Below are 115343 nucleotides of genomic sequence, written 5' to 3' on the forward strand. Positions count from 1 at the left end.
GACGTTGGCACGCAGTTTAAAACTGGTTGAGTCGGTGTTGCCCCTGGTGACGATAAAGCCAAACTCGGCATCGCCGTAGAACATTTCGCCCTGATGTATTTCATGGATTTCGGCATCCGTTAATTGTCCGTATTCGTGAAAGTCTTCAAACGGATCCACCGCCCAACAACTCAAACTACAACAACCAAGGAGGACTACCAAAAACCGCATACTAACTACTTACTCTTTCCAAATAACGTGACAAAAAGGGGCATCCTGATCTCGGCTGATCAACACCCGGGCAAAAACGATATCTTCATTTTCCAGCTCCAGACCTATGGTCACTTCACTGTAAAATTCTGGCTCGATTTCCATTGCCACTATGCTCTGCCAGTCCGCGCTTGGTTCACTTTCTTCAATAAAACCCAGCTCTTCTCTGTGAGCATTAAAGTCATCAATATCCTGTTCGCTCAAATGTTCGGGAGCGAGCTCTAAAAACACTTCATACGCGTGGTGAGTGATCTCTTCGGCGCTAAATAATCTGGGTCCGGACATGCTGGCTTCTTTATTTACTCTTGTTTGTGCCGATAATAACAAAAGTTATGGGCAATGTGCATAGGACCAATAAAAAGCCGGGAAATTCCCGGCTTGTTGATATTTTTTATTCTTGGGGGTTCGGGTCTATGCCGAGCTTACGCTTAACCCCCTCACGCATATTCTGCACATAGGTGTAGAAGAGCGGAACCAATAAGGTACCCAGTACGGTCGCCGCTATCATCCCTGACATTACAGTGACACCCAGAGACACCCGACTGGCGGCACCAGCACCGGTCGCCAATACCAAAGGCAGCACCCCAAGTACAAACGACAAGGCGGTCATAAGTACGGCGCGAAAACGCTGCTCGGCGGCAATTTTCGCGGCTTCGAAAATAGTCTTACCGGCGGCTCTTTGCTCCATGGCAAACTCAACGATCAGAATCGCGGTTTTGGTCGACATACCTATCAATAGTACAAAGCCTACCTGAGCATAAATATTATTGGTCATGCCGAGCATATAGAGGGTGCTCATGGAACCGAAAATCGCCAGCGGGACCGCGGCAATAACCGAAAAGGGTATGGTCCAGCTTTCATATTGAGCCACCAGGAACAAGAACACGAACAGCACGGCCAAAGCAAACAAGACACCGGCCAAATCCCCGGCCATGATCTCCTGACGAGTCTGCCCCGCCCAGTCGAACACATAACCGTCAGGCAACTCGGCAGAGAGTTCCTGCATCACCTTAATGGCATCACCGGTGGAATAACCAGGAGCGGCGTTACCTGTGACGCTCACGCTGCGATACAGATTAAAGTGATTCATGCTGGTTGGGCCAAGTATAGGTCGCAAGGTGGCAACCGTGGTCAGCGGCACCATATCCCCTTGGTTATTACGCACATAGTAGTACTGCAAGTCCTCTGGCTTGGCGCGATACTCGGCCTCAGCCTGGATATTCACCTGATAGGTACGACCAAATTGGTTAAAGTCGTTGATATACAAGGAGCCCAGCTGAGCCTGCAAGGTAAGGAAGATATTACCTAAAGTGATCCCTTGCGCCTTGGCCTTGTTACGGTCTACCTCCAGGAAGTATTGCGGCGAATTGGCGCGGAAGGTACTGAATACGCTTTGCAGCTCAGGGCGTGAATTCGCCTCGTAAATCAAGCCATTCATCACCCCGGCCAGCTCGGCCGCGTCACGCCCTTCGGAGTCAAGCAGGCGATATTCAAAGCCGGAGCTGGCGCCCAGGCCCGGGATAGGTGGCACGTTAAAGACCATGGCCTGAGCATCGGGCAGCGCCCATAATTGCCCCTGCAAACGGCTAATAACCTGGTTGATTGATAATTCTGCTGTGGTGCGCTCTTCCCAGTCTTTAAGCACCACAATGCCCAGAGCGTTGTTAGAGCCGGCACCACCCAAGAGTGAGAAGCCCGATACGCCAACAAAGTCTGCGGTCGCCGGATCTTGCGCTATGATGTCACCTATTTTTTGCACCACGGCATCGGTACGCCCTAAGGCCGCCGCATCCGGAAGCTGGATATCGACAAATACGAAACCCTGATCTTCCGGTGGCACAAAACCGGTAGGCACGTTTTTCGCCAACCAGCCGGTGGCCACAAACAGCACTACAACGATAATACCGATACGACCGGCACGCTTAAGTAAAAAGCCGATAATACCTGTATAGCCCTTGGTCGAGCTGGTGATCACATTTTCAAATGGACGCAGCCATTTAATCGGTTTCATTTTCTCGGCACTGAGCAACAAGGTACAAAGGGCCGGACTCAGGGTCAGCGCGTTTACCGATGAAATCAGTACCGCAAAGGAGATGGTCACAGAAAACTGCTTATATAGCTCACCCGTGATCCCCGGCATAAAGCCGACAGGCACAAACACCGCCAGCAATACTAAGGTGGTGGCGATAATGGGCCCGCCCACCTGAGACATGGCCTTAAAAACCGCATCCTTAATCGGCAGCTTTTCTTCTCGTAAAATACGCTCAACGTTTTCGATAACGATAATGGCATCATCCACCACTATACCTATGGCCAGTACCAAACCAAACAGGGTGATCAGGTTAATGGAAAAACCCATGGCCAACATGGCGGCAAAGGTGCCGATCAGTGAAACCGGAATAGCCAGGGTGGGAACCAGGGTTGCGCGCCAATTTTGCAAGAATAAGAAGACCACTAAGATCACCAGGCCTACCGCCTGGAACAGAGTCACTTTAACTTCTTCTATAGAGCGGTTGATAAACTTGGTGGTGTCATAAGGGATTTTATATTCAAGCCCGTCGGGGAACTGCTTTGACAGCTCCTCCATCCGCGCTTTAACCTTTTCGGCAACCTCAGTCGCATTGGCGTCGCTAAGCTGATAAATAACTATAAAGCCGGTGTCTTGTTGATTCAACTTGGCCGTACCGGCATAGCTTTTGGCGCCACGCTCAACGCGGGCAATATCCTTTAAGCGAACAAAATCGCCATCTAGGTTGGAGCGAATAATAGTTTCACCGAATTCCTGCGGCGTTATAAAACGCCCCTGTGCTTGAATAGCATATTCAAATTGCTGATTCGGAAGCGCCGGGGAAGCACCGAGTTTACCGGCGGCCACCAGGGTATTTTGTTCTTCTAGGGCGGTTTTCACTTCTACAACCGTGACCCCAAGAGAGGCCATTTTATCCGGCCTTAACCAGACCCGCATGGAGTAAGTCAAATCACCCATGACACTAGCCTCTGCCACGCCTGGAATACGACTGAGCGGCTCGGTCAGATAGTTAGTGGCATAGTTACTTAAGAAGCTGGAGTCCATATCCGGATTGTCTGAGTACAGACTCACACCCATCAACATGTTGCTCGACATTTTTTTCACCGACACGCCCTGGCGGCGTACTTCTTGCGGCAAGAAAGGTTCGGCTAGGGAGACCCGGTTTTGCACATTCACCTGAGCCATATCGGTATCCGTACCCACCTCAAAATACACGGTTATGGTGGCCGAGCCATTATTGCTGGAGGTGGACTCGATATACATCATGCCTTCAACGCCATTGATCTTTTCTTCAATGGGCCGGATCACGGTTTCTTCTATGGTTTGGGCGCTGGCACCAGCGTAAAAAGCCGACACCTGAACCTGGGGCGGGGTAATTTGCGGGTACATGTTGACCGGCAATTGGGTCATGGCAATAAGCCCGGCTAAGGTGATCACAATGGAGATCACCAAAGCCAATTTCGGTCTATAAATAAACGTCTTACTGATCATTGGAGACTCTCTTATTGTTTGTCGCTAAGGGTACCGGTTTTTTTGTCTATCTGCTTTGGCACCGGCTGCACGCTAATACCTGAGCGCACCTTTTGTAAGCCTTCAACTATCACTCGCTCGCCTTGCTCAAGGCCCGAGTCAACAACCCACATGGCATCGATGCGACGGCCCAATTTCACCAAGCGCTGCGCCACGGTATTATCTTCTTTAACCACCAGCACAAAGTTACCCTGCTGATTCACCTGCACCGCCGCTTGCGGCACCAGGGCCTGCTTTTGCTTCTCTTTACTTTCTACAATCAGGGTCACAAACAACCCAGGCATCACTATGCCGTCCGGGTTGTCAAACTTGGCACGCAGTTCCACCGTGCCCGTGCTGCGATCAATTTTGGTGTCGGCAAAGTCGAGCTCACCGTTTTGCGCAAAATCCGTATTGTTTGGTAAACGCAGGGCCAGATCTAATTGCACCTTACTGGGATCTGCGTTCTTTTGCTGTTGCTGCTGTTGATAGGTAATGTAATCCGCTTCCTCAACCTGGAAGTTAACGTAGATAGGGTCGATATCGGTCAACTCGGCTAACGAGCCGGAGTTAGGGCCAACGATATTACCAACATCGTAATTTACCTTACCTATCATGCCGCTAAAAGGCGCTTGAATTTCGGTATAGCCCAGGTTCAACCTCGCCTTTTCCAATCCGGCTTCACTGGCCTTAACGGCAGCAAGCGCCTGATTGTAGTTGGTTTCTAACTTGTCTAAGTCGGCGGCAGAGATAAAGCCATCGGAGGCAATTTCACGACCACGCTTAAGATCGCGCTCTGCCCTGTCGGCAATGGCCTTATTGCTGCGCAAGGTAGCCTCAAGTTCACTGACGCTGGCACGGTATTCGGAAGGATCAATCTTTAACAGCAACTGCCCTTTTTCAACTTGAGAACCCTCAATAAAGGTGCGTTCAATCAGCTCCCCAGACACCCGCGCCTGAATACTGGCTTCCTGAAATGCCTCGGTGCGAGCCACAAATTCACGATATTGACCAATTTCCTCTACTTGAACATCATAGACCGATACTGCGGGAGCAGGGGCGTTCTGATTGGCGACGGGTTTTTCTGAGCACCCTTGGACCAGTGTTAACGTAGCACCCGTAAGCGCCACGGCTAAGATCTTCTTTGTAAATGAACTTTTATTCGAAGGTACGCCGAGCATACTCCCTCTCCTTGATAGCTAATAATGATAAGCGCGCAATTAATCCCCGCGGAGATTACATCAAGTCGACCTCAATAGCGCTTCTCAGTTCTTTGAAAATATAGACTAATTTGTGACTTACTGTATTTATCCTTAGATTATATAAATACCATGTAAACAAACTTATTGTTGAATAAATTACATACTATCAATGAAGTTGCATAACAAAATGACAGGGCAAACCCTTTGCGTTACATTGCTAGTGGTCAGAGGAGATAATAATGATAACGCTCAGCTTTAAAGAACAAATAGCCCATGTCACCCTAGCACGGCCGCAAAAGCGTAATGCCTTGAATTATGAGATGTTTAAACAGCTTGATAAGGTCATAAAAACCATTAAAAAGCGTAAGGATATACGCGCTGTAATTCTGGATGCCCAAGGCCAGGATTTTTGTAGCGGCCTGGATGTTAAAGGTGTGATGGCCAAGCCGCGTCAGGTAGCGTCGCTACTGTTTAAATGGCTGCCGGGCAATCAGAACCTGGCGCAGCGCGTAACCTTAGGCTGGCAAGAATTAAATGTGCCAGTAATAGCCCTGACGCAAGGGCGCTGTTGGGGCGGCGGCTTGCAAATCGCTCTTGGCGCAGACTTTCGCATTGCCAGTAAGGATGCCAGCTTTGCCATTATGGAGGCACGCTGGGGCTTGTGTCCGGATATGGGCGCCAGCTTGATTATTCCAAGCCTGCTTAAAGCCGATGACTATCAACGCCTGGCGCTGACGGCACAGCCGATTGATGCAGTTCAGGCGCGCGAAATCGGGCTTATCTCTGCCATAGAGGAAAACCCCATGGCCGCGGCAGAGGTGCTGATCGCTGATATCATCGAACGCTCCCCAGATGCTATGGCCGCCATTAAGCGTCTGACCACCAGTGCTTACCGCCAAGGTCACAGGCGCCAATTAGCAAAAGAAACCTGGTCGCAGGTGCGCCTGCTTATGTGTAAAAATACCCGTATCGCCGTTAAAAACGCCAGCAGTGATAAACAATATGACTATCAACACCGCCGCTCTTGGTAAGCATGCCAAAACGGCTTTGCAGCTACTGAGAAGCTGGGCCATTTTAAGCGCCTTTCTCGTTGTTGCACATTTAGTGAGTGACCACTTGGCGCTCACCTTCCCGGCACCGCTCAGCGCCATGTTGGCGCTGTTTTTAACCCTGCAGCTTGGGCTAATAAAGTTGCACTGGTTGCTGCCGGGCACACAACCCTTGCTTAATTTTATGCCGCTGTTTTTCGTGCCCGCCGCCGCCAAGGTGGTAGAACATAGCCCGCTTATTAGCGAGCACTGGTTGGTGCTTTTGCTTTGTTTGTTTTTGGTACCGGCGCTGGGCTTAATCAGTATAGGCTTTTTAATGCAAAGGCTAAGGGGCACATCATGATGTGGCTGGCGCTACCTTTGACCATTATCGCTTTTCTGTGTTTACGCCAGCTCCACGCTAAAGTGAACTCACCGCTGTTAAACCCTGTCTTATGGACCATAATTGCGTCCGTTTTATGCCTGCTGCTGTTTGACCTTGATCTGCCCGGCTACAGCCGCGCCACGTCTCCCTTTAATTACCTCTTGGAACTGGCCGTGGTAGCACTGGCGGTGCCCTTGTATAAACAAATACATCAGCTTAAAAAGCAACTGCTGCTGATCCTTATCGCCGTAGCCGTGGGTGTTATTATGGCAACCAGCAGTGCCTATGTTATTGCCACCTTACTTAATGCCCCACAGCAACTAAAGGCATCCTTAGCCAGCCTTTCGGTGACCACACCCATCACCCTGTTAGTGACCGAACAACTGGGCGGCATCGGCAGCATAGCCGCCTCCATGGTGATCCTTATTGGCGTAGTCGGCGCCATCGTCGGCTTTAACCTGTTGCGCCTGTTTGGCATCAAGGAGCGCAGTGCCCAGGGCCTGGCCTTGGGCGGTGCCTGTCATGCCATAGGTACGGCAACCGCCATCGCAGATAACGAGTTAAGTGCTGCCTATGCCTCAGCAGCCATGGCATTAAGCGCCATACTCACACCGCTTTTGGTACCACTTTATTATCCCTGGCTGGTGCACTGGGTAGGATAAGCAACCGCACCCTTAGCTCTCACTCTTACCTTGCTTTCTCACTAGCAAGGTAAGTGCTTACTTACACCTGTGGCAAATATGCTTTACTATCCCCTTGGGCGATATCGACCACTGAGCTTTTTTCATTATTGCTTTTTTATTACACTGAAATCCGAGCAAGGAGTGCCTAGGCGTGCTGTGCTTGTTATTTTTACGTAATTTTATGGGAATCAAAAATGAAAACTAAGCTCCCGCTACTTAGTCTAATTGCCGCGGCAACACTAACCGCTTGTAGTTCAACCAATAATGCTCTGTATTTTGAACGAGCACAGCTGCAGCAGGATATCAGCTACCTGGCCAGCGACGACCTCAAAGGCCGCAAAAGCTTCTCTAAGGAAATTGACGTTGCCGCCGACTACATAGTCGAGCGTTTTACCAGCATAGGTTTGCAACCCATGCCGGGTACCCAAAGTTTTAAACAGCAATTCAATCTGCACTCAGTGATTCCCAAGTCCGTATCGGTCGCGCTAGATGGCCAGCTAATCGCAGCAGAACGAGTCGCTACTGTATCTCAGTCTGCCGGCTTTTCTTGGCAACAAACTCATGAGCTGATTATCACTCATATCTCCGCCGACGCTGATCTTCGTGAACAACTGCGCAAATTAAACCAACAAGGTGGTAATCACCTGGTTCTTATTGATAAAGCTCACGAAGAAGTCTTCAGCCGTTATCAAAACTATTTTAATAATGGCCTGACCAAGCTGGAGCTTAAAGACCAAGGTGCCATGGTCTTGGTGCTAGACCATCAGGGTGAAGTAAAAGATCTGGACGTTAAAGTAGTCAATGAGGTTAAGACGCAGCAACTAACCAATGTTGTTGGCGTGTTACCCGGTAAGCGCAAAGACACCGACATGGTACTTTTTAGCGCCCACTATGATCACCTGGGCGAAAGCAAAGGCGATCAACATGACCATCAGCAAGAAGCGAGCGAAGAGCAGGATACCATTTATAACGGTGCCAACGACAACGCCTCTGGCACGGGCGCCATGTTGAATCTGGCGCAGCATTATGCCCACCTTGGTGATAATGAGCGCACCCTGATGTTTGCCGCCTTCACCGCGGAAGAGATGGGTTTGATCGGCTCAAAACACTTTGCAAAGACGCAAAACCCGGATGCGATTGCCGCCATGATCAACATCGAAATGATCGGTAAACCCTCTCCATTTGGCAGCGGTAAGCTGTGGATGACGGGAGCTGACAAGTCTGACTTACAAACCCTGTTAAACCAAAGCCTGCCCGAAGAAAATCATATTCAGGCCAACCCCTATCCTAAGCTGAATTTATTTTACCGCTCCGATAATGCCTCATTAGCGGGCATGGGCGTACCCGCACATAGCTTTAGTTCAACGGATATGGCCAATAACAACCACTACCATACACCGAAAGACGAGCTGGCAAACTTGGATTTTGAATCTATTTATAAGTCGGTAACCCTATTGGCCATGGCAAGCGAGCCGCTGGTAAGCGCGAAAGCCACGCCCTCACGCGTAGCCCCGTTAAAGGATGACGCCGAAGGTAAAATTTACTGATCTTAATTAGCTAATTAGTTATAAGGCGGCCTAAGGGCCGCCTTTTTTATATCCGTAAGGTTATTTCAGGCAATAAAAAACCCCGACCATTGCTGATCTGGGTTTGTTTATTAGTGGTCCCAGAGGCGGATAAAATTGTCAGGAACAATTTTAGCCAGCGGCGGCTGGCCGCTTAGCCTTGGATAAGCGGTGAACTACAGGGAGGTAGTTCACCATCGAACCACCGAAAATAGAAAGCGTGAGATTACGCCTGGGCCACCAAACGATAGGCAATAAAAAACCCCGACCATTGCTGATCAGGGTTTGTTTATTAGTGGTGCCCAGAGGCGGATAAAATTGTCCGGAACAATTTTAGCCAGCGGCGGCTGGCCGCTTAGCCTTGGATAAGCGGTGAACTACAGGGAGGTAGTTCACCATCGAACCACCGACAATAAAAAGCGTGAGATTGCGCCTGAGCCACTAAATTTCAGGCAATAAAAAACCCCGACCATTGCTGATCAGGGTTTGTTTATTAGTGGTGCCCAGAGGCGGAATCGAACCACCGACACGGGGATTTTCAATCCCCTGCTCTACCGACTGAGCTATCTGGGCAATAAAAATGGTGCTGTTTAGCACCACATTTAATAATGGTGCCCAGAGGCGGAATCGAACCACCGACACGGGGATTTTCAATCCCCTGCTCTACCGACTGAGCTATCTGGGCAAGAATTAGTTTCTTGTGCTCTAAATTCATCCATGAAGCGAGGTCCTGTCGTCATCCTGACTCCACCTCAACGAACTGCGAAGCTGTGCTTCGGTTTCGTTTCGCCCAACTGAGCTATCTGGGCAAATATAAATGGTGCCTGCTGCCGGAGTCGAACTGGCGACCTACTGATTACAAGTCAGTTGCTCTACCAACTGAGCTAAGCAGGCACACAAAAGTGTGCGTATTCTCGATTAAATCAAAAACACCAAATATTGGTGCCCAGAGGCGGAATCGAACCACCGACACGGGGATTTTCAATCCCCTGCTCTACCGACTGAGCTATCTGGGCGTGCGGCGTATTAAACGGTTTTTAGGGTATCAAGTCAACCATTTTTTAAAATAAACAATTCGTTTGCACACAATTCATGCAAACTGGGATTTTTTGCCGAAAATCCCAGCAAATCGCTTATTTTTCAGGAGGTCTGTAACCTTCGATTTCGACTTCTTTACCCTCGAAAAGGAAGCCCACCATCTGCTCCTCAAGGAAAGTACGATGCTCAGGCTCCATCATATTAAGGTGCTTCTCGTTGATCAGCATGGTTTGCTTTTGCTGCCACTGAGACCAGGCCTCTTTGGAAATATTATTAAAGATTTTCTCGCCCACTTCGCCCGGGTATAACTGATAATCCAGTCCTGGAGCTTCTTTTTGCAATTTTTGGCAAAATACTGTGCGTGCCATATTAATCCTCACCTACGCATCTGCTTATATTTGTATGTTAGTTTACCCTAATGCACTAGTGCTCGCATCTGCCAAGTGACGCTTTAGTTGCTTCAGCAACTTCTTGGTCGGGGCTGCGAGACCAACCTGAGGTTCATCCTCTAGGTCATAATCCAGAAGACCACCATCGGCCAGGGCTGCCGGTACCTTATCCAATTGCACTACCATAGGATTAATATTCAGCTGAAAATGGGAGAATATATGGGTAAATGACTCAAGTTCATGGGCCCGGCCTTGCCACCCTTGCTGTGCCACATATTGCTGCGCCTGATCCTTATCGGCAAATTCTAAAAAGCAATGCAGTCCGCCCCAAATCCCGCTATTGGGCCTTTTCTCCATATAGGTCTGCCCATTGATAACGGGAATAAGCATGGTACAGCTCTTCTTCGGTACCTGTTTTTTCGGCTTAGAGTGAGGAAACTCACCTACCTTATTATGTGTAAACGCCAGGCAGCGGCTTTTAAGCGGGCAAGGTTCGCAATCAAACTTGCTGCGAGAGCAGAGACTTGAGCCCAAATCCATCATGGCCTGATTAAACTGAGTTACACCATCTTTAGGAGTCAGCTGTTCACTAAGCTGCCACAGCTGATTTTCAACCTTTTTAACCCCATACCAGCCCTCAACCATAAAGCAGCGAGCCAACACACGTTTAACGTTACCGTCCAAAATGGGGTGATGCTCCCCTCGCGACAGGCTTAAAATGGCGCCGGCGGTGGAGCGACCAATCCCAGGCAGTGCCATCACCTGCTCCAGGGTTTTAGGAAACTCACCCTTATGCTCGGCACAAATCAGCTTAGCGGTTTTATGCAGATTACGGGCTCGGGCGTAATAACCCAGCCCGGTCCAATGATGCAGCACCTCGTCCTCATCGGCCGCGGCCAGCTGCTCTATTGTGGCAAAGCGTGCCATAAAGCGATTAAAGTAGGGGATCACTGTGGCTACCTGGGTTTGTTGTAGCATGATCTCCGAAACCCAAACCTTATAAGGCGTTTTTGCTAATTGCCAAGGCAAGGTTTTACGCCCACATAAGTCGTACCAATCGACAATCTGCTCGGCGAACCAGGTTCGCATTTCTTGAGATAATTCCACTACATTACTCTTTGCTTTTTTAAATTGCGCCCAGTCTATAATTGTGTCGATAAATATCAATAGCCACCGACTTGTACTTAAGCACGCAAGTGGGGATAATACGCACCCATTTTCATTAGGACTGTCACTATCATGAGTGAATCAACACAACAGGCTCTTGCGCAAGCCGAGCGCGAAGGCAAATACATTCGCAAGGTGCGCAGCTTTGTAAAACGTGAAGGCCGCTTAACCAAAGGTCAGGCAGCATCATTAGAAAAGTGTTGGCCAAGCATGGGCCTAGAGCATAAAAACGGCCTACTTGATTTCACCAAGGTATTTGGCAACGACAACCCGGTTGTGCTGGAAATCGGTTTTGGCATGGGTAAATCATTGGTCGAAATGGCCAAGAACGACCCAAACAGCAACTTTATCGGCATTGAAGTACACCGCCCTGGCGTGGGTGCTTGTTTAATGGATGCCGATGCCCAGGAAGTTACTAACCTGCGCGTATTCGAACACGATGCCGTAGAAGTGCTGGCAGATTGTATCGCCGACTGTTCACTGGCCAAGGTACAGCTGTTCTTCCCGGATCCTTGGCATAAAAAGCGTCACCATAAGCGTCGCATAGTACAGCCTGAGTTTGTCGAGAGCCTACGCAGCAAATTAAAAATAGGTGGTGTTTTCCATATGGCCACCGACTGGGAAAATTACGCCGAGCACATGCTTGAAGTAATGCAGGCAAGCGAAAACTACGCTAACCAGTCGCCTACCAATGACTATATGCCGCGCCCAGACTCACGTCCCCTTACCAAGTTTGAACAACGCGGTCACCGTCTTGGTCACGGAGTATGGGATCTTATGTTCGAGCGCGTGAAATAAGATGCAGTTGAGTAATCCATCGCAGCTGTTGCTGCGCAGTGATGAGCTATTGAGCGCCGACTCAATTCTAGTGGTTAACTTTAACTGCGATGGTTTCGCTCACCAATTGCGAGCCCTGAACCCGCACGCAAATATTTGCCTGTTTAGTTACAATTTTGCCGACGGCCAGTTTGCAAAAAACCAACTAAGCGGCGCCAATGTCACTACTTTAGTGTCTCATCAGTTGCCGGAGCAAAAGTTTGATCTGGTGATCTACTACTACCCTAAGGCCAAGGCCGAAGCCCTGATGACACTGGATAATATTCGTGCCAGCATCAATGCCGATGCCAGACTTTTAGTCGTAGGCGAGAAAAAAGGTGGCGTTAAGTCTATCGAGAAACAGCTGAAAGATCTGGCTCAAGGTCATAAGCTTGACTCGGCCAAGCATTGCCAGCTATATCAATATACGGATATCGACCTGCTAACCGAGTTTGATATTAGCCGTTACCATAAAACCTTTACGCTAACCCGAGATATCGCCGGGCAAAGCATAGAGTGCAAGGTCGTCAGCCTGCCTGGGGTTTTTAACCATGGGCAATTGGACGACGGCACCGCCCTGCTGCTAGATAGCCTCCCCGCTTATCCAAAAGCCAAAAGCTTACTGGACTTTGGCTGCGGCGCCGGCATTATTGCCAGCTTCTGTGCCAAGCGAAACCCTAAGGTCAAGGTTACCGGACTCGACGTTAACGCCCTGGCCGGCTATGCCACGGCGCAAACCTTTGCCGCTAATGATGTAGATGGTGCAGTGTTACTGAGTGACGGCTTAAGTGAAGTGGATAAGCGCTTTGATCTGATCATTAGCAACCCACCTTTCCATACCGGCTTAAAAACCGATTATAAGATCACCGAACGCTTCTTTGCCGCCGCCAAGGATCATTTAAACCGAGGTGGCGAGCTAACCCTGGTGGCCAATAGTTTCCTGGCTTACCCAGAGCAACTGCAAACGCACTTTAAGCATCATGGTACCTTGGCGAAAACCAAACGTTTTGCCGTGTATCAAAACCGCTAAAGTACTTGCGCCCTGTTTAGCCGCGGCAAACCAGGGCGTTTTCGTATTCTACTTGCTAGCGTACAACCTAACTTAAGCTCCCGGCCATCCGCCAACAATAAATACAACACTCCTCGACGCACAAGATACACACCATTTTGCTGAAAGCGCCGCAAATAACCCCACCCCAATTTGGGATTGCAGCGTACAAATACACTGGCCTCACGATATTGCATGCGCTTGTCGCCACCAAAGCCCAGGCTATGACCATGATGCCTAACAGCATCAATCAACAAACCCAGTTGATGACGGTTTTTACGTATTCCTACTTGCCGCCCATAGGGATTAGAGGCGGTAATAACACAGCCACTTGTCGCTTTGGGCAAGCGCTGGGCAAAAACAAAATGGGCCTGCGTATAAGCATCAAGGTAGACATCAAGTGATGCCGGAGCTATGTCTTTAACACCTGTTTTGAACATAAGGGTACTTCTCTCCTCACTCATTCTCTTGCTTACAAATTAATCATCTTATTGATAATGATCACACGGGGGCAGCATGGGTGTTTTTTTGTTTAACTAAACGCAACAAAAGTCGAAAAATACGTAAAAAAGCGTTATCAAACGTAAAAAAACACCTAAAAGTATAAAAATGAAGGAACTTTTTCACATAACAGCCATCCCATGCTTTGAAGGTAAAAAAGAGAATGATATACTATCTCCTTGGCTCAAAATTCACCCTTGAATTTATTATCTATTAAAGGTCGATTTTGAGTTTTTCACTCATACCAAAGCCTTAGCTTGGTGAATAATGAGTGAGCAAATTCGATTGTATGTCAACAACGAAGGTCGGCTGAAAAATTAGTGTAAATATTCAGCTAGAATCTTGAGTACGTCTAAATTTTATCCAAATTGTTTTTACTTGTTAACATTTAGATATACTCCTATAATCGCAAGTATTCGGAAAGTTCCTATTTTCCGTCTTTATGTAAATATTTTATTCCGAAAAGGTTAATAAACAATGCAAACGCCAGTCATTCTGATCGTTGAGGATGAAGATGTTACTCGTCTAAACCTCGTTAGCTTATTTGAAGCTGAAGGCTACAAAGTGATTGAAGCCATTGATGGTGATGATATGCATGACAAACTCACCACCAATGACGATATTAACCTGGTTGTTATGGATATCAACTTACCAGGTAAAAACGGCCTGATCCTCGCGCGCGAGTTACGCCAGAAGCGTAATGTTGGCCTTATTTTCTTGACCGGTCGTGACAACGATGTCGACCGTATTCTAGGCTTAGAAATTGGCGCTGATGACTATATTACCAAGCCATTCAATCCTCGCGAGTTAACCATTCGCGCCCGTAACCTTATTTCTCGCACCGCGGCGAGCAAGGACGATCCGGCGCTAGATTCAGATGGCGTTGTAAACTTTAACGGTTGGGAGCTAGACGAAAACAGTCGCTGCCTTACTTCACCTGCAGGCGAATCTAAGCGCCTACCTAAGGGTGAATACCGTGCCCTACGTCTGATGCTTGATTCACCGGGTCGTATTTTTAGCCGTGAACAGTTAATTAAGCATATGACTGGCCGTGAATTACGTGCCAATGACCGTACCGTGGATGTAACCATTCGCCGAATTCGTAAGCACTTCGAAAGCGACAGCGGCACACCTGAGCTTATCAGCACGATTCATGGTGAAGGCTACCGCTTCATCGGCAAGATTGATAACTAATCATCTGCCAAACTAGATAAGAATGACTGAAGGGCCTCGAGCCCTTCTTTTATTTGCCCGTCTAACTCATCCAGCCAGCTTTGGCGCAACTCCAGCTCAACCTCAAGACACTGGTTTTCCATCTTCTTGGCCTGCAACTGCACCGCTTTTAGACCCACAGAGCCAGCCGCCCCCTTAATCTTATGAGCCACGGATTTATACTCTTCAACGTCGTCAGCCACGCTAACAAGCAGTTCTTGCTGATAGCCGGGAGCAAGCTTGGCAAACAGGGCAACACTGCGTGAAAACGCCGTAACTCCCATGGAGTCAATAAACTCACTGATAATTTCCTGGTCGAGCAAGCGCTCATCAAGCTTAAGTGTTGGCGCTAGAGTTTGTTGATGCACCAAACGCTCCGCCGCTACCTGTTGCATGCATCCCTCGCCTATCCCAAACAGCTGTGAAAGCATATTGTCGAGCTTGGTGGTGTTGATGGGCTTGGCCAGTGCACCTTGTATATTAATGCCGCGCAGCTCTTCTTCGGCACTGCGCACATTGGCGGTGAGCACCACTATGGGAAGATGGTCGAACTCGCTTTGTTCGCGAATTTCCCTGGCCACCACATCGCCGTTGATATCAGGTAACTGCATATCCAGCAACACCAGGTCGAGATCATCCTCGGTTTCCACAAAGGCCAGCGCATCTTCACCGGTTTCCGCCCAGATCACCTCATGGCCGCGCTGCTCCAGCAGGTTAGTAGCGATTTCGGCGTTGAGCGGCACGTCTTCAACCAGCAGGATATTAAGGCTCTTACACTCATAGCTCTCGACTACCGGAGCAGAAGTCAATTGCAAAGGAATACTCACGGTAAAGCTGCTGCCCTCGCCTGGGCATGAGTTCACCTGAATATCACCACCCATGGCACTCACCAGAGCCTTGGTCACCGCCAGGCCAATCCCCGAACCTATGGCATTAGCGCCGCTGGCATCCGGAGCCTTGTAATACATATCAAAAATATGGCTAAGCTGGTCATCGGGAATGCCAATGCCTGAGTCGCGCACGGTCAAGATCAGGCTATGATTATCGCCCTGTTGCTGATGTTCACAGCTCAAGGCAACCCCGCCCTCGGTGGTAAACTTAACGGCGTTATTAATCAGGTTCCAAAGCACCTGGCGCAAACGCGTCGGGTCAATTTGCGCATATACATGGAGTTCACCCACGCGCTCTATATCGAATGACAGCTCTTTTTGCGCGGCAATTAAGGCACCAAAGTTAACCACATCATTGATAAAGTCGGCGACACTGACCGGCTCGGTCACTATATCCAGTTGCTCCCGGTCAATTTTATCCAGGTCAATAATATCGTTGAAAATATTGCCCAAAGTCTCGGCGCTGGAAAAGACCGTATTACACCAGCTGCGCTGTTGTTTACTAAGCTCGGTATCAAGCAGCATACGGGTTAAACCCACTATGCCATTGAGTGGAGTGCGTAGTTCATGGGACAAGGTAGCAATAAATTTACCCTTGTCCTTAAAGGCTGTTTCAAGGGCCTGCTCGGCTTCTTTACGACTGGTGATATCACGACCGAAAGCCAATAGGCCTATATATTCACCCTTATCATTGATAAACGGCAGCTTGCGCATCTCAAACCACCTTTGTTCGCCATCCACCGGATATTGCACATCCACGGTCACGGCCTCGTGCGAGGACTCGACCTGACGATCGGTTTTAAGCACCGCCGGTAATAATTGTGCCGGATAGATATCTTCGGCCTTCATGCCGATAAGCTGATCAGAACTACGGTCCATCACCTTTTCAAACATCTTGTTGCAGCCAGCAAACAACCTTGGCGATCACGGTAATAGAAAAGGTCGGGAGAGGAGTCGACGATGGAGCGCAGTAACATGCCCTGCTGCGCCAACTCGACCTGGGTTTTCTTGCGCTCGGCAATTTCCCGACGCAGTTCATCAATTGCACGATATTTGGCATTAAGGGCCATTTTCCGCTCATCGATCTCTGTGTTCAGGAGGCGAATATTGTCTTTTAATGATTGGTTGAGCAGCTTTTCTTGCTTGGTCGCCGTCTCTAAGTATTTTTGCGAGTCTTGTAATTGCGTGATGGATTGCAGCACCACCATGATCACTAAGGGTGCTGCCACGGCGGTAAAAAATACCACGGCCAAAACATCCAGCAACATGATTTCGCCGGTAGCGACATAATAATACATGGCGCTGAAGATCAGTGCGGCAACAATGAACACGCCATAGACTATGGCGCCGGCATACCAAGTCCCGAAGCGTATAAGGAGATTTGTTAAAACACGAACCCAGGGGCTCAGGGAAGAGTCAATCATAAAAAAAGGGGTTTTGCTACAAACCCCTCTATTGTAATCAACTTAGAGTGCCTTTGGCAGTATCTGCGTTGAGATTCTTGCGAATGAGCACACGCCCATGCGTTTTCCGCCTTTAACCAACACCCCTTTACGCATATTGCTGGCGCCGCTGGCGTTTAAGATCAGCTCATAACTTTGGCTGTCTATATCACTGCTACCGCCGGCGGTGGCCGCCCCGGTATTACACTGCATTTGCCCCAGTTTATGATAGTTGGCACGGCTAAAGGGTGTCGATGTATTCACCAGCGGACCGGCACTGGTGGTGTTCACCGCTTGTTTCCAAGAGGCCAGTTCAACATTAACCACGCCACCACGCATGCTGATCTTGTCCTCATGGGTTAGGAAATAACTGTCAAAAGGACCATATTGCATAGCCCCGGACATTGAGTCCTGACTTTGACGCAAGTCGCCTAACCAAAGGCCACCTTCACCAAATACCTGCACCTCAATATCGTCCGTATCGCCGTCGACAACACGCTCAACAGTGGCGTAACTATTACTATCAAGACCAAAGATCATTGAGCTTGAGTTTTGCACGCCAGCCTTAATTAAACGTGGCTGTTTACCGTGACGCGCCACTTGCGTATCCAGGGTGCCCCATGGGAAAAGATCTAACACCCCAGACTGAAGATAGCTAAGCTCACGGTTATTGGTTACGGAAATACAGTCAACGCCTAAGCGACAGGCTTCAAAACCATTGCCATAAATAATTGGCTGTTCCGTTAAGACCTGTACGCCTTCACCAGAAAGAATAGTGGCATTATTGCTACCACCCACCATGGCGTTAACCGACTCGCCTTGCGCAGCTACCAGCAACTGGCCTTTCGCCGTCATTTCTTGGATCTTCTTCAGCAGCTCGCTGGGCTGGTTGGCATTTTTATAAAACGCGTGGTACAGCAGCAAGGGACTGGAGTCGGCGATAAATAGCGCATCGGAACGACGCAGCAGATCATAAAGTTGCTCTGGGTCGCGACATAGCTTTTGCTGCTTTTGATATAGCTGCGGGTACAAAACATCACGACGGAAACTTGCCAATCGCGACACCTGATACTCGGCCAGGTTAGCGCATTGCGCCGAATCATTAGTGTTATTCAGGGCTTGCATTGCGCCGTCTATGGCCAGCCAGTGCGCTTCAAAACCCAGTTGTTCAAACAGGGTCTGATAATACTCAACATCGCGATACGGGTCGCGGCTACCGCCTGTTACAAAGGCGATACGCGGCTTACGTTTGGCTTCGGCAATACTTTGTGCCGCACTAAAGAGTGTCGCAAAAGCGTCCTTGGTGACCCAATCGCGAGTACCGTTAATATCAACCTGAGGCTTTAAGCGGCGCTTACTATTCCCCTGTTTTTGCTCTAGCAGGTCAAAAAAGTTTTGCTGCTCAAAACCAAACAAGTTAAACCAAAACTCTCGTGCCGTTGTCTCGCTGTTGCTCAACTTAAAGTCGCTGCGACGCAGGTAACGTTCGAATTCTTGTTGGCTAAAGACGTCATCGGCAAAATGTTGTCGTGCCTTGGTTAAGATTTCCACAGCCTGATTACGAATATTCGACTGTTCGGTCCAGGCCATATTAACAATACGCTCCAGGCCTTCATCGGTGATCTTGAAAACCGGCTGTTGTTTATAGCTGTTCTTATTCAGGCGCTCGCGAGATTCGCTATTACAATATTGCAATCGCTCACTGGAGCACACTTGTAGATCATCGGCCATTAGCAATAACTGGGGTGCCGCTTGAGCGCTAACGCTAGAGCTACCTAGTATTGCCATTGAGGCAACTCTTAATAGAAATGATTTCATGGGACTGGTCATTATTATTATTTTGCAAGTTACGGGTTAAAAGCAGGTGTACAGCAATACAGAATATTAACAATGTTTGCAGTGTATGGGAATAGTTACACCTTTAATATTAACAAGAGATACGCTTTTGCATCTGCTGCTAGTTATGGCGCCTGTAAACTCCACATTTGCTAATTTTCAGGTAGAATATCGGGCTTTTCAGTATTACCTATGAGGAAGGCCATGCACAACGCCATGCCAGATATTGCTAACACGAGTTCAGCTCCCGTTCAAGAAACACTAGAGTGGGTGGGGATGAGTGATATTGAGCTGCCGCTGCTGGTCGAATCCGACGGCCTTGCGCCCGTGGTCGTAAACGCCAAAGCCCAGGCTTTTGTTAACCTGATCGACAAAAATGCCAAAGGCATTCATATGTCGCGATTGTTTTTAGCACTTGATGAACTCTCCAGCGCCCCAGCGGTAACGCCGCTAAATATTAAGGCTACACTGGATAAGTTTATCAGCTCGCACTGTGATATCAGTTCACAGGCGCGTATCAGCCTAGCCTTTGACTTACCACTTCGTCGCCCGGCCCTGTTAAGCGATAACAGCGGCTGGAAGTTTTACCCTATCGCCATTGATGCACGCATCAATGAAGGCAAACTGGAGTTTGAAGTCGGCATTAAGGTGACCTATTCGTCAACCTGCCCCTGCTCAGCAGCCCTGGCGCGACAGCTGATTCAGGCCAACTTTGTGCGCGATTTCGATGCCAAAGAACTAAGCTTCGCCGATGTGCATGCCTGGCTTGGCAGCAGTGAAGGGATCAGTGCTACTCCGCATTCTCAGCGCTCGGTCGCCGAGGTGAAGGTGCGCTTGGCTAGCCAGGTTTCAGCATTCAACTTCCTGGCCCTGATCGACGCCATAGAAAACACCCTGAAAACTCCAGTGCAAACCGCGGTAAAACGTGAAGACGAGCAGGAATTTGCTCGCCTTAACGGTGAAAACCTGATGTTCTGTGAGGATGCGGCGCGCAAGATCAAATCGACCCTGAATCAAGACGCCGATGTACAAGACTTCTGGTTGCGTATTAACCACTATGAGTCGCTGCACGCCCATGATGCCGTAGCCATTGCTACTAAAGGCATTGCCGGTGGTTATCAGCCTTAGAGGCTGGATAACAAATCACTCAGCAAGGCTCAAGCTCCTAGCAGTTCGAGCAGGCTTATTGCTCCCAGAGCGTATATGTCAATATTCGCTCTGGAGTAACTCATGAAATTCACTCCCTTCTCAATTCTCGACTTAAGTCCCTGTGCAGCGCTATTTTACTTAAGCTCAGCATAAGCTGAACCAGCCATAAATCGGCCTCCTGCTGTGCTGTCATCGCCACAAGCCAAGGCAAAAATGCAAGGCCCTGTCATTATCACCTCGACCCAGGTGGCGGAGATTTAATGCCATATCGATACAGCCTTTGATATACTAAGGGCTGTTTTTGCCAATAAATTAGAGATGCTATGAAAGTAGGTATTATCGGCGCTATGGAGCCGGAAATTGCAATTTTACGTGAGCAAATGAGTAACGTTGAGGTTCTCGAGCAAGGTGGCTTCACCTTCTATCACGGGCAATTAAACGACCAGGAAGTGACCTTGGTGCAATCGGGTATCGGTAAGGTTGCCTCGGCCGTTGCTACCACTATTTTAGTTGAACAATTCCACCCGGATTGTGTAATCAACACGGGCTCTGCCGGTGGCTTTGATCAACGTCTGGCGGTAGGCGATGTCGCCATTGCCAATGAGTTGCGCCACCATGACGTGGATGTAACCGCTTTTGGTTATGAATTCGGCCAAGTGCCACAAATGCCAGCCGCTTATACTTCTCATCCTGAGCTGGTAAAGGTAGCGGAGCAATCTATTGCCGAGCTGGCGCAGTGTCAGTCTTTGGTTGGTCTGGTTTGTACCGGTGATTCTTTTATGTGTGATCCGGCCCGTATCGAGCAAACCCGAGCGCAATTCCCCACCATGTTGGCGGTAGAAATGGAAGGTGCGGCCATTGCTCAGGCCTGTCACCTACTTAACACTCCTTTTGTGGTGATCCGCTCGCTGTCAGATATTGCCGGTAAAGAATCTCCAGACTCATTTGAGGCCTACCTTGAGGTAGCATCAAAGAACTCATCGGCCATGGTGATGGCCATGCTAACCAAGCTTTCCAACGTTAGCCTATAAATGCCGTTGGCGGCGTTTAGCAATCACCTGAGTAATTGCAGTTATTGGCAGCTGTCGCCTTAGCGCGATGGCCGCCACTGCCCCCGCACCACACATTTTCCCTGCAGCGGCTCGCTTTTAGTCAATTAATTGCTCGCCTAAAACATGGCATAAAAAAAGCCACCCTGAAGGTGGCTTAGTTATTTTTAGCACTACGGCTTTTTTTAGGCCAGAGTAACCTTAGCAAAGCGACGTTTACCAACCTGGTATACCGCGGTTGTACCTTTGGCTATCATCAGCTTGCTGTCATCAACCTTGGTTTCACCGTCGATTTTTACCGCACCTTGTTTGATCATGCGGATGGCTTCAGATGTACTGGCAACCAAATTCGCATCTTTAAGCAAGGCCGTGATCATCATTTCGGCATCAGCACAGTCCAACGTCTGCTCTTCGATATCATCAGGCAAAGCATTTTTAGAAAAACGCTGGGTGAAATCATCATGAGCCTGCTGCGCCGCCTGCTCATCGTGGAAACGGGTGATAATTTCCTTGGCCAGGGCAATCTTGATATCACGAGGGTTGGTGCCATTGGCAACATCCACCTTTAATGCCTCGACTTGCTCCAGGCTCAAAGCACTTAATAACTCGTAATAACGCCACATTAGATCATCGGAGATAGACATTATTTTGCCGAACATGTCCTCAGGCGAGTCTGTGATACCTATATAGTTACCCAAAGATTTCGACATTTTTTGGACGCCATCTGTACCTTCCAGCAATGGCATCATTAGCACGGTTTGCGGCTTTTGACCTTCGTCTTTTTGTAGCTCGCGGCCCATCAGCAGGTTAAAGCGCTGATCGGTACCACCTAGCTCAACATCGGCTTCAAGTGCTACCGAATCCCATCCTTGCACCAAAGGATATAAAAACTCATGAATAGCAATCGCCTGACCATTAGCATAGCGTTTTTTAAAGTCATCACGCTCAAGCATACGTGCTACGGTCTGTTTGGCCGCGAGTTTGATCATTCCCGCTGTACCTAAGTTTTCCATCCACTGTGAGTTAAAGGCAATGGTGGTTTTCTCAGGGTCTAGGATTTTAAAGACTTGCTCTTTATAGGTTTCGGCGTTAGCTAACACATCTTCACGGGTTAAAGGTTTACGGGTTACATTTTTACCCGTTGGATCACCTATCATGCCGGTAAAATCACCGATCAAAAAGATTACTTCATGGCCTAAGTCCTGGAAGGTTTTCATCTTGTTGATAAGCACCGTATGGCCTAGATGAAGATCCGGCGCCGTAGGATCAAAACCAGCCTTAATTCTTAGTTTTTTCCCTGACTTAAGTCGTTCTGCCAACTCGTCTTCGAGTAAAATTTCCTCAGCACCGCGTTTAATTTCTGCCAGTGCCGTCTGCAAGTCTGTCATTTATTTCTCCGATAAAATATGTGCTAACCGCGCGATTCTAGCGCACTTTGGCGCCGGTTTAAATGCACAAAACCCTGGTATTTTGCCAATATTAGATATATGCTCAGCCATTGGTTAGTTTTATTTCCTTTATGACAAAAAAGGTAGGTTATGGTAAGCGTGGTACACAAGCTCCCCAATAAACACAAAATGCTCATTGTGGGCTTCTTGGTGACTATTGTTACCTTGATGCTTATACCTACGGAACGAGCTACGGCTTCAAAGGATAACGATGCTAAACCACTAGAGGTAGGCAAACGCTACGAGCTACAAGTTAAGCTGGAAGATGAAGAAAAAATTGCCGAGCTTAATTCCGCCGAAGAAGCCCTTACCCTGCCTAGCTACGAACACCAAGACTTTGAAGTAAAAAATGGTGACAGCCTGGCTGTTATCTTTAAGCGCGCCGGCTTTTCCGCACAAACTCTGCACAAACTCGTTAATACCAACGAAGAAACCAAAAAACTAACCAAGATTCATCCCGGTGAAGTGCTTAGCTTTGCAAAAAATGAGCAAGGCGAATTGCAGCAGTTAAAATATGTGCTTAGCAAAACAGATACCCTGTTCGTAACATTAAACAACGAAGGCAGTTACGATACCGCCATCGACTCCAAAGAAATTGAGACTCTGACCAAATCGGCCTCGGGCTCGATTAACGGTAGCTTTTGGACCGCAGGGATCAGCGCCGGTCTGAGCGAAAAACAAATTATGAATTTTGCTACCATTTTTGGTTGGGATGTGGACTTTGCCAACGACCTGCGCAAAGACGATCAATTCAGTTTGATTTATGAAACTCACCATGTGGATGGTGAATATATTGGCACAGGCAAGATCCTTGCTGCCGAATTTATTAACCAAGGCGAGCGTTATGCCGCCGTGCTGCACAGCGATGGTAACTTCTATACACCGCAAGGCCGCAGCATGAAAAAGGCCTTCTTACGTGCCCCGGTTAACTTTAAATATATCAGCTCAAGCTTTAACCCTCGTCGCCTTCACCCGGTAACGAAAACGGTTAAACCGCACCGCGGCATAGATTACGCAGCTAAGACCGGCACTCCTGTGGTTGCCGCGGGTAATGGTCGCGTACTCAAGGCTGGCTATAACCGCTTTAACGGTAACTATGTCTTTATCCAGCACGGTAATACCTATGTTACTAAGTACCTGCACCTGCATAAGCGTAAGGTTAAGCAAGGTGAGAAGGTTAAACAGGGTCAATTAATTGGTACGGTTGGGGCTACAGGTCGCGTTACCGGCGCTCACCTGCACTATGAGTTCCTGGTTAACGGTGTTCACCGTAATCCGAAAACCGTTAAGCTGCCTAAGTCAGAGCCGCTACCGGCTAGTGAGCTAGCCAAGTTCAAACCAATTGCCGATACCTTGTTGGCGCAATTGGAGCGTGAGCGCGAAATTCAGCTGGCCATGAACAGCAAATAAGAATTGTGATACGAATAAAAAAAGCACCTCAGGGTGCTTTTTTTATGCCTGCGAACTAGCTAGCGATTAAACGCCAAGTACAACAGCTGCAGGATCAGGCTAATTGCTACCAAGGGGATGATGTATTTACGAAACCGCACCATTTTATTGAGCCCCATTTGCTGCTGATAGCGCTCCAATAAAGGCACGGCGATGGCCAAGGCTACAAACAAAGCGAGGATAATCAAAATCGCATTCATGCTTATCTACTCCTTAATTCAATACTCCCCTTATAACATACCAAGCATATTAGCGTCTTGATTGTCTGAGGTTAGTGTTGTGGGTGAGGCTTTACCTGTAGGTCGATGCTTTGCGTCGACAATGAGGCTCTTTTGTCGGGCTGCTAGGTAACTGCTCCTGCGTTACTCTAGTACCGCCATCCATGGCGGCAAAGCCCGACCTACAAGATGGCAAAGGCCGCTCCAGGGTTAATGCTTTACCTGTAGGTCGATGCTTTGCGTCGACAATGAGGCTGGGGGTTATCTTTTGTCGGGCTGAAAGCCCGACCTACAACCATGGCTGAAAGCCCGACCTACAAGGCATAAAAAAGCGCACCTTAGTGAGTTCACAACCAAGGTGCGCAATGGCTAGGAAGAGCCAATTAACCGATTTTAGCCTACCAGGGCAAGCAAGATACCCGCGGCCACAGCACTACCAAGCACACCGGCGACATTGGGACCCATGGCGTGCATCAATAAGAAGTTATGTGGGTTATTTTCAAGCCCCACCTTGTTAACCACCCGCGCCGCCATGGGCACAGCAGACACTCCCGCAGCACCAACCAAGGGGTTAATGGGCGTTTTCGAAAAGCGATTTAACGCCTTGGCCATATACACCCCAGAGGCGGTGCCGATAGAAAATGCCAAGGCTCCGAGCGCCAATATGCCCAGGGTTTCCACGGTTAAAAACTTATCCGCCGCCAGTTTAGAGCCCACGCCCAGACCCAAAAAGATGGTAGTGATATTGATCAGCTCGTTTTGCGCCGTGCCGCTGAGACGGTCCACCACCCCACTTTCACGCATCAGGTTGCCCAAACAAAACATCCCCACCAATGGCGCCGCTGCCGGCAGGAACATGGCGGTAAGCGCCAGCACCATAAGCGGGAAGATAATTTTTTCCTTCTTCGACACAGTCCGCAGTTGCGGCATTTCAATTTTTCGCTCCTGCTCCGATGTTAGCGCCCGCATAATAGGCGGCTGAATAATGGGCACAAGGGCCATATAGGAATAGGCAGCAACGGCAATGGCACCGAGTAAATCCGGGGCCAATTTTGAAGCCAGGAATATCGCCGTAGGGCCATCGGCACCACCTATAATGGCGATAGCCGAGGCATCTTTAAGGGTAAATTCAAAGCCGGGCACATAGTTCAGGGCTATGGCGCCAAACAAGGTGGCGAAGATACCAAATTGTGCCGCCGCGCCAAGCAACAACATGCGCGGGTTGGCTATCAGGGCACTAAAATCGGTCAGTGCCCCCACACCCATAAAGATCAACAAGGGAAATATCCCGGTATCTATACCTACATGGTAAACGTAATAGAGAATACCGTTGGGGTCGGCCATACCGGCCACAGGGATGTTGGTCAGTAACGCACCAAAGCCTATGGGCACCAAAAGCAAGGGCTCAAAGTTGCGGGCTATCGCCAAATACAAGAGTAGACAGCCCACAGCTATCATGATCAACTGGCCGGCGGAAAAGTTGGCTATGCCCGTGGCCTGCCAAAGATTAACGACTGCTTCCATAGCTCCTCCTAGGCCAGCGCGATAAGCGCATCGCCTGTGCTTACCGAGTCGCCTTCGCGCACCAGTACTTCGGCCACTTTACCACCATGTAAAGCGCGCACTTCGGTTTCCATCTTCATCGCTTCCATGATGATAACCACATCACCTTCATTAACCTGCTGACCCGGCTTAACCAGCACCTTGAAGATATTGCCTGTCAGTGGTGCATTCAGGGTTTCGCCACTGCTTATTACCGCACTTTGTGGCGGATTTTCACCCTCACCTGCGATGGCGCGAACACTTTCCAGCTCACCGCCCGGGGCAACAACTACATCATAAGCCTTGCCATCAACACTAATGCTGTAGCGCTCAGGTCCGCCTTGTGCAGGCGCTTTAGCATGGGGAGAAACCGCAGGCGCGACCGCGTCTTGGTTTATCTCACCGGTAGGTACTGGCTCAAAGGCATCTGGATTATTACGGTTCGCCAAGAACTTCAGACCAATTTGCGGGAATAAGGCGTAGGTCAGCACATCGTCTATAACTTCATCGGCAAGCTGCAACTGCTGCGTTTTCGCATGTTCGTCCAACTCAGCGGTCAGTTTATCCAGCTCCGCATCGATTAAATCGGCGGGGCGACAGCTAATAGCCTCAGCACCGTTAAGTACCTGCTGTTGCAGCAGGCTATCCACCGGTGCTGGCGTAGCGCCGTATTCACCTTTCAATACCCCGGCGGTTTCCTTGGTGATGGACTTATAACGCTCACCTGTGAGTACATTTAACACCGCCTGCGTACCGACAATTTGCGAAGTTGGCGTAACAAGCGGTAAGTAGCCAAGATCTTTACGTACCTGAGGGATCTCTTTGAGTACCTCATCGAGGCGATCCGCGGCGCCCTGCTCTTTAAGCTGGTTTTCCATATTGGTCAGCATGCCACCAGGTACCTGAGCCAAAAGAATGCGGCCATCCACGCCCTTTAGGCTGCCCTCAAACTGGGCGTATTTTTTTCGCACATCGCGAAAATAGGCAGCAATTTCTTCTAACAGCCCCAAGTCTAAGCCCGTATCTCTTGGCGTATCTTCAACTATCGCAACCATGGTTTCGGTGGCACTGTGACCATAGGTTTGGCTCATACTGGAAACTGCGGTATCGAGCATATCAATACCCGCATCTATGGCCTTTTGATAGGTGGCAGTGCTTAAGCCCGTAGTGGCATGACATTGCATGGCGATAGGCAAGGACACGGTTTGTTTTAATCCGGTGATCAACTCATGGGCATCATAGGGCTTTAATAATCCCGCCATATCCTTAATGCAGATGGAATGACAACCCATGTCTTCAAGTTGTTTGGCCTGGGTTAACCACATATCCAAGGTATGTACCGGCGATACCGTATAGGAAATCGTGCCCTGGGCATGAGCGCCCACATTAACCGCGGCCTTAATGGCCGTTTCCAGGTTGCGCACATCATTCATGGCATCAAAAATACGAAACACATCGACGCCATTGGCGTGCGCACGCTCTACAAACTTGGTCACTACATCATCGCCATAGTGGCGATAACCCAGCAAGTTTTGTCCGCGCAGCAGCATTTGCTGCTTAGTATTTGGCATCGCCTTTTTAAGCTCGCGAATGCGCAGCCAAGGATCTTCACCCAGATAACGAATACATGCATCAAAGGTGGCGCCGCCCCATGATTCAACGGACCAGTATCCTACCTGATCCAGCTTGGCGGCTATGGGCAACATATCGTCCAAGCGCATACGCGTTGCCAGTAAAGACTGGTGCGCATCTCGTAATACCAGCTCTGTTAAATGTAATTTTGACATTCTGTGCCCCTATTATTATTGCTTTCTATACTGGTGAACCGCTGCGGCAATGGCTGCGATATGGGCTTTAGGTATGCCCTCTGTGACTGGCCCTCTGCTTGTCGATAACTGCGCCCCAGTCGACTCATCTTCTTGCAGAAAGTGCGACATCAGCTTTAAGGCGCCAATCAGCAGCAGCAAAAACATAAAAACCACCAGCATCCCAGTGGCCATTAATCCCGCTGCTTCAAGCATCAGTGCTGCAATCTTCATCCTCACTCCAGTGCATTTCTGTTAATTTTGGTAAACGTACAATCAACACCATATCAAATAAAAGTAAATTGTCTACACAATGTAAATTGGTATTACCAATATTTAAGTTTACTCTAACGCTATTAATTAGCTTTAAAACTAGCCACTTAGAGAGATAACTCAGGTTAAATCCGAATATATGCGATTAAAATATTGGATATAACCATTATTAATAGTGGTTACTGGGAAGAGCTGATTTGGCAAGGCAAGATACCCTACCAGAAATAGAAATTGGTAAGACCAAAATAATTTGAAACAAGTATTTTGCACCAATATGGCTAAAGCCCTTGGCATTATTGACTTTCAGCGTCTAAGCTTTATTGCGCTAATAGGAACAACCGCAGTTTGATTGTCCCTGATGTATTAGAACTATCTAATAACTAGGGAGAAAGACAATGTTAAAATCCAGACTTGCGCTGGCGCTTCAACTCGCGCTCGGCGTTAGCATTTCCTCTATGGCCTTTATTGCCCCTCAGGCACAAGCCGCGGGCGAAGAAGAGGCCGACAAAGATATCGAAGTGATTGCCGTAACCGGTAGTCGTATCCGTCAACCTGGTGCCGTATCGGCCAGCCCCATTACCTCTATCGGCGAGCAAGAACTTGCTTTTCAACAAGAGCCTGAAGTTGAGCAGGTACTACGTACCTTGCCGTCCACCATTCCCGGTGACGGCAGTAACGTGAACAATGGTTCTGCTGGTGCCGCCACGGTTAACCTGCGTGGTCTTGGTTCAGAGCGCTCACTTATCCTGGTCAATGGCCGTCGGATGATCCCTTACAACTATAATGGTGAGGTGGATACATCGGTAATCCCTGCAGCGCTGGTAGAGCGTATCGACGTGGTAACTGGTGGTGCCTCGGCTGTATATGGTTCGGATGCTATCGCCGGTGCGGTTAACTTTATCCTTAAAGAGAATTTTGAAGGGATAGCCCTCAATACCTCGCACCAGGAGACCGGTGACAATGACGGCGATAAAGACAATATCTCACTAACCATAGGTTCTAACCTGGCAGATGATCGCGGTAACGTGGTGTTGTCATTAGATTGGACCAAACGTAAGGAAATCCGCCTGGGTGATCGCCCGCTCGGCCTCTTAGGTATAGAAACCAAAAGCGGTGCCAACTATGAGCAATTCTTAAATGGCGAGCCCCCAATCCCGGCTCCACCTGAGTGTGAGGCACCTAACTCGGTAGAAAGCGGCGGTTCAACAACGGCTATCCCGACACGCTTTGCCATTGTTGGTGGTGGCGCCAGTTCATCGGGACAATTTAGAAACGATGGCACGCTGGCAGCGGATAGCTGTAGTGTATTTAACTTCAACCCTTATAACTTCTATCAAACCCCTTCTGAGCGTTACTCGGGTACCGCGCTGGCGCGCTATAACCTGACCGAAGAACATGAAGTCTATTCATCACTAACCTACAGCTCTATCTCGGTTGATACCCAGGTAGCGCCATCGGGTACCTTTGGTTCGGCATTTCAACTCCCCCTGTTTAACCCTCTGATTGGCGACCAAGCCCGTCAATTTATGATAGATGCAGGGAATGGTGCCTTGGCCAACGGACTACTTGATGGCAGCAATTGGAATGACGTTAACGACAACGGTATGGTGGATGAAGAAGATTATCTTACCGTGCAGCTGCGCCGTCGTACCTTAGAGTTAGGCGCGCGTACCGAGCGTTACGATACATCCTTGTTCCAATTCGTTACCGGTGTGAATGGCTACGTCTTTGACGATTGGCAATATGATGTAAGCTTCCAATACGGCGAGTCAAACCGTACCACGGTGCGTGGCGGTTATACTAACCTGACTAACATCCAGAACGCCTTGGATACCGCCGACGGTGTAACCTGTTTGAATGGCGATGCCACCTGTGTGCCCATCAACCTCTTTGGTGGTTTCGGTACCATTACCGATGAAATGGCCGGCTATGCTACCGCTATTGCCCTACAACAACAGAAATACAGTCAACGTATTGCCACTGCCACCATCAATGGTCCGGTGGAGTTCATCGAAATCCCAGGTGCCGGTGCGCCTTTAGCCATGAGTTTCGGTTATGAGTACCGTAAGGAAAAAGGCCTGTTTGAGCCAGATGAGTGTTTGAAGCTCGCCCCAGCCAGCTGTCAAGGCGGTGCCGGTGGTAACCAACTCCCCATAGAAGGCGGCTTTAGCGTTGATGAGTTCTTCCTTGAGGGTTATCTACCCATACTCGACGGTATGGCCTTTGCTGAAACATTGGATGTTGAGTTTGGTTTCCGCTGGGCCGATTACGATACCGTGGGCTCAAACGAAACTTGGAAACTAGGTGTTAACTGGCGTCCGGTCAGCTCTGTACTGGTACGGGTAATGCAACAACAAGCAACGCGGGCACCAAACGTGGGTGAAATCGCCGCTCCCGTGGTGACAGGTCTGGACAACGCAGGTAGCGATCCATGTTCGGTAACCAATGCAGAAAGATTGGCAACGGATTCAACTTTGCGAGCGCTCTGTGAGTCTACTGGCATGACAGCTGCTCAAGTAGGTAACGTTCAAGATTTTATCTCAGGCCAGGTGCAGGTTATTTCCGGAAGCGATCCAGCTAACCCACCGGGTGCGGAAGATGCTAGCACCTTTACCGCGGGTATTGTCTGGACACCCGAGTTCGATACCTTGGAAAATTTCACCATCAGTCTGGACTACTACGATATAGATATCGACGACATCATAGGTGAGTTCACTGTTGATGAAATTCTTGCTGCCTGTTACACATTAGGCGATGCCGAACAATGTGCCAAGATTCAACGTGTTGGCGGTGGCCTAACCGTTGCCGGTGCAGGTATTGAACAATATACCACTAACCTTAAAAACCTTCGCGCCGAAGGCATAGAGCTTGGTTTTAACTTTGCCTGGCCTATGGATAACTGGGGTGAACTACAGTTCTCAGGTACGGTTAACAAGTACCTGACTCAGGAATCGCAAAGTGCGGAGACGGCCCGTGTTATCGACTGTAAGGGTTACTACAGCACCAACTGCGATCCTCTATCCGAACTGCGTGCGGTACAGCGTACCACCTGGGCCATGGATGACTTTACGGTATCACTACAATGGCGCTATATGGATGGTATAGATGTTGAGCCTTATCGTACCGTCGTACCAAACTATGATCCTAGGTTCAGAAGTATCGGTTCCTACAGCTACTTCGATCTCTATGCCAACTACCATATCACCGACAATATTACCGCCAGCCTAGGCGTGGATAACCTCTTTGAGAAAGAGCCACCGGTTGTAGGTGGTGAGGCAGGTGGCACCAGCTTTAACTCGGGTAACACCTTCCCAAGTAGCTATGACGTACTGGGTCGTAAGTTTAAATTGGGCGTTCGCTTCCAATTCTAAACTCCCGATTTTTACATCCCAAGGCCGCGCTTAAGCGCGGCTTTTTTATTACTCACACTTTGGAATAGCCTGACCAGGCTGAATCAGTGTACTGACCACAAAAGGTTTCGTCTGCGCGTCCTGCACCTGAACTTTGGCAACATCCAATACGCGAAAATCGCCAGGGGCATTGAGATGCCATAACCCGGACTTGCGCTGCGAGAAACAAAACTCAGAGGTATCGCCATGCACCAGCAAAATGGGAAATGCCACTTGCTCGGCCAGGGTATCCAGGTGCTGACGGTATAGCGCTAACGCATCACAGTTTTGCTGTAACTCTTGTGTGCAAGGTGCGCCATAGTTATTGGCGGCATAGATATCCGCCTGCATAAAGATCACCGCAGCGTTAACATCGCCTTCCAGCTCGGATGCGAGCCACTGCATATTGTATTTATCGCGGCGCTCGGCGGCGGCAATAGCGCTTTGTGGCGAGCTTTTTAATATTTGCGAGCGACCATTATTGGTGCCCACCACATGCAGGGTCAGGTACTGTACGCCATCAATGCGCCAGGCCTGATTTTCCACCTGCTCCTGCTGTCTTTGATAATCAGGCAGCGAAAGCTGGGATTGAGCAAAGTGTTTACGAATATAGGCAAGGCGCTCTAGCTCATCGAAACCGGGCTCCAGAGCCGGCCTGTCACAATCTGTCCAATCATTGTCGCCGGGCGTATAAACAAAGGGCGTAGGGGTTAATTGCGCCACCAGGTTATAATTTTTTTGCAGCAAGTCATTGGTGCAAGGCAGGGAGCCGGATTTTAAATCCCCTACATGGGCCACAAATAGGTGTGGGGTTTGCTGTATCGCTTGGTATAATCGCCCATCAGGGGCACTGAGCAGAGCCTCGTCGATGGGTGTATAAGGCATATCACCCAAGACTAAAAATTGCTGCGCTGCGGCGTGAGCCGAGCCGGCCAAGCTTATAAACAGTGCCGCCATAAAAAATAAAATACGCATAACATCCCTTACTTTGCAGTGGCTTAAGCGAGCGAATATGAACTACACCACCACTTACATCTTAGACAAAGACTACTTCCTCGAAAGCTACGAGCAATCGTTACCATTGAGCAATCGCAAACAGCCCAAATATGGTTTAATCCTGCTTTTGGTTGCCCTCGCCCTGTTTAGCATACTAAAGCTGCAAAACAACTATGTAGGCTATTTTTTATTTGCCTTGGCCTTGCTGGAGATGGTGGCGTATCGCTATCAAAAGGCCTGGTGGGTAGCCCGTCAACGCCTTTCTCGCGCCGCCGGTCATGAGGTTGAACTAAAAATCGATGAGCAAGGGATCAGCACCACGGCAAACGGTAATACCCGCACCTTGGCTTGGACCAATATCAGCAAGACTGTGAGCACAGAAAAAGGCCTAGTCTTGGTGACCAATAAGGGCTACCGCCATTATCTGAGTAACGCCATATTAAATGACCAAGTAAGGGAATTTATACTGGCTCAGAAAAAACAAAAGCCACTTTAAAAGTGGCTTAGTAATCAGCGGTATTATTCATTACCCGGATTCGATGAACCCGATTTTTCCGCTTGTATTCGCATATAAATTTCTTCACGGTGTACAGATACATCTTTAGGCGCATTCACACCAATACGTACCTGGTTACCCTTCACACCTAATACGGTAACCGTGACTTCGTCACCTATCATCAGGGTTTCGCCAACGCGACGAGTAAGAATTAGCATTCTCTTGCTCCCATTATTCCAAATTAGTCAAAAATTCCGTCAACGGCATTTTAATGAATAATTACTATAAAAGTAAGTAAAACTTTGCTTAATTATTCATCTGCCATGCCAAATTTTGCATGCAGTGCCCTTACTGCAAGCTCTAAATATTGCCGTTCGATCAGTACCGAAAGCTTTATCTCTCCAGAGCTTGCAATAAATACCTCGATATTCTCGTCAGCAAAAACTCGAAAGAACTGACTGCTTATCGATGCATTTGTTTTTATACCCACACCCACCAAAGAAAGCATGGCTAAATCGTCCCGAGTGGTGATATTTACGCCAGCTAATTGGTCGCTATTTGATAACGCAACTAGCGCTTCTCGCAACTCTAAGCTGGGTATACTTATAGCATAGTCTACTTTGCCAACTTTTTGATTAACTTGATTAATAACATCGACTTCTATGCCTTTATGGGCCAACAACTCTAGTATATTCGCCAAAGTTGCTGGATTTGCGTCACAATTATTAAGAAAAATGAGCGCTTGTTCCCTTTTAAAGGCAATACCCGACACATTTTGCTGTGGCATTGGCTCGTCCTCATCGCTTAAAACTAAAGTGCCCTGGTCGGGGTCAAAACTGGATAATACCCGCAACGGCACCCGATACTGAGCCGCTGCCTCAACGGCACGGATATGCAGCACCTTGGCCCCTAAGCTGGCCATCTCCAACATAGCTGGTACGCCAATGCTGGTGAGGCGTCGCGCTTTGGGTTCAACACGGGGATCGGTACTGTAGACACCATTAACGTCTGTGTAGATTTGACATTCTTCGGCGTTAAGCGCCCCGGCAATGGCCACCGCCGAGGTATCACTGCCGCCACGGCCTAGAGTGGTAATATTACCTTCGCTATCACGACCTTGAAAACCGGCGGCAATAACGATGCGACCATGCTGCAGCTCCTGACGCAGACGACGAGTGTCGATATCCAGTATGCGAGCTTTGGTAAAGAGGTTGTCGGTATTCATACCCAGCTGATCGCCGAGCAGGCTTACCGCCGGATAACCGCGGCGGATCAGCGCCATGGACAAGAGCGAGGCAGTTACCTGCTCGCCGGTGCTGACCAGCACATCGAGTTCTCGCGTACTGGGCCTGTCATCCACTTGACCGGCTAATGCCAACAAGCGGTTGGTTTCCCCGGACATGGCCGAGACCACAGCCACCACCTGATGACCAAGTTGCCGTTGGCGAATAATAATATCGGCGACCGCCTCAATCCGCTCAATAGAGCCAACCGAGGTGCCGCCGAATTTTTGGACTAAAAGCGCCACTGTGTTTAATACAGCCCGCTATTAACCGCGTTCGCTCACCCAGCCCTCAACACTGGCTAGGGCAGCGTCAAGGTGTTCTGGTTGTGTACCGCCGGCCTGAGCCATATCGGGACGACCACCACCTTTACCACCAACCTGAGCAGCCATATGGTTAACCAGTTCTCCAGCCTTAAATTGACCTGTCAGATCCTTGGTTACACCGGCGATCAAACTAACCTTATCGCCATCGGCAACACCCAGGGCGATAATGCCTGAACCCATTTTGTTTTTCAGATCATCAACCATGCCACGCAGGGCTTTGCTTTCTGTACCGGCCACATTGGCAATCAATACCTTAACGCCATTGATGTCTTTAGCGCCGTCTAGCAGCGAGGCACCAGCAGCGCTAGCAAGCTTGTCGTTAAGCTGAGCTACCTGCTTTTCCAAGCCTTTAGAGCGCTCTAACAGGCCTTGAACCTTATCCAGTACATTGCCGCTATCCGCTTTCAACAGTGCCGCGATTTGCGTTAGCTTCTCTTCTTGCGCCGCAATATGGTTTAGGGCGTCGGCACCGGTCACCGCTTCAATACGACGTACGCCCGCAGCGATACCCGCTTCGGAAACTATCTTGAATAAGCCGATATCACCGGTACGCTCCACGTGAGTACCGCCACACAGCTCAATTGAGTAGTCGCCGATACTAACAACACGCACTTCGTCATCATACTTTTCGCCAAACAGCGCCATGGCACCTTTTTCCTTGGCGGCATCTATGGCCATCAACTCGGTTTGCAGCGCAAAGTTATGACGAATTTCGTCATTCACTTTCTTTTCAACGCGCTGTAATTGCTCTGGCGTCACACCTTCAAAGTGCGAGAAGTCAAAGCGCAGGCGATCCGCTTGCACCAATGAACCTTTCTGGTTTACGTGCTCACCCAACTCCTGACGCAAAGCTTCATGGATAAGGTGAGTCGCAGTGTGGTTTTTCTTAATGCGGTCGCGACGCTCGGCATCGATGCGCGCATCCACCTTGTCGTTCACACCAATCTGCCCTACCACTTTACCGTGGTGAGCAAAGGCATTACCCAGTTTTTGCGTATCGGTAACGATAAACTGACCGTTGGCAGTAGCCAGCACACCTGTGTCGCCGACCTGACCACCAGACTCGGCATAGAAAGGGGTGCGGTTAAGGATCACTATCCCTTCTTCGCCATCGTTAAGCAGGCTGACCTTGTCACCGGCGGCAAACATTTCCACTACCGTGGCGCTGTGCTGCTGAGCATCATAGCCTTTAAATTCGGTCGACTTATCCGAGCGTAATTGATTGTTGTAGTCGGCGCCAAACTTGCCCGCTTGTTGGGCTTTTTTGCGCTGCACATCCATACATTCCTGGAAGCCCTTCTCGTCTATGGTCAAAAAGCGCTCACGGGCCACATCCGCGGTTAAGTCCGCTGGGAAACCATAGGTATCGTAAAGCTTAAAGACCACGTCACCCGGGATCACATCCCCTTCTAAGCTGCTTAAGTGCTCCTCAAGAATCGCCAGGCCACGCTCAAGCGTCTTACCAAACTGCTCTTCTTCGATGCGTAATACTTTCTCGATAATGCCCTGTTTCTGGGCCAGCTCAGGGTAAGCATCACCCATTTGTGCCACCAGCTCGGCCACTATCTTGTGGAAGAAGGTGCCCTTGGCGCCCAGCTTATTACCGTGGCGCACGGCGCGACGAATAATACGGCGTAATACATAACCACGACCTTCATTCGAAGGCATAACACCATCGAGTACCAAGAAGGCACATGAACGAATATGGTCGGCGATTACGCGCAGCGACTTGTCTTCCATATCCTGAGCATTAGTCACCTTAGCAGCTGAGCTGATCAGGGCCTGGAAAAGGTCGATTTCATAGTTTGAGTGCACGCCCTGTAAGATAGCGGCAATACGCTCAAGGCCCATGCCGGTATCGATAGATGGGTTCGGCAATGGCTCCATGGTACCGTCGGCGTGACGGTTAAATTGCATAAATACCAGGTTCCAGATCTCGATATAACGGTCGCCATCTTCTTCTGGCGTGCCCGGAGGACCACCCCAGACTTCCTCACCGTGATCATAGAAAATTTCTGAACAAGGACCACAAGGACCCGTATCGCCCATAGACCAGAAGTTATCTTTTGCACCTATGCGTGACACGCGGTCTTTAGGCACACCAATTTGGTTAATCCAAATATCGGCGGCTTCGTCATCTTCGGTGAAAACGGTCACCCACAGCTTTTCTTTCGGTAGTTGCAGCTCTTCGGTCAAAAACTTCCAGGCAAAGGCAATGGCCTGCTCTTTAAAGTAATCGCCAAAGCTGAAGTTACCCAGCATTTCAAAGAAGGTATGGTGACGGGCGGTATAACCTACGTTTTCCAGGTCATTGTGCTTACCACCGGCACGAACACAACGCTGAGCACTGGCGGCACGGGTATAAGGACGCTTTTCTGCGCCCAGGAACACGTCTTTAAAAGGCACCATACCGGCGTTGTTGAATAACAAGGTGGGGTCATTGCCCGGCACCAAAGAGGCCGAAGGCACCACCTGATGTTGGTGTTTGGCGAAATAATCTAAGAACTTCTGTCTTAGCTGTGCGGTCGTCAAATGCTGCATTGCGTTTTTCTCACTCGTCTGTCGCTTCACTTGCAAGTGCAAATTCTATTTGTTGGTAGTCAAAACCACGCGCCGTTAAGTAACGAATACGCTTGGCTTTTTCCTTATAATCTAGTTGTTTTCCCAGCGCCTTAAATTTACGCTGGTAGGCCTCTTGAGCCAGTTCGAACCAATCGACGTCCATTTCTGCCAAGGCTCCAGCCACCTGGTCTTTATCCAGACCCTTTTGCTGAGCATCGGCACAAATACGGCGCGGCCCGTGACGCTTATCTATTGCCCGGCGAATAAAGCTGGCGCAATAGCGGTTATCGTCCAAAAATCCCTGTTGCTCGCACCAATCTAACAGCTTGGTGGCAAACTCCTCTGGTACCTGACGTTGCTGCAATTTGCGCTGCAAATCCCTGCGGCTGTATTCCTGCCGCCCCAGTAACCAGAGCACATAATTCTTTTGTTTTTGCTGTTCGCGCTCATCCATTAAGCGTCAAACCGGCCATCGGAAGAATGTGACTCCTGTGGCTTCGCCGGCTCATTTTGAGCCCTATCCACTGCGCCCTTATCACCTTCATGCTGCTGTAATTGCGGCATAAATATCGCCTGAAAGGCGATGAATAAGCTAATGTAGCAAATCGGCATAACAACAAGAAGAGGAATAAGAGACAAAATCGCACAGACCAGCATCAGACCGGCGCCGATCAGGCCATAAACCGTCATCGCCGCCATATTACGGTAAAACGCCAGCAGGCTGGCCTTCATTACCGCCCACATTGACGTATGACCGCCAAAATAAACCAAGGGCACGGCAAAGGCAAAAGCACACAAATAAACGCTAAAGAGGACTAAAATCAGGGCTACCGCAGGGAAGGAGAAGCTTTGCGCTAACTCTTGCAACGCCACTTGCGGGTCGATATCCGGCTGGCTAAGCACAGCCACCGCATCGGCAAACAGCAAGCTGCTCACCATGCCTAACAGCAAGGCCGCGCCCATTTGGTAGAGACCAACACGAAACAGCAACATGCGTCTGCCCTGTTGGGAAAAAACATTCAGGATATCGGCAAAGGCAACCTTATGACCCTTTTGGCGGCGCAAGGCTGCCTGATAAAAACCCGCCAATAAAAATGGCGTGGCCAAGGCCGCCGGAATTTTTAGCAGCGGCAGGACAAAGCCCAGCATGCCCACAGCGGCAATAAACATATACATAAACATAAAAATAAACGGCTGGCGTTGGAAAATATCCAAACCTGCTTTATACCAGCGGGCTCCCGAGCTGGCCTTGTGCACGCGTATTTCTATCGACATGATGACTAATCTTCCTTTTGCGTATTGCGCTTATGATTTCTTAATTTTTTTAATATCCAGCATGTGTGCACCATGGGCTATTTTGGTTTCCAGGTACGCCTGATTACCGGTTTGCCCCACCTTGATATGCGCATGGGTACCAACGACGGCCTTAACCTCTATGCCATTGTTACGCAGGGCATCGAGCTTCTTCGGATTATTGGTCATCAGCTTGACCTGGCTAATGCCAAGCGCCTTAAGCATTAAAACAGCATCGGAGAAATCCCGCAGATCGTCGGCAAAGCCAAGATGATTGTTGGCTTCATAGGTGTTCATGCCCTGAGACTGCAACACATAGGCATCGAGCTTATTGTACAAACCAATGCCGCGACCCTCTTGGCGAAGATAAAGAAGCACCCCACCTTGCTCATGCATAAGCTCGATGCTTTCATTAAGTTGCTCACCGCAATCGCAGCGGCTGGAGTGAAATACATCGCCGGTCAGGCACTCTGAGTGCATACGGATCAGGGGCGTTTGTTGCTCATCCGCTTGGTTAAAAATTAAGGCAACATGTTCCTGACCATCTTTTAATCCACTAAAAGATACGATTTCCGCAGGAATATCACTTTTTTTGCCCACATTTAAATGGACCCTAGCTCTGACTTCGGCCACGACGACTCACTCTGTACAATAAACAATTGTAATAATATAACAAAGCCAACCTCAAAGATCAGCCTGCTTTACTTAGTAAATGGCGGCAATGATAGCACGAAACAAGTGGCCCTCGCGACGTGCAAACACACAATTCAGACCGACAAAAAGTTATGCTATGGTTATTGGCAGCCACAATGTTAAAACATGAAGCTGATGGTAATAGCAGTTGGTTGGGATAAACGGCGCTCAGGCGTTTTAGTAACAAGGGGAAGATCTATGATGAAAAACACCGGCGCGGCGCTTATCGCCGCAATCGCACTTTTTTGCTCGCCCTTAAGTATGGCACAAGGCGAAGCAACAGATATAGCCGCGCAGCAACTCTTGGTTGACCGCTTTAATGCCGAGCCAATGCAGTTATTGGACGTGCGTACCAGTGAAGAATATCAACAAGGGCATATCAAGGGGGCCGTTAACATCAGCCACAATGTGTTGGCGGAGCATGCCGCCGAGCTCGATAAAGAACGCCCCATAGTGGTTTATTGCCGCAGCGGCCGCCGCGCAGCCATGGCCATCAGTACCTTGCAAGAGCTTGGTTTTAAGCAAGTGTACCACCTTGAAGGCGATTGGCTGGGCTGGCAAAAGCAGCAATTGCCAGAGATTACCCAGCCGTGATCAAGGCGCTTAAAGGCACAGGTTCACGCTTACTGATCTGGTTGGCCTGAGCCAAAAACAGCTCAGCGGTAGCCAAGGCATCGCTGAGCGCATCATGGGACGTGTGCGCCATTAAGCCATAACGCGCTCGACAGGCTTCCAAGGACAAGGCATCAAAGGCAATATCCGAGCCCTGGCGTGCCAAGCGCCTTTGCTCAATTTTCAGGGTGTCTAAGGTGATTCGAGGTAACTGCACCTTGTGCTCTTTGCAGACCCGCTGCAAGAAACGGGTATCAAGCAAACTGTTGTGAAACACCAAAATACTGTCGGCACATACGGCACCAAAGCGCTCAAGTATTTGTGCCATGGGTAACCCCTCAAGCTGCAAGCGCTCGGCGGTAATACCGTGGTAAATAGGCGACTGCGCCAGCTCCAATACTCCCTGATGCAACAAATGACCACTTTGACTGAGCTTAATGCTTTGCTGCTCTATCACCACCCAGGCCAGCGACACCACCTCATGCTCCCTGGGGTTTAAACCGGTTAACTCCAGATCCACCACCACATACCTATGACTAGTCCAAGGCCGTGACAAGCCATGGGGATCGAACCCCAACTGCGACTTCACTTGCTGCCACCAGGAATAGGTCATGGTTACAGACTCCCGCGGGCAAATTTAAAGGTTGCCGCTTGCTGTGCCTGGCGCACCAGATAAAAGGCCTCTTTTAATTGATGCCGCTCCAGGGAAGTCAGGCCATCGGGGTTGATACAGTTGCTGGGCAGCGGCTCATTATCAAGCTGAGCGCGCAGGCGCAACTGGGTGAGGTAGCGCCAGCAATCCTTAAGATCAAAAATATCCTTTTTCGACAACCACTGGGTTTTGCTAAGCGCATCGAGGCGCTCCAAGGTACTGGCATGGCGAATATTGGCCTGCAGCGCATAGAGGCGAACAATATCATTGATGATCACTATGCCACGGCGTTTTAAATCTATGTATTTATGGCGCTCGGCATCTGCCTCGGTTTTAAGTTGATTAAACAGACCTATGGGCACCGAGTTTAGATTTAACTCACTGGCCAGGGCGCGGTAGAAGAACTGATCGGGTTTAAGCGCCGATAAGGCCTCGCTAAAGGTGGCGAACAAATCACTCGAGCCGCTGATAAAACGAATATCGAAGAAGATTTTGCAATTCAGCATGGCCTCCGGCGTCGGACTGGACAGCCAGCGGTCAAACTTATCAAGCCAGCCATCCAGACTCAGGCGGCAGGCTTCATTGCTGGCCATAATATTGCCTGGGCAACGCCTGATACCGCACACATCCAACTGCTGGCAAACAAACTCCCCCATGGCCTTAAAATACTCGCGCTGCTCTTCATCCAGACCATTGGGCAAGAGCAGGCCATTATCCTGGTCCGAGTGCAGGGTTTGCTCTTCGCGGGCCTGAGAGCCAAAGCAAATCCAGCTAAAGCGGGCCGGGGCATCGCCGTGGCGCTGCTGAAACAGCTGAATTAAACGTGTGGTCAAGGCATCGCTGATACCACTGAGTAACTTGCCAATCAAACTGATGTCATCAATATGATAGGCAAAACCCTCAAGTAGCTCGGGGACTTCCTGAGCATAACGTTTTAAGTCGGCAACCCCGCTGGCCTTGTAGATGCGACCAATCAATTGCACCGGGTCGCTTTTTTGCTGGCGTAGCAAGTCGGTAGAGGTGACCATGCCGAGCGGCTGATGCAGCTCGTTAAGCACCGGCAAGTGGTGAATATTGTGTTTGAGCATCAAGTGCATGGCCGAAAACACCCGGTTGTTTTCAAAAATAAACTTGGGTTCCACACTCATGATTTCGGCAATGCTGCTCTCTGGGTCCACGCCTTCGGCCAATACCCGCGAGCGTAAATCCCGGTCGGTAACCACACCAATTAAGCGAGCCTCCTGGCCCTCCCCCTGAGTCACCATAACGGAAGACACCCTATGCTCGCTCATGGTCTGCGCGCATTGACGAATACTGGCATCCGGGGTCAGAGTGATGGCCTGACGCGTCATCAACTGGGCAATTTTGCGCTCCGACCAACTATCACCATGGTGCTGATACTTAGACGACAAGAGTCGGTTTGAATGAGCACGCACAAAATATTGTTCAAACGCCTTATATTCGTGGCGCAGATAATCGAAGTCCGCTTGCGAGAGCATATAGACCAGGGCTTCACGCTTCACCTCGATGCGGTTTTTTATACTCTCGCCGCTAAGCAAGGAGGGATAACCAAAATAGTCGCCCCCGGTGAGGCGCGCAATAGGCTCGCCGTCGGCGGCCACCAGCTCAATAACACCGCTGCGAAGTAAAAATAACTTGGGATGGGCAGAATCCAGCCATTGATGCTGATTTTCCCGGGTGACATAAATTACTTCTAAATGATGGGTAAAATAATCGCAGGCAGAGTCTGGCAAGGCGTTAAATGGCGCCTGCTGGCTGACAAAGTCAAAAATATCCTGATGCTGGGCACTCATAGTCCACGTCCTAAACATGTGGTAACAAGACTAAATCTAGGACCTATTCAACAACAAAAAAAGCCCGACCTTGGTCTAAGGTCGGGCTTGTTATCTGCAAGTTAGGTTACTACACCTTAGTGCGAATGGGCCGTTGCAGAACCTTTAGGATTACGAATGCCCTCAACCATTTCTTTGATCTCATCCGGAGTTTCCGCAGTCATGCGTTGCACCACGGCAGCAACAAAGAAGTTGACCAGCATACCCACAAGGCCGATACCTTCAGGTGAGATACCAAATAGCCAATGCTCGACACTGTTTAGCTCTGGGCTAACAAACTTGAAGTAGATGATGTATGCGGCGGTGAAACCTATACCCGTTACCATACCGGCAATGGCACCTTCTTTGTTCATGCGTTTTGAGAAAATCCCCATAATAATGGCTGGGAAGAAACTCGCCGCCGCCAGACCGAAGGCAAAGGCCACCACAGAGGCCACAAAGCCAGGCGGGTTGATACCAAAGTAGGCTGAGATACCAATGGCTACCATGGCCGCCAAACGCGCCGCCAACAGCTCTTGCTTATCGTTGATATCCGGTTTCAAGGTACGTTTTAACAAATCGTGAGAAACCGAGGTAGAAATAACCAGTAACAGGCCTGCGGTTGTCGATAGCGCTGCGGCAATACCACCGGCGGCTACCAAAGCAATAACCCAGGCTGGCAGGTCGGCAATTTCAGGGTTCGCAAGTACCATGATATCGCGGTCAACCTTCACTTCATTGGCGCTGGCTGGATCATTAATGTCACCCGCCGAATAGTTCATACGACCATCTTCATTCTTGTCGTTGAAGGTGATAAGGCCGGTTCTTTCCCAGTTTTTAATCCACTGCGGTGCTTCTTCATACAAGGTACCGCTGCCGTCTTTACCATTGATGGTGTCGATCATGTTCACGCGAGCGAATGATGCAACCGCCGGAGCCGTGGTATAGACGATGGCAATAAAGACCAGGGTCCAAGCCGCCGAGATACGGGTATCACGAACGCGAGGTACAGTGAAGAAGCGTACGATTACATGAGGCAGACCTGCGGTACCCACCATTAGCGCGCCGGTAATGGCAAAGACATCAACCATACTCTTGGAGCCTTCGGTGTATTGGGCAAATCCGAGCTCGGTACTGAGACCGTCAAGCTTATCGAGCAAGTAGAGTCCGGAGCCGTCGGATAAGGTGCCGCCGAAACCGGTTTGTGGCAACAGGTGACCCGTCATCATCAAGGAAATAAAGATAGCAGGTACCAGGTAGGCAAATACCAGCACGCAGTACTGAGCAACCTGGGTGTAGGTAATGCCCTTCATGCCGCCAAGTACGGCGTAGAAGAATACGATCACCATGCCGATATATACACCGGTTTCAATGTCTACTTCCAGGAAGCGCGAGAATACTACGCCCACACCACGCATCTGACCGGCGATGTAGGTAAAGCAGATAAAGATGGCACAGAAAATAGCGACCACACGGGCTGCCTGTGAGTAGTAACGGTCACCGATAAAATCCGGCACCGTAAACTTGCCAAATTTACGCAAATAAGGTGCTAGGCACAGCGCCAGCAGTACATAACCACCGGTCCAACCCATAAGATATACACCGCCATCATAACCGGCAAAGGAGATGATCCCCGCCATGGAAATAAACGAGGCTGCACTCATCCAGTCTGCGGCCGTAGCCATACCATTGGCTAAGGGTGGTACGCCACCACCGGCAACATAGAATTCATTGGTTGAGCCGGCACGCGCCCAAATGGCGATACCTATATAGAGCGCAAAGCTCAGGCCAACAATTAAAAAGGTAAGTCCTTGAACATCCATCATTTTGCTCCTTATTCGTCTACGCCGTATTTCTTATCTAACGCATTCATTTTGTATGCGTAGACAAAAATAAGAGCTACAAAGGTGTAAATTGCGCCTTGTTGTGAAAACCAAAAGCCCAGTTTAAACCCAAAGAATCGTACTTCGTTGAGTACGTCGACTAACAAAATGCCAAAGCCAAAAGAAACGACAAACCACACCACCAGTAATTTAAATACTAGGCTGAGGTTTTCACTCCAATAGGCCTTCGCATGTTCTGCATCTTTAAAAGCCATTTTGTATCCCCTTTACATCACACCCAAAGGCATGAACGGTTGTTATCATCACTTTTGAATCTAGCAATGCTTGGCCAAGAGGAAATTCAGACCTTAGTCGTAACAAAAAGTTAACCTTTAATGGGAGAGAAGAACAAAATAAAAAATAACTAATAAAAACATATAGATAATGAATTTTTTAGCTATTAAGGAAATGGTTGGCACGGCATTTTTTGGCATTTATACATTAGTCTAATAACCCTTAGTCGCATGCTAGTGCGCGACAAAAGCACTGCTATTCGCCATGGGCTTTTGCTATGGTAGAGGTACTTATAAAAATAACCCTTACACCATGACCTTAGCTTTAATTCTTGTATCTCTGGCCTATATCTCCGTGTTGTTTTGGTTAGCCAACTGGGGCGACAAAACCACACCCTGGGCCAAGTACATCAGCCATCACCCCTTTGTGTATGCCTTGGCGATCGGGATCTACTGTACCTCCTGGACCTACTACGGCTCGGTGGGCACAGCCGCCAGTGATGGTTGGCACTACTTGCCAATTTTGCTCGGGCCCATTTTATTGTTTGTCTTCTTTCAGGGCTTCCTGCGCAAACTCGTCTTGGTAAGTAAAAAGCAAAATATCACCACCATTGCCGACTTTATCTCGGCGCGCTACGGCAAACGGCAACTGACGGCGATTTTAGTGACCTTTATCGCCCTGATGGCCACCATTCCCTATATCGCCCTACAGCTTAAGGCGCTCTCCAGCAGCTTTATCTTATTATCGGGAGATTCCAAGATCTCAGGCCCTGTGCTGGCTCTGGGCGGAGCCCTGATCATGGCGGTGTTCGCCATCTTCTTCGGAACCCGCAAGGTGGATGTGACCGAGTACCGCTCCGGTTTGATGCTGGCGGTGGCTTTTGAATCCCTGGTAAAGCTTATTGCCCTGGTCTTTGTCGCCGGTCTCGCTTTATATACCTTTTACAGCCTCCCCCAGAGCGTTTCACTCGATAGCGTATGGCAACACTGGCGGAACTCCCAGGTACTGAGTTTTGGCTTTATCGGCCAGACCCTGATGGCGGCGGCGGCCATCATTTGCTTGCCACGCCAGTTTCATGTCACCGTGGTTGATAACCAGGATATCCGCCATCTGCGCACGGCACGCTGGGCCTTCCCCCTGTATTTACTACTTATTGCGCTGATGATTATTCCCATCGCCAGCGCCGCCATAATGCCGGAAATTGGCCATGGCCATAGCGCCGACAGCTTTGTATTGGCACTGCCGCTGAGCAGCGGTCACAGTGTTTTGACTACCTTTGTTTTTATCGGCGGCCTGTCAGCGGCCACCGCCATGATAGTGGTAGCGACCCTGACCCTGAGCACCATGATCTCCAATGACGTGGTACTGCCGCTGTTACTGAAACGTAAGTTCCGCCGCAGCCATATCAACACCAGCTATCGCTCGCGTATCTTACTGGTGCGACGCTTTACCATAGGCGCCATATTGCTGCTGTCTTATCTCTATCAGCAGTTTTTTGGTCATGGTGAAACCCTGGCCTCCATGGGCTTGGTGGCATTTTCTTTAGTCACCCAGTTACTGCCGGCAATAGTCGGCGGCCTGTATTGGCGTAAGGGCCATGCCTATGGCGTGTATGCGGGCCTGACCGCCGGTGTAGTCTGTTGGACCCTGTTCCTGCTCATCCCTATTCTGAGCGCCACCACGGCACTCGACAGCGGTGCCCAGCAAAATCTAATTACCCAGGGCACCCTCATCGCCCTGTTTGCCAATATCTGCTGCTATATCAGCTTCTCTTTAGGGGCTCAGGAGCGCCTTATCGACCGCATTCAGGCCGCCGCCTTTGTTAATCCCATGGAGCAACTGAACTTTGCCAAGCGTCTGAATAAGAACGTTGATGCCACTGTGTATGACTTTAAAGTGCTGCTGCAAACCTTCCTCGGCGCCCAGCGTAGTACCCAGGTGCTGGCTCATTACAGCCTGAGCGAAGATATAGACGACAACAATGCCCAACCAAGCAATGAATTTATCGCCTATTGCGAGCGCGCCCTGACCGGGGTGCTTGGCGCCTCCTCGGCACAAGCCTTGATACAAACCGTGGCCAGTGGCAAACGCCTGGCCTTTGAAGAAGTGGTCAACTTTTTCGACGAAACCACGCAGGCGCTGCGTTTTAACCAGAACCTCTTGTTTACCTCGTTAGAAAATCTGAGCCAAGGTATTTCCGTCGTCGATAAGGACCTTAATCTGGTGGCCTGGAACAAGCGCTACGCGCAGATGTTTGGCTACCCCGACGGCTTCTTACAGCAAGGTCAGCCCATAGAAGAGGTGATCCGCTATAACGCCATGCGCGGTGAATGCGGCCCCGGCGAAATTGAACAGCATGTGGAAAAACGGGTGCGACACCTGCGTAACGGCACCCCCCATCACTTTATTCGTCATCGCCGCAATGCCCAGGTGTTTGAGATGATTGGTAACCCGCTGCCGGACGGCGGCTTTGTGACCAGTTTTTCCGATATTACCGCACACATGGAAACGCAAAACGCCCTGGAAGAGATCAACATGGATCTGGAAAACCGCATCGAGGCACGGACCCAGGAAGTACGCGCCATGAACCAGGATCTTAAGGCGCAAATCGCCAGCAGGGAGCAAATCGAGCAGGCATTGAAGGCGGCAAAACTAGAAGCGGAACATGCCAACGACAGTAAAACCCGCTTCCTCGCCCTGGCCAGCCACGATATTCTTCAGCCTCTCAATGCCGCACGCCTGTATCTGGCGTCCATGGACGAGCAGGAGCTAAGCGCCCACAACGCCAATAGCCTGGCCAAGCTCGGTGACAGTCTGGACAGTACAGTGCACCTGATGTCGGCCCTGCTCGATATTGCCAAGCTCGACCAAGGCGCCATGTCGCCCACGCCGCGCCACTTTCATATCGACGATATTCTTACGCCCCTGGTCAATGAATACGCCATTTTATGCGCCGACAAGGGCCTGAAACTGACCCTGCGTTCGAGCAATGAGGTGGTCCACAGCGATACCACCTATCTGCGCCGCATCATTCAGAATCTGGTTTCCAACGCGGTGAAATACACCCCTAGCGGCAAGGTGCTGGTTGCCTGTCGCCGCCGTAAACACCATCTCAGCATAGAGGTGTGGGATACGGGTCTGGGCATTTCAGATCATGAACAGAAAAAAATATTCGATGATTTCTATCGCGTTGAGTCCGGCGACAACAAGGGTGTCGGCCTTGGGCTTGGGGTGGTAAAACGCATGGCCGAGCTGCTTTCCCATCCCCTGACCATGCGCTCACAATTCGGTAAGGGCAGTTGCTTTAAGGTAGAAGTGCCCTACGGCTCGCTGGCTCGAATTCAAGGTTCAAGTATTCCGGCAACCACAGCTGCGGCTCAATCTCATTATGATGTACTGGTGGTCGATGATGAGGCCGCCAATATAGAAGCCATGCGTCATCTACTGAACAAATGGGGCGCACGCTGTCATGGTTGCCAAGGGGCTGAGCAAGCGCTGGCTGTGGTCGAGAGCGACACCAATATCGATATTATCTTTATGGATTATCAGCTTGGTGAGGGCGATGATGGCCTGGCTCTGATAGCCAAGATCCGAGCCCTGAGAGGCAAAGAGATACCCGCTATTTTGATCACTGCGGTGCGCGACGACCAGTTAAAACTGGCGGCAAAAAATGCCGGTGTGCATTATCTCTCCAAGCCGGTTAAGCCCGCTAAACTAAAGGCCCTGCTAAATCATTCCTTATAAAAAAGCACAATTGCCATTATCGTGAAACCCTGAGCATAATGGCAATTCGTGTAACACAAACAGGAATGAGGAATGAAAAAGGTTTTACTGGCGCAGTGCCCGGACCAAGAAGGTCTAATCGCCAAGATCACCGGCCTGTGCTTTGAGCATGGTCTCAATATCACCCGCAACAATGAGTTTGTCGACAAGGCCCATGGCCGCTTTTTTATGCGCACCGAACTCGATGGCGATTTTAGCAATATCGACCTGGAGGCTCAGCTACAAGCAATTTTACCGAGTAACTCCACACTGTCGCTCCATGGCGACGAGCCGGTTAAGGTGGTCTTGTTGGCGACCAAGGAAGCCCATTGCCTTGGCGGGGTATTATTAAAGTGTTTTGAGCAGGCCTTGAATATTCAGGTGCTGGCGGTGATCGCCAATTACCCGGACTTACAACCCCTGGCACAGGGCTTTCATGTGCCCTTTCACTGCATCAGCCATGAAGGCTTAAGTCGCAGTGAGCATGACCGCCTGGTGGCAGATAAAATTGCCGAATACAATCCGGATTTGATTGGCCTGGCCAAGTATATGCGCATTTTAAGCCCGGAATTTGTTGCCCGTTTTGCCGGGCGCATTATTAATATTCACCACTCCTTCCTGCCCGCCTTTATTGGTGCCAGGCCCTATCACCAGGCCTTTGAGCGCGGTGTTAAGATCATCGGCGCGACCGCCCACTTTGTGAATAATGAGCTCGACGAAGGACCGATTATTTTGCAGCAGGTAACGAATGTCACCCATGCGGACAGCGCCGAAAGCATGGCGAAAAAAGGACGGGATGTGGAAAAGCTGGTGTTTTGTAAAGCCCTGGAGCTGGCCGCCGAGCATAAGCTCTTTGTTAATGACAACCGCACCGTGGTTTTTGACTAGAGCGGTTTTTGATTAGATCAGTGTTTGCTGGCAAGGCACTCCTAGCCTTGCCTGTTAGCCTTATTTTTCTTTATTGTTGGCTTTCCATGGCCTCAAGCTGCAACTTGGAGGCAATAAGTACCGCCTGAGTGCGGTTATACACCCCGAGTTTACGGAAGATGGCGGTAATATGCGCCTTCACCGTGGCTTCGGAAATATTCAGCTCATAGGCGATTTGCTTATTGAGCAAACCTTCGTGTAAATAACTTAAAACTCTATACTGCTGTGGCGTTAATGATGCAACCTGGGCCGCAAGCTGCTTGTCTTCACCACTTATGGCTTCCACCTTGTCTTTGATATCAGCAGGCAACCACACCTCACCTTCGAGGATTTCATTGATGGCGTCGGCGATTTCCTGAGCCGATGACGACTTGGGAATAAAGCCCATGGCGCCATAACCCATGACCTTAGACACTACCTGCAAGTCCTCACTGCCAGAGACCACGGCTATGGGTAAATCGGGATAATCTTCACGAATACGGATAAGGCCGTACAAGTCGCCATTGCCCGGCATATGCAAATCAGCAGCAAGATATCCAGGTCGTCATGCTTATCAAGCACCGCCAAGGTAGTGTCGAAGGTATCCGACTCTAACACTTCCAAGGGCTCAAATTGCTTGGTCAGCGCGCCTTTCAGGGCTTCTCTAAATAATGGGTGATCGTCCGCTATTAAAAACTGACTCATGCTGCGCTCCTAAAAAAAATCGGCCATTACCTAAGGTAATAGCCGATAGTCTACGTTTAGAATCATTCTTTAATCAAGCTCTTAACGATTAATTAACGATTCAAGCGGTTTTCAATAAGCTCATCAACCACACTTGGATCGGCCAGAGTTGAGGTATCTCCCAGCTGCTGGTGCTCATTTGCGGCGATCTTACGTAAAATACGGCGCATAATCTTACCCGAGCGCGTTTTCGGCAGACCCGGCGACCATTGGATCATATCCGGCGAGGCAATAGGGCTAAGCTCTTTACGAACCCAATTCCGCACCTCTTTGGTCAGCTCGTCGCTCACCACCACACCCTCGTTAGGGGTGATATACACATAAATACCCTGGCCTTTGATATCGTGCGGATAGCCCACCACAGCCGCTTCGGCCACGGCCTCATGGGCAACCAGTGCACTTTCAATTTCCGCCGTACCTAGGCGGTGGCCAGACACGTTCAGTACATCGTCAACACGACCTGTGATCCAGTAATAACCGTCTTCATCGCGGCGACAACCGTCACCGGTAAAGTACACTCCCGGATAAGTAGAGAAATAAGTTTGCTCAAAGCGCTCATGGTCGCCATATACGGTACGTGCCTGCGACGGCCAGCTATCAAGAATAACCAGGTTACCATCCACGGCTCCCTCAAGGGTATTGCCTTCGGCGTCAAATAGCGCCGGGGCGATACCAAAGAAAGGTCTGGTTGCCGAGCCCGGCTTCATATCGGTAGCGCCCGGCAATGGCGTGATCATGATGCCGCCGGTTTCCGTTTGCCACCAGGTATCGACGATAGGACACTGGTTGTTACCAATACGCTCATAATACCAGGCCCAGGCTTCGGGGTTGATTGGCTCACCCACAGAGCCCAATACACGCAAACTGGTGCGCGTTGAGCTGGCGGTAGGCTCGTCGCCCTTAGCCATAAGCGCACGAATGGCCGTCGGTGCGGTATATAAAATAGTAACCTGATGTTTATCGACGATTTCACCCATGCGGCCAGCACTTGGGTAAGTAGGCACGCCTTCAAAAATAACCTGAGTACAACCATTCACCATAGGGCCGTAGGCAATATAGCTGTGACCTGTGATCCAACCCACATCGGCGCTACACCAGTAGATATCATCCTCATGCAGGTCGAACACATATTCGTGCGTCATGGAGCTGTAAACCAGGTAACCACCTGTGCTGTGTACAACACCTTTAGGTTGACCCGTCGAGCCCGAGGTATAAAGGATAAAGAGCGGGTCTTCGGCATTCATCACTTCCGGCTCGCATGTGCTTGGTAAGTCTGCAACCAGGTCATGCCACCAGACATCAACATCATTCCACTGCACCTCACCACCGGTCAGCTGATGCACAATCACATGCTCTACCGTAGTGACGCCGGCTTGGCTCACCGCTTCATCAACATTGGCTTTAAGCGGAACACAATTGCCGCCGCGGCGACCTTCGTCGGAAGTGATCACTACCTTGGCGCCACTGTCTTTAATACGATCGGCAATGGCCGAAGGTGAGAAGCCACCAAACACCACGGAATGCACCGCACCAATGCGGGCACAGGCCTGCATGGCGTAGACTGCTTGTGGTGTCATCGGCATATAGATGGCAACGCGGTCGCCCTTTTGTACGCCGAGCTTGCGCAGGCCATTGGCCAGTTTACACACCTCGTCATGAACTTGTTGATAGCTGATGTGCTCGCTTTGGCTAGGGTCATCCCCTTCCCAAATCAGCGCGGTTTTATCGGCTTTATCTTTTAGATGGCGGTCAATACAGTTGTAAGAAGCGTTTAGTTGCCCGTCTTCAAACCATTTGATGCTGATATGGCCTTTATCGAAAGAGGTATTTTTAACTTTTGAGTAAGGGGTGATCCAATCTAGACGCTGGCCGTGCTCGGCCCAAAATGCTTCTGGGTCGTCGATGGATTGCTGATACATAGCTTGGTATTTTTCGTTATCGACTAATGCGTTGTTTTTGATGTTTTCAAAAACCGGATAAATGCTCTGTGACATAACCGTCTCCATATTTTTTGTTGCCTTTAGGCCTGCCCACAGCATTACCCAGGGCCACGTCTTGCAGTATTAGACCTTAGTATAAAATCTTTATAAACAGCACTGTTTTCGCCAAAACGCCTGCTAAAAATGGCGCGAAATACTTAGCCAAATTAGCCCGCAGAGGCGTTCTTAGTCTCCGCTTCTCTTAGTGAAAAACTTCACCTTTTTCGCTCGCTATACCTTAGTCGTACGACCAATAGATAATTGCCTAAAAAGCCATCAAGGACCATTTTTTCTGAGCTAGCTTGCAACAGGATAAGATGATGACAACACAAAAATTAATGATGAAAACACTGACTGCACTTGCGGTATGTACGGCAATTGGCAGTGCCCAGGCTGCCACCATAGGCAATACAGAAGTCAGCTACGGCGGCTATATTAAGCTTGATGCCATGTGGAGCGACTACTCGGCTGGAACCATTTCCGGCGACAGCATTGGCCGCGACTTTTATGTGCCCAGCACCACGCCGGTTGGCGATGATGATGGCAGCGATGCGGTATTTGATATGCATGCGCGCCAATCCCGTTTTAACTTTGGTACCAGCACCAAACTAGACAACGGCAAGAACATAGATACCAAAATAGAGCTGGATTTTATTGCCTCTATTGGCGGTAACGAACGCGTTACCAACTCTTACTCTCCGCGTATTCGTCAGGCTTATATCACTTATGATGGCTGGCTCTTTGGTCAGGCTTGGTCAAACTTCCAAAACGTTTCTGCCCTACCGGAAACCCTGGATTTTGTTGGCCCGGCAGAAGGTACCGTGTTCGTACGTCAGGCGCAGGCACGCTACAGTATCGGTAACTGGGCCTTTTCCGTTGAAAACCCGGAAAGCACCATTACGGTTAACGGCGCCCGTGTCGAAACCGATGATGCCAGCTTACCGGATTTCACCGCCCGTTATAACCATAACGCCGATTGGGGCCAAATCGTGGTTACCGGCTTGGCTCGCCAGCTCACTTACAAGCAAGGCGGCGCCGACGAAGATGAAACCTCTTATGGTGTCAGTGTTTCCGGGCGCTATAACCTGGGTCAAGACAGCATTAAATTTATGCTGACCCATGGTAAGGGTCTGGGTCGCTATATTGGCTTAAACGTGGCCCATGGCGCCGTTTACGATGGTGATGGCTTGGATGCCATAGACTCTACCTCAGGTTTTATCGGCTATCAGCACCACTGGAACGAGCAACTGCGCTCTACCTTCCTGTATTCTTTCTTTAGCGCCGATAACAATACCCACCTACTCGCGTATAGCGGCGACCCCACCGAAAGCAGCGTAAGCTACAGTGCTAACCTGCTGTACTCACCGGTGAAAAAACTCACCTTCGGGGTCGAGTTTAAGCATGCCGAGCGCGAAACCGAAAGTGGTGCAGATGGCGACTTAGACCGTCTGCAGTTCTCCGCCAAGTACGCATTTTAACTGCGTTCAGCATAGAGAAGCCGCCATTCCTTTATAAGGGAGGCGGCTTTTTTATTTTGTAACGTCATAGAACAGGCATAAAAAAACCAGCCCTGGGGCTGGTTTTACTTACTCTTATTCTTTATGCCTTACTCGGCATCCACCTCTTCGGCAAGCGAGTTTACTTCACCCTCTTCCGGCTTAATGGTGGCCTTTAGCAACAGCATTTCACGTAGCTTGCCTTCGATCTCATTGGCAATCTCGACATTCTCTTTTAAGAACTTAATCGAGTTCGACTTACCCTGGCCTACTTTCGAGCCATTGTAGCTATACCAGGCACCTGATTTTTCAATCAGCTTGTGCTTCACGCCTAGGTCGATAAGCTCACCTTCTTTAGAGATACCCTCACCATACATGATGATAAATTCGGCTTGCTTAAACGGCGGTGCTACCTTGTTCTTCACTACCTTAACGCGGGTTTCGTTACCTACTACTTCGTCACCGTCTTTTACCGAGCCGATGCGACGAATATCAAGGCGAACCGATGAATAAAACTTCAGCGCGTTACCACCTGTGGTGGTTTCCGGGTTGCCGAACATCACACCTATCTTCATACGGATTTGGTTGATGAAGATACACAAGGTGTTTGAACGCTTGATATTACCGGTGAGCTTACGCAATGCCTGTGACATCAAACGGGCCTGCAAACCAACGTGGCTGTCACCCATTTCACCTTCAATTTCTGCTTTTGGTGTTAGTGCGGCTACCGAGTCGACGATCACTACATCAACGGCGCCCGAACGTACCAGCATGTCACAAATTTCCAGCGCCTGCTCACCCGTGTCTGGCTGAGAAACAAGTAGCTCATCAACATTTACGCCTAGCTTCTCGGCATACACCGGGTCAAGGGCGTGCTCGGCGTCAACGAAGGCACAGGTTTTACCCTGGCGCTGGGCTTGAGCAACAACCTGCAAGGTCAATGTGGTTTTACCCGATGATTCCGGACCATAAATTTCCACTACACGGCCGGTAGGCAGACCGCCAATACCCAAGGCAATATCAATACCCAGTGAACCGGTAGAAATGGCTTCAACGTCCAAAGCCTGGCTGTCGCCTAGCTTCATGATTGAGCCTTTACCAAATTGGCGCTCAATTTGTGAAAGCGCAGCGCTTAAGGCTTTTTGCTTGTTATCGTTCATTATTTTCTCCAAAATCATTGACCGCCAAGCTCATAATGCTTGGTATTAACGCTTGACTTAATGAACCTTAGTATACTGTATGAAATTACAGTATCAAGCAGATTCTAAAATTTTTACCACCATGCTCAGGGCGTGACTGATAGCCTGCTCGCGTACATAGGCGCGATCCCCCATAAAATAGCGCTCTTCGGTATAGACCTGCTGATCAAAGTACACGGCAAACCATACTAACCCCACCGGCTTATCATCGCTGCCGCCATCCGGACCGGCAATGCCCGAGGTCACCACGGCGACATCCGCCTGTGCCGCATGGGCTGCGCCGCGGGCCATTTCCACCACAGTTTGTTCGCTGACGGCGCCAAATTGGGCCAGGGTTTGCGCTGATACACCCAGGCGCTCTTGCTTAGCCTCATTGCTGTAGGTCACCGCGGCTTCGGCAAAATAACGCGAGCTTCCAGGGGTGTCGGTAATGGCATAAGCAATACCGCCGCCGGTACAGGACTCAGCGGTAGTGATCATCATCTGCTTATCCGTTAAAATAACGCCCAGTTGCGCGGCAAGGGTTTGTGTATTGGCAGTAAACCTTTGTTGTAAGTTCATAACCATCCTTATTCGAGTGAGTGCATGTCGGCAAATCTCTATAGTGAAGATAATATAAAACAACAAACCCCCATGATGCAGCAATACTTGCGCATTAAGGCACAACATGCCGATATTTTACTTTTTTATCGCATGGGGGACTTCTATGAAGTGTTTTTCGATGATGCCATTCGCGCAGCAGAATTATTAGATATTTCGCAGACTTACCGAGGAAAAGCCGGTGGCGATCCAATCCCTATGGCGGGTGTACCCTATCATGCGGTAGAAAACTATCTGGCACGCCTGGTACAGCTTGGCGAATCCGTGGCCATTTGCGAGCAGGTTGGCGATCCGGCCACCAGCAAGGGCCCGGTTGAACGCAAGGTAGTGCGTATCGTCACCCCGGGCACGGTAACCGACGAAGCCCTGCTTAACGAGCGTCAGGACAACTTGCTGGTCAGTGTGTGCCAAGGCACTGGCGACTATTTTGGTGTGGCCTATCTGGATATTAATTCCGGACGCTTTAATATCGTCGAGTGTGCCGACGCCGACGCCTTTAAATCGACCCTGCAACGCCTTAACCCAGCTGAGCTGCTGTATTCGGAAGGCTTCAGCGATATCAGGCTTATTGAGCATATCAAGGGCATGCGCCGTCGCCCGGAATGGGAGTTCGACCTGGACACCGCCATCACTTCCCTGTGCCAGCAGTTTGGCACCCAAGACCTGATTGGTTTTGGCGTTAATGATGCCAAGCTGGGATTAGTGGCGGCCGGTTGCTTGCTGCAATACGTAAAAGACACCCAGCGCACCGCATTGCCCCATATCAATGCCATCAGTCTGGAGCAAGACAGTCAAGCCGTGGTGCTCGACAGCGCCACCCGAAAAAACCTCGAGCTCACCCAAAACCTTAGCGGTGGCATTGAAAACACCCTGGCGGCCGTTTTGGATAAAACCGCCACGCCCATGGGCTCGCGCCTGCTTAAGCGCCGTATTCATAACCCGATACGCTGCCGCGACGAGTTGAGCCAACGCCTTGATGCCATCGAAACCCTGATCGACCAGGGCTGGCACCTTGAGCTCCATCCCTTGCTGCGCAATGTCGGCGATATCGAGCGTATCGTAGCTCGCTTAGCATTGGGCAACGCCAGACCCAGAGATCTGTCCCGTTTACGCTCGGCGCTGCAACAGTTGCCGGAATTAAAGGGCCTGCTCGGCACCGCCTCGCAACGACGTCTGGCACAAATCGCCAACGCCTGTGAGCCCAACGATGAGCTTTTGCACTTGCTTGAGCGCGCCATTATCGATAACCCGCCGGTGCTTATTCGCGACGGCGGCGTGATTGCCGAAGGCTATAACCAAGAGCTCGACCATTGGCGCAACCTCTCCCAAGGTGCCACCGATGTACTCGAAGCCATGGAAGAGCGTGAGCGCGAAGTCACTGGGATCAGCACCTTAAAAATCGGCTACAACAAGGTGCATGGCTTTTATATCGATATTAGCCGCGCCAACTCGCACCTGGTGCCGGCGCATTATATTCGCCGTCAAACCCTGAAAAACAACGAGCGCTATATTATTCCCGAGCTTAAAGAGCATGAGGACAAGGTGCTAGGCAGTCAGTCTCAGGCCTTGGCGCTGGAAAAGCAGCTTTATGAAGAGTTATTCACACTAATCGCCCCGCACTTGGAGCGCTTACAGCGTTTAGCGGCATCCCTAAGTGAGCTCGATGTACTCAATAACTTTGCCGAGCGGGCGCTGACCCTGAACTATTGCAAGCCGGCGCTCGATGAAGGCGATGCCATCAGCATTAGCGAAGGTCGCCACCCTGTGGTCGAGCAGGTGATGCGCGACCCCTTTATCGCCAACCCCATAGAACTCAATAATCAGCGTCGCATGTTGATGATAACTGGCCCAAACATGGGTGGTAAATCAACCTATATGCGCCAAACTGCTCTGATCGTGCTGATGGCTCATATCGGCTGTTATGTGCCCGCTGCGAGCGCTAATATAGGCACAGTAGACCGTATATTTACCCGTATCGGCGCCAGCGATGACCTGGCCTCCGGGCGCTCAACCTTTATGGTGGAGATGACGGAAACCGCCACCATTTTAAATAATGCCAGTCAGCATTCTCTGGTATTAATGGATGAAATTGGCCGCGGTACCAGCACCTATGACGGTCTCTCCCTAGCCTATGCCACGGCGGATTACCTGGCGCATAAGATCAACGCCAAGACCTTGTTCGCAACCCATTATTTTGAGCTCACCGAACTGGCGGAGCAGGAGTCGGGACTGGTCAATGTGCACCTAGATGCCATTGAGCACAACGACACCATAGCCTTTATGCATAAGGTATTGGAAGGGCCGGCCAGTAAGAGCTTCGGCCTGCAGGTGGCGGCTTTAGCCGGTGTGCCTAAGGCGGTGATCACCAACGCCAAACGCAAGCTTAAACAGCTGGAGCAGCAGCCGGCCTTAAACGCTAATGGCAATGGCCAAGCAAACGGCAATGGTGCAAATCAACTTGAGCTCTTACCCTCTGAGCCCGAGCCCAGCGCCCTCGAAGTGGCGCTTGGTGAGATCAATCCCGATGAGCTTACTCCTCGTCAGGCGTTAGATGCCCTGTATCATTTAAAGTCGCTGTAAATTGACCATCTAAAAACACAAAAACGCCGCTAATTTAGCGGCGTTTTTTCTTATCTTAATAACTTAGGGAAGTTATATCTGTTCGAACAAGCTTTCGGTATTCAGCCCTTCATGTTGCAGCATGTCTTTAAGACGGCGCAGCGCTTCTACCTGAATTTGCCGTACCCGCTCACGGGTCAGGCCAATTTCACGGCCTACATCTTCTAATGTAGAAGGCTCATAGCCCAGTAAACCGAAGCGACGTGCTAACACTTCCCTTTGCTTCGGGTTTAGCTCATCGAGCCAGTGCACAATATGGCTGTTAATATCGTTATTCTGCACTTCCCCTTCTGGGCCGCGACCCTTTTCATCGGCAATGATATCGAGCAATGCCTTGTCATTATCGCCCCCGATCGGGGTGTCGACGGAAGAAATTTTTTCATTCAAACGCAACATCTTAGTTACGTCTTCCACCGGTTTATCCAAACGCTCGGCTATTTCTTCGGCGGTGGGCTCATGGTCCAATTGCTGCGTTAACTCGCGGGCGGTGCGTAAGTAGACGTTAAGTTCTTTAACTACGTGAATAGGTAGGCGTATGGTGCGGGTTTGGTTCATGATCGCCCGCTCTATGGTTTGGCGTATCCACCAGGTGGCATAGGTTGAAAAGCGAAAACCCCGTTCCGGGTCAAACTTTTCCACCGCTCGGATCAGACCCAGGTTACCCTCTTCAATCAGATCCAGTAATGCCAGGCCGCGATTGTTGTAACGGCGGGCGATTTTTACTACCAGCCTCAAGTTACTTTCGATCATGCGTTTGCGTGATGCTTCACAACCGCGCAGCGCCTTGCGGGCAAAATAGACTTCTTCTTCGGCACTTAGCAGCGGCGAGAAGCCAATTTCACCTAAATATAATTGCGTGGCGTCGAGGTTTTTGACATTGTCGTCTTTGGCAAACAATTCATCGTCACTATCGTCCTCAACCTCCTCAAGAAGCTCCTCTTTTGGCTCATCAAGAGCTGCCGAGATAGCCGTTCCTGTTTTGTTCGCTATTTGCAATCCCTTGAAGCCATTCTCACGGTTGGAGAAACCTTGCGTTACTTTCCCCTGGGTGGGCCATTTCCACTTTAGTTTGTTAGCAACTCCTGATGATTTGCTAACATTTTTTTTACCAGTTGCATTTTGAACATACTCCCGTTGCACTGGCTTAGCAACCTCTTTCTTGAAATTTCCGCCTGTTTTTTGTCTTGTTTCTCTAGGCTTTTTACTCGAATTAAGGTATCTTTCCCGCTTTTTCTTTTTTAGCCACTGTGATTCTAGGTAAATGAGTTGATTGGGATAAATGGTATAGGGAGGTTTAATGCCGTTTATTTGCGCGACTTCGCGAACGTCCTTTTTTGCACTAAACGCAATAGAGTAGAGGGTATCGCCTTTTTGCACCCGGTAATGCTCACCGGTTATATGAATTTTACGTGTCACTTTGGCCTGACCAGTTTCCAGGGAGGAAACTGGTGCCGGCCCAGTACGGGAGGTGCAGGCGCTGATAACAAAAGAAACCAGCAGTAATAAACTGGTGTTTTTGAAACTCATGCAGCGCCCTTCCATTAGCTAGCGGAGCACTAAATATAAAACGATTGCCAGGCCCACGACAAGCCAGCCTAGAACTTCCACATACTGGCGCAACTTTTCTTCCATGCGTGCGCCGCCCCATTTCATCAGCGCTGCCACCAGGAAGAAACGCGCTCCACGACCTATGGCCGAGGCCAGTAAAAAAGGCAAAAATGCCATCTGCAACAGGCCTGCGCCTATGGTAAAGACCTTATAGGGAATGGGCGAGAAACCGGCGATAAACACCACCCAGATGCCGTATTCCTTAAACCAGGCCAGGGCATGATCAAACTTATCCTGCCAACCCATGGAAGCAATCAAGGGCTCGACCACAGGCTCAAAAAGCCAATATCCCAGGGCATACCCCAAAATACCGCCGATCACCGAGGCCAAGGTAGTCAGCAGGGCAAATCGCCAGGCCGTTGTCGGCTTGGCTAAACACATGGGGGCCAGCATCACATCCGGGGGCACGGGAAAGAATACCGATTCGGCAAAACTCATTCCAGCAAGATAACGCTCAGCATGGCGATGTCTTGCCCAACGCAGCGCGGCGTCGTACAAAGCAGTAAAGAGGCGCAAAGAATATCCTTAAATTATATCGCCAGGCACCAAGGGTACGAAACGTACATGGGCTATGACTTGTTGTTTAAACTCATTTTCGCAGCGAGTATACAGCATCAATTTTTGCTCTGCATCGCCAATGGGAATTATCATGACCCCGCCTTCATCGAGCTGCTCCAGCAACTGCTGCGGCACGCTTTTCGCCGCGGCGGTGACGATAATACCCTGAAACGGCGCTTGCGAGGCCCAGCCTTTCCAGCCATCGCCATGTTTCATGGTCACATTATACAAGTCGAGCTGATGTAAGCGTCGTTTCGCCTGCCATTGCAGGGCCTTGATGCGCTCCACCGAGTACACCTTATCGAACAACTGCGCCAATATGGCACTTTGATAGCCCGAGCCGGTGCCAATTTCCAGTACCTTATCGCGCACCCCGTGCTGGCGTAATACCTGAGTCATCAGCGCCACAATATAAGGCTGAGAAATGGTTTGCCCCTGGCCGATAGGTAGGGCGGTATTTTGATAGGCCTTATGTTGCAATACATCATCGATAAACAAATGGCGCGGCGTTTTTGCCATCGCCTCTAACACTTGCTCATCGCTAATGCCTTCCTGAGCCAGCAGCTTGACCAAAGAGCCGGCGCTACGCTGATAATTAGTGATCATTTTCCAGCTCCGCTAACCAATGCTGTAAAGGGGCAATGCTTTCTTTAGCTGTCATGTCTACGCTCAAGGGCGTAACCGAGGCATAGCCTTGGCGAATGGCCGCAAAATCAGTGCCCTCACCGGCGTCAAGCTCAGGCCCAAGAGAACCATACCAATACACTACACGACCCCAAGGGTCACGCTGTACTGTCATGGTTTCGGCCTTATGTCTGGCACCCAAGCGGGTGACCTTAACGCCCTTGAGTTCGTCGTAAGGGACATCGGGAACATTGATGTTGATGATTTGATCATTGGGTAAGGGGTGACTTCTCAACTTAGTGATTATATCCACCGTCACCTTAGCGGCAGTTTCAAAGTGTTTGCAATCATGGCCGACCAGGGACACGGCAATGGCGGGCAGACCCATATGGCGCCCTTCGGTAGCGGCGGCTACCGTGCCCGAATACAGGGTATCATCCCCTAAATTGGCACCATGATTAATGCCGGCCACCACCAGATCCGGCTGCTCAGGCAAGAGCGCATTGAGGGCCACATGAACGCAATCAGTGGGGGTACCATTGACACTGATAAAGCCATTCTCTAATTTTTGCGCCCGCAATGGATTCATTAATGTGAGCGAGTTACTGGCGCCGCTGCAATTGCGATCCGGGGCGACCACATCGACGCTGGCAATCTCCTTTAAGGCCCGATGCAGGGCCGCTATACCCTTGGCATGTACGCCATCATCATTGCTCAGCAATATCTTCATCATGACTCCTTGCAATACTGTTTTCGCACTGGCGGTAATCCACCAATTCTCGTAACAACGCAGTGGCAAAACACCCTTTTTTCAGTGAAAAGCTCAACTCAATCGAATCACTGCTTGGCATTTTCACCTGTAAATTCTCGGGATATAAGCGCAACATGCGGCGCTCGGTTTTTAAACCTATCTCCGCCAAACCCTGACACCAGTCATGATAAGGCTGCAACCAATGTTGCTCTTCTTCAACCAGGCCCTTATCGCCCTTACCCACCAGGGGCGCCGACAACTCGATGTCACCTTCCACCAATCGGGTAATGTTTTGTGGGGTGATGGCATCGGTAAAAAATGCGTTACTGCCACTGAGCATAAAGACTTCATGTTGCAGGGTTTTGGCAAGACCATGCTCGGCCACGCGCAGGCTGACTATCTGGTTAAAAATATAAGAGCGGGCGGCAGAGATCACCATAGACCTTAGTTTACGGTCACGGATCTGCTCGCCGGCAAACATACGCTCGGCCATCACCAGGTTATGGCCATCGTGACCAAAGCGTTGCTCGCCAAAGTAATTAGGCACTCCTTGGCGCACCGCATTGATGCGACTGAGCACTGCCAGTGGCTCGCTCACCTCACGCAGCACTATGGTAAAACGGTTGCCCTTATGGCATCCGGTACGCAGCTTGCGACCATGGCGCACCTGTTTGGCTACAAAGATTTGCTCATCGTTGAGGGCGCTAAAGTCGAGCTCCTGTTTAATGGGCACGGGCACGCTAAACCATTGTGAACACACACCTTGGCGGTCTTTTTGTCCGGCGTAGCTGACCTCACGCGGCGCTACCTTGGCAAATTTGGCGATTTTCTTGGCTACATTGACGGTATTGATACCGCGCTTGATCACATGCAAACACACGTGCTCGCCACTGCCATCAAGCTCAAAGCCCAGCTCTTCATCAACCATAAAGTCTTCCGGCAGGCGCTTAAATACCGCCTTGGCGGTAGGCTTGCCGTATAAATACTGCAGCGAGGCTAATGGCTCTTGTGTGCGCTCCGCTGCTGGCTCTTTTTGCCTAGGTGCTGAAGGCTCTTGCTTCATGGTTGCTGCACCAAAAGCGCTACCGCGTGGGCGGCAATACCCTCTTTACGTCCGGTAAACCCGAGCTTTTCAGTGGTGGTGGCTTTGACATTAACCTGATCTAAACTGACCGCCAGATCCGCCGCCAGGCAAGCGCGCATGGCATCAATATGCGGGCGCATTTTTGGCGCTTGCGCCACTATGGTAAGGTCGACATTCGCCACTACAAAGGCGCGATCATGCACCTCGGCCATGACTCGGCGCAGCAGAATACGGCTGTCGATGCCGGCAAATTCTTCGCTGGTATCGGGAAAATGCTTGCCTATATCGCCCATTGCCATGGCGCCAAGCAAGGCATCACACAAGGCATGAATAGCCACATCACCATCTGAGTGGGCGATAAAGCCTTGTTCATAATCGACCTTTACGCCGCCGATAGTAAGCGGCCCATGACCGCCAAAACTATGTACGTCAAAACCATGGCCTATTCGAATCATAAAATCTCCGTCATTTGTTGCCCTAACAGGAAGTCGGCAAGTTGCAGATCTTCTGGGGTGGTCAACTTAAAATTGTCGCTGCGACCGGCGATTAAACGCACCGGGTGCCCAGCCCATTCCATCGCCGATGCCTCATCGGTAATGGTAGCGCCACAGGCTAAGGCATCACGCAATGCCTGGCGTAATTGGGTATAAGGGAAAAACTGAGGGGTCAGCGCCTGATAAAGATGCTCGCGCTCTATGGTTTGCTGCACATGACTGTCACCGCGCTTTATGGTGTCGCGCACCTTGGCGGCCAGTATGCCGCCCTCGCCATGGTGCTGGCACTCATTTATTAAACGTTCGATATCGGCGGGGCTCACCAAGGGCCTAGCGGCGTCATGCACTAGCACCCACTTGGGTGGATTTGCTTCAAGGGCATCAAGGGCGGCAAGCACGGAATCGGCGCGCTCTTTGCCACCAATTACGGTATGCACAAATTGGGAGTCTATGGGCAGCTCGGCGAAATACTCGTCATTGGCGCCTATGGCCACGGTAATACTCTACCGCGCCGCCACCTGGGCGAGCTTATTCAGGCTGTGCTCCAGCACGGTTTTGCCCTGTAATTGCAAGTACTGCTTAGGGCGTTGAGATTGCATCCGCGCGCCAACTCCGGCGGCGGGCACTATGGCAATAATGCCGTGATTTTCACTCATATAACTACTTTGCGTTATTATTTTGACTCAGATTGTTTACTCGGTAACACCCGATAAAACACTTCTCCGGGCTTGATCATACCCAGCTCATGACGGGCACGCTCTTCCACCCCTTCCAAGTCCAGTTTTAAATCTTGTATATCGGCTTCGAGTAACTTGTTACGCTTATTTAATTGCTGATTCGTTTGCTCATGATTGGCCACCGCCTTGGTTAAACGGCTATAGTCTTCGATGCCGTTGTGACCAAACCACAACAAGTATTGCAGATACAGCAACAATGCCAACAAACCTAATTGGAATAATCGCATTAGCTTTCCTTCATCGGCAGTGGTTGCTTAAAGTTTTTCCAGTTAATTCGTGTTGTTAATAGCATTTCTCTTAGACTCAAAGTCCGTGGTGAGGTCACCTTAAATTGTTGCCAACGATGACCACAACAAGCCGGGGTAAAATGTTTTTTACTGGGTACCAGTAACTGCACGTCCTGGGCCGAGCTTAATCGCGTGTCGCGATATTGGCCGTCGAGATCAAACCAGCCCGCCTGATTACAATGCAAGCGGTTGCTGCTAACTTGATCTAGGGTGTCGAGCATCACAAATTGCAATCGCCCCTGCGTAACCAGTAATGGTACTAAAATACCGACTTCGGCATAAGCGCTAAAGAAGGCTAAATTAGCCGATTTATCGCTTTGTGGCGGTTTACTCGCCTGTTTGGCTATCCAACTGCCATTTTGCCCATCCAAGGTTAACGGGCAATGACCATGAACTATATGAAAGGCGGCGCGTTCCACGTAATAAGGCAGACTGTCGAGCAAACGGGCCAAGCGTGTGCCATCGCCTTGATGCGTTAATTGCTGACTTATGCGGTGCAACTCGCGAGCGTAGAAGGCATTGCACAATTCGGCATACAGCACTCGCTGTTGATCGAGTGCAAATAAATCTGCTTGCTGCGATGGTTGTTGCCGCACATTGCCTCCCACTGGTTGTGCTTAAGTTTATACCATAGTTGCGCAAAATTTGAGAAGCGCAATGGGGAGGCTCTATAAATTACCCTGGCTGTTGGCCCAGGCGGGCAAAGCCCGACTCTAAAAACTGCACCACCTGCGGGCGTTTTTTACCAATTAAAAAGCTGCCATCGGCTAAGAACATAAAGTTCTGCCAGTGTTGCTTAAACACATCGAAACGAGTTTCGATGACCTCGTCACGACTAATACAGAAATACACGGTAGTGTTATCCTGCCAGTCCAGGTGAGCCAGGATCCCCTCGGGAATAGCGTCACCGGCTTCAAACGCCCGTTCCCAAAACACGTCTTCATGGGGCCAGTGCTGCGCCTGTTTGACCCAATCGGCGTCGGTGAAAAAGTCCGGGTGATCTTTGTCTCGACTGATAAAAGTGGTCCACAACACCGCCGCACGGGTGGCGGTCATGGGTTTGATCTGCGCCAATTGTGGCGCCGGAATTAAAAGTTCTTGGTGTCGAAACACCCACGCCTTGGCGTAGTCATCCAAAGGAAGATAGTTCATTCGTGCTTATGCCTGCTGCACTCGTTTAATGGGAGCATTATACGCATCTGTGGCGGCGCTGTCACAAGCCGACTTGGTAGTAAATGCCAACTATGGCAGACTAGGCTAATTCGATGTCTGACCAGTGTTAGGAATTTCCACGTGCATTTTGATTCAACCGACCATTATATTGCCAGTAGCGCCCTGAAACAGGCGGTCAATGCCGCCATCGCCTTAGAAAAACCGCTTTTGATAAAAGGTGAACCCGGCACGGGGAAGACCCTGTTAGCCGAAGAGCTGGCGAAAAGTATCGGCAGCGAACTGATCCAATGGCATATCAAGTCCACCACCAAAGCCCAGCAAGGTCTGTATGAGTACGATGCGGTGTCGCGCCTGCGCGACTCACAACTGGGCGACGAGCGCGTGCATGATATCGGCAATTACATAGTTAAAGGCAAGCTGTGGCAGGCCTTTGGCGCCAAGGAGAACGAGCCGCGCCCGGTGCTGCTGATAGACGAAATAGACAAGGCCGATATCGAATTCCCCAACGACCTCTTGTTAGAGCTCGATAAAATGGAGTTCTTCGTTTATGAGACCGGTGAGCGCGTCCGTGCCGAGCAACGTCCGATAGTGATCATTACCTCAAACAACGAAAAAGAACTGCCGGATGCCTTTTTGCGCCGCTGTTTCTTCCATTACATCGATTTTCCCAGCGCCGAGGAAATGCACAAAATCGTCGCCGTACACTACCCGGATATCAAACAAAAGCTCTTGCGTGAAGCCTTAGAGGTCTTCTTTGGTTTGCGTCAGGTCGACGGACTGAAGAAAAAGCCCTCCACCAGCGAGCTGTTGGACTGGCTTAAGCTCTTGATGGCCGAAGACATAGCGCCCGAGGTTTTACATGGCAGCGCCACTAAAGGCGGACTTATGCCGCTCTTTGGTGCTCTATTGAAAAATGAGCAAGACGTTTCCTTGATTGAAAAACTGGCCTTTATGAGTCGCCGCTAATGCTCATCGAGTTTTTCTTCACCTTAAGAAAATACCGCCTGCCGGTAAGCCTGCGAGAGTTGCTCGACCTCATTGGTGCATTACAGGCCGGGGTGGTGTTTGCCGACAGCGAAGCCTTTTATCATCTCGCCCGTACCATAATGGTGAAGGATGAAACTCATTTTGACCGCTTCGACAAGGCCTTCGCCGATTACTTTTGTGGCATTGAGGATATCGACCTGCTTGACGCTTTGAAGGCACAATACCAGCTTCCCGAGGACTGGATGCGCAAGGAGTTTGAAAAACAGCTGAGCGCCGAAGAGAAACGCCAACTCGAGGCCATGGGCGGCCTCGAAAAGCTGATGGAAGAACTTAGAAAGCGCTTCGAAGAGCAACAAAAACGCCATGCCGGCGGCAATAAATGGATAGGCACAGGCGGCACCTCGCCCTTTGGCGCCTATGGCTATAACCCGGAGGGAGTGCGAATCGGTCAACCCGGCTCGCGCCAACGCCGCGCCGTTAAGGTGTGGGATAAACGCCAGTACCGTAACCTCGACAGCGAGGCCGATATCAGCTCGCGGACCATGAAACTGGCACTGAAAAAACTGCGCCGCTTTGCCCGCAGCGGAGCCAGCGATACCCTGGACTTAGGCGCCACCATTGCCGCCACCGCCAAACAAGGGGGTATGCTGGATGTGAAAATGGCACCGGAGCGCCATAATGCCGTCAATGTGATCATGTTGTTCGATATCGGTGGCTCCATGGACGACCATATTCAACTGTGCGAGCAGTTATTTAGCGCCGCCCATGGCGAGTTTAAACACCTGGAGTTTTTCTATTTCCATAACTGTGTTTACGAGCAGGTGTGGCAGGATAACGCCCGACGTTATGACCAGAAGATTGACACCCACAGCCTGATGCAGCGTTTTGGCCGCGATTACAAGGTTATCTTTGTCGGCGATGCCACCATGGGGCCTTACGAAATCGCCTACCCCGGTGGCAGTGTGGAGCATTGGAATGAGGAGCCCGGCGCCGCCTGGCTGCAGCGCATCACCCAGCATTTCGATAAGGTGGTATGGCTGAATCCACAGCCACAGACGCATTGGCGCTACTATCATTCCATCGAGATGATCGACCAGTTAATGGCCAAGGGCGAACAAAGCCGTATGTTTCCCCTGACCCTGGATGGCATCAGCGCAGCAATAAAAATGCTGACCTAGATTTATCCCCAGCGCTGCCAAATCTGCAGGCCGATAAACCCAAGGCTAAAGCCGACTAGGTATATCAATCCCAACCAGGTTAACAGCCGCAACCACAGCGGCTGTTTAATCTTGGTTTGGCGCACCAGGCGCATATTCAACCAGGCAAATACCGGCGTGGTTAAAAATGCTAGGGTCATGGCAAAAGTCAGCATCTCTTTCAAATTGCTTTTGAAAAACAGGATCACCGCCATCCCCGCCACCGCCTGCATGATCAGCCAGGTATTTAAATGCTTTGGCAACGACCAGTTTGGCATCAGCTTGGTGCCGGTATACAAGGTCCGCGCATAGCCATCGAGTACAGTTAACGAAGTCCCCAGCATACATAAAAAGGCCACGGTAGCGATAAGCCAACGCGACCACTCGCCCATGGTATTGGTGTACATATCGATCAGCTGCTGGGCAAAGGCCACCCCGGCTAGGGCTATTTGCGTATTGCCGCCATACTGGATGAGCACTCCTAGGGAGCAAAACACCAGTGCCAGTAATGCGGTGACGATAAAGCCAAAGTTAAAATCGAACAGCCCTGCCTTTAGAGGCACCTCGGTTTGCTGTCGCTTCGCCTGCAACCACAAAGAGCTCGCCACGGAAATTTCAATCGGTGCCGGCATCCAGCCCATCAAGACCACAATAAAACTTAAGGCCGTCAGCGACAGCAGGTCGGGCGGGGTGAAATCAGCGGCCGCATTCATGGGCACACCACCGCTTTTAAGCAAAGCTATCACTAGCGCGGCTATGGTACTGATGGCCAGCACCGCCATAATCCACTTGGCAGCACTGTCGAGGGCCTGATAATGCCCAAGCACCAAGAGGGTCAGGCAAAATAGCAGAATAATGATGCACAGCACCGTCATGCTAAGGGCACCACCGACCACATAATGCAACAGCGCCGCAGTCAACAACAGCACCCCGGCGGTATTGACTATGGCGGCGATAATATTGAGGGCAAAAAAGCAGTAAAAATACCAGGGACCCTGGCTCTTATAACCGGCCACCAGGTTATTGCCTGTGACTAATGTGTATTCAACACCGAAACGGAAAAACGGATACTTCAGTAGGTTTACGGCCAGGATAAGCCCTATCATTTGCCAACCGAATAAGGCTCCGGCCTGAGTTGAAGCCACCAGATGCGAACCGCCGATTGCTGCGGTCGCCATTAAAATGCCTGGCCCTAAGGCCTTGAGATACTGCCAATACTGCACTGGAACACTCTTTATAATTGTTATATTGAGTCCCAGACTAGGGGAGATGGCGGGTGTTTTCAACCGCCTTACATGCGGATTACAGCTGTTTAAGGTACTCGCTCTGATAACGGCTGGCGTCGGCTTCGACATTGTAACGCTCGGCCAGGGTATCGAGCTGAGCCTGGGAGATGGCCAATTCATCCATGGTGATGGTGTTATCATCAAGCTGCCATAACTGCCTTGAACCGGCGTAATTAAATTGCAGCGCATGCATGGCCTGCACATCGCCCTGCTCCGCCGCCGCCTTAATCTTGCGCAGCTTGCGGGTGATCTGATTAAGCGCCTGCTTCAAGCGCCATACATACACCACCTCGGTCATAAAGGGATGATGCTCGACACGTTTAAGAGCAAAACCTATGGCGATACAGCTGACCACAACACCCAGCAGGTTCCAATGGAAATGGCTGCCGCTGTCACTTGGCAGGGCAAGGATCAACAACCGGGCGATACCTAAACTCCCCACTACTAAGGCTGCGATACAGGCGACTATCACTATATTAAGATGTTTGCGGTAGCGGGTTTTATCTATCTGTTCCAAGGTCATGCTGGGCACCCTAATGAAAATAAAAAACGGGGGCATTATACCCCCGCCTGTTGGCAATAAATAGCGCTATGTTAACGCCGACTTAGCCTGTCTTTTAAAGTATTGCCAGGCTCACCAGGAAGTAAGCAACCAGGGTTAAAGCACCACCCACCAGGGCATAAGGCATCTGGGTTTTAACATGGGTAAGCAAGTCACAGCCGGAGGCAATGGCCGACACCGCACTGGTATCTGAGATTGGCGAGCAGTGATCACCGAATACACCGCCACCCAAAATAGCACCGAGCACCAGCGCAGGAGGTAACCCCAGGGCCTGAATTAAGGGCACACCAATGGGGATCAAAATAGCAAAGGTGCCCCAGGAGGTACCCGTGGTAAAGGAGATCACCGCACCGGTTAAAAACAGCATGGGCACCACCAAGGTGATAGGTAAGTAATCACCCACCAGGGAGGCCACAAAAACGCCGGTTCCAAGCTCTTTCAGGCTGGCGCCCAAGGTCATGGATAACAAGACTATGGCCACCAGAGGCAATAACTCCCCCATGCCCTTAAAGCCCATTTCAACCAATTTATGGTGGCTGAAAAGCTTGCTGGCACTCAGCAGGAAATAGGCCACAACACAGGATAAGATGGTGGCGTAAAGTACCGACTTAGAGCCACTGCCGGAGGCGATATCACCATTGCCGGTCCAGAACATAAAGCCGACCATGGACACCACCAGGGTCAATAAAGGCACCAACATAAAGCGGGCCTTGGTGCCCTTGTCGGCCTCGGTGGGCACATTCACTTCCAAACGTTCCAGCTTTTGCTCCGCTTCCTTCATAGGACCATGCACCTTATCAAAGGCGATGGTGTAGGCGACGATCAACAAGGCGATAATCGCATAAAAGTTATAGGCAACACTGCCCCATAAAATACTGACCGCCGATTGCTCCAATTCATAGTTGCTCAACAGCCCGAGCACATAGGCGCCCCAACCATTAAGCAGAATCAGGATACATACGGGGGCACTGGTACTGTCGATAATATAGGCCAAACGGGCACGGCTCATTTTAAACTTATCGAAAAGACCGCGCGAAAGAATACCCGCGGTCAACACACTGAGGTTGGACTCGATAAACACGGCTATGCCGGAAAACATGGTTAAAAAACCCACCTGGCGCTTTGACTTGGCCACGCCCTTGCCGATTAACATGTTCACGGTTGCGGCCACGCCGCCGGACTCGCGAATATAGGCGAGCAGCGCACCAATAAGCACGCTAAAGAGAATGACACGGCTGTTACCCGGCGAGGATGCAGTCGCGACCACACGCTCTATGGTATTGATAAAGGTATAGAATAAGGTATTACCCTCGCCACTTATCGCCAGTAAGAACTCGGATGTTGCCACGGCCAACAACAGAGCCATGATCACTTCTTTACGCCAAAAGACGATTGCAATTGCTACCAGCGGCGGCAAAATGGAATACCAAGACATGGTGTTATCCTTGTTATTATAAAGCTTGAATAGTCTTGCAAATGAGCATAGATTATTCAATTAGTTTTCATTCAACTGTAATTTTTTAGTTATGCAGCCACTTCCCTACTTTCCTTATGTGGATCAGCACATGCAGGTTGAAGATGTTACCATCGGCGAGCTTGCCAAACACATCCCCACCCCATTTTACTGTTACTCGGCTGCGGCTATTGCCAGTAATTATCAGCGCTACAGCGATGCGTTTGCAGGACTGGATAGCTTAATTTGTTATGCCGTAAAAGCCAACTCCAATCAGGCAATTTTAGCCACCTTGGCGCAATTGGGTGCCGGTGCCGATACTGTTTCCGAAGGTGAGATCCGCCGCGCGCTGGCCGCCGGCATTAAGGCGGAGAAAATCGTCTTCGCCGGTGTAGGTAAAAGCGAGCAGGAAATCCGCTATGCCCTGGCCCAGGGCATTTTGCAGTTTAATGTTGAGTCCGAGCCGGAATTAGAGCGCATCAGTGCCCTAGCGGTGGAAATGAATACCAAAGCACGCATCTCCATTCGCGTGAATCCGGACGTTGAGGCCAAAACCCATGCCAAAATCACCACGGGTCTGGCGGAGAATAAGTTCGGCATTAATATAGATTTGGCGCCCGAGCTTTATCTTAAAGCGGCGTCTTTACCGGGTATAGAAGTGACAGGTGTGGATGTGCATATTGGCTCCCAGCTGATTAACCTAGAGCCCTTTGCCGCCGCCTTTGCCAAGGTTGCGGAGCTAGTAAGCGCCCTAAAAGCACAAGGTATCATCATTAAAATCATAGATATAGGTGGTGGTTTAGGCATTAATTATGGCGAGCACAGCGATGAGCCGGATATCCGCACCTATGCCGAGCATGCCAAACAACACTTGGGCCACCTTGGTTGCAAAATCATAGTCGAGCCGGGACGCTCCATGGTCGGCAATGCCGGCGTCCTGGTCTCTCGGGTGGAATACGTGAAAACCGGGCAAGAGCGCACCTTCTTGATCCTCGATGCGGCCATGAATGACTTGATCCGCCCAAGCATGTACGATGCCTACCATCATATTGCTACCGTGGAGCAAAAGCCCAGCCAAGCGGTTTATGACATAGTCGGCCCGGTATGCGAAACCGGCGACACCTTCGCCAAAAACCGCTCCCTCGGCGCATGTGAACAAGGCGATCTGGTTGCCATTATGGGCGCCGGAGCCTACGGCGCCGTGATGGCGTCACACTACAACTCTCGCCTCAATGCCCCCGAGGTACTGGTGAAAGGCAGCCAATACAGTATTATTCGCAAGCGCATTGACTTTGATGCCCTGCTTGCCATGGACACCCTGCCAGCCTGGCTTTGATAGGTTGGCCAACTCCTCTTGGCCAACCTTTACTATTCCTTTCATATAGATACTTAGCCTTACCCCATACCTGCAAGCAAGAATTCGCCCGCTGTATAGTGCTCATTTCGCGTCGTTATATTCATATTTTATTTTTAATAATAAGAATAACATGAAAAAAATATTCTTGATTAATCCTGGTAACACTTGTTTAATATATATGCAACAAAAGGAAGGTTAGCACTAATAAAACAGGGGAAATCACAGGGTTAAGGTCCAACCGATAAATAAATTATTATAAGGATGGGGATATAATGAAACCAACTCACTTCAACCTCAGCGCATTGGCGCAGGCTAGCTGCCGCGCGATGCGGGCACCTAAAACAGCGATCACTTCCACCCTGATTGCCGCGGCCTTTATCAGTGCTCCAGCACTGGCGGCCTTGACCGGCGGCATCAAGGGCACGGTTATCGCCGAGCAAACCGAACAGTCCATGGCCGGGGTAACGGTCACCGCACGCTCAAGCGTTATGCCTAAGGCCCGTACCGTGGTCACCGGAGCCGATGGGAGCTTCGATCTGCCACAGTTAAAGCCTGGTACCTACGAGCTCACCTTCACCAATAAAGACGGCGCCAGTCAAACTCTGACGGTGCAGGTATTGTTAGAACAGACCTCTAAGGTTGATGTGGAACTGAGCCTGACCGGCAACAAGACCGAGGTGATCACTATTACCGGCAGTCGCTTATATCGCCAGGGTAATTCCTCACTCACCAACTCCTTAGGAGAAAAAGCCATCGAAGGGGTACCCATAGGCCAAGACTATCGCGACCTACTTAAACTGGTGCCTGGCGTCGAGCTGTCTGAAAACTCAGTCCTCGGCCCGTCGGCCGGTGGCTCTGGGGTGGATAACTCCTATGGCTTTGATGGTGTTAATGTTTCCTTGCCCATGTTTGGTAACCTGGCATCCGAGCCTTCCACCCACGATGTTGCCTATGTCACCATGGACAGAGGCGGTGCTAAAGCCGTTGACTTTAACCGCTCCGGCGGCTTTGCCATCAACACAGTATCCAAGTCTGGCACAGACGAGTTTACCGGCTCGGTGGAATACAAGGTTCAGCCCAAAAGCCTGGTTGCCTCTCCCGTTGGTCAGGAAAGTTATGAAACGGATAAGAGTTGGATAACAGCTAACCTGGGCGGCCCGCTGATTGAGGATACCCTGTATTTCTACACCTCCTATTACCGTCCCGAGGAAAAACGCAGCAACAAGGATACGGCCTACGGCGATGTGAAAAACTATAAGAGCGAGCGCGATGAGTTCTTCGGCAAGCTCACCTGGGCGCCCCGTGACGACCTGTTATTCAACATTTCTCAGCGTATTTCCGATAAAACCGAGGAAGGTGCCTCCATTGGTGAATACGAAACCGACAGTGTGTCCGTTGGCGGCGAGACGGATCAGGATATTTTCACCCTGGACGGCTCCTGGCTGATAGATTCAAACACCACCTTATCGTTTCAGTACAGCACCTTTGATCTACAAAGCAGCTCGCGCCCGGATACAGAGCTTAATTTCCAGCCGTCGCTGAGCGGCACCCTGGATGTCGATAACCTAGATCAAATGGGTTACTTTAATGTGCCCGAACTGCGCGGCCCAAGTGACAACTATACCCCAGAGCAAATCGCCGCCTACAATGCCGGTGCGGCGGCGCTGATCGAGCAGTTCGGTTACACGGAAAATGGCATGAAAATGGGCGGTGGTGGCGTTGGCGCTTACTTGCAGTACGACGACCAGGATTTTTACCGCGATTCATTTGAGCTCGAACTCGATCATGAATTTAGCTGGGGCGATACTTATCACACCTTGCACTTTGGCGGGCAATGGTCAGAGGGTAAGGAGGTACTTACACGCTTTTCCAATGGCTGGGGACGGATTAACTATGTCGGCGGCTTGGATCTGAGTCAACAAGCAGGCAATGACACCCCGGTTATTTATCGCGCCCTAGTGCAACAAATGAGCCTAGTAGGCAGCGGCGATTTGGCACCGGCCATCACCTCCGAAACCAAGACTCTGAACTTCGAGATTAACGACACCATAGAATATGGCGATTGGACTTACAATATAGGTGTGTTAGTCAGTCGCGATACCTATTATGGTCAGGGCCTGCGCCCTAAATCCGGCACCATCTCCGGCTATGAATTGGCCCCGGGACATAAGTACAAGATGTATGAAACCGACTGGAGCGATATGATACAGCCGCGCCTGGGCGTGAAATGGAATTATGCCGACGAAGATGACGTCTTTGCCAACTTCGCCATCTACAACCCGGAAACCAGCTCCCTGGCTCGTGCCGCCTCCTGGGACAGGAACAACCGCAGTGCCATTGACGTCGAATTCGATGCTGACGGTAATGTTATCTATGCCGAGCCTCGTGCCTCCTCTTCAGGTAAGCTGTTTCAGGAAGGCATGAAGCCGCGTCGCATTAATGAAATCACCCTAGGAACCACCAAATACGTGGGTGAAGATCTGGTGCTGCGGGCGCATGTACGTCACCGCAAGGGCCTGCACTTTTGGGAAGATATGCCCAATAACGCCCGCCTCACCAACTATGATGGCATCGATGCCCCGGGTGTACCGGCAGACATTGCCGCTCAGGGCTTATACATAGAGAACCTGCAGGATATTCGTAATGAAATCGGCGGCTCATCCTATGTCATAGCCGAGGTGGATGGTGGCGAGACCAAGTATTGGGAAGCCAGCCTTGAGGCCGAGTACATGGGCGATAACACCTATGTAAATGCCTCCTATGTATGGAGCCACTACTATGGCAACTTCGACCAGGACAACACCACGGCCGATAACGATGCCAACACCTTTGTCGGCTCCTCCTGGTATGGTGACGGCATAGGCCGCTATCCTTGGGATTACCGCTATGGCACCCTCTCTGGCGATAAGCCACATAAGCTCAAGGTATACGGCTACTACACCACTCCCTGGGAAGCCAATATCGGCGCCTATTTTGTCTTCCAGTCAGGTCGCCCTTGGGAGAAATGGGATGGTAATCTCTATGGCAGCAGCTCCAGCCACACCAGCCGCTATGCGGAGCCGGCGGGTAGCCGCCGCAGCGCAAGCCACTGGCAATTGGATCTAAACTATACCCAGGACTTCACCGTCTATGGCGATTATGCGCTGCAATTCCGCGCCGATATCTTTAACCTGTTCGACCGTCAAACCGGTTATAACAACGACCCTTATTTTGTTAACAGTACCTTTGGCGAGCCCCGTGACTATTACAGTCCGCGCCGAGTGCAACTGTCATTGAAATTTGCGTTCTAAGCTAAGATAACAACCTAAGATAGACCTGCGCCCTTCGGGGCGCTTTTTATTTTCTGCGCACTTCCTAACCCTGTAACAAACATAAAAACCATGTCCCCGGTACCCTTTGCCTACGCACTTCTTTTAGCCATAAAAAAACGGCATCAAAAGATGCCGTTTTGGGCGATACCCGGGCAGGGGTATCCTGTGTTAGTAGTTACTTGCCATGAGCCAAAATGGCTTCATAGACACGGGTGATCACCGAACCGTATTTCCCCGTTTCAAATTCTTTGCCTTTAAATCTATAGTCGCTTTGCGAGCCGGTCACTTCGCTATGGCGGGCATTGGTAAACAGCACTATGGCCAGATCATATTCCGGGTCAATTACAGTTACCGTACCGGTCCAGCCCGTGTGTCCGTATGCCCTTGGGCTGGCGTAGGGACCAAAATGCCATATGCGCGCGCCATTGCCGGCGCGACGCCAGCCCAGGCCATAGCTTTCATCCGTTGCCGTGGGCTTAATAAACTGATCGACCACCTCGGGCCTGATTAACTGCACTTCACCATAACTACCCCGGTTTAGCAACAATTGTGTGAGTTTTGCCACACTTTGCACATCGGCAAACAGGCCCGCATGTCCGGCCACCCCGGCCAGGGAGTAAAACGCCTTTTCATCATGCACCTCGCCTTGGAGCACATAATCCCGCACGCCCTCGAAATTCACCCGGCCACCTCGGGTATTGCCTTCAATCTCGGTAGCCGCTATCTGCGAAGGCATAAAGCCCTTTTGCAGCGGATTAAATACCAGGGTATTGAGCCCCAAGGGGGCAAACAAGCGGCTTTCCACATAGGCATCAAGGGGCATGTTGGTAATACGTTCAATCAAAACACCGAGCAGCATATAGTCAACATCACTGTAGAGGTGACGCTGAGCCCGCATCATCTCAAAGGGCACGCCACGGATTAACAGCTGTTTGGTGCGCTCGCTATTAAGGGAATAAAATGGCTTGCCGAGGTGATTATCGACGCGATGAAAGTCCACCACCGCCGGGTAACCTGCGCTGTGAGTAAGCAGGTCTTTTACCAGCCGTACCTCGCGTCCCTGCCCGGTATATTCCGCCAGGTAATGGCTAATGGGCTTATTAACATCCAGGCGTCCCTGCGACACCAAATGCATCAATGCCAGATTGGTGGCAAACATCTTGGTATTAGAGGCAAGATCAAACAGGGTATCGACAGCCATGGGCTGTGCGGCTACAGATTCTTTGCCGTGGTGCGCACGGGCATAACCATAGGCGCTGAGCTTAACCAGCTCGCCCTTGTGTACCACGCCAAGCACGGCGCCGGGAAAGCCCTGCTCCACTTCTTGTTCAATTAAGGTATCCACAGCGGCAAAGTTGAGCGCCCCCGGGTTGGGTTTTAGCTCGGGTGCGGGAATACGGATGCGCAGCTCGGCATCCTCGGGAAAGACCGACTTTATATGCAATGTATTTATCCCATCGCGGGTGCGCCTTGCCAGCGAATAGCGGTAGCTGTGCCCGGCCTTTAAGGGCCGAGCGATATTAATGGTTTCGCCATTAATAATGATTTCGGCGCGTTCGGCGCTGATGTTGTCTATGATGATCTCACCACGGCGGCGATAGGACTTAAACTGGTATTTGTTGTTTACATCGACCCGCGAGCTGACATCCGGCTGTGGGTACTGGATATAAAGCTGCTCATGACCCAAGGCGGCAAACTCCTGTGGTTGCTCGACCAACTCCTGGTAAAGTGCAAAGTTTTTATCCGCCTTTTTCGACTTATAACGTTTGAGCAGAGCGAACAATACCGCCGCCGTTTTCGCATCCGCCTGGGCATTTACCTGCCAGGGCAAAAAGTGTGTTTGAAATGCCTTAAGTACATCCAGTGTTTGCTGATCGAGCCGGGCGGTCACCGCAATCCCATAGCCATAATCCGCCAGCGCTTGCTGTATCACGGCCACAGAAGGCGGCGCGGCGCTAAAGTGGCGCCAGTAATATTCCACATCCTGCTGCTGATACCAGGCACCTATGCCCGCCTTATAAAGCTGATACCAAGGGAAACGTGGACCCGGGTCGAGTTTTCGCCCCGGTGCTATGTCCGCATGCCCGACAACCTGGGTCGGGCCAATATCCGGATTACGAGCGAGAATATCCTGACTAAGGGCGATTAATAATTCGATTTGTTTGGGATCATAATCGGGGAACACACAAAACGGTTCAGCACCATATTCAATGGTGGAAATCTCCGGCTCCATACTCGGCGCCCTGTCGCTGCAACTGGGGACATTCACCACCTCAATGCCGATGGAGTGGTCATTAAGATCGGTGCGCCCCTGCCAATAACTATTCCCCGCATGCCAGGCCCGGTCCTGCTCTTTCACCAGCTGCAGAACTTGCAGCTCGCGCTCACCATAGCTGGGATCCTGACTTTCGGGCACCAGGTAATGGGCGCTTAAACCGCCTTTTTCCACCAACACGCGCTCAGACTTTTCATAATCAATCGCTGTGTAGTGCATCACCAAAAATTTAATGCGCTTGGAATAATTATGTGACTGCTTGAAATCGTAGCCTGAACTGCAGCTGCTCAGTAAAAATAACAAGGGCAACGACAGCAGACTCTTACAGCGCATCTGCAAAGATTCTTTATCCATACCAACCTATAGCGAAAAAACTATGCTTAAGCACAGTGTCTTGAACTTATAAATGCAACAACAACCCTCTAACCGTATAATAATATTTTATTTCTTTCAATTTAAAATTAATGGAATATATATTCTTAAACTTAACTTCCCCTGTGCTTAAAAGGTAATAAAAATAGCCTAGAAAATATGAACCAAGGCTTAGAACAAGGCTTTTTTACTCGGCCTCTTTGGGCCTTCTTATAAAAATTTTTTATTCCTTTTATTTGGAATATTGAGTTACACTTTGCCATTACGTCGTTGTTAACATGTGTACCAAGCGTTCAAAGGTATCCATAAGACAGAGAAACCAACAATACTAAGTAACTTCTTATGTCGACATTTGTAAAAATTAAAGCACTGCGTAAGTCTTTTTCCAGTAGCGAAGCCAAACTGGCCGATTTTACGCTAAACAGTGCGAATGCTATTCGTGACCTCTCCTCCATTGAGTTGGCCAAGGTGGTGGGCGTAAGCCAATCGAGCGTGGTTAAATTTGCCCAAAAGCTCGGGTATAAGGGCTTCCCCGCCTTTAAGCTGGCGGTTATTGACGCCCTCAACTCAGAGTCTCCTGCCCCTAAGCTGCACGGTAAGATCACCCTTAATGATAGCCTAGAGCAGATTGCCGAAAAGCTGTTAAGCAGCAAGATGGCGGTATTAACCGAAACCAAGAATCTCAATGAAGCCCAGTCCGTAGAGCAGGCGGTGGCCTTACTTAAAAATACCCGTCGCGTTGCCATTTGTGGCCTCGGTGGTTCGGCTTTGGTGGCCAAAGACTTTGCCTATAAGCTGCAAAAGTTAGGCATAGCCGCCATCGCCGAAGCGGACGGTCATGCCCAGTTGGCCTATGTGTCGACCCTGGGCAAAGACGACCTGGTTATCGCCATCAGTGAGTCGGGTAAAACCCGGGAAGTGGCAGAAGCTGCGCATCAGGCTCAACAGAATAATTGCCCCGTGATTGCGGTGACCAAGTTTGGCTCCAGCCCGGTGGCAGATTGCGCTTCGGTGAACCTCTATTCTGTGGCCGAGGAAGAGTCGATTCGTCTGAGTTCTATTCTGGCGCGCACGGCGCAGGACTTTGTGATCGATATTCTCTTTATCGCCCTTACTCAGGCGACGCGTCCGGGGCGTAAGTTGTTGGAGCATTCCAACGATGTGGTAAAAGCATTCCGTGAAGGTTAAAACACAGGAACAAAAAAGGCCCAACTGGGCCTTTTTTGTTATCTCCAACTACTCACTCTGGATACAGCAGGTATTTTTTTCGCGCCGCTTTAAATGCATCCAGGCCAGCTTGCCAGCTCCTTCTTATCTCGGCCTCGCTTTGACCAGACTCTATCGCTAAGCGCAGGGCATCCGTACCGGCGAGCTTATCCATAAACCCGGCACTACTAAAGAACACCTCGCCCTGCTCGGCAAAACGCTTATGGGCGGCAATCAGCCAATCCAAATCCAGGCCCCTGACCTGGCTTTGGCGTAGATCTAAGCCCTTGGCCACCAGACCTTCCAGTTTAGGGGAGCTGGCAGCACCAACAATGGAACGTGGGGAAAAAGTAAATTCGCCTAGAGCCACCTTATCATGGCCTAACACCTGAAACGGGAAATCCGTACCGCGGCCGATGCTGACCGGCGTCGCCTCAAAGAAACACAGCGACGGATATAAGCCTATGGCCTGATCGTTGGGCAGGTTGGGGCTGGGTTTTATCGGCAAAGAATAACCCCTATCACGAGCGTAATTCGCCACGGGGATCACCGTCAGAGTCGGGTTTATGCCCTCATCGAGCCAGTTTTCACCCACTATCATTTGCGCCAGCTCACCCACCGTCATGCCATGCAAAACGGGTATCGGGTGCATGCCAACAAAGGAGCGAAACTCCGGCTCCAGTATCGGCCCGTCGGTATAGGCAATATTGGGGTTGGGCCTGTCGAGCACGATAAACTCGGCCTTGGCCGCGGCGCTGGCCTGCATCATATAGTGCATGGAGCTGATATAGGTATAAAAGCGCACACCCACGTCTTGAATATCGAACAGCACCACATCGACCTGGCTCATCGCCTCTGCGCTGGGCTGTTTGTTCTTGCCATAAATAGAAATGATGGGCAGGCCGGTTTTGGGATCTATGCCCGAATCTATATGGGCACCGGCATCCTGATCACCGCGAAAGCCGTGCTCTGGAGCGAAAATGGTGGTGATCTTAACCTGCTTGGCCAGCAAGGCATCCACCAGGTGGGTGTCGCCCAAGGTAGAAGTTTGGTTAACCACCAGGCCAACCCGCTTCCCCTTGAGTAAAGGCAGGTAGTGCTCAAAGCGACTGGCGCCAACCTGGATATCTTGCTGGTCGGCCTGAGCACAGGCACTGCTAAGTAAAATCAATAGGGCAAAGGCTGCCAACAGGCGCTTAAGCATCGCCTTCAACCTCTTGCACCGCCGAGCGTAAAAAACCCTTGTTGTTATCCAGCAAGGCCTTGCCCTCACTCGCGGTTTTGCCGGTCAACAGCATTAAAATCGCTAACTTGGCACTATGCTCGCTCTGCGCCAGTGCCTCGACCGCCTCCTGCTCGGTGCATTCGGTGGCCTGCATTACGATACGCACGGCACGGGCCTTGAGCTTATCGTTGCTGGCATTCACATCCACCATCAGGTTGCGATACACCTTACCGGAGCGGATCATGCTGGCGGTGCTGAGCATATTAAGCACCAGCTTCTGCGCCGTGCCCGATTTCATGCGCGTTGAGCCGGTCAGCGCTTCTGGGCCGACCACGGCGGCCAGCTGGATATCTGCGGCATTGAGGACCGCTGAGTTAGGTGAACAACTGATCCCCACGGTAATACAGCCCTGTTCACGGGCATAATTGAGCGCCGATACCACATAAGGCGTGCGACCACTGGCAGCAATGCCCACCAGCACATCGTCACTTTTTAGCTGATGGTTTTGTAAGTCTTCAATTGCCATGGCGGCATTGTCTTCTGCCCCTTCCACCGCCTTTTGAATCGCCCGCTCGCCACCGGCGATAATGCCCACTACCTGGCCGGGTTCAACGCTAAAGGTGGGAGGACATTCGGCGGCGTCGAGCACCCCTAAACGGCCACTGGTGCCGGCGCCGATATAGATAAGGCGGCCGCCCTTAGCAAAGGCATCAACTATGGCGTCGACCGCCTTGGCGATAGCCGGGATAATTTCCCTGATCGCAGGGGCAACCTTTTGATCTTCATCATTCAGTTTACGAAGAATGGCCTCGCTGGGTAAGAGGTCAATATCCAGGGTTTGCGGGTTCTGTCCCTCAGAAACTATGGTATTTAACTCTCGCAATAACTCAGAGCTATGGTCACTTGGTAAACTCATGTACTTGATCCAGTTATAAATTCTTTAATGCCAGCAAATAGGCGCCATCCAGAGCCGAACCCCGCGCGCGCTGCACCAGGGCCTGACACCAAGGTGCCAATAATGGGGTCGTATTGTCGGCTAAACCGCCCAACAATACCACAGGCAAATCATATTCTCCGCGGGTAGCGCGGATAAGTTGCTCAACCGCCCGGGCATGACGTTGCAGTATTTCTGCGGCCATGTCGCAGCGCCCTTGATAGGGCCACACCAGCTCACTCAGGCCTGCATAGTCCCCTACCTTAGCACCGCTTAGCCACTGACTCAGCGCCTCGCGGCTGTGACCGACTCTTTGCGCCAGCACCTCGAGCAAGGGGGTAAGCGCTTGTTGTTTGTCAAACGCCTGCATCAGGGCCTGCACCAACATGGCTCCCAAACGGGCACCGCTGCCTTCATCGCCCAGGGTAAAGCCCCAGCCTCCGACTAAGTGCGTGCTGCCATCTGCCAGTAAACGGGTGCCGACACTGCCGGTGCCAAGGGCAACACAAGCCACCGGGGCGCCCAAATTGGCGCCATAGGCGGAGGTAATAGCGTCGCTGACCACCGTAACCTCGGCAAAGCCAAGTGCCTGTAAGCGGCTGCGTAATTGCGCTTGATTATACGGATTCCCGGCGCCGGCAACACCGGCGACGCAATTGACCTGACTCGGCAATATGGCCGCATCGTGAAGTATGCTTGCCACCTGGGCACACAGGGTATCACACCCCAGTTGCAAGTCATGACCCAGTGATGAGCCCGGCCCTCTATGCTCTTGCATCATCTGACCATCCGGGTCATACAGGCGCAGCGCCGTTTTTGTGCCGCCACCATCTATGGCCAGTACCCAGTTAGCCATGACGCACCTTGTGATTGATGGGATTATTGCTTGATTGATTAGTCGCCGCGCTCACTGCCTGGCCTGCCGCTTCGGGCTTGCGACCAAAGGCACAGACCAGGGTGGCTAACGCGGTGCCGATACACAGCTGCCAGGTAAAACCTAGATTAAACTGCCACTGGCTCGGCAACAGCATCTCTTGCACATAGGGTTGCATCAACAAGGTGGCCACAAAGCCGACTATCAGGGCTGCTAACACCGATGCTTCGCTGCCGCGTCCGAGGAAAAGACTAGTGAAGTACACGCCCAACAGGCCAGAGTACGAAAACACCATGACACTCAGGGCAAATTCAGCAGCGGCATTTGCGAATATTGCTGCCAGAAGTAACAAAGAATGGCCATGGAGCCCAGCGCCAGTGACACTCCCAACATGGCAAAGCGCCCCACCAGCACATAATGATGATCTTCTTTTTGTGCGTCGCCCTGCTGGCGCTGACGCTTTTCATGCCAGGGCCGGTAGATATCCTGCACCACCACGGAGGCCATGGAGCTGAGCCCAGAGTTCAAGGTGGAAATGGCGGCGGCAATAATGCCTATGGTCACCAGGCCCTTTACTCCGGCGGGAATTTCATTAAGAACATAGTGCATAAAGACGGTGATCTTTTCGCCCTGGAATTGCCCGACATTGGCCCCGGCAACCCCTCCGGCAACCCCTTCGGTGGCCCCCAGCATGATGTCGGGGCGCTGATAAAACACAAACAACAGCAGGCCAATGACGATAAACAAGAACATCACAGGGATCACCATGGCGATGGACAGCATAATGGCGCGACTGCCGGAGCGCGCATCTTTACAGGTCAGCACCCGCTGCGTCATGTCCTGATCCAGACCGAAGGCGGCAATGTTTAAGAGCACAAAGCCGGTCAGTACCGACGCCATGTTAAACACCCCAGCGGCGGAAAAATCCAGGTCAAACTTAAACAAGGCCAGCTTGGAGCCCTGCTCCGGCCCCGGGTTTTGCAACGCCTCGATAATGGTTGAGAAATCGGCGGGAATAGCCAGCCATAAACTGACAATCACGCACACGGCGGCACTGGTGTACACCAAGCACTGGATCACATCGGAATAGATGACGGTACGAATGCCACCAAAAATACTGTAGGCAAGGCCAATAACCACCAACACCAGGGTGGCCATAATCACGCTGCTGGGGGCGATATTGCCATAGAGGATCATGGCCACGGCAATGGCGGCCATATACAGGCGAGCACCGCTGGCAAACACCCGCCCGAACAAATACATCAGGCCGGCACGGCGTTTGGCCTTGGGGCCCACCTGCTGCTCCAGCAACTCGTAAACGGTATAGACACGATATTGATAAAAGCGCGGAATAAGCACCTGAGCCACCACCAGGGCCGCAATAAAGGCGCCTATGTTGGTGGCTAAATAGGACAAATCTCCTTGATAGCCTTGATCCGGGCCACCGATAAAGGTGGCCGCCGATTGCGAGGTGGCCAGCACAGATACCGCCACCATCCAGGTAGGCATGGCATTACCACCGAGAAAATACTCCGCCGAGGTGTTAGCCTTTTTGCGGTTAAACCACCAGGCCGTCAGCGCGATGAGCAGCGCATAGGCGCCGAATACCAGCCAGTCGAGCGCTTCATAATGTGCATTTATCATCAGCCCGCCTTGTTCTTATTCTTGTGGCCCTAAGGGCGGCAAGCGCCAGAGTGTTTGCTTTAGCGCATATTCCATGCGCGGCAAAATCACCATCAGGGGTTGTTTGTCTTTATCCAGCCAGCGCAACAGGGCATCCATATCCGCCTCGGCCATGGCCGTACACCCCGCAGTGGGCTTATCCGCGGCGCGCCATAAATGCATAAAAATACAGCTGCCGGCACCGCTGATATTCTCCGGGTTATGGGCAACGAGAATGCCCTTTTTGTATAAATCGTCCTGGCTGTGAATATCGCGGCGCATGGCCTCGGATGAGCCCTCTACCGCCTTTTCACCCACTACCTTAGTATTCACCAACTGGTTGTAATAGGGCGAGCCGTTCACATCGATGCAGTAATCCCCCGCATCCATGGGGTGATAATCCAGGCCGGTGGTAAGCGCATCCAAATAACCAAAGGCATTCCCCAAACGAAATACTCCGGCGGGCGCCTTGCCATCTCCTTCCACCTTCTGCTGGCCTTGCTGGTGCTCATGTAAGCCAATGCCCCAGGCCAGGCCGGTGCGGCCAATCACCACGGCGCTGGACTCCCCCATGGCGTGCCACTGGTTATCATCGCCGCGCTCAAACAAGGTCATTTCACCTTGAGTATCTGTCCAGGATTCGGTCACCACCACCGCCAGTTGGCGGTTGTCATCTTGAATGGGCTCGGGCTCAGCCTTGGCCCAGGCCGGGCCGCTACAGGCACTGGCGATCAGCATAATAAGGCTGGTTAGTGTGTTATTCATTGCCATACTCCATTGGGTAGTTCGATAAGACCCTCGATGCCGGTAATTCCCAGGCCAGGACCAGTATTTAGGGTGATAGCGGGCCCGCAAAAGCGGGTTCCGCCTTGCACCGGGTCGTACTGGCCAAGAGCCGGACCGTCTAAATCTATCAGACCGATTTGCTTGGCCTTGGCCGCCGCCAGATGTGCCGCCGCGGCAACGGCAATACTGCCCTCCAGCATACAACCGATCATACAAGGGCGCTCATAGGTGGCGGCGATATCGGCAATCCGCAAGGCACGACTGATACCGCCACTTTTCATCAACTTAATATTGATAATGTCCACGGCGCCACGCTCCAGCAGGGTGATCACCTGCCTGGGTGAGAAGGCACTTTCATCGGCCATGATCTTAGACTGGACCCGCGCGCTAATATACTCAAGGCCGTCAACGTCATTGGCTTTTACCGGCTGCTCCACCAGCTCCAGGATTATGCCTTCGCTTTCTATGGCCTGCAGTGCGCGCACCGCTTGCTTGGCATCCCAGCCCTGATTCACATCCAGGCGCAGCGCCGCCTTGTTGCCCACATGCCGGGCGATGGCGCGCACCCGTTGAATATCCTGCTCAAGGTCATTACCTATTTTGATTTTCAGCAGATCAAAGCCTTTAGCCAGGGCGATATCACAATCGCTCAGCATTTTATCTATGGCATCCACGCTGATGGTGACATCGGTTTTAAGCTCGCCTTGATCACCGCCCAAGGCGCGATACAAGGGCACGCCCAAACCTTGCGCCCACAGATCATACAAGGCGATTTCCAACGCCGCTTTGGCACTGGAGTTGGCCACTACGGCAGCGGCCAAACGATCGCACAGGGCATTGATATTGCGCACATCCTGATTGATAAGCTGAGGCGCCAGTACTGTGTTGATAATGCTTATTATGGATTGGTGGGTGTCGCCGGTGATCACCGGCGTGCTCGGTGCGCTGCCATAACCCCTTTTGCCACACTGGGTGTAGATTATGACCACCAGGTCTTCTATGCTGGAAACCGTGCGCAGCGCCGTTTTAAACGGGGTGTGCAAGGGCACCGACAAGCGGGCAAAGCGTACCGACTTAATGATCATAGTGCACCGCCCGGAGCGATACGCTTAATGGCATAGGTTTTATCTAAATAGGAAGTATCGGCATTTAAATACAGGGGTAACAAGGGTGTCACGGACACGCCATTGAGCTCGCCATCGTAAAATCCGCCATCACCTTTTAAGTAGCCAAGCCCTTTTACGTCATGGATCACATAGGGCTGGCCTTGATAATCGCCGATATACATCATCACATGGCCGGGAATATAGATAAGGTCGCCCACCTGCATCTGTGCCAGCACCTGCCGCTTTTGCTCCAGCGTGGCACCGTCATCAAAGCGCCAGTTATAGCCGTACTCCCCCTTACCCTGCCATGAAGAATTACGCGGCATCATTACACCAAAGGCTTTATAAATCTCGCCAACAAAGCCGGTGCAATCCCGGGCGTTGTAGTCGTGCCCCCAGCCATAACGCTCGCCTAAAAACTTAAACCCCTGAGCAATGAGGTTATGCCGGGTAAGCGGCAAATAACCCAGACTCACATCGCTGGAGCGCGGCAATAACGCCTTTTCAAAGGCCAAAGAGCCATCCTCATTGCGCACCGGCAGCTTGACGATATAGCTGGCAAAGCTGTTTTGGCCGTGAGTGAGGTGCTCAATTTGCTCTTGTGGCATCAGAGCCAGGCGCACCCCCATATCCAGTTGCACCTCGGAAACCCGGGGTTTATTAGGCACAAAGCTGGTGTCCACCTTATCACCGCTGACAATGATGAAATCCTTGGCACGCATATAATCAACAATGGTGTCTTTATCCCCCACGGCGATGGCCGACTTTTTCACCCAGGCGGTGTAGTTGTAGGTGGCCACCAGATACCAGAGCCCATCCGCGCTTTCATGCAGCACCGCCACCGCTTCACCGGGGAAGGCGCCACTTTCCTGGAAACGATCCAAATCCGCGTCCATTTCCGCGTTTAGCACGCGATCATCGGTGGGAAAGGTGCGTAGCGACGTGCGCTCAACCACCATGCCAAAGCGCACCTGGTTCTTGTCCTGCACCTGAGTTTTATTGGTATTGGTGTGATAGCGCGCAAAATCCTCGTCCGTCAGCTGGCGGCCATCGGTATAAAACCTTGGGCTGGAAGGTGTTGAACTGGCTTTTTCCAGGTGTTGGATCAGCTCGTCACGGGAGAGCTCAGCCGCATAGGTAAGCGGATCTGTAACATAGGGATTATTGGCAATCAGCTTGCGGTTAAAGGCCTGGATTTGCCGCTCGCTCATCAGCGGCGCGTTATCCGCCTGCTGTTTTAACCAAAAAGCGGGAGAGAGCATGGCCGGCTGAACCAAGGGCACATCACTGACAAAGGGCGCCGTTTGCTGAGCGTAAGCCAGACCCTGACTGGACAGCAGCAAGGCCGCCGCAATGGCAGCACTGAGAATAGATTGGGCTTTGTTGTTCATTGTTATCTCTCCCCTTCGCCTTCGGCGTTAAGTCGCAGGTTTTAATACATGAGATTACTTCATAGTCGCAGGGGAAACAAATATTTCAAAGGAAATATTTGTTAGGAATATTTTATTAAAAACAACAACAGGCGAATGCCTTGAGGCATTTTTATCTAGGTACTGTAGGCGAGGCTTTAGCCTTGCAAGGCCGACGAGCTTTCTTGTCGGCCCTTTCGGCAACGTGCTCTTGCATTGCCCTATTACCTACAGCATGACGGCAAATCCCAACCTGTAGATACAAGGCCGGTGCTTTGCGCCAACACAGCTTCTAAAAGAGAGATCTTGTCGGGTCGCCGACTACGACTTAGAGGAAATGCTTGTCCATTTCCTCTAAGAACTCCTAGGACACCCCCACATTGCATTATTTCCTCAACGCGCTACGAGAAATGAACGTAACCAACATGCACAGTACGGCTCCTCGCCGAGCTCGTCGCCTTCAAGCGGCGAGAGTGAAACTATTCACTCTCTAATTTCCGCTTTCAGCCAACGGGCGATTACTCTTCTCGCATCCCGTTTCGGATGCAATGTAAGGGGATTAGGCTGATACACCAGCGCTCAACAGAAAGATTCTCACAATCTGTTAGGTCTTTTGTACAAGAAGCGGACTTTAACGCCCGCATTTTCGGCTGGTTTGGAGCGCAGCGGAAAACAGTCCGACAACATGCGCTTGTTATACGTTTACTTGGAGTTCTTTTCCGTAGCAATTTTGGCTGCCTTTTCAAAACTATCTGCTATTGTGTCCGCTAGGTTTCCGCTATTCGGTTCCATATCTTTTCTTGAAAATGCACTGCTTCCACTAATATTCCAGTTTTCAAAAGCTTCTTTTAGTTGTTCCCACTCCGCATCAGCCCCATATGCATCTAGGTAGAACTCACCAAATTTAATGGCATGTAACCTTTCGCCGCTTTTCAGAGATTCATGCATAAACGAGTTACTAAGGACAAATGCATACCTTGAAAGCGCCCCAAAAAGACTCACAACAATAAGACCACGAAAAAGAGAATACAGATAATATGAAAGGCTACTATTTGAAGCTTGATGAAATAAATCCGCACTCGATACCATCGTATAAATAGAAAAGCCTATTGCAAATACAATGGAGAAAGCCCCTAATACCGCCCAGTTCCTAGAAACATCGTGGAATTTTGATTCTTTTTTACTAAGTAGCTGAAGTGCGGAGTCTACAAACTTTTGGGATTTTGATTCAATAGATTTTCGACTTTCTTCACGATACCGCTCTTTTTCGCGCTCGGCCTCTACAAGAAGGTTTTTTAGCTCTGTCTCTTTCTGCAGGAGCTCTTTTTGCAGGGATTCTCGCAACTCTTCCGTTTCTTCGAATCGTCTAGTGAACTGGCGTTCCATTTCCTTTTGCCGGGCATACAGTTCTTTCTCCCGGTTTTCTATAAGTTGATCTCGTTCGCTGAGCTCTTTTCTAAAGTATTTTTCTCTTTCAAGCTGCTCCTCTTTCAGACGATTTTTATATTCCTCTAGTTCATGCTCCCTTGCTCTCAACATATCCCTATATTTTGAAAGCTCAGACTCCCGTTCTTGGAGTTCAGCGTAAATTGTCCTCTCTTTCATCAAGCGATCACGCTTTTCTTTCTCGACGTAATCCATCATTTCTTCATTCATTTTAAATCTACCTGATAATCCATGGGCTCAAGGACGTATAACAGCGTATTAGTGAGAATTCCCGGTTAAGGAAGTTATCCGCAACCTAGGTTTTTCATACTAAATAAAATTTTATTCAATAATACCAGAAAGTTACCAGCCATTTTGATTGCTAATAATAAAAGGTGTGCAATTTAAACCGAGCCCTCACTTAATCGAGCCATGTAGAGCTCGTTATGTAATTTATTATGTGCTTTATTTTCATAGAGTTATTACTTTACCCTAGATAGTCGAGCCGTTTTATTACATTACATAACGAGACCAAGGAGCATTGCCTTTGAATTCCAAACCGCACTCACAGGGATCGCCACTTCCCGTTTAGATTCGCGCTGGAGAAATCGGCTTTTGTTGTGGAGTGTGTTATTGAGAGCGAGGCACGACGCCGAGCTAGATTTATCAGTACAGGGATGTGCTGTTAAATCGCCTCAATGACTAAACTGAACGTTTAACAAAACGCTGAGTTCGCAAGCATTCGCGAATCACGGGCGCCTTGGGGTTCCAAGGGGCGGTTGGCGCAAACCGCCCTTTGGTTGCCGTCGCCAACGCGACAGAACAACCCTCAGTGCAAGGGAATTCATCCCTGAAGCTGTCTTCCTGTCGGCATCCATGCCTCCACCTCCTCGCGCTGCGAAGCGATGCTTCGGTCACTCGTCGCCCAACGCGACAAGATCTCAAATTGAAAACAGGTACCAACCAAATATAAAAACCTGAATTACAACAAAAGATTGCGAGTTGTCAGACTGAAGTCTGACCTACAATTCCTGTTTCAAACAACGAGGCTGTGGGAAGCTTTGAGATAAGAGAGGTGTGGTCTAGATTGGAAATCAACGAACCTCGGAGGTTCGCAGCCGCATGCGTTCACTGAAATTTAGGCATAAAAAAACCAACTTTCGTTGGTTTCTTCTCACTTCCCTCTAATAAAGAAAAGAAGTGGCGGACGCAGGAGGATTCGAACCTCCGACCGCCTGGTTCGTAGCCAGGTACTCTATCCAGCTGAGCTATGCGTCCGTTATGTTCTTGAACCTTAGGTTCTAATTTGTCACTTGAATTATGGCGGACGCAGGAGGATTCGAACCTCCGACCGCCTGGTTCGTAGCCAGGTACTCTATCCAGCTGAGCTATGCGTCCGTTTCATAAAAAAGTGACTTTAGATAAAAGACCATCTTGAAGAAAGATGGCGGACGCAGGAGGATTCGAACCTCCGACCGCCTGGTTCGTAGCCAGGTACTCTATCCAGCTGAGCTATGCGTCCATATCTAAATACAAAAACAACACCATTTAAAAATAAATGGCGGAGAAGGAGGGATTCGAACCCTCGATAGGGCTACAAACCCTATACACCCTTAGCAGGGGCGCGCCTTCAGCCACTCGGCCACCTCTCCGTCTTTGTGGGGCGTATAATAAAGGCTTGAGCAAATATGTCAAACACTTTTCTATGAAAATCAGCCTATCTGCTCAGAGATTGCGCAGCTGGCTATTTATGGCATAAAAAATGGCCTTAATGGGCCATTATCTCGCTACTTTTATTCTTTTGCCCGCCCCAAACAGGCTTGGAAGATTAAGCGCCGTTACCCAGTACCAATAAAGGAATGCCCTGTGTTTTTGCCTTGTCGTCCAAGTCGTTGTCCAGCTCGCGTAAAATCTGATCGCAGTAACCCTGACGTTCAAACTCGATAATGCAGGCGCGATAGTAAGCGGCGCGCTTGTCGTCCTTGGGTATTTGGGGCAAAAACTCTTCGTAATCCATTACATTATTCCTATTGTCGTTATTACGCACTTTTTGACCGACTTCTCTTACAGCGCTAAAGGGCTCTAGGTACTAGCAGAAAATTGTAGTGCATTTACTTTAGGCGCACAGTAGGAATAAAAGCTTGTTTTTACCAAGATAAAAATAAAGCCAATGAAAATCAAGCAGATAGATATATTTTGATAGTCTATGACAGTGTTTTTAGGCCTTAACAAGTTGGTTTTTGCGATATATCGCACAAGTAAGATCCAAAAACGCGGCCTTAGCCGCGTTTTTAAGAGTTAGACGTTATTAATTAGTCTTGCTCTGGGCGCATATGCGGGAACAAGATCACGTCTTTAATCGTTGGTGAGTCAGTGAATAGCATCACTAGACGGTCGATACCAATACCCTCACCCGCCGTCGGTGGTAAACCGAATTCAAGGGCGCGGATATAGTCTTCATCGAAGTGCATGGCTTCATCATCACCGGCATCTTTTTCTTCTACCTGACGGGCAAAACGTGCAGCCTGATCTTCGGCATCGTTCAACTCAGAGAAACCATTGGCAAGTTCACGACCACCGACGAAGAACTCAAAACGGTCGGTCACGAATGGGTTGTCGTCGTTGCGACGGGCCAGTGGTGATACTTCCCACGGGTACTCGGTGATGAAGGTAGGTTGAATAAGCATGTGCTCAGCCGTCTCTTCGAAGATTTCACACATGTACTTGCCCGCACCCCATACGCAGTTTTCAGGGATCTTCACGTGTACTTGCTTAGCGTACGCAATCAGCTGTTCCATGTGGTTCTCAGGGTCGGCAAATACCGCCGCATCGAACTCTGGGTTGTACTTCATGATGGCATCGGCCATGCTCAAGCGCGTGAACGGCTGACCGAAATCGTATTCTACGCTATCAACCACTTCACCATCGGCATTCTTCGTGGTGTTTACAATCGTTGTTGTGCCCAACACATCTTGTGCCACTGTACGTAGCATGTCTTCTGTGATGTTCATCAGGTCATTGTAATCCGCGTACGCTTGGTAGAATTCAATCATGGTGAATTCTGGGTTGTGGCGCGTTGACAGACCTTCGTTACGGAAGTTGCGGTTGATCTCGAATACACGGTCAAAACCGCCTACCACTAAACGCTTCAGGTAAAGCTCAGGAGCGATACGCAGGTACATATCGATATCCAGGGCATTATGGTGGGTTACGAATGGACGTGCCGAGGCACCGCCAGGGATAACCTGAAGCATAGGCGTTTCCACTTCCATAAAGTCACGATCGGCAAGGAAACGACGAATACCTTCAATTACCTTAGAACGAATACGGAAGGTCTCACGAGTATCCATGTTGGTGATCAGATCCACATAACGCTGACGGTATTTGGTTTCCTGATCCGACAGGCCGTGGAACTTCTCTGGCAATGGACGCAGTGACTTGGTCAGTAGTTCATACTCCTGCATATCAACGTAAAGGTCGCCTTTACCCGATTTATGCAATGGACCAGACACGCCAATGATGTCGCCGATATCAAGCTGACCGTATTTTTCTTTCAGATCTTTTTGTACGTCTTTTGAAGCATATGCCTGAATGCGGCCTTTCATATCCTGAAGAACAAGGAAAGGACCACGCTTGGCAAGAAGACGACCGGCAACGGCAACTTGATGGTCTAGCTCTACCAGTTCTTCTTTCGATTTATCACCAAATTCTGCTTGAAGATCAGCTGTGTAGTGTTTTCGGCGGAAAGTATTCGGGTGGCCGTTTGCACTACAATTTTCGCGAATAGCGTCGAGCTTGGCGCGACGCTCTGCAATTAATTTGTTTTCGTCTTGGATTTGATCTGTCATTTTCTAGCTCTATTAATTTGGCGTTAAATTACAGCCCTGATTTCAGGCTTGCTTCAATAAACTTGTCGAGATCACCGTCTAATACGGCTTGGGTATTACGGTTCTCAACTCCGGTGCGCAGGTCTTTAATACGCGAATCATCAAGGACATAAGAGCGAATCTGTGAGCCCCAGCCGATGTCTGATTTGGCATCTTCCTGCGCTTGCTTCTCGGCATTTTGCTTTTGCAACTCAAGCTCAAACAGCTTGGCTTTAAGCTGTTTCATCGCCTGGTCTTTGTTTTTGTGCTGCGAGCGGTCATTCTGACACTGCACCACGGTATTGGTCGGCAAGTGAGTAATACGTACCGCAGATTCGGTACGGTTAACGTGCTGACCACCGGCTCCCGATGCACGGTATACATCGATACGCAAATCGGCCGGGTTAATATCGATTTCAATGTTGTCATCGATCTCGGGATAAACGAATGCCGAGGCAAACGAAGTATGACGACGACCACCCGAATCGAACGGACTCTTACGCACTAAACGGTGGACGCCTGTCTCTGTACGCAGCCAGCCATAGGCATATTCACCACTGATCTTCACCGTGGCGCCCTTGATACCGGCCACATCACCGTCGGTTGCTTCCACGATCTCGGCCTTAAAGCCTTTCGCTTCGGCCCAGCGTAAGTACATACGCAGCAACATGTTGCACCAGTCTTGCGCCTCGGTGCCGCCTGAGCCTGCCTGCAGATCCAGATAGGCATCATTGCTATCCTGGTCACCACTAAACATGCGGCGGAATTCAAGCTGTTCCAGGTGGGCGTTGAGGTCTTCAAGCTCGCTTTGCGCCTCGGCAAAGGTTTCCTCGTCTTCGGCTTCAACCGCCAGCTCAACAAGACCTTCAACATCGTCGGTACCAGTTTCGAGTTTCTCTATGGTCTCAACAATGGCTTCCAGGCTCGATTTTTCTTTACCTAGGCCCTGAGCGCGCTCTGGCTCATTCCACACCGCTGGATCTTCAAGTTCGGCATTAACTTCTTCTAAACGCTCTTTCTTGTGAGCATAGTCAAAGATACCCCCGAAGAAGCTCAGTACGTTCGCGAATTTCCTTGATTTGGTTAATCACAGGATTCACTTCAAACATGCATGTTACTCCGCAAAAAATAGACTCACGCCCGCTTAAAATTGGCGCGTCGATAAAAGCGCTCGATTTTAACAAATAATTGTCGAATTTATTAGCGCTTTTATACGAATTAGTACAATTTTATTGGCCCTGGTTTGGGCCGTGTGATCAGCCGCGTTTTTGCATTTCCCGCACTATTAATTGCAGCGAGAACTGACCACGGAACTCATTGATATCGAGCTGATAAGCCAGATGTACATAACGCACCTGAGTATCGGGCCAGGCACGCACATCGATATTAAAGGCAATGGCATCGACAACCCGACCACTTTGATGGCGCAACACCAGCTTCAGGTGCTTCTCCCCCACGATCCTTTGTTGCAAGAGCTCAAAGGTGTGCTCAAACACCGGTTCGGGAAAATGCTGGCCGAAAGGGCCGGCCTGGCGCAGCAGTTCGGCAAAATCGAGTGAGAAGCAATCCGCCGGCAATTCACCATCGGTAAGCAAGACGCACTCCTTGGCTTCCTCGGTAAGCTCTTTGGCCACCTCGGCAACAAAAGCCTGCTGGAACTCGCTAAAGCGGGCTTCTTCTATGCTTAAGCCCGCGGCCATAGCATGACCGCCAAACTTGATGATCAAACCCGGATGCTGGGCATCGATATGGGCCAGCACATCGCGCATATGCACGCCGTCAATAGAGCGACATGAGCCCTTAAGCTGACCATTGTCTCCAGCGGCAAAGATAGCGGTAGGCCTGTGGTGCTGCTCTTTTAAGCGCCCGGCAAGAATGCCTATCACCCCTTGGTGCCAGTCCTGTTGATACAAACACAGGGCATCGGGAGCCTGATTCGTGCCCAAAGAAAGTTTGCTCAGCGCTGCCTGCGCTTCTTGCTGCATACCCTGCTCGATTTCCTTACGCTCGGCGTTCAGGGCATCGAGTTCACCGGCAATACGCCGGGCCTGATTGAGCTCAGGTGCCAATAAACAGGCGATACCCAGGCTCATATCATCCAAGCGCCCGGCGGCATTCAAACGCGGCGCCAGGGCAAAGCCAAAATCGCTGGCGCTTAAACGAGCGCGGTTGCGTCTGGCCACTTCAATCAAGGCATCGATACCCGGGCGGGTACGACCGCTGCGAATGCGCGCCAACCCCTGATACACCAAGGTGCGGTTATTGGCATCGAGCGCCACCACATCAGCGACCGTGCCCAGCGCTACCAGGTCCAACAAATTACCTAAATTCGGCTCTGCCTGTCCTTGTTGTTCATACCAATTCGCTTCACGCAGGGCATGGCGAAAGGCAATTAAGAGATAAAAGGCGACACCCACGCCAGCAATGGACTTGGATGGAAACTGACAGTCGTGACGATTGGGGTTCACTATGGCATCGGCATTGGGCAGGCGCTCACCCTGCAAGTGGTGGTCGGTAACCAGTACCTTGATACCCGCTTCTTTGACCCGGGCTATGCCGTTGATGCAGGAAATACCGCTGTCGACCGTGATCACCAGATCCGGCGCTAGGGTAATAATATGCTCCGCCAGCTCAACACTCAGACCATAACCAAAGTTAAAGCGGTCGGGCACCAGGTAATCGAGCCGGGTAAAGCCAAACATCTGTAAGCCCTGCATCAGGGTCGCGGTACTGGTGGCGCCATCGGCATCGAAGTCGCCGACAATGAGTACCTTTTCCTGCTTTTGCAGACTTGTAAACAGCAGCTCTGCGGCTTTGTCTATATCGCGAAATAAGCGAAAGTCATGCAAGGTGGTGACGCTGTTATCTATCTGCGCCGGGTCGCTGACTCCCCGTGCCGCATAGAGTTGACGAATAACTGGGTGTAATTGAGCGCTAAGATGAGAATCATCCACGCGCTGACGGGCGGTAATGGTAGTTTGCGCCTGCAAGGCTCGACTCCATATTTTTAATAGCAATTCTGTTACCTAGCTAAGCATTCTCGCGGGCTAAATATCATGCTCACTGCGTTAGAATATTTCCATGTAGAATAGCTACATAAGAAAAATCCCGCCTTGTTAGCACATCATTTATCCAGCGCTATATCTGCTCACATACTTAACAGGATTACTATAAAGATAAAAAAACAGGCCTGCCGCTAAAGCAACTAGTGCGCTCTAGCTAAGCAGACCCAATAATGATCTTATTAAGATTTAGATTTTATCTGGTCAATGGCAACACTGATGGCGGCAGCCGGTTGATAGCCAGGGATCATACTGCCGTCAGACAGGATAATTGCCGGCGTACCACTGATACCAAAGCTTTGTCCTAGCTGGTAGTGCTCCGCCACCGGGGCATTACACTGCTTCACTTCTTCCGGTTTCGCACCGGCTTTAGCCTCGGTCAGGGCTTTTTGCTGATCCTCGGCACACCAGACATTCATAAGATCTTTATAGCCTTGTGAACCCATGCCGCCACGAGGGAAGCCCAGATACTGAACCGTAATACCGGCTTCAAGGTAATCCTCTAACTCACGATGCAACTTACGGCAGTAACCACAGGTGATATCGGTAAATACGGTGATCTTGCCTTTTTCTTTGTCGGCCTTGTAGACGATCATCGAATCTTTATATTGCTCCACCCCTTCAAGACGCACACCGCTTAGCGCCGCCTCGGTCAGGTTTTCTTTGTTTTTGACATCAATCAGGGTGCCCTGCAACAAGTAACGGCCGTCGTCACTGGCATAAAATACGCCGCGGTTGGTGATCACTTCAACCACACCGTCCAGAGGCGTGGTATTTACTTTCTTGGCGTTCAGACCCAATTGTGCAAACTGGGCTTTCACTGCACTGTTACCTTCAGCCACCGATTGCGCCGCCGAAACACTGACGCTGGTTGCCGCACTAACACCGGCCAGGGCCAGTGCGATAAATACTTTTTTCATAATATATGTCTCTAAAAACTTCTAGTCATACTACCTAGACCGTGAATCAGCGATAAAATTCACGCCCTACGCGTTATGCCCTCAACCTAAGCCAACTAGCTAAGCCCGTGACCTAAGCCCGAGGGTGATGAGTTTGATGCACTAATTTTAGTCGTTCGTTGGCCACATGCGTATATATCTGTGTGGTCGACAAATCGCTGTGACCCAGCATCATCTGCACTACTCGCAGGTCGGCACCATGATTAAGCAAGTGAGTTGCAAAGGCATGACGCAGGGTGTGCGGCGACAGATCTGATTTAATGTTCGCCAACATAGCATAGTGTTTAATGCGATGCCAAAAGGTTTGCCTTGTCATACCGATACCGCGCTTGGAGACAAAGACAAAATCCGTGGCATGTTTTATCAATGCCGGGCGGGAAAATTTCAAATAGCGCGCCAGCCAATCGAGCGCTTCTTCGCCCATGGGCACTAGGCGCTCTTTACCGCCCTTGCCCTTTACAAAGACCACCGCCTGATTCTGGTTTACATGCTCTAATCTCAGACCGATCAGTTCGCTGACACGCAGTCCTGTGGCATAAAGCAACTCTAACATGGCTCTGTCGCGCAGGCCCATGGCATCCTCGCAATCGGGGGCTGCCAGTAGCGCCTCCACATCTTCCTCGCTCAGGGTTTTTGGTAAGGATTGCATGGCCTTAGGGCGGCTAATGGTTTCCAAAGGCGAGCGCGTCAAACGCTTGTCGGTGATCTGATGTTGATAAAAGCGTTTTAAGGCACTGATACTGCGCGCCGTACTGCGCGGGCTTAAGCCGAGATCAACCCGATAGGCCAGATATTGCTCCACCTCTTGCGTATCTACATCAAGCAAGGCTTGGGGGGCGATAAAGTCGCTGAATTTTTTTAAATCGGTGCGATAGGCGGACAAGGTGTTGTCGCTGGCGCCGCTTTCAAGAAACAAGGCATCCAAAAATTGCTCAATATGCTCTAGGTTATCCGGGTTTGGCGGCTGCTTACTCACATCAATGGCCATGCAGATTTAGGTTAATTGCATCATATCAGATAGATACTCGGGGCACGATACGTTAGACTTCGCCCTATCAATGACAAGCGATGTGAAAACAATGAAGATTGGTTTATTTTACGGTTCGACCACCTGCTACACAGAAATAGCGGCGGAAAAAGTCCGCGATATTATCGGTGCAGACGTTGTTGATCTCTTTAATATTAAAGATGAACCGCTGAAAACAGCCGAAAATTATGATTTTGTCATTTTTGGTATTTCCACCTGGGACTTCGGCGAAATTCAGGAAGACTGGGAGTCGCACTGGGATGATATCAAGGATGTAAACCTGGCGGGCAAGGTGGTAGCCCTGCTCGGTATGGGGGACCAACAAGGCTATGGCCAGTGGTTCCAGGATGCGCTGGGCATGCTCCATGATGAAATCGCGCCACAAGGGGTGCAATTTATCGGTTACTGGCCCAACAGCGATGAATATGAGTTTGAAGCCTCTAAGGCGCTGACAGAAGATGGCTCACACTTTGTCGGTCTGGCCCTGGATGAAGACAGCCAGTACGAAAAAAGCGATGATCGCATTGCCACCTGGGTGGAGCAGATCATGACCGAATACGCCGAGCTGTAAGCTACTTAGGCTTTGTAAACTTTAGAAGCGTAAATAAAATTCACGGCACAGGTGGCGATAGTCCTCACTGTAATCGTCGCCTGCGTGGATCACCAGCTGCTGCTTTTCACTCTCCCCCGCTTGCCAGCTAAATTGCATTAGCCAACGACTGACTTCTTTGCGCTCGGTGCTTTTTACTTCGCACAGGCGCCGTAAATGCCCGCCCGCCTGCTCGGCTAACTGTACTAGCTGTTGTCCTTGCTCACGAGGAAGAATCACCGCCAACTCAGTGTTTACATGGCCTACCCTTTGCCATAGGTCTATCAGCGCCGAAAACGGCAGACTGTCGGTATGACGCGCCAAATTACGCTTATCGTCTTGTGCCTTTAAGGCATTATCAAAATAAGGCGGATTACTGATCAGCAAATCAAACTTGCGCTCACTGTCAAAATGCTGCGCATCGCCCTGCGTTATTTCTATCTCCGGCCAGGGACTTGCCGCCACATTACTCCTTGCCTGGGCGCAGGCATCCGGCTCTATATCCAGGGCTCGCACATCAGAGTGGGGCGCACGCTGCTTACACATTAATGCCAGCAATCCGGTGCCCGTGCCTACATCCAATATTTGCTGCGCCGAGCCCAGCTCCGCCCAGGCTCCGAGCATAATACCGTCGGTGGAAACCTTCATGGCGGTGCTGCATTGCGCGATAGAAAACTGTTTAAACTGAAAACCTGCCACTTTAGACCTTTGTGTTTGAGCATGTGCCACGTATAATTGCCTTAATTGTCCATCATTTTGACTCCTTTATGCAATTTGCCGATTTTGATCTTGATACCGCGCTACTCAACGCCATTGACAGCCTAGGTTTTACTAAGCCCACCAGCATTCAGCAACTGGCTATTCCAGAAGCGCTGGAAGGCCGTGATGTCCTTGCCTGCGCCCCGACCGGCACCGGCAAAACCGCGGCGTTTTTGATCCCCGCCATTCAGTACCTGTTGGACCATCCGCGTCGTAACCCAGGTTTCGCCCGCGTCTTGATCATGACCCCAACCCGTGAGCTGGCCTACCAGGTACATGAGCAATGCGAAAAGCTGGCGGCAGACACACATTTAAAAATCGGTGTGGTTACCGGCGGTATCAACTACGGCACGCATAAAGAGATCTTTGAAAAGAATAACGATATCCTGATCGCCACACCGGGGCGCCTGATGGAATATCTGGACACAGAAAACTTCCACGCCGAAGATGTAGAGCTGCTGATTTTGGACGAAGCGGACCGCATGCTGGACATGGGTTTTCGTAAGGAAATGCTGCGCATTTGTGAAGAAGCGAAAAACCGCCGTCAATGTATGCTTTTCTCTGCCACCCTTGAAGGTGACAGCGTCGCCAAGTTCTCCGAGCGCATCTTAAACGAGCCGGCACAACTGGAGGCATCGCCTTCACGTTCTGAGCGCGGTAAGATTTTGCAATGGGTGCACCTGGCCGATGATTACGACCATAAACTCAAGCTCTTGGTGAACTTGCTACAGCAAGAGAGTGTTGAAAAAGCCATTGTCTTTGTGAAAACCCGTGAGCGCCTGGAAAAGCTGGTTGGCGAGTTATTCACTCATGATATCAAGACCACCTGGTTGCGCGGTGAAATGCCACAGGATAAACGTATGGCGGCCATGGCCAGCTTCCACAGCGGTCGCACCAAGATCTTGATTGCCACAGATGTTGCCGCCCGTGGTATTGATGTTAACGACATCAGCCATGTGTTCAACTTCGATATGCCACGCAGCGCCGATGTCTATGTACACCGCATTGGCCGTACCGCCCGCGCCGGTAAAAAAGGCACCGCCATCTCCTTGGTTGAAGCCCATGAAGTGGCCATGTTAGGTAAAATCGAACGCTACACGGATCAGGTGCTAAAGCGTCGTAAGATCAAAGGCCTGGAGCCGCAGCACAAAGAAGCCAAGCTGCCGCCGAAGAAGAAAAAAGATCCGGAAAAGATGAAGGCCAAACGCAAAAAAGCCAAGTCCAAGGCAAAAAAGAAATAACCCATTAAAAAAGCCGCTCGATTGAGCGGCTTTTTATTGTCTCGGTTCTACTTACTTAAACACTTCTTCCAAAGGCACAACCTTGATGTTTTTGCTTGGAATAGCCAGCTTGTAGCTTTCGATTTGCTTATCTTCGGCCACTAGTTCCGCTGGTTTTTCGGTGTTGTATTTAAGCGGTGAAACCTGCTCGTTCGCTAAACGCGCCTTCATATCTTCACCATCACCACTGACAAACACATAATGAATATTATCTGTTTGCAGGTTCCCGCGAATAACGCGGTTTACATCCGCCACAGTGAGTGTTTCCAGCTGTGAGCGCACATAGTCGGCGAAGTTATCAGTGCCATAGAACTGGCTGTCTAAGGCGTAACCTAGCTGACGGTTTTGGCTTGCCACCAACTGCGGCAAAAAGTTAGTCAGGAAGTTACGGGTAGCGTTAAAGTCTGCCTCGCTCATACCCTGGCTGATCAGCTTATCCAGCTCGCGCAGTGCGGTACGGGTAGCAAAGTGGGCATCGTTATTTGAGCGCAGCGGACGCAACCAGACCTGGAAGATCTGCTCGGAGCGACCCAGGTTAGCATCCGGCTTGGTTTGGAACATGCCGCGCGGGAAGTACTCGATGTAGGCGTAGTCACCATAGTTCATACCACGCACCTGGCGAATACGCTCATACAGCTTGGCATTTGAGTTACGGTGCTCACCCAGGAAGGAACGAACCAACCACAGCGCCGTCCAGTCTTTGCTTGAACGCGTAGTCTCAATTGGGAAACCAAAAGACACGGCGGTCGACTTAGCACTCTTTTCAATAATGGTGGCATGATGGCCGATCAGTGCAGGCGCATCCGGGATATCTAGGCGGGCTTGATCACCGGCTGGCAACCCCTGCAGGTCACTCATCATCTGCGCTTTCACCTTTTCAGGCACGGCACCAATAAGGCCCAGATGCAGATTACGCTGAGTGAAGTTCTTCGCGTAGAAAGCTTTAACATCATCCAGGGTCAAGGCTTCTAAGTCAGACAAGTCACCGTAGTTGTAGGCGCCATAAGGGTGGCCCTGATACAGCTCGGCGTAGAGTACTTCTTTACCTAGCTCTTCATCGTTAGAAGCTTTAAGGCCCGACTCAATGCCGTCGATCAGCTCTTTCTTTAAACGAGCGAAGTCGTCTTCACGAAAGCCCGGGTCTAGCAGTTGGTCGCTGACCAGCTCATACCACTGCTCGGCGTTATCCTTGTGGATGCGACCATGCAGTGAGATCATTTCCTTATCGATTTGATAAGCAAAGCTGCCGGCAATTGGGTAAAGAGCTTTTTGAATTTCCTTGTAGCTCATCGACTGGCTGCCGCCCTTGGCCAGCATGGCCGCAGTTAAGGCCGCCACACCCTTTTTACCTTCAGGGTCGGCCGCAGCGCCGGTGTAGAATAACCAGTTTACGTCAACCAGTGGCGAGCTGTTGGTTTTATCCAGCACGGTAAATAGCTGCTCTGTCGGCTTATTGTTGATATCAGCTACCAAGGTATCAAGCTGCACTTCGGCGTCAAAACCTGCGACTGCATCCTTGGCCGACATGGTGACCGTAGTGCGGTTGTTGTCGGTGAAGTACTGATTAGCAATGGCACGAATATCTTCAGCACTGACACTGTCGGCACTTTGATACAGGGCGTTGATCACCTCAGGGTCGCGCTCGAAGTGCATATAGCTGGCAAGCGTTGATGCGATCGCCTGCGATGAGTCCAGGCTGTTAATAAAGCTGTATTTAGCATTTGATTTCAATGCCGCCAACTTGCCTTCATCTACCAGCTCTGTGCGCGCCTGGGCATAGGTTTGATTAATGGCATCACGCACCACTGCCAGGTTCTCTTCGTCATCCACCTTAACGAATACATGCAATAAGCCCGGATCTTTGGTTTCCGGGTTGTAGGTAAACATTTGCGAAGCAATCTGCTTTTCTACCACCAGCTGTTGGTATAGCTCTGAGTTTTCAGAGAAGTAAAGCTGTGACAGCAGATCCAATGCGGCGCGGTCCTTGGTATTGGGGTTCCACACGGTGCCCTTGTAAGAAACCAACAGCCAGTGACCCGGTAAGCCCTCATACTGCTCATGTACATAACGCGGTGCTGCTTGCTTTGGCTCCACCGGAATATCGGCCTGATAGTCGCCACGCTGCCAGTTACCCCAGTGCTTTTTCACCATGGCAATGGTTTCTTTAGGGTCAACATCGCCGACGATAACTAGAGACACATACTCTGGCTTGTAGAAACGCTTAAAGAAGGTTTGGCCGTATTCACTTTGATCCGGCATGGCTTCGATATCTTCAAAGAAGCCCATGGTGGTGTGCTCATAGGTGTGCTTATCGAAGGCTTCTTTGCGCACCGCCGCCAACAGTTTGCGAATTGGGCTGGCATTGTTCTTAAGGTATTCGCCCTTAACCGTCAGCGCCTCGGTGCGGAACTGCTCTTCGCTGTACCTGAGGTTTTGAAAGACATCGGCCTTGATTTCCAGCACCTTGTCTAAATGCTGCTTAGAGAAATTAAGGTGGTAATTGGTGTAATCATTGGTGGTGTAAGCGCGGTTATCAACACCTGAGTTTTTCATGATATCGGCGTAGACATCTTCCGGGAATTTTTCCGAGCCCTTAAACATCATGTGCTCGAAGAAGTGAGCAAAACCTGTTTTGCCTTCTTCTACCTCGTTACGTGAGCCTACAGAAACTGGGATCTGCAGCGACACCACATCGGGATAATCGGTTTTTACCACCATCACCCGCAGACCATTGTCTAGCTCTTCTAATACATAGTCCTGGGCAAATACTTTATTGTTCTGTTGCGCCGTTGCCGCAGCGGTACTTGTTTGCGTTGTCTGCGTGCTTTGACATCCGCCTAGCGCAAGCGCCAGGGCAATGCCCGAGGCAATAACCGATAGTTTCATCTTCCTATCCTTTAAGTCTGATTGTTATCTGATTTTTGATCCAATCCATTATGCAATAAATTCACCCAATGCGCGTAACCGACGGCTCATTTTGCTGTAAACAAATGTGTCAAAGGGGCGATGAGTGACCGAAGCCCCGCTTCGCAGCGCTCGGAGGTGGAGGCAGGGATGCCGACAGGAACCCAGCTTCATGGACGAATTATATGCACGATGGTTATGAACTCCCTCTTTGGTTGCCGTCGCCAACGCGACAAGATCTTAATTTGGAGACCGCAGTTGAGAAAGTCATTTGTAGGTCAGTGCTGTGCGCCGACAAGGTGAGAATGGTGCATATTTGTCGGCCTGGAAGGCCGACCTACAAGGCAACATGAATGAAATTCAACATTCATGAGTAAGTTTCACCAGAAAAAGGCTGTTTAGACGTCTAAATGGCTGTTATAGTAATTCCATTAACCGCATATGGGAATGAGGATCATGGCGCTAACACTGCAAGAGAAAATTGAAGACCCCCGCCAAGGGGTATACCTTATCGGCACTACACCACCGAAGACAGGTACGGACGATGGTAAGCTGCAAGCCATTGCCGAGAAGCTATTGGGTCGCTTGCATGAAATCGAGTACGACGGTGTTATCGTTTATGACATTCAGGATGAAAGCAGTCGCACCAATGTACCTCGCCCTTTCCCGTTTAAAGAAACCATAGACCCACGTCATTACAGTGGCTTACTACGTCGCTTGTCGCAACTCGATGTGATCACTTATAAGAGCGTTGCCCAGCGCAGCGCCGGTGAGTTTAATCAGTGGTTAGATACCACCTATCAGGAATATAAACTTAATAACCTGGTGTTGGTCGGCAGCCCATCCTCAACCGGTGAAGTTAAACTAAGCCTAAATGATGCTTATACCCATATTGATGCACACGACCATGATTTCTTTTTAGGTGGTGTAACCATAGCCGAGCGCCATGCCAGCAAGGGTAATGAACACGAGCGTCTGCTGACGAAGACGGAGCAAGGTTGTAAGTTCTTTATCTCGCAAGCTGTCTACAATGCGCAAGCGACCATAGATTTGATCACCAGTTATGCCCGCAGTTGTCGCCAGCAAGGGCTGACACCGCAACGTATTATTCTGACCTTTACGCCCTGCGGCGGTGAAACCACCTTGGACTTTATGGAGTGGTTAGGCATTTCCGTGCCCGAAGCGACCAAGTGGCGCATGCTCGATGCAGACAACACCTTAAGTGAATCGGTGCGGATTTGCCGCGAGAACCTGGATTTAATTCTGCGCAGCTGTGCCCATTTAGGCGTGCCTTTAGGCTTGAATATTGAGTCTTTAACCAACCGTAAAGAAGAGATCGATGCGTCGATTAATCTTTACCGTTTGCTTAAAGCGACCATGGAGCTGAGCCTGGCCGAGCGCCTTATCGCTTAAGCCGTAAGCTAACATTAGCGATTTACCCATCATACCAATTCTGTTAAGTATGTGATCAGAGATAGCGCTGGATAAATGATATGATAACAAGGCGGGATTTTTCTTATGTAGTTATTCTACATAGAAAAATTCCAACACAGTTAGCATGATATTTAGCCCGCTAGAATGATTAGCTATTTAAGTGAATTGGTAACCTTCTTTTGCCCATAAAAAAACAGCGCCATGTTCTGCATAGCGCTGTTTTTTTATTTTTTATTTTTTATAGGTGCTTGGTTGTTACTTTTTACGCCACTGGCCATCGACCTTAACCATGTGTCCGGCGGCAGTCTTTTCAATGGCTTTAGCACCGGCCAGAGCTTCAACCTGACTTAGGCTAATGCCGTTTTTCTTGGCCATGGCCAGGTATTTGGCCTTTCGCTTAGCATTGATCTCGGTGATCAACTGCTGCGCCTCGGCAGAGGTGTGCACCAACTCCAGGTAACCAGTACTGGTTTCACCGACTATGCCCTGATCTTTAGCCTGATCTAAGGTTAGCGCCCAAGCACTAAAGGCCAACATGGTCGCACTGAGTAACATGGTCCATTTAACTAGTTTCATATTCGCCTCCTAAAATAGCTCGCTGTCGTCACCGAAAAGCTCATCGAGCTCTTTGTCTACTTTAACGCGGATTTCATGATCCACTTTAACATTTAGGTTGATGGTGATCGGCTCTTTACTTTCCACCTCGACCTTATGGGTACAGCCCATTAAGGTTAACGCGCCGACCAAGGCCACCAGCATTCGCGTACTCATTGCTTTACTCCTTCGCTTGATACTCTCGCTCTACTCTTTTGGTGATTTCGTCACTTAAGCGCAGCGCTCTGAATAGGGTATAGATATTTTCCTGATGATTATAGTTAAAATTAACTTCTTGTTGATGCTCGGGATTTTCTCCCTTTAGTTGCATCGCCATAGTTAACCAACCATCATGGGTTAAATCAACATCGGCATTAATACTGTTAATATCCAAGTTTTCCAACATGGCCAACATGGGCCCTAACTGTTGCTGCTGCTCCTTGACCGCATTAAAGGCGGCGTTGTTATCTATGGTCAGCTTGCCCGCGGCCTGGGAATAGATACGGCCATTTTCTATGCTCACCCCCTGCTCGTTAAAACGCAGCGGCAACTCTGCGGCCAACAACCCTTTCACACTAATGCCCTGCTGTGGCTCCAGGGCCAAAACATTTTCGGCACGGATCCCATCAAGGCGCAGCAGGGCCGGTTTGCGTTCCTTTTCCAGCCCAGTTAAATAGAGTTTATCCAAGGCAAAACGGCCATCGAAGAGCTTGCCCTGCACCTGGCTGACATAGAGATCCTTATCCATCCCCAGCTCACCAGATACCTCTTTAAGTATCGGACCGGCACGCACTTCACTTAGGGTAAACTTAGTCGTTTCGAGCTGAAGTGCGCCTGAATTCACACTGCCTGTGGGGGCCATGTTAAGAGACTGAGCCAGGTAATTCTGATACAAAATCTCGGCGTTATTAATATCCATTTGCCAGTCAAAGCGCTCTAGCAGCGCATCACCCTCAAGGTGCAATGACATGGTGCCGCCGCCGAACACCAGTTCGGGCTCAAGCTGCTGTACCAAGGGCATAAAAGAGCTCAGTTCGGTGTCATTAACAACCAGATTCAAGGCATGGGCGTTGTCGCTCCAATTATGTTTAAGTAGCGCCTCAACTCCTTGCCAAGAAGCAAGGTGAGTACCCCCGATAACTCGGCCGATGGCTAAATTGCTATCGAGCTTCAGGCCGCTTACACGCACACCTTTAACCTCAAGATCCGCTACCTGACTTTGCACCTCCACCTTAGCCTGTCGCTCGCCATTACCGAGCGCATTAGCACCGATTTGATATTGCTGCGTCAGGGTACGCGCCTTCAACTGCGGGCTGTTAAGCACAGCTACCGATGTGGTGAGTTCGGCTTCTACCTGGCCATCAAGATCCAGGGCTGCATCCAGGGTCAGCGCCAGGCTCTTTAACTGATAATCCTGATAGCTTAAGGCGGGGGTTTTTACATCAGCGCGCATCCACCCGGAGCCCAGATAATCGTAACCAAACTGGCCTTGTGCCTGCAGCGGCTGATATTCGAGTTCGGGTTGCGGCGGCAATGCTACTTGACCTAGGAAGTGCCCCTGCACTTGCTTATCGGTCAGGGTGCCCTGGCTTTGCAGCGAGCCGATACTGGCCAATTGCGCCGCCAACAGATACTCACTGCTTAAGGTCAGGGTTTGCCAGTTGCCCTGGCTGTTGTTTGCTTCAATAAGCACGGATTGCCCTCCCGCCCGGTTAGCCATGCTCAGCTCAGGCAAGTTAAACTCACCGTTCATATGCACTGTTAATGGCTGTCGGCTATTAAGCTGCCAGCGAGTTTCGGCCAACTCTCCCAGGTAGGCGCTGTACTTATCAAGTGCCTGACAATGACTCAAAGCTCCGAGCTCGGTACTCAGCTGTTGTGCCGTAATAAGGTATTGCTGCATATCCTCGGATTGAATATGCACCTGGCCCCGACTGGCGAGCTGCCATAAACAATGCGGCTCGCTGCGCAGCTCACCATCAAGATGCAGGGCTAAAGTTGCATCCAGGCTATTACCCCAAAACTCGCCTTTGAGCGCTAATTGGGCCACATCCGCATGCCAGTCCAGGGCATGATTTTGCTGCGTTTTAATATACTCGCCCAACACCTTAGTGAAATCACGAGCAAGGGCTACGTCTACCTCAATGGCATCAGCTTTGAGCAACCATTGGCCCTGGATATCACCCGTGATTTGAAAATGATTGATTTGGGTTTCTTCAATAGCAAAGGTCATGGGGCGACTGAAGTCGACAAAGCTGACCTTGGCTTCGGCTATGCTCAGTAAAGGTCTTTTTAGGGGCAGCAATAAGGCCAAGGGTGCCGGTTGCCAGGGGCTGGCTTGTTTATCCTGGTCATCATCGCTGGCGATGGGACCCGCTTGAACATGGGCTCTCGCTATATGCAGGGCCGTCGGCGTTAGGGTGACGTCTTCCAAGGTCAAAGAATGACCCTGATATTCGAGGCACAGCCGGTCGGCATCTATGGCTAACAACTGGGAGCCCCATTGCCAGCGCGCGCAGGTCAGCGTGGCGCCCTGATGCTGTAAATAATGCTTGGCCAGCATATGGGTGAGTTCGCTGCGAAACCCATAGGCCACCGCAAGCGCGGTGACAAGCACTAAGATTACTCCAAGTAATATTAAAAAAGCCTTCCGCAGCATAGCCTTCCTTTAGCTTAACCTTTGGCTTAATACTAACACGGAGAAACTGAATACGCCGCACACAAAAAAGGCTGCAAATGCAGCCTTTTTGTTATCTTTGGTAATTAACCCAAAAATTAATCCAGGTGTTAGCCAATGTGCTTACGTGCGTTACGGAACATACGCATCCATGGGCTATCTTCTTTCCACTCATCCGGGTGCCATGAGTTGGCCACGGCGCGGAATACACGCTCTGGGTGTGGCATCATTACTGTTGCACGACCATCGGTAGAAGTAATACCCGAGATTGCCTCTGGAGAACCATTCGGGTTCGCCGGATATTGCATGGTTGGGTTACCGTAGTTGTCCACGTATTTAACCGCAACTGTGCCTGAGTTAACCGCAGTTTGGATTGCCGCATCGTTTGCGAACTCGGCACGACCTTCACCGTGAGAAACAGCGATAGGCATACGTGAACCGGCCATGCCATTGAAGAACACAGACGGGCTGTCTTGTACTTCAACTAGGGCAACACGGGCTTCGAAACGCTCACTTTGGTTGGTTACGAAACGTGGCCAGTGCTCTGTGCCTGGGATCAATTCGCGTAGTGTCGACATCATCTGACAGCCGTTACATACACCAAGGCTGAAAGTATCTTGACGCTCAAAGAAGGTTTGGAACTGCTCGCGAGCCATGTCATTGAATAGAATCGACTTAGCCCAACCTTCACCGGCACCTAGTACGTCACCGTATGAGAAGCCACCACAAGCTACAAGGCCTTTGAACTCTTCAAGAGTCAAACGACCTTCAAGGATGTCGCTCATATGTACGTCGATGGCCGCAAAGCCGGCACGGTTAAATGCCGCCGCCATTTCAACGTGAGAGTTAACACCCTGCTCACGCAAGATAGCCATTTTCGGCTTAGCACCGGTAGCAATGTAAGGCGCAGCAACATCTTCATTGATGTCGAAGCTTAGCTTCACATTCAGACCAGGGTCTTTCGCATCCGCTTTTGCGTCATGCTCTTGCTGTGCACAAGCTGGGTTGTCACGTAGAGACTGCATCTGATATGTAGTTTCAGCCCAGGCTAGACGAAGCTCGGTACGGCTGTTATCAACAAGTGCAGCACCACCGCGCTTGATGATTAGCTGGTCGGCATGGTTCAAGGTACCAATCTCGTGGCTCATTGCCGCAAGACCGTGATTAGCAAGTACCGCTTTAACCGCATCCAAGTCGCTATTGCGAACCTGAATAACCGCACCTAGCTCTTCGTTGAATAGCACTTCAAGGTCAGAACCGACTAGCGCGTCTAGTTCAAGCGTCACACCTGTGTGACCAGCAAACGCCATTTCCGCAACGCTTACGAATAAACCACCGTCTGAACGGTCATGGTAAGCAAGTAGTTTCTCTTCGCTTACCAGCGCCTGCATGGCTTCGAAGAAGCCTTTTAGTAGCTCTGGGCTATCAACGTCAGGGGTCTTATCGCCAAGTTGCTTGTAAACCTGTGCCAGGCTAGATGCACCCATACGGTTTTGGCCAGCGCCCAGGTCGATAAGCAGCAAGGTTGACTCGCCTTTGTCGGTACGAAGCTGAGGCGTTACCGTTTTACGAATGTCTTCAACACGACCAAACGCAGTGATAACCAGTGACAATGGCGCAGTTACCGCCTTGTCTTCACCATTATCCTGCCATGTGGTCTTCATCGACATTGAGTCTTTACCAACAGGGATAGTCAGGCCAAGTGCTGGACACAGCTCTTCACCCACGGCTTTTACCGCTTCGTAAAGACCCGCATCTTCACCCGGGTGACCCGCTGCAGCCATCCAGTTTGCAGATAGCTTGATGTTGTTTAGTGAACCTATATCTGCACAAGCGATGTTGGTCAGTGACTCGGCTACCGCCAGACGAGCGGAAGCACCAAAGTTAAGCAGTGCAGCAGGGGTACGTTCACCCATAGACATGGCTTCACCATGGTAGGTATCAAATGCAGCGGCTGTTACCGCACAGTTTGCTACCGGCACCTGCCAAGGGCCAACCATCTGGTCGCGCGCAACCAAACCGGTTACCGAGCGGTCACCAATGGTGATAAGGAAGGTTTTCTCTGCAATCGCAGGTAAACGAAGTAAACGTTGAACCGCGTCTTTTACTGTAATCTGAGCAGTCTCTAGCGCTTCACCTTGTGCTTGTTTTGACGTTACGTCACGGTGCATCTTAGGTGCTTTACCAAGTAGCACTTCAAGAGGAAGATCTACCGGGTTGTTGCCAAAGTGTGAGTCGGCAACACGCAGGTGACGCTCTTCGGTCGCTGTACCAATAACCGCATATTGTGCGCGCTCACGCTTACAGATTTGCTCGAAACGTTCGAAGTTTTCTACTGCTACTGCAAGAACATAACGCTCTTGTGATTCGTTACACCAGATTTCGTGTGGCGCCATGCCCGGCTCATCGTTTGGTACATTACGAAGTTCGAAAATACCACCACGGCCACCGTCGTCTACCAACTCAGGGAAGGCATTTGATAGACCGCCTGCGCCCACATCGTGGATAAATGCGATTGGGTTGTCATCACCTAGTTGCCAACACTTGTCGATCACTTCCTGACAACGACGCTCCATTTCTGGGTTTTCACGTTGTACAGAGGCAAAGTCCAGGTCTTCGTTAGACTGACCCGAGGCCATAGATGAAGCAGCACCGCCACCCAGGCCGATGTTCATCGCTGGGCCACCCAGTACGATTAGCTTAGCACCAACAGGGATTTCACCTTTTTGTACGTGCTCGGTACGGATATTACCCAGACCACCGGCGATCATGATTGGCTTGTGGTAACCACGCACTTCTTGACCATTGTGGCTGTTTACTAATTCTTCGTAGGTACGGAAGTAACCTAGTAGGTTTGGACGACCAAATTCGTTGTTGAACGCCGCGCCACCCAGTGGGCCTTCGATCATAATATCAAGGGCTTCAACGATACGACCCGGCTTGCCGTACTTGGTTTCCCACGGCTGTTCAAAGCCTGGGATGCGTAGGTTAGATACGGTGAAACCAACCAGACCCGCTTTTGGTTTAGAACCACGGCCCGTTGCACCTTCATCACGGATTTCACCACCAGAACCGGTAGAGGCACCAGAGAAAGGAGAAATAGCCGTTGGGTGGTTGTGAGTTTCAACCTTCATCAGGATTTCGATGTTTTCCTGATGATAAGTGTATTCACCAACAAAATCAGGGAAGAAACGACCCGCTACCGAGCCCTTCATTACTGCGGCGTTATCTTTATAAGCAGATAATACGTTTACGCTGTTTTGCTCGTAGGTGTTTTTAATCATTTTGAACAGCGATTTAGGCTGCTCTACGCCGTCGATAGTCCAATCGGCGTTAAAGATCTTGTGACGACAGTGCTCAGAGTTAGCCTGGGCGAACATAAATAGTTCGATGTCGTTCGGGTTACGACCTAGCTTCTGGAAGTTCTCAACCAGGTAGTCGATTTCGTCGTCCGCTAAGGCAAAGCCCTGCTCAACGTTTGCTTTTGCTAGCGCTTCACGGCCACCGCCAAGAATGTCAACCGATGACATTGGGCGCGGCTGCTCATTGGTGAACAGCTTACTGGCTTCTTCAAGTGTGCTATGTGTCGCTTCGGTCATGCGGTCGTGTAGCAGAGCAGAAACCTCTTGCTGCTGCTCGACGCTTAAGTCACCTTCAACATAGTAGGCGATACCACGCTCGATGCGGTGAACCTGAGTTAGACCGCAGTTATGGGCGATATCGGTGGCCTTAGAAGCCCAAGGTGAAATCGTGCCTGGACGCGGTGTTACCAGGATCAGCGTACCTTGCGGCTCGTGCTCTGGAATATGCGGCCCGTAAGTCAGTAGCTTCTCAAGTTTAGTGTGCTCGTCGGCACTTAACTCTGCTTTTAGGTCAGCAAAGTGCATAAACTCGGCATAGACATCAGTTACGGGAAGGTTAGCTTGCTTACACAGAGTAAGCACTTTTTGAACGCGAAAATCGGAAAGTGCTGGCGCACCGCGAAGGATCAACATAGGTATTATCATCCGGGGTTAAGGATTGAACGACAGTTGCCGCGCATTATACTTAATTTCCCTTAAAATGCGAGTTAAAGGGCGCGCGACAAGGACGATTGTCCGCATTTAATGATGTTACTCGTATTGCCGCAAAGTAGTGGTGACGCAAGGCCTTGGTTTTGTTATAAGAGTAGCTTACAAAGCGACAGGGGCTGGCTGTGAGATTATTTTTGTTATCAATTGCTTTAGTGGCACTTTTTGGCTGTAGTGAGCCACAACAACCAACGCAACTGGAACATATTTATCACACCAAAACCCTAAGAGTGGGTACCTTGGCCGGCGCCAGTAATTATTACCATGGCACTCAGGGCGAGCAAGGCTTTGAATATGAGTTGGCGCAGGAGTTTGCCGACTATATGGGGGTTGAACTGGATATAGTGCCCTTTTTCAGCCTCAGTGATATGTTTGCGCGCCTAGATAACGGCTCCCTTGATTTAGTCGCCTCGGGGATCGGCTACTCACCGAGCCGGGCCGAGCACTATCGCTTTGGTCCAAGCTATCGCACCATCAGCCAGAAACTGGTGTATAAACAAGGGCGCCCTCGCCCTCGGGATTTCGAAGACCTGGAAGGCAAGCTCACCGTCTTAGCGCGCAGCAGCCACTCGCAAAGTTTGCTCAGAGCACAAAAGCAATTTCCGCAACTCACCTGGGATGAAACAGATGAGCTGGATGAAGCCGAATTGCTGCAGGCCATTATCGATGGCGAAATCGATTACACCCTGGCGGACTCTCATACCCTGGCGCTGTTTCGCCGTTATCACCCCAATCTCAGCATCGGCTTTTCGGTCACCCGTAATGACCCCATAGCCTGGCTGATGCGCAAAGACGATGATGATTCTCTTTATGCCCTGATGATAGAGTTCTTCGGCGAGGTAAAAGAAAATAGTCGTCTCTATGCGTTAGAAGAAAAATACTTTGGTCATGTACGCCAGTTCAACTATGTGAATACCCTGGCCTTTATTGAGGCCGTGGCCGATACCCTACCTAAATACGCGCCTTGGTTTAAGCAATATGCCCATGAGCTCGACTGGCGTTTGCTGGCGGCGCTTAGTTACCAGGAGTCGATGTGGGACCCCCGCGCTAAATCCCCCACCGGGGTTCGCGGTATCATGATGCTGACCCTGCCCACCGCCAAGCAGGTGGGGGTTAAAAATCGTCTTAAGCCGGAACAAAATATTGATGGCGGCGCCAAGTATCTGCGCTATTTACTAGAACGGGTGCCGGATCGTATTCCACAACCGGATCGCACCTGGTTTGCCTTAGCTTCTTATAATGTCGGCTGGGGTCATGTGAACGACGCCCGAGCCTTAACCGAACGCGGCGGTGACGATCCGGACAAATGGGCCGACGTTAAAAAATACCTACCGCTGCTGGTGAAGAAACGCTATTATCGAACAACAAAGTATGGTTATGCGCGTGGAGATGTTGCCGTAACCTACGTAGATAATATAAGGCGCTACTACGACACCTTAGTGTGGTTAGATGAAAACCAAGCTCTGGATGTCGCTGATGCCAGCGCCACGGAAGAATCAGCAGGAATGCCATAAAACTGTCACTTAAACGTGATGTTATGGTAGCTCTCCCCTCTCACTTTCAGGAGTAGTACTATGTTGAAACGTCGTAGAACGCATAGCTTTAAACAACGCGTGCAACTTTCTAGTGCCAAACGTCGTCGCGTATTAAGAAAGAACACTCACAGTAAAATCCTCTGGCGTTGCCGTATGTTTGCCGCCCAGCAAATGGAAGAGCTAGAGCAACAGCGTATGGCGGAGTCTTAATTCTCCTCCGTGCGCTGCTGTCGCGCTTTCTTCAATTCTTTATGCTCTTGCCGACGACGTTTAAAAAACGCCGATAACTGCGCCGAACATTCCTCAGCCAGTACCCCCGAGGTCACCTCAAGCTGATGGTTTAAGCGCGGCTCCTGTACCAGATTCATAATCGACCCCGCCGAGCCGGTTTTAAGATCCGTGGCACCAAAGACCAAACGGTCGATACGACTATGCACCAAAAGCCCGGCACACATGGAGCAAGGCTCTAAGGTAACGTAGAGGGTACAATCAATCAGACGGTAGTTATTGAGCACTTCCCCGGCAGCGCGAATCGCCATCATTTCCGCATGGGCGGATGGGTCGTTCAAGGTGATAGATTGATTCCACCCCTCGGCAATCAGCTGGTTATCCTTCACCACCACCGCGCCAACGGGAATTTCTCCTATTTGTTCAGCACGTTGTGCACAAGCCAATGCTTTTTGCATCCAGTACTTGTCATCAAATTCACTCATATTCGCTCAAATAGCTACAATAAAGCGGTGATTATATCGCTATTTCGGGCAATTTTATAAGCCATGGCATAGCCTGCGAGGGCTAATTTAGGCTATAATTCGCCGCTTTTTTTGTTCTATGAATACCGCAAACGGGTAAGTCATGAAGTTTCCTGGTCGTCGAAGACACAAACATTATTTTCCGGTGGAAGAGAAAGATCCACTTACTAATCAAATCAATGCCGAGTCGCGCCTTAAACGCAGCTACATTGTCGGTATTGATCAGATCGTGGTCGATATTGAAGCCAAGGTCGATTTAGCTTTTCTTGATGAGTTTGGTCTACGTCGAGGCATGTCTCAGGTGATCGACAGTGAAACCACCAATGCCTTGTACGATCGTCTTAAACTCAACGAGATGATCGACTACGAGTTTGCCGGTGGCACCATAGGCAATACCATGCACAATTATTCTGTGCTGGCCGATGATCGCTCGGTATTGCTTGGGGTTATGAGTGAAAACATCAAAATAGGCAGCTATGCCTATCGTTTTCTCTGCAATACCTCAAGCCGTGTTGACCTGGATTATCTGCAGCCCGTGGATGGCCCTATCGGCCGCTGCTTTACCCTGATCGATGAAAGTGGTGAGCGTACCTTTGCCATCAGTGCCGGACTAATGAACCATCTTCGTCCCGAGTCCATAGATAAAGAGCTTATCCAAGACTCTTCGGCCCTAGTGATCAGCGCCTACCTTATGCGTACTCAAGGAGCTGAAACCATGACCGACGCCACCATGCAGGCGGTAAAATACGCCAATGATGCCGGCGTCCCCGTGGTACTGACTCTGGGCACCCGCTTTTTGATCGAACAAGACCCCACATGGTGGGCTGAGTTTGTGCAAAAGCACGTTGATATCCTCGCCATGAATGAGGAAGAAGGGGAAGCCATCACAGGTTTTGAAGATCCCCTATTGGCCGCCGATAAGGCCTTGGACTGGGTTGATCTGGTGATCTGTACCGCAGGCGAAAAAGGCATGTTTATGGCCGGTTATGTCGATGAGTCATGCCAGCGTGAAACCGAGTATCCGTTATTACCTGGCGCCATTGCCGACTTTAATCGCTACGAGTTTTCCCGTGCCATGCGCAAGCAGGACTGCGACACTCCGATTAAAGCATACAGCCATACCGCTCCGTTTATGGGTGGACCGGACAGCATTAAAAACACCAATGGTGCCGGCATTGTGCCCTGGCCGCCGTGCTACACGATATCAGCGCGAATGAATATCATAAGTTGAATGTGCCCAACTCGGCCAAGCATGAACATGCAGCGATCACCTACTCGTCTTTGGCGCAGATCAGCAAGTATGCAAACCGTGCCAGCTACGAAGTATTGGTACAGCATTCTCCACGCTTAACCCGTGGTCTACCAGAACGTGAAGATTGTTTAGAACAGGCCTACTGGGAACAGTAAGTAATTCTTCTGAACCATTATATTAAGCCGCTTTTATAGCGGCTTTTTTGTTGCCCGCCAAACCAGCCATGTTATGGCTCCATCTTTGCCGCCTTGGATTGTAGGTTGGCCTTTAGGCCGACAATAGGCAACGCAGGTGCAGTGACCTAGCGGCCTGATAAACCATTGCCGTTCACCCCGTTGCAGGTCGGGGTTTACCCCGACAAAG

At 50.4% G+C, this 115343-nt stretch carries 87 protein-coding genes, 8 tRNA genes and 5 pseudogenes (1 of these 100 running past the window's edge); 28 read left to right on the forward strand and 72 right to left on the reverse strand.

All coding sequences use genetic code 11. The features are described 5' to 3' along the window. The 4 genes from C2M35_RS01570 to C2M35_RS01585 form a co-directional block, all read right to left on the reverse strand. Positions 1 to 210: the beginning of a DUF481 domain-containing protein gene (locus C2M35_RS01570; protein ID WP_105264461.1), read on the reverse strand. 618 nt of this gene lie to the left of the window's left edge; 210 of the gene's 828 nt are visible here — the first part of the coding sequence; it begins with the start codon at positions 208 to 210; its stop codon lies off the left edge, out of view. Positions 211 to 219: 9 nt separating this feature from the next. Continuing rightward, on the reverse strand, positions 220 to 534 hold the full coding sequence (locus tag C2M35_RS01575) for an HI1450 family dsDNA-mimic protein (protein WP_105200761.1): 315 nt from the start codon (positions 532 to 534) through the stop codon (positions 220 to 222). Between the two features lie 106 nt (positions 535 to 640). After that, on the reverse strand, positions 641 to 3769 hold the full coding sequence (locus C2M35_RS01580) for an efflux RND transporter permease subunit (RefSeq protein ID WP_105264462.1): 3129 nt from the start codon (positions 3767 to 3769) through the stop codon (positions 641 to 643). A gap of 11 nt (positions 3770 to 3780) precedes the next feature. Beyond that, positions 3781 to 4968, reverse strand: a complete 1188-nt coding sequence (locus C2M35_RS01585) for an efflux RND transporter periplasmic adaptor subunit (RefSeq protein WP_105200762.1) — start codon at positions 4966 to 4968, stop codon at positions 3781 to 3783. A 260-nt stretch (positions 4969 to 5228) separates the two neighbouring features. On the opposite strand from C2M35_RS01585, the gene C2M35_RS01590 reads away from it, so the two are divergent. The 4 genes from C2M35_RS01590 (at position 5229) to C2M35_RS01605 (ending at position 8632) form a co-directional block, all read left to right on the forward strand. Next, positions 5229 to 6020 carry a crotonase/enoyl-CoA hydratase family protein gene (locus C2M35_RS01590; RefSeq protein WP_105200763.1) on the forward strand — a complete coding sequence of 264 codons (792 nt, stop codon included), beginning with the start codon at positions 5229 to 5231 and terminating at the stop codon, positions 6018 to 6020. Continuing rightward, a complete protein-coding gene (locus tag C2M35_RS01595; RefSeq protein WP_105200764.1) occupies positions 5992 to 6381 on the forward strand; it encodes a CidA/LrgA family protein in 390 nt (129 codons plus the stop codon). The genes C2M35_RS01590 and C2M35_RS01595 overlap by 29 nt, the downstream gene beginning before the upstream one ends. Next, on the forward strand, positions 6378 to 7064 hold the full coding sequence (locus tag C2M35_RS01600; RefSeq protein ID WP_105200765.1) for an LrgB family protein: 687 nt from the start codon (positions 6378 to 6380) through the stop codon (positions 7062 to 7064). The genes C2M35_RS01595 and C2M35_RS01600 overlap by 4 nt, the downstream gene beginning before the upstream one ends. A 215-nt stretch (positions 7065 to 7279) precedes the next feature. After that, complete coding sequence (locus tag C2M35_RS01605) at positions 7280 to 8632, forward strand: M28 family metallopeptidase (protein ID WP_105264463.1); 1353 nt, start codon at positions 7280 to 7282, stop codon at positions 8630 to 8632. 515 nt (positions 8633 to 9147) lie between these two features. Here C2M35_RS01605 and C2M35_RS01610 read toward each other — a convergent pair. The 6 genes from C2M35_RS01610 to mutY form a co-directional block, all read right to left on the reverse strand. Beyond that, positions 9148 to 9223 (reverse strand) — tRNA-Phe (locus tag C2M35_RS01610). A gap of 36 nt (positions 9224 to 9259) precedes the next feature. Beyond that, positions 9260 to 9335: transfer RNA gene (locus tag C2M35_RS01615), tRNA-Phe, on the reverse strand. 133 nt (positions 9336 to 9468) lie between these two features. After that, positions 9469 to 9544, reverse strand: a tRNA-Thr gene (locus C2M35_RS01620). A gap of 46 nt (positions 9545 to 9590) precedes the next feature. Next, positions 9591 to 9666, reverse strand: a tRNA-Phe gene (locus C2M35_RS01625). Between the two features lie 117 nt (positions 9667 to 9783). Continuing rightward, positions 9784 to 10056 carry an oxidative damage protection protein gene (locus tag C2M35_RS01630; RefSeq protein WP_105200767.1) on the reverse strand — a complete coding sequence of 91 codons (273 nt, stop codon included), beginning with the start codon at positions 10054 to 10056 and terminating at the stop codon, positions 9784 to 9786. Between the two features lie 42 nt (positions 10057 to 10098). Then, positions 10099 to 11166 carry an A/G-specific adenine glycosylase gene (mutY, locus tag C2M35_RS01635; protein WP_105200864.1) on the reverse strand — a complete coding sequence of 356 codons (1068 nt, stop codon included), beginning with the start codon at positions 11164 to 11166 and terminating at the stop codon, positions 10099 to 10101. A gap of 150 nt (positions 11167 to 11316) precedes the next feature. Between mutY and trmB the strand changes: the two genes are divergently transcribed. Next, entirely contained in the window at positions 11317 to 12042 is a 726-nt protein-coding gene (gene trmB, locus C2M35_RS01640) for a tRNA (guanosine(46)-N7)-methyltransferase TrmB (RefSeq protein WP_105264464.1), read from the forward strand. Between the two features lies 1 nt (position 12043). Further along, on the forward strand, positions 12044 to 13090 hold the full coding sequence (locus C2M35_RS01645; RefSeq protein WP_105264465.1) for a methyltransferase: 1047 nt from the start codon (positions 12044 to 12046) through the stop codon (positions 13088 to 13090). Here the strand turns inward: C2M35_RS01645 and C2M35_RS01650 are convergent. After that, a complete protein-coding gene (locus tag C2M35_RS01650; protein WP_105264466.1) occupies positions 13087 to 13548 on the reverse strand; it encodes a DUF3293 domain-containing protein in 462 nt (153 codons plus the stop codon). The genes C2M35_RS01645 and C2M35_RS01650 overlap by 4 nt on opposite strands. A 538-nt stretch (positions 13549 to 14086) precedes the next feature. Here C2M35_RS01650 and arcA point away from each other — a divergent pair. After that, a complete protein-coding gene (gene arcA, locus C2M35_RS01655) occupies positions 14087 to 14803 on the forward strand; it encodes a two-component system response regulator ArcA (protein WP_105200771.1) in 717 nt (238 codons plus the stop codon). Here arcA and arcB read toward each other — a convergent pair. Both arcB and C2M35_RS01665 read right to left on the reverse strand, forming a co-directional pair. Beyond that, positions 14800 to 17135: pseudogene (gene arcB, locus C2M35_RS01660) on the reverse strand (aerobic respiration two-component sensor histidine kinase ArcB). The gene arcA and the pseudogene arcB sit on opposite strands and share 4 nt — an antisense overlap. A gap of 42 nt (positions 17136 to 17177) precedes the next feature. Then, the gene (locus C2M35_RS01665; protein ID WP_105200773.1) at positions 17178 to 18941 is read right to left on the reverse strand and encodes a hypothetical protein; all 1764 of its coding nucleotides are present in this window, start codon (positions 18939 to 18941) and stop codon (positions 17178 to 17180) included. Between the two features lie 252 nt (positions 18942 to 19193). Between C2M35_RS01665 and folE2 the strand changes: the two genes are divergently transcribed. Together folE2 and mtnN are read left to right on the forward strand one after the other, a co-directional pair. Next, the gene (gene folE2 / locus C2M35_RS01670) at positions 19194 to 20117 is read left to right on the forward strand and encodes a GTP cyclohydrolase FolE2 (protein ID WP_105200774.1); all 924 of its coding nucleotides are present in this window, start codon (positions 19194 to 19196) and stop codon (positions 20115 to 20117) included. Positions 20118 to 20461: 344 nt separating this feature from the next. After that, complete coding sequence (mtnN, locus tag C2M35_RS01675; RefSeq protein ID WP_105200775.1) at positions 20462 to 21169, forward strand: 5'-methylthioadenosine/S-adenosylhomocysteine nucleosidase; 708 nt, start codon at positions 20462 to 20464, stop codon at positions 21167 to 21169. A 203-nt stretch (positions 21170 to 21372) separates the two neighbouring features. Here the strand turns inward: mtnN and tyrS are convergent, their stop codons facing one another. Next, positions 21373 to 22575 (reverse strand): tyrosine--tRNA ligase, encoded by a 1203-nt coding sequence (gene tyrS, locus C2M35_RS01680; protein ID WP_105200776.1) that lies wholly within the window; start codon positions 22573 to 22575, stop codon positions 21373 to 21375. A 150-nt stretch (positions 22576 to 22725) separates the two neighbouring features. Here tyrS and C2M35_RS01685 point away from each other — a divergent pair, with 150 nt between their 5' ends. After that, positions 22726 to 24045, forward strand: a complete 1320-nt coding sequence (locus tag C2M35_RS01685) for a peptidoglycan DD-metalloendopeptidase family protein (RefSeq protein WP_105200777.1) — start codon at positions 22726 to 22728, stop codon at positions 24043 to 24045. Between the two features lie 59 nt (positions 24046 to 24104). Here the strand turns inward: C2M35_RS01685 and C2M35_RS01690 are convergent, their stop codons facing one another. From C2M35_RS01690 to C2M35_RS01705, 4 genes are all read right to left on the reverse strand, one after another. Next, a complete protein-coding gene (locus C2M35_RS01690) occupies positions 24105 to 24284 on the reverse strand; it encodes a hypothetical protein (protein ID WP_105258563.1) in 180 nt (59 codons plus the stop codon). Between the two features lie 411 nt (positions 24285 to 24695). Next, complete coding sequence (locus C2M35_RS01695; protein WP_105213725.1) at positions 24696 to 25826, reverse strand: sodium ion-translocating decarboxylase subunit beta; 1131 nt, start codon at positions 25824 to 25826, stop codon at positions 24696 to 24698. An 8-nt stretch (positions 25827 to 25834) separates the two neighbouring features. Continuing rightward, positions 25835 to 27631 carry a sodium-extruding oxaloacetate decarboxylase subunit alpha gene (gene oadA / locus C2M35_RS01700; RefSeq protein ID WP_105213726.1) on the reverse strand — a complete coding sequence of 599 codons (1797 nt, stop codon included), beginning with the start codon at positions 27629 to 27631 and terminating at the stop codon, positions 25835 to 25837. A 15-nt stretch (positions 27632 to 27646) separates the two neighbouring features. After that, entirely contained in the window at positions 27647 to 27883 is a 237-nt protein-coding gene (locus tag C2M35_RS01705; protein WP_105200781.1) for an OadG family transporter subunit, read from the reverse strand. Between the two features lie 434 nt (positions 27884 to 28317). On the opposite strand from C2M35_RS01705, the gene C2M35_RS01710 reads away from it, so the two are divergent. Next, on the forward strand, positions 28318 to 31293 hold the full coding sequence (locus tag C2M35_RS01710) for a TonB-dependent receptor domain-containing protein (protein WP_105213727.1): 2976 nt from the start codon (positions 28318 to 28320) through the stop codon (positions 31291 to 31293). 48 nt (positions 31294 to 31341) lie between these two features. Here the strand turns inward: C2M35_RS01710 and C2M35_RS01715 are convergent, their stop codons facing one another. Beyond that, a complete protein-coding gene (locus tag C2M35_RS01715) occupies positions 31342 to 32286 on the reverse strand; it encodes a hypothetical protein (RefSeq protein WP_105264467.1) in 945 nt (314 codons plus the stop codon). Positions 32287 to 32323: 37 nt separating this feature from the next. Here C2M35_RS01715 and C2M35_RS01720 point away from each other — a divergent pair, with 37 nt between their 5' ends. Next, a complete protein-coding gene (locus C2M35_RS01720; protein ID WP_105258567.1) occupies positions 32324 to 32803 on the forward strand; it encodes a YcxB family protein in 480 nt (159 codons plus the stop codon). Positions 32804 to 32826: 23 nt separating this feature from the next. On the opposite strand, the gene csrA is transcribed toward C2M35_RS01720, so the two are convergent. The 6 genes from csrA to C2M35_RS01750 all read right to left on the reverse strand — a co-directional run bounded on the left by csrA (position 32827) and on the right by C2M35_RS01750 (position 38900). Further along, a complete protein-coding gene (csrA, locus tag C2M35_RS01725; RefSeq protein ID WP_105190613.1) occupies positions 32827 to 33021 on the reverse strand; it encodes a carbon storage regulator CsrA in 195 nt (64 codons plus the stop codon). A 92-nt stretch (positions 33022 to 33113) separates the two neighbouring features. Then, positions 33114 to 34331, reverse strand: coding sequence for an aspartate kinase (locus C2M35_RS01730; protein ID WP_105200785.1), 1218 nt, complete (start codon positions 34329 to 34331; stop codon positions 33114 to 33116). A 21-nt stretch (positions 34332 to 34352) separates the two neighbouring features. Then, on the reverse strand, positions 34353 to 36953 hold the full coding sequence (gene alaS / locus C2M35_RS01735) for an alanine--tRNA ligase (RefSeq protein WP_105264468.1): 2601 nt from the start codon (positions 36951 to 36953) through the stop codon (positions 34353 to 34355). 10 nt (positions 36954 to 36963) lie between these two features. Next, on the reverse strand, positions 36964 to 37428 hold the full coding sequence (locus tag C2M35_RS01740; protein ID WP_105200786.1) for a regulatory protein RecX: 465 nt from the start codon (positions 37426 to 37428) through the stop codon (positions 36964 to 36966). Beyond that, a complete protein-coding gene (locus tag C2M35_RS01745; RefSeq protein ID WP_105200787.1) occupies positions 37428 to 38249 on the reverse strand; it encodes a BPSS1780 family membrane protein in 822 nt (273 codons plus the stop codon). The genes C2M35_RS01740 and C2M35_RS01745 overlap by 1 nt, the downstream gene beginning before the upstream one ends. Before the next feature lie 30 nt (positions 38250 to 38279). Then, entirely contained in the window at positions 38280 to 38900 is a 621-nt protein-coding gene (locus C2M35_RS01750; RefSeq protein WP_105200788.1) for a GTP cyclohydrolase II, read from the reverse strand. 258 nt (positions 38901 to 39158) lie between these two features. Here C2M35_RS01750 and C2M35_RS01755 point away from each other — a divergent pair, with 258 nt between their 5' ends. Then, positions 39159 to 39554: a rhodanese-like domain-containing protein gene (locus tag C2M35_RS01755; RefSeq protein ID WP_158677891.1), complete on the forward strand. Its 396-nt coding sequence runs from the start codon at positions 39159 to 39161 to the stop codon at positions 39552 to 39554. On the opposite strand, the gene C2M35_RS01760 is transcribed toward C2M35_RS01755, so the two are convergent. The 4 genes from C2M35_RS01760 to C2M35_RS01775 form a co-directional block, all read right to left on the reverse strand. Then, complete coding sequence (locus C2M35_RS01760; protein WP_105200790.1) at positions 39541 to 40185, reverse strand: 3'-5' exonuclease; 645 nt, start codon at positions 40183 to 40185, stop codon at positions 39541 to 39543. The genes C2M35_RS01755 and C2M35_RS01760 overlap by 14 nt on opposite strands. Before the next feature lie 2 nt (positions 40186 to 40187). Beyond that, positions 40188 to 42038 (reverse strand): DUF294 nucleotidyltransferase-like domain-containing protein, encoded by a 1851-nt coding sequence (locus tag C2M35_RS01765; protein WP_105200791.1) that lies wholly within the window; start codon positions 42036 to 42038, stop codon positions 40188 to 40190. A 116-nt stretch (positions 42039 to 42154) separates the two neighbouring features. After that, entirely contained in the window at positions 42155 to 43879 is a 1725-nt protein-coding gene (locus tag C2M35_RS01770) for a sodium:solute symporter family protein (protein ID WP_105200792.1), read from the reverse strand. Between the two features lie 11 nt (positions 43880 to 43890). Then, entirely contained in the window at positions 43891 to 44154 is a 264-nt protein-coding gene (locus C2M35_RS01775; RefSeq protein ID WP_105190622.1) for a DUF4212 domain-containing protein, read from the reverse strand. 331 nt (positions 44155 to 44485) lie between these two features. On the opposite strand from C2M35_RS01775, the gene C2M35_RS01780 reads away from it, so the two are divergent. Together C2M35_RS01780 and purU are read left to right on the forward strand one after the other, a co-directional pair. Further along, positions 44486 to 47917 carry a PAS domain-containing hybrid sensor histidine kinase/response regulator gene (locus tag C2M35_RS01780; RefSeq protein ID WP_105264491.1) on the forward strand — a complete coding sequence of 1144 codons (3432 nt, stop codon included), beginning with the start codon at positions 44486 to 44488 and terminating at the stop codon, positions 47915 to 47917. 72 nt (positions 47918 to 47989) lie between these two features. Next, positions 47990 to 48823: a formyltetrahydrofolate deformylase gene (gene purU / locus C2M35_RS01785; RefSeq protein WP_105258569.1), complete on the forward strand. Its 834-nt coding sequence runs from the start codon at positions 47990 to 47992 to the stop codon at positions 48821 to 48823. Positions 48824 to 48893: 70 nt separating this feature from the next. On the opposite strand, the pseudogene C2M35_RS01790 reads toward purU, so the two are convergent. After that, a pseudogene (locus tag C2M35_RS01790) lies at positions 48894 to 49546 on the reverse strand (LuxR C-terminal-related transcriptional regulator). Between the two features lie 92 nt (positions 49547 to 49638). Next, positions 49639 to 51579: an acetate--CoA ligase gene (gene acs, locus C2M35_RS01795; RefSeq protein WP_105264469.1), complete on the reverse strand. Its 1941-nt coding sequence runs from the start codon at positions 51577 to 51579 to the stop codon at positions 49639 to 49641. Between the two features lie 305 nt (positions 51580 to 51884). Here acs and C2M35_RS01800 point away from each other — a divergent pair, with 305 nt between their 5' ends. Beyond that, positions 51885 to 53042, forward strand: coding sequence for a DcaP family trimeric outer membrane transporter (locus C2M35_RS01800; RefSeq protein ID WP_105213736.1), 1158 nt, complete (start codon positions 51885 to 51887; stop codon positions 53040 to 53042). A gap of 128 nt (positions 53043 to 53170) precedes the next feature. Here C2M35_RS01800 and recA read toward each other — a convergent pair whose 3' ends face one another. Beyond that, positions 53171 to 54220 (reverse strand): recombinase RecA, encoded by a 1050-nt coding sequence (recA, locus tag C2M35_RS01805; protein WP_105190628.1) that lies wholly within the window; start codon positions 54218 to 54220, stop codon positions 53171 to 53173. 93 nt (positions 54221 to 54313) lie between these two features. After that, positions 54314 to 54820: a CinA family protein gene (locus tag C2M35_RS01810; protein ID WP_105200796.1), complete on the reverse strand. Its 507-nt coding sequence runs from the start codon at positions 54818 to 54820 to the stop codon at positions 54314 to 54316. A gap of 24 nt (positions 54821 to 54844) precedes the next feature. Between C2M35_RS01810 and mutS the strand changes: the two genes are divergently transcribed. Next, complete coding sequence (mutS, locus tag C2M35_RS01815; RefSeq protein ID WP_105264470.1) at positions 54845 to 57439, forward strand: DNA mismatch repair protein MutS; 2595 nt, start codon at positions 54845 to 54847, stop codon at positions 57437 to 57439. Between the two features lie 72 nt (positions 57440 to 57511). Here mutS and rpoS read toward each other — a convergent pair whose 3' ends face one another. The 10 genes and pseudogenes from rpoS to C2M35_RS01865 form a co-directional block, all read right to left on the reverse strand. Then, positions 57512 to 58468 (reverse strand): RNA polymerase sigma factor RpoS, encoded by a 957-nt coding sequence (rpoS, locus tag C2M35_RS15730; protein WP_234000010.1) that lies wholly within the window; start codon positions 58466 to 58468, stop codon positions 57512 to 57514. A gap of 555 nt (positions 58469 to 59023) precedes the next feature. After that, positions 59024 to 59602, reverse strand: a complete 579-nt coding sequence (locus tag C2M35_RS01825) for a YqaA family protein (RefSeq protein ID WP_105200800.1) — start codon at positions 59600 to 59602, stop codon at positions 59024 to 59026. Positions 59603 to 59611: 9 nt separating this feature from the next. Then, positions 59612 to 60250: a protein-L-isoaspartate(D-aspartate) O-methyltransferase gene (locus tag C2M35_RS01830; RefSeq protein WP_105200801.1), complete on the reverse strand. Its 639-nt coding sequence runs from the start codon at positions 60248 to 60250 to the stop codon at positions 59612 to 59614. Further along, complete coding sequence (gene surE, locus C2M35_RS01835; RefSeq protein ID WP_105200802.1) at positions 60240 to 60998, reverse strand: 5'/3'-nucleotidase SurE; 759 nt, start codon at positions 60996 to 60998, stop codon at positions 60240 to 60242. Before surE ends, C2M35_RS01830 begins: the two co-directional genes overlap by 11 nt. Further along, positions 60976 to 62082 (reverse strand): tRNA pseudouridine(13) synthase TruD, encoded by a 1107-nt coding sequence (gene truD, locus C2M35_RS01840; protein ID WP_105264472.1) that lies wholly within the window; start codon positions 62080 to 62082, stop codon positions 60976 to 60978. Before truD ends, surE begins: the two co-directional genes overlap by 23 nt. Next, entirely contained in the window at positions 62079 to 62558 is a 480-nt protein-coding gene (gene ispF / locus C2M35_RS01845; protein ID WP_105200804.1) for a 2-C-methyl-D-erythritol 2,4-cyclodiphosphate synthase, read from the reverse strand. The genes truD and ispF overlap by 4 nt, the downstream gene beginning before the upstream one ends. Next, positions 62555 to 63253, reverse strand: a pseudogene (gene ispD / locus C2M35_RS01850) (2-C-methyl-D-erythritol 4-phosphate cytidylyltransferase). The gene ispF and the pseudogene ispD overlap by 4 nt, the downstream one beginning before the upstream one ends. A gap of 17 nt (positions 63254 to 63270) precedes the next feature. Then, complete coding sequence (gene ftsB / locus C2M35_RS01855) at positions 63271 to 63561, reverse strand: cell division protein FtsB (protein ID WP_105200806.1); 291 nt, start codon at positions 63559 to 63561, stop codon at positions 63271 to 63273. Continuing rightward, positions 63561 to 64217 carry a hypothetical protein gene (locus C2M35_RS01860; RefSeq protein ID WP_233999506.1) on the reverse strand — a complete coding sequence of 219 codons (657 nt, stop codon included), beginning with the start codon at positions 64215 to 64217 and terminating at the stop codon, positions 63561 to 63563. Before C2M35_RS01860 ends, ftsB begins: the two co-directional genes overlap by 1 nt. Positions 64218 to 64296: 79 nt before the next feature. Continuing rightward, positions 64297 to 64773, reverse strand: coding sequence for a DUF2947 family protein (locus tag C2M35_RS01865; RefSeq protein WP_105213745.1), 477 nt, complete (start codon positions 64771 to 64773; stop codon positions 64297 to 64299). 141 nt (positions 64774 to 64914) lie between these two features. Here C2M35_RS01865 and C2M35_RS01870 point away from each other — a divergent pair, with 141 nt between their 5' ends. Together C2M35_RS01870 and C2M35_RS01875 are read left to right on the forward strand one after the other, a co-directional pair. After that, positions 64915 to 65760, forward strand: coding sequence for an AAA family ATPase (locus tag C2M35_RS01870; RefSeq protein WP_105200809.1), 846 nt, complete (start codon positions 64915 to 64917; stop codon positions 65758 to 65760). Continuing rightward, positions 65760 to 66959 (forward strand): vWA domain-containing protein, encoded by a 1200-nt coding sequence (locus C2M35_RS01875; protein ID WP_105264473.1) that lies wholly within the window; start codon positions 65760 to 65762, stop codon positions 66957 to 66959. Before C2M35_RS01870 ends, C2M35_RS01875 begins: the two co-directional genes overlap by 1 nt. Before the next feature lie 2 nt (positions 66960 to 66961). Here C2M35_RS01875 and C2M35_RS01880 read toward each other — a convergent pair whose 3' ends face one another. The 3 genes from C2M35_RS01880 to C2M35_RS01890 form a co-directional block, all read right to left on the reverse strand. After that, on the reverse strand, positions 66962 to 68155 hold the full coding sequence (locus C2M35_RS01880) for an NRAMP family divalent metal transporter (protein ID WP_105258603.1): 1194 nt from the start codon (positions 68153 to 68155) through the stop codon (positions 66962 to 66964). Between the two features lie 124 nt (positions 68156 to 68279). After that, positions 68280 to 68786: a DUF3087 domain-containing protein gene (locus tag C2M35_RS01885; protein ID WP_105213747.1), complete on the reverse strand. Its 507-nt coding sequence runs from the start codon at positions 68784 to 68786 to the stop codon at positions 68280 to 68282. A 94-nt stretch (positions 68787 to 68880) separates the two neighbouring features. Continuing rightward, positions 68881 to 70260, reverse strand: a complete 1380-nt coding sequence (locus tag C2M35_RS01890; RefSeq protein WP_105200811.1) for a Na+/H+ antiporter NhaC family protein — start codon at positions 70258 to 70260, stop codon at positions 68881 to 68883. Between the two features lie 130 nt (positions 70261 to 70390). On the opposite strand from C2M35_RS01890, the gene lysA reads away from it, so the two are divergent. After that, positions 70391 to 71614 (forward strand): diaminopimelate decarboxylase, encoded by a 1224-nt coding sequence (gene lysA, locus C2M35_RS01895; protein ID WP_234000005.1) that lies wholly within the window; start codon positions 70391 to 70393, stop codon positions 71612 to 71614. A 293-nt stretch (positions 71615 to 71907) separates the two neighbouring features. Continuing rightward, positions 71908 to 74925, forward strand: a complete 3018-nt coding sequence (locus C2M35_RS01900; RefSeq protein WP_105200813.1) for a carboxypeptidase regulatory-like domain-containing protein — start codon at positions 71908 to 71910, stop codon at positions 74923 to 74925. Between the two features lie 196 nt (positions 74926 to 75121). Here C2M35_RS01900 and pbp4b read toward each other — a convergent pair whose 3' ends face one another. Continuing rightward, a complete protein-coding gene (gene pbp4b, locus C2M35_RS01905; RefSeq protein WP_105264475.1) occupies positions 75122 to 77575 on the reverse strand; it encodes a penicillin binding protein PBP4B in 2454 nt (817 codons plus the stop codon). Positions 77576 to 77935: 360 nt separating this feature from the next. Here pbp4b and C2M35_RS01910 point away from each other — a divergent pair, with 360 nt between their 5' ends. Then, positions 77936 to 78781: a MurR/RpiR family transcriptional regulator gene (locus tag C2M35_RS01910; protein ID WP_105264476.1), complete on the forward strand. Its 846-nt coding sequence runs from the start codon at positions 77936 to 77938 to the stop codon at positions 78779 to 78781. 52 nt (positions 78782 to 78833) lie between these two features. Here C2M35_RS01910 and C2M35_RS01915 read toward each other — a convergent pair whose 3' ends face one another. The 18 genes and pseudogenes from C2M35_RS01915 to xerD all read right to left on the reverse strand — a co-directional run bounded on the left by C2M35_RS01915 (position 78834) and on the right by xerD (position 97095). Then, positions 78834 to 80003, reverse strand: coding sequence for an exo-beta-N-acetylmuramidase NamZ family protein (locus C2M35_RS01915; RefSeq protein WP_105264477.1), 1170 nt, complete (start codon positions 80001 to 80003; stop codon positions 78834 to 78836). Then, on the reverse strand, positions 79996 to 80940 hold the full coding sequence (murQ, locus tag C2M35_RS01920; RefSeq protein ID WP_105264478.1) for an N-acetylmuramic acid 6-phosphate etherase: 945 nt from the start codon (positions 80938 to 80940) through the stop codon (positions 79996 to 79998). The genes C2M35_RS01915 and murQ overlap by 8 nt, the downstream gene beginning before the upstream one ends. 13 nt (positions 80941 to 80953) lie before the next feature. Next, complete coding sequence (locus tag C2M35_RS01925; protein WP_105264479.1) at positions 80954 to 81814, reverse strand: BadF/BadG/BcrA/BcrD ATPase family protein; 861 nt, start codon at positions 81812 to 81814, stop codon at positions 80954 to 80956. Continuing rightward, positions 81807 to 83473: pseudogene (locus tag C2M35_RS01930) on the reverse strand (sodium:solute symporter). Before C2M35_RS01930 ends, C2M35_RS01925 begins: the two are co-directional and overlap by 8 nt. Positions 83474 to 83491: 18 nt before the next feature. Further along, the gene (locus tag C2M35_RS01935) at positions 83492 to 84259 is read right to left on the reverse strand and encodes a L,D-transpeptidase family protein (RefSeq protein WP_234000006.1); all 768 of its coding nucleotides are present in this window, start codon (positions 84257 to 84259) and stop codon (positions 83492 to 83494) included. Continuing rightward, a complete protein-coding gene (locus tag C2M35_RS01940; RefSeq protein WP_105264481.1) occupies positions 84256 to 85365 on the reverse strand; it encodes a mandelate racemase/muconate lactonizing enzyme family protein in 1110 nt (369 codons plus the stop codon). Before C2M35_RS01940 ends, C2M35_RS01935 begins: the two co-directional genes overlap by 4 nt. Next, positions 85362 to 86777, reverse strand: coding sequence for an SH3 domain-containing protein (locus tag C2M35_RS01945; protein ID WP_105264482.1), 1416 nt, complete (start codon positions 86775 to 86777; stop codon positions 85362 to 85364). Before C2M35_RS01945 ends, C2M35_RS01940 begins: the two co-directional genes overlap by 4 nt. A gap of 720 nt (positions 86778 to 87497) precedes the next feature. Next, positions 87498 to 88451 (reverse strand): hypothetical protein, encoded by a 954-nt coding sequence (locus tag C2M35_RS01950; RefSeq protein WP_105264483.1) that lies wholly within the window; start codon positions 88449 to 88451, stop codon positions 87498 to 87500. A gap of 970 nt (positions 88452 to 89421) precedes the next feature. After that, positions 89422 to 89498 (reverse strand) — tRNA-Arg (locus tag C2M35_RS01955). Between the two features lie 43 nt (positions 89499 to 89541). Continuing rightward, a tRNA-Arg gene (locus tag C2M35_RS01960) sits at positions 89542 to 89618 on the reverse strand. Positions 89619 to 89665: 47 nt separating this feature from the next. Continuing rightward, positions 89666 to 89742, reverse strand: a tRNA-Arg gene (locus C2M35_RS01965). 37 nt (positions 89743 to 89779) lie between these two features. Continuing rightward, positions 89780 to 89872 (reverse strand) — tRNA-Ser (locus C2M35_RS01970). 176 nt (positions 89873 to 90048) lie between these two features. Then, on the reverse strand, positions 90049 to 90237 hold the full coding sequence (locus tag C2M35_RS01975; RefSeq protein ID WP_105200824.1) for a hypothetical protein: 189 nt from the start codon (positions 90235 to 90237) through the stop codon (positions 90049 to 90051). Positions 90238 to 90532: 295 nt separating this feature from the next. Further along, a complete protein-coding gene (gene lysS / locus C2M35_RS01980) occupies positions 90533 to 92068 on the reverse strand; it encodes a lysine--tRNA ligase (RefSeq protein WP_105200825.1) in 1536 nt (511 codons plus the stop codon). 28 nt (positions 92069 to 92096) lie between these two features. After that, positions 92097 to 93195, reverse strand: a protein-coding gene (gene prfB / locus C2M35_RS01985; RefSeq protein WP_105200826.1) for a peptide chain release factor 2 whose coding sequence is annotated in 2 segments (ribosomal slippage) — positions 92097 to 93119 and positions 93121 to 93195 — 1098 coding nt in all. Because the reading frame shifts where the segments join, the coding sequence is not laid out codon by codon here. Between the two features lie 147 nt (positions 93196 to 93342). Then, positions 93343 to 95076 (reverse strand): single-stranded-DNA-specific exonuclease RecJ, encoded by a 1734-nt coding sequence (gene recJ / locus C2M35_RS01990; RefSeq protein ID WP_234000007.1) that lies wholly within the window; start codon positions 95074 to 95076, stop codon positions 93343 to 93345. Between the two features lie 254 nt (positions 95077 to 95330). Beyond that, positions 95331 to 96068 carry a bifunctional protein-disulfide isomerase/oxidoreductase DsbC gene (dsbC, locus tag C2M35_RS01995; protein ID WP_105200827.1) on the reverse strand — a complete coding sequence of 246 codons (738 nt, stop codon included), beginning with the start codon at positions 96066 to 96068 and terminating at the stop codon, positions 95331 to 95333. Positions 96069 to 96180: 112 nt separating this feature from the next. Next, the gene (xerD, locus tag C2M35_RS02000; RefSeq protein WP_105200828.1) at positions 96181 to 97095 is read right to left on the reverse strand and encodes a site-specific tyrosine recombinase XerD; all 915 of its coding nucleotides are present in this window, start codon (positions 97093 to 97095) and stop codon (positions 96181 to 96183) included. 91 nt (positions 97096 to 97186) lie between these two features. Between xerD and fldB the strand changes: the two genes are divergently transcribed. Further along, a complete protein-coding gene (gene fldB / locus C2M35_RS02005) occupies positions 97187 to 97705 on the forward strand; it encodes a flavodoxin FldB (protein ID WP_105200829.1) in 519 nt (172 codons plus the stop codon). A 21-nt stretch (positions 97706 to 97726) separates the two neighbouring features. Here fldB and C2M35_RS02010 read toward each other — a convergent pair whose 3' ends face one another. After that, positions 97727 to 98452 (reverse strand): tRNA1(Val) (adenine(37)-N6)-methyltransferase, encoded by a 726-nt coding sequence (locus tag C2M35_RS02010; RefSeq protein WP_325034830.1) that lies wholly within the window; start codon positions 98450 to 98452, stop codon positions 97727 to 97729. A 38-nt stretch (positions 98453 to 98490) separates the two neighbouring features. Here C2M35_RS02010 and srmB point away from each other — a divergent pair, with 38 nt between their 5' ends. Continuing rightward, positions 98491 to 99723, forward strand: a complete 1233-nt coding sequence (srmB, locus tag C2M35_RS02015; protein WP_105200870.1) for an ATP-dependent RNA helicase SrmB — start codon at positions 98491 to 98493, stop codon at positions 99721 to 99723. 51 nt (positions 99724 to 99774) lie between these two features. Here srmB and C2M35_RS02020 read toward each other — a convergent pair whose 3' ends face one another. Further along, positions 99775 to 102648 carry a M16 family metallopeptidase gene (locus tag C2M35_RS02020; RefSeq protein WP_105264485.1) on the reverse strand — a complete coding sequence of 958 codons (2874 nt, stop codon included), beginning with the start codon at positions 102646 to 102648 and terminating at the stop codon, positions 99775 to 99777. 474 nt (positions 102649 to 103122) lie between these two features. On the opposite strand from C2M35_RS02020, the gene C2M35_RS02025 reads away from it, so the two are divergent. Further along, the gene (locus tag C2M35_RS02025; protein ID WP_105200831.1) at positions 103123 to 104079 is read left to right on the forward strand and encodes a methylenetetrahydrofolate reductase; all 957 of its coding nucleotides are present in this window, start codon (positions 103123 to 103125) and stop codon (positions 104077 to 104079) included. A 276-nt stretch (positions 104080 to 104355) separates the two neighbouring features. Here C2M35_RS02025 and C2M35_RS02030 read toward each other — a convergent pair whose 3' ends face one another. The 4 genes from C2M35_RS02030 to purL form a co-directional block, all read right to left on the reverse strand. Then, a complete protein-coding gene (locus tag C2M35_RS02030) occupies positions 104356 to 104676 on the reverse strand; it encodes a YdbL family protein (protein ID WP_105200832.1) in 321 nt (106 codons plus the stop codon). A gap of 9 nt (positions 104677 to 104685) precedes the next feature. Further along, positions 104686 to 104871, reverse strand: coding sequence for a YnbE family lipoprotein (locus C2M35_RS02035; protein WP_425416044.1), 186 nt, complete (start codon positions 104869 to 104871; stop codon positions 104686 to 104688). Between the two features lie 4 nt (positions 104872 to 104875). Further along, positions 104876 to 107311 carry a YdbH domain-containing protein gene (locus tag C2M35_RS02040; protein ID WP_158677893.1) on the reverse strand — a complete coding sequence of 812 codons (2436 nt, stop codon included), beginning with the start codon at positions 107309 to 107311 and terminating at the stop codon, positions 104876 to 104878. 170 nt (positions 107312 to 107481) lie between these two features. After that, complete coding sequence (gene purL, locus C2M35_RS02045; RefSeq protein ID WP_105264487.1) at positions 107482 to 111366, reverse strand: phosphoribosylformylglycinamidine synthase; 3885 nt, start codon at positions 111364 to 111366, stop codon at positions 107482 to 107484. Positions 111367 to 111566: 200 nt separating this feature from the next. Here purL and mltF point away from each other — a divergent pair, with 200 nt between their 5' ends. Both mltF and C2M35_RS15705 read left to right on the forward strand, forming a co-directional pair. Beyond that, entirely contained in the window at positions 111567 to 112955 is a 1389-nt protein-coding gene (mltF, locus tag C2M35_RS02050; RefSeq protein WP_233997972.1) for a membrane-bound lytic murein transglycosylase MltF, read from the forward strand. A gap of 60 nt (positions 112956 to 113015) precedes the next feature. Then, positions 113016 to 113186 (forward strand): hypothetical protein, encoded by a 171-nt coding sequence (locus tag C2M35_RS15705; RefSeq protein ID WP_199774376.1) that lies wholly within the window; start codon positions 113016 to 113018, stop codon positions 113184 to 113186. Here C2M35_RS15705 and tadA read toward each other — a convergent pair. After that, entirely contained in the window at positions 113183 to 113689 is a 507-nt protein-coding gene (tadA, locus tag C2M35_RS02055) for a tRNA adenosine(34) deaminase TadA (RefSeq protein WP_105200837.1), read from the reverse strand. The two genes, C2M35_RS15705 and tadA, sit on opposite strands and share 4 nt — an antisense overlap. A gap of 142 nt (positions 113690 to 113831) precedes the next feature. On the opposite strand from tadA, the pseudogene C2M35_RS02060 reads away from it, so the two are divergent. Further along, a pseudogene (locus C2M35_RS02060) lies at positions 113832 to 115135 on the forward strand (inosine/guanosine kinase). Positions 115136 to 115343: the final 208 nt, after the last annotated feature.

Source organism: Pseudoalteromonas sp. T1lg76, assembly GCF_002964725.1.
Taxonomy (GTDB): domain Bacteria; phylum Pseudomonadota; class Gammaproteobacteria; order Enterobacterales; family Alteromonadaceae; genus Pseudoalteromonas.

Excerpts from the sequence above, each read along its gene's own strand:
- purU (WP_105258569.1), top strand. The coding sequence starts at position 47,990 with ATGAAAAAGGTTTTACTGGCGCAGTGCCCGGACCAAGAAGGTCTAATC.
- lysS (WP_105200825.1), bottom strand. The coding sequence starts at position 92,068 with ATGACAGATCAAATCCAAGACGAAAACAAATTAATTGCAGAGCGTCGC.
- C2M35_RS02035 (WP_425416044.1), bottom strand. The coding sequence starts at position 104,871 with ATGAGTACGCGAATGCTGGTGGCCTTGGTCGGCGCGTTAACCTTAATG.
- srmB (WP_105200870.1), top strand. The coding sequence starts at position 98,491 with ATGCAATTTGCCGATTTTGATCTTGATACCGCGCTACTCAACGCCATT.
- surE (WP_105200802.1), bottom strand. The coding sequence starts at position 60,998 with ATGAAGATATTGCTGAGCAATGATGATGGCGTACATGCCAAGGGTATA.
- C2M35_RS01810 (WP_105200796.1), bottom strand. The coding sequence starts at position 54,820 with ATGAACTTACAACAAAGGTTTACTGCCAATACACAAACCCTTGCCGCG.
- xerD (WP_105200828.1), bottom strand. The coding sequence starts at position 97,095 with ATGGCCATTGATGTGAGTAAGCAGCCGCCAAACCCGGATAACCTAGAG.
- C2M35_RS01695 (WP_105213725.1), bottom strand. The coding sequence starts at position 25,826 with ATGGAAGCAGTCGTTAATCTTTGGCAGGCCACGGGCATAGCCAACTTT.
- C2M35_RS01600 (WP_105200765.1), top strand. The coding sequence starts at position 6,378 with ATGATGTGGCTGGCGCTACCTTTGACCATTATCGCTTTTCTGTGTTTA.
- C2M35_RS01590 (WP_105200763.1), top strand. The coding sequence starts at position 5,229 with ATGATAACGCTCAGCTTTAAAGAACAAATAGCCCATGTCACCCTAGCA.
- C2M35_RS01800 (WP_105213736.1), top strand. The coding sequence starts at position 51,885 with ATGACAACACAAAAATTAATGATGAAAACACTGACTGCACTTGCGGTA.
- C2M35_RS01605 (WP_105264463.1), top strand. The coding sequence starts at position 7,280 with ATGAAAACTAAGCTCCCGCTACTTAGTCTAATTGCCGCGGCAACACTA.
- C2M35_RS01875 (WP_105264473.1), top strand. The coding sequence starts at position 65,760 with ATGCTCATCGAGTTTTTCTTCACCTTAAGAAAATACCGCCTGCCGGTA.
- fldB (WP_105200829.1), top strand. The coding sequence starts at position 97,187 with ATGAAGATTGGTTTATTTTACGGTTCGACCACCTGCTACACAGAAATA.
- C2M35_RS01775 (WP_105190622.1), bottom strand. The coding sequence starts at position 44,154 with ATGGCTTTTAAAGATGCAGAACATGCGAAGGCCTATTGGAGTGAAAAC.
- C2M35_RS01890 (WP_105200811.1), bottom strand. The coding sequence starts at position 70,260 with ATGTCTTGGTATTCCATTTTGCCGCCGCTGGTAGCAATTGCAATCGTC.
- C2M35_RS01710 (WP_105213727.1), top strand. The coding sequence starts at position 28,318 with ATGTTAAAATCCAGACTTGCGCTGGCGCTTCAACTCGCGCTCGGCGTT.
- trmB (WP_105264464.1), top strand. The coding sequence starts at position 11,317 with ATGAGTGAATCAACACAACAGGCTCTTGCGCAAGCCGAGCGCGAAGGC.
- C2M35_RS01650 (WP_105264466.1), bottom strand. The coding sequence starts at position 13,548 with ATGTTCAAAACAGGTGTTAAAGACATAGCTCCGGCATCACTTGATGTC.
- C2M35_RS01595 (WP_105200764.1), top strand. The coding sequence starts at position 5,992 with ATGACTATCAACACCGCCGCTCTTGGTAAGCATGCCAAAACGGCTTTG.
- C2M35_RS01585 (WP_105200762.1), bottom strand. The coding sequence starts at position 4,968 with ATGCTCGGCGTACCTTCGAATAAAAGTTCATTTACAAAGAAGATCTTA.
- csrA (WP_105190613.1), bottom strand. The coding sequence starts at position 33,021 with ATGCTAATTCTTACTCGTCGCGTTGGCGAAACCCTGATGATAGGTGAC.
- C2M35_RS01740 (WP_105200786.1), bottom strand. The coding sequence starts at position 37,428 with ATGGATGAGCGCGAACAGCAAAAACAAAAGAATTATGTGCTCTGGTTA.
- C2M35_RS01880 (WP_105258603.1), bottom strand. The coding sequence starts at position 68,155 with ATGGCGACCGCAGCAATCGGCGGTTCGCATCTGGTGGCTTCAACTCAG.
- C2M35_RS02020 (WP_105264485.1), bottom strand. The coding sequence starts at position 102,648 with ATGAAACTATCGGTTATTGCCTCGGGCATTGCCCTGGCGCTTGCGCTA.
- ispF (WP_105200804.1), bottom strand. The coding sequence starts at position 62,558 with ATGATTCGAATAGGCCATGGTTTTGACGTACATAGTTTTGGCGGTCAT.
- C2M35_RS01760 (WP_105200790.1), bottom strand. The coding sequence starts at position 40,185 with ATGACCTATTCCTGGTGGCAGCAAGTGAAGTCGCAGTTGGGGTTCGAT.
- C2M35_RS01900 (WP_105200813.1), top strand. The coding sequence starts at position 71,908 with ATGAAACCAACTCACTTCAACCTCAGCGCATTGGCGCAGGCTAGCTGC.
- C2M35_RS01665 (WP_105200773.1), bottom strand. The coding sequence starts at position 18,941 with ATGGCAATACTAGGTAGCTCTAGCGTTAGCGCTCAAGCGGCACCCCAG.
- C2M35_RS01780 (WP_105264491.1), top strand. The coding sequence starts at position 44,486 with ATGACCTTAGCTTTAATTCTTGTATCTCTGGCCTATATCTCCGTGTTG.
- C2M35_RS01575 (WP_105200761.1), bottom strand. The coding sequence starts at position 534 with ATGTCCGGACCCAGATTATTTAGCGCCGAAGAGATCACTCACCACGCG.
- recA (WP_105190628.1), bottom strand. The coding sequence starts at position 54,220 with ATGAACGATAACAAGCAAAAAGCCTTAAGCGCTGCGCTTTCACAAATT.
- C2M35_RS01690 (WP_105258563.1), bottom strand. The coding sequence starts at position 24,284 with ATGAATGCGATTTTGATTATCCTCGCTTTGTTTGTAGCCTTGGCCATC.
- C2M35_RS01645 (WP_105264465.1), top strand. The coding sequence starts at position 12,044 with ATGCAGTTGAGTAATCCATCGCAGCTGTTGCTGCGCAGTGATGAGCTA.
- C2M35_RS01915 (WP_105264477.1), bottom strand. The coding sequence starts at position 80,003 with ATGCTTAAGCGCCTGTTGGCAGCCTTTGCCCTATTGATTTTACTTAGC.
- folE2 (WP_105200774.1), top strand. The coding sequence starts at position 19,194 with ATGCACAACGCCATGCCAGATATTGCTAACACGAGTTCAGCTCCCGTT.
- oadA (WP_105213726.1), bottom strand. The coding sequence starts at position 27,631 with ATGTCAAAATTACATTTAACAGAGCTGGTATTACGAGATGCGCACCAG.
- purL (WP_105264487.1), bottom strand. The coding sequence starts at position 111,366 with ATGTTGATCCTTCGCGGTGCGCCAGCACTTTCCGATTTTCGCGTTCAA.
- C2M35_RS01885 (WP_105213747.1), bottom strand. The coding sequence starts at position 68,786 with ATGACCTTGGAACAGATAGATAAAACCCGCTACCGCAAACATCTTAAT.
- mtnN (WP_105200775.1), top strand. The coding sequence starts at position 20,462 with ATGAAAGTAGGTATTATCGGCGCTATGGAGCCGGAAATTGCAATTTTA.
- C2M35_RS01830 (WP_105200801.1), bottom strand. The coding sequence starts at position 60,250 with ATGATCACTAATTATCAGCGTAGCGCCGGCTCTTTGGTCAAGCTGCTG.
- murQ (WP_105264478.1), bottom strand. The coding sequence starts at position 80,940 with ATGAGTTTACCAAGTGACCATAGCTCTGAGTTATTGCGAGAGTTAAAT.
- C2M35_RS15705 (WP_199774376.1), top strand. The coding sequence starts at position 113,016 with ATGTTGAAACGTCGTAGAACGCATAGCTTTAAACAACGCGTGCAACTT.
- C2M35_RS01975 (WP_105200824.1), bottom strand. The coding sequence starts at position 90,237 with ATGGATTACGAAGAGTTTTTGCCCCAAATACCCAAGGACGACAAGCGC.
- mutS (WP_105264470.1), top strand. The coding sequence starts at position 54,845 with ATGTCGGCAAATCTCTATAGTGAAGATAATATAAAACAACAAACCCCC.
- C2M35_RS01745 (WP_105200787.1), bottom strand. The coding sequence starts at position 38,249 with ATGTCGATAGAAATACGCGTGCACAAGGCCAGCTCGGGAGCCCGCTGG.
- ftsB (WP_105200806.1), bottom strand. The coding sequence starts at position 63,561 with ATGCGATTATTCCAATTAGGTTTGTTGGCATTGTTGCTGTATCTGCAA.
- C2M35_RS02030 (WP_105200832.1), bottom strand. The coding sequence starts at position 104,676 with ATGAAACTAGTTAAATGGACCATGTTACTCAGTGCGACCATGTTGGCC.
- C2M35_RS01580 (WP_105264462.1), bottom strand. The coding sequence starts at position 3,769 with ATGATCAGTAAGACGTTTATTTATAGACCGAAATTGGCTTTGGTGATC.
- lysA (WP_234000005.1), top strand. The coding sequence starts at position 70,391 with ATGCAGGTTGAAGATGTTACCATCGGCGAGCTTGCCAAACACATCCCC.
- C2M35_RS01940 (WP_105264481.1), bottom strand. The coding sequence starts at position 85,365 with ATGATCATTAAGTCGGTACGCTTTGCCCGCTTGTCGGTGCCCTTGCAC.
- C2M35_RS01925 (WP_105264479.1), bottom strand. The coding sequence starts at position 81,814 with ATGGCTAACTGGGTACTGGCCATAGATGGTGGCGGCACAAAAACGGCG.
- arcA (WP_105200771.1), top strand. The coding sequence starts at position 14,087 with ATGCAAACGCCAGTCATTCTGATCGTTGAGGATGAAGATGTTACTCGT.
- C2M35_RS01685 (WP_105200777.1), top strand. The coding sequence starts at position 22,726 with ATGGTAAGCGTGGTACACAAGCTCCCCAATAAACACAAAATGCTCATT.
- acs (WP_105264469.1), bottom strand. The coding sequence starts at position 51,579 with ATGTCACAGAGCATTTATCCGGTTTTTGAAAACATCAAAAACAACGCA.
- dsbC (WP_105200827.1), bottom strand. The coding sequence starts at position 96,068 with ATGAAAAAAGTATTTATCGCACTGGCCCTGGCCGGTGTTAGTGCGGCA.
- C2M35_RS01865 (WP_105213745.1), bottom strand. The coding sequence starts at position 64,773 with ATGAACTATCTTCCTTTGGATGACTACGCCAAGGCGTGGGTGTTTCGA.
- C2M35_RS01935 (WP_234000006.1), bottom strand. The coding sequence starts at position 84,259 with ATGAATAACACACTAACCAGCCTTATTATGCTGATCGCCAGTGCCTGT.
- pbp4b (WP_105264475.1), bottom strand. The coding sequence starts at position 77,575 with ATGGATAAAGAATCTTTGCAGATGCGCTGTAAGAGTCTGCTGTCGTTG.
- C2M35_RS01950 (WP_105264483.1), bottom strand. The coding sequence starts at position 88,451 with ATGAATGAAGAAATGATGGATTACGTCGAGAAAGAAAAGCGTGATCGC.
- truD (WP_105264472.1), bottom strand. The coding sequence starts at position 62,082 with ATGAAGCAAGAGCCTTCAGCACCTAGGCAAAAAGAGCCAGCAGCGGAG.
- mutY (WP_105200864.1), bottom strand. The coding sequence starts at position 11,166 with ATGCGAACCTGGTTCGCCGAGCAGATTGTCGATTGGTACGACTTATGT.
- C2M35_RS01715 (WP_105264467.1), bottom strand. The coding sequence starts at position 32,286 with ATGCGTATTTTATTTTTTATGGCGGCACTGTTTATAAGCTTGGCCGGC.
- C2M35_RS01910 (WP_105264476.1), top strand. The coding sequence starts at position 77,936 with ATGTCGACATTTGTAAAAATTAAAGCACTGCGTAAGTCTTTTTCCAGT.
- alaS (WP_105264468.1), bottom strand. The coding sequence starts at position 36,953 with ATGCAGCATTTGACGACCGCACAGCTAAGACAGAAGTTCTTAGATTAT.
- C2M35_RS01770 (WP_105200792.1), bottom strand. The coding sequence starts at position 43,879 with ATGGATGTTCAAGGACTTACCTTTTTAATTGTTGGCCTGAGCTTTGCG.
- C2M35_RS01755 (WP_158677891.1), top strand. The coding sequence starts at position 39,159 with ATGATGAAAAACACCGGCGCGGCGCTTATCGCCGCAATCGCACTTTTT.
- C2M35_RS01945 (WP_105264482.1), bottom strand. The coding sequence starts at position 86,777 with ATGAACAACAAAGCCCAATCTATTCTCAGTGCTGCCATTGCGGCGGCC.
- C2M35_RS01765 (WP_105200791.1), bottom strand. The coding sequence starts at position 42,038 with ATGAGTGCCCAGCATCAGGATATTTTTGACTTTGTCAGCCAGCAGGCG.
- C2M35_RS01630 (WP_105200767.1), bottom strand. The coding sequence starts at position 10,056 with ATGGCACGCACAGTATTTTGCCAAAAATTGCAAAAAGAAGCTCCAGGA.
- tyrS (WP_105200776.1), bottom strand. The coding sequence starts at position 22,575 with ATGACAGACTTGCAGACGGCACTGGCAGAAATTAAACGCGGTGCTGAG.
- C2M35_RS01720 (WP_105258567.1), top strand. The coding sequence starts at position 32,324 with ATGAACTACACCACCACTTACATCTTAGACAAAGACTACTTCCTCGAA.
- C2M35_RS01705 (WP_105200781.1), bottom strand. The coding sequence starts at position 27,883 with ATGAAGATTGCAGCACTGATGCTTGAAGCAGCGGGATTAATGGCCACT.
- tadA (WP_105200837.1), bottom strand. The coding sequence starts at position 113,689 with ATGAGTGAATTTGATGACAAGTACTGGATGCAAAAAGCATTGGCTTGT.
- C2M35_RS02025 (WP_105200831.1), top strand. The coding sequence starts at position 103,123 with ATGGCGCTAACACTGCAAGAGAAAATTGAAGACCCCCGCCAAGGGGTA.